This is a genomic window from Duganella sacchari, from assembly GCF_900143065.1.
Classification (GTDB): Bacteria; Pseudomonadota; Gammaproteobacteria; order Burkholderiales; family Burkholderiaceae_D; genus Rugamonas; species Rugamonas sacchari.
The window spans coordinates 1-115343 of sequence record NZ_FRCX01000003.1; the positions used below are offsets into that span (position 1 = coordinate 1).

Here is a 115343-nt window from a genome sequence, read left to right on the forward strand (position 1 = left end):
TAATGCCGTTCAGTTAAGGTCTCGTTTTAAGACTCGTACGGTGTAACGTTTAGGCAGCGCTTTAACGGCCCGATCGTAATGGCGATCGGGCCGTTCTTCATTTAGAAGATCGACGAGCCGTTTGCGTAGGCGCTGAAGTAAAGCCGGTAACTTGCCGTAGGAACGAACAACCGCAGCCCAATGCAGTTCATATTGAATAATGTGGAAGGCACGGATAAAGCTGATTTCGGTCGGATCGCATTTGACTGCGAGTGCCGCCTTGGCCATTTCAAGGCGGACCAAATTGTAAGCAGTCAGTGTCCCCCAGATTTCCTGATATACCCCATCGACTGTTTTGCTGCGCAAGGTTAATGCCTTACCCAGCATGCTTTGCTTCAGTTCCCGGTAACTCGTTTCGATTTGCCAGCGTCGCTTGTAGTAAGCCGCAATATCAGCGCTCGTATAACGCTTACGGTCCAGAAGCGACGTCAGCAAGACATGCTTGCGCGCTTGGCTATCGATCACCGTGATGGCTCGCGCCTGCCAGAACTCAGGCAGGTCAGGCCGTTTCTTCCGTACCTGCTGAGCCAGTCGCAGTTCGATCAGCACGTCATCGGATGGTGGTTCCAGTAATTGCCATTTGGTGTTGGCTTTGGCGGGAATGATGTAATGGCGGTTATTGCCATTGCCAGTCAGGCCGCAGAGGATTTCCGCTGCCATGAAGCCCTTATCGAAGGCTGTCAGTGAGTTATCGGGGATCGACGGCAGGAGCTCTTTTGCATACTGCATTTCATTGCTACCGTAGGGACCGAAGGCGGCGCAGCGAATCAGGTGGGTTGATACGTCCGTCAGCGTAACGGCGCGTACTTGCGGATAACTTGACACTACCTTGGCATAAGCTTGAGCACCGAAATGCTCCCGCTGTTCTGGTGTGTCGGCGGTCTTCAAGGTCGTACCATCGAGTGCGAATAAGCGCAGCCCTTTAAGTTGATACTGCTTCGCGTCTTGCTCACCCCACGCCTTGGCAGACAATTCAAATAGCATCTGCAGCGGCGCTGCCCCCACACGCTGGCGAGCCTGCGCAATGGCGCTCTTGCTCACATAAGGCACTTGCAAATCCGGTAGCGCAAGCTCCAGATCATCAAGCACCTCACTGATCGATTGATGGCGGTACAGTGCCAACGCCACGACCAACCAAACCACTTGCTCAGCAGGCAAACGACGTTGACGGATACTGGCTTTGCCTGTGTACTGGACGGCTTGCTCTATCCACTCAACAGGCAAGTGCTGGCCCAGACGCTCCCAGTTCGGGACATCTTGGGTTTCGGCTAAAAAATGGATCGCGTCATCAAGCATGAACCGAAGGTTAACAGGCCATTCTTACGTTTACAACTCTTCAAAATAAAAATGCCGTTCAGTCTTAACTGAACGGCATCAGGCTTTCAGGCCGGTTTTTTTATCAGCTGCACAAACCGAAGGCTTTACGGTCAGCGAAGTAGCGGTAGGTGAAGGTACGCATCGGATACTTGTGCAGCGCGATCTCGAACGCGGGCGGCGTCAGGTCGAAGCGTTGCGGCAATTTCTCGGTCACGCGCAGGCGCACGCGCCAGATGGTTTCCTCGCCGGTGGCGCCGGCGATCAGCATGTCCGGCACTTTGGGAATCGACTCGACGATTTCGGCCGGTGAATTGGTGGTCCGCTGATAGAAGGTGACCAGCTGCGCCTTGGCCACGACCGGGCCTTTCGGCTGCGTGACCGTATAGTCGCGGGTCTGGAACAGCGCGCGCTCGCCACGCGGCACCAGGTACACAAACGTGAACTCGGCGCCGCCATCCGGCAGCGTCACGGGCGGCGTGGTAGAAACGCTGATCCCGCGCGGCAGCTCGAAGCGCGAGCCTTCCTGCCAGTTGCTGCACTCCGGCGTCTTGGCCATGTACACATCAACCGGCGTGAAAGATTCGCCACAGGCACTCAACAGCAGCGGCAGGATAAGAGGAGCGGAGTAACGCAGGCGCATGAAATCAAACGTCTTGATCGGAAGCCGCTAGTGTAACACCGGGGTCAGTTCTTGCAATCCAACACGAGCTCTGCCGTAGCGGTCACTTACGGCAGAGCTCGTGTTGGATTGCAAGAACTGACCCCGGATTAAAAAAGGCCGCATCGCTGCGGCCTTGGCTTGCTTAGATCATTACCACATGATCACGCGGTCTTTTGGTGCCAGGTACATCTTGTCGCCTGGTTTCACGCCGAAGGCGTCGTAGAAGCCCGGCTGGTTGCGCATCGGGCCGTTGGCGCGGAACTGGCCTGGCGAGTGCGGGTCGGTCTTGATCTGGACGATCTGCTGCGCTTCACGCATTTTCAGACGCCATACCTGGGCGAAGCCCATGTAGAAACGCTGGTCGCCAGTCAGGCCGTCGATAACCGGGGCTTTCTTGCCTTTCAGCGACAGCTTGTAGGCTTTGTACGCAATCGCCACGCCGCTGTTGTCGGCGATGTTTTCGCCCAGGGTCAGTTCGCCGTTGACGTGGTAGCCAGGCAGCGGGCTGAACTGGTTGTACTGCTCGACCAGCATCTTGGTCTTGGCGCCAAACGCTTTGTGGTCGGCGGCGGTCCACCAGTCGCGCAAGTTGCCGTCGCCGTCGTACTGGGCGCCCTGGTCGTCGAAGCCGTGGCTGATTTCGTGGCCGATCACGCCGCCGATGGCGCCGTAGTTGACCGCGTCATCCGCGTCCGCATTGAAGAACGGCGCCTGCAGGATCGCTGCCGGGAACACGATTTCGTTCATTTCCGGGTTGTAGTAGGCGTTGACGGTCTGTGGCGTCATGCCCCATTCGTCGCGGTCAATCGGTTTGCCCAGCTTGTTCAGTTCCTTGTTGTAGTCGAACTGGTGCGAGCGGATCACGTTACCGACCAGGTCGTCCTTGCTGACCACCAGCGCCGAGTAGTCGCGCCATTTGTTCGGGTAGCCGATCTTGGTGGTGAACTTGGCCAGCTTGGCTTGCGCCTGTTTCTTGGTGGCCGGGGTCATCCAGTCCAGCTTGTCGATGCTAGTCTTGTAGGCGGCCAGCAGGTTTTTCACCAGTGCTTCCATGCGGGCTTTACGTTCGGCCGGGAAGTGCTCTTCCACGTACAGCTTGCCGACTACTTCACCCAGCGCGCCTTCGGTCACGCTGACGCCGCGTTTCCAGCGTGGACGCTGTTCGGTCACGCCGCTCAGCACGGTGCCGTAGAACGCGAAATTTTCATCCACGAAGGCTTTGCTCAGGTAAGGCGCATTGGCGCGTACCACTTGCCATTGGAAGTAGGCTTTCAGGGTCTCCAGCGGGGTCGCTTCCAGCAGCGCGGTCATGCCTTTGAGGTAGCTAGGCTGGCTGACGATCACGTAGGTGACTTTGCCGGCCACGCCAGCGTCGGTCAGATAGGCGTTCCAGTCGTAGCCTGGCGCCACCTCGCCCAGCTTGGCGATGTCGACCTTGTTGTAGGCCTTGATCGGGTCACGCAGCTCGACCTTGGTCCATTGCAGCTTGGCCAGTTCTTTTTCGAACTCGACTACCGCGTGGGCGGTGGCGGCGCCGTGGGCGTCACCTGCCAGCGTCAGCATTTTGCCGACGTGCAGTTCATACTTGGCCAGCGCGTCCGCCAGTTTGGCGTCGTCGGCTTTCAGGTAGTAGTCACGGTCCGGCAGGCCCAGGCCGTCCTGGTACAGGTCGGCCACGTATTTGGTCGAATCCTTGTTGTCCTGGTGGATGCCGTAGCCGTACGGTGCGCTCACGCCGATCTGGTTGAAGTGCGAGATCAGTGCCGGCAGCTGTTTCTTGTCGGTGATGGCGGCCACTTTGGCCAGTTCGCCGTTCAGCGGGGTGATGCCCAGCTGTTCCAGCTTGGCTTCGTCCATGAAGCTGTTGTAGAAGTCGCCGATGCGCTGGGCGTCCGGACCGCCGTTCTTGCTGGCGGCGGCGCCTTCGATAATCGCGCGCAGTTGCGGCTGGATGTCATCACGCAGCTTGGCGAAAGAGCCCCAGCTCGATTTGTCGGCCGGGATTTCGGTCGCGGCCAGCCATTTGCCGTTCATGTGGGTGAACAGGTCGTCCTGCACACGGACCGACGGGTCGATGTATTCCACGGCGATGCCGGAGGCTGGCTTGCTTGCTACTTTCGCGCTGGTAGGAGCGGCGCTTTTGGCGCTATCCGCTGCGCCTGCCAGGCCTGCGATCAGGCTCAGCATCAATGCACTTACGAGATGACGTTTCACGGGATTTTCCTTCTAAATTAAGTGAAGGCCCATTGCTCTGATGGGCCGTACGGCTTTATATCACAGCATTACCACATAATGACACGGTCTTTAGGCGGCAAATACAACTTATCTCCGGCTTTAACGCCGAAAGCCTCGTAAAAACCTGGCTGGTTACGCACCGTGCCATTGGCGCGGAACTGGTCCGGCGAATGCGGGTCGACTTTGAGATAAACGATTTGCTGCGCATCGCGGATCTTGCTGCGCCAGACCTGGCCAAAGCCCATGTAAAAACGCTGCTGGCCCGTCAAACCATCAATCACCGGCGCCGGTTGACCATTCAGCGACAGCAGGTAAGCCTTGTAGGCAATCGCCGCGCCGCTGTTGTCGGCGATGTTTTCGCCCAGGGTCAGCTCGCCGTTGACGTGGTAGCCCTTGACCGGGCTGTAGGCGTTGTACTGCTTGACCAGCATCTTGGTCTTGGCTGCAAAGTTCTTGTGGTCGGCCTTGGTCCACCAGTCGCGCAGGTTGCCGTCGCCGTCGTACTGCGCGCCCTGGTCGTCGAAGCCGTGGCTGATTTCGTGGCCGATCACCGCGCCGATGGCGCCATAGTTGACCGCATCATCGGCGTCGGCATTGAAGAACGGCGGCTGCAAGATCACTGCCGGGAACACGATCTCGTTCATCTCCGGGTTGTAATAGGCATTGACGGTCTGCGGCGTCATGCCCCATTCATCGCGGTCGATCGGCTTGCCCAGCTTGTTGACTTCCTTGGCGTACTCAAACGCGCGCGAACGCAGCCGGTTGCCCACCAGGTCGTCCTTGACCACCACCAGCGCCGAGTAATCACGCCACTTGTTCGGATAGCCGATCTTGGTGGTGAACTTGGCCAGCTTGGCTTGCGCCTGCTGCCTGGTTTCCGACCCCATCCAGTCCAGCGTGTCGATGCTTTGCCCAAACGCGGCCAGCAGATTCTTCACCAGCGCTTCCATGCGCGCCTTGCGCTCGGCCGGGAAGTATTGCTCAACGTAGAGCTTGCCCAACGCTTCGCCCAGCGCGCTGTCGGTGGAGTTGACGGCCCGCTTCCAGCGCGGCTCCTGCTCGTCCACACCGCTCAGCACCTTGCCGTAGAAGGCGAAATTCTCTTGCGCGAAATCCTTGGACAGATAAGCAGCGTTACCGTGCAATACCTGCCATTGGAAGTACACCTTCCAGGTCGCCAGCGGCACTTTGTTGAGCACCTGGTTGAAGCCGGTGATGTAGCTCGGCTGGCTGACAATCACGTAATCGACCTTGCCGCCGATGCCGGTCTCGTTGAGCCACGTGGTCCAGTCGTAACCGGGCGCCAGCCTGGACAGCTGGGCCAGCGGCACCTTGTTGTAAGCCTTGACCGGATCGCGTAACTGCACCTGCGTCCACTGCACCTTGGCCAGCTCGGTTTCCAGCGCAACGATGGCTTTGGCGTCCGCCGCCGGATTGGGGTTGCCGGCCATGCCCAGCATTTTGGCGACGTGCAGCTCGAACTTGGCCAGCGCATCGGCCAGCTTCTTGTCCGACTTCTTGAGGTAGTAATCACGGTCCGGCAGGCTCAGGCCTTCCTGCACGATGTCGGCCACGTACTTGGTCGAATCCTTGTTGTCCTGATGAATGGTAAAGGCGTACGGCGCGATGTAATAGCGGTTGAAGTGGGCAATCAGCGCCGGGATCTGCTGTTTGTCACTGAGCGCGGCGACGCGGTCGAAATCGGCCTTCAGCGGCGACAGGCGCAACTCCTCCAGCCTGGCTTCATCCATATAGCTGGCGAAGAAATCGCCGATGCGCTGGGCGTCCGTGCCGGGCTGCTTGTTGGGGTCGGCCGCGGCCGCTTCGATGATGGCGCGCAGCTGCGGCTTGGTGTCATCGTCGAGCTTTTCAAACGAGCCCCAGCTCGACTTGTCGGACGGGATGTCCGTGCGCGCCAGCCATTTGCCGTTGAGGTTTTTAAAGAAATCGTCCTGCGGGCGGACGCTCGTGTCGATGTTGGCCACATCCACGCCCGAGGTTTTAGGTGCTGCATGGACGCCAGCCGAGGCCAGCAGCGCCAGCATCAGGGCGCTGAGCAAATGTGCTTTCAAGACTATATCTCCGATATATGTATAGGCAAGTCTTGCAACCATAACAAAAAAGCCACGCCAGGTCACCCCGGGTGGCTTTTTTTACGCGGGAAAAACGCTTACCAGATAATCACACGCTGTTCGGGCGCAACATACAGCTTGTCGCCCTGCTTGACGCCAAACGCCTCATAGAAGCCCGGCTGGTTGACCACCGGACCGTTGGTGCGGAACTGGCCCGGCGAATGCGGATCGGTCTTGATCTGCAGGATCTGCTGGTTCTCGCGCATCTTCACGCGCCAGATCTGGCCAAAGCCCATGTAGAAGCGCTGCTCGCCCGTGAAGCCGTCGATCACCGGCGCCGGCTTGCCGCCCAGCGACAGCAGATAAGCCTTGTAAGCGATGGCCACGCCGCTGTTGTCGGCGATGTTTTCGCCCAGCGTCAGTTCGCCATTGACGTGGTAGCCAGGCAGCGGGCTAAAGCTGTTGTACTGCTGGACCAGCGCGTCGGCCTTGGTCTTGAAGTTGGCGCGGTCTTCCTTGCTCCACCAGTCGCGCAGGTTGCCGTCGCCATCGGACTGGCTGCCCTTGTCGTCGAAGCCATGGCTGATCTCGTGGCCGATCACGGCGCCAATTGCGCCATAGTTCACCGCATCGTCGGCGCGCGCGTCAAAGAACGGCGGCTGCAGGATCGCGGCCGGGAACACAATCTCGTTCATGGTCGAGTTGTAGTAGGCGTTGATGGTTTGCGGCGTCATGCCCCACTCTTCGCGGTCGACCGGCTTGCCCAGCTTGTTGATCATGCGCTGGTACTGGAAGTTGGACGAACGCAGCACGTTGCCCACCAGATCGTTCTTGATGATGGTCAGCGACGAATAATCGCGCCACTTGGCCGGATAGCCGATCTTCGGCGTGAACTTGGCCAGCTTGGCCTGCGCTTCGATCCTGGTGGCCGGGCTCATCCAGTCCAGGCTGTCGATGCTGGTCTTGTAGGCGGCCAGCAGGTTCTTCACCAGCGCATCCATGCGCGCCTTGCGCTCCGGCGGGAAGTGCTCGGCCACATACAGCTTGCCCAGCGCTTCGCCCAGGCTGCCTTCCACCAGCGACACCGCATCCTTCCAACGCGGACGCTTGACGGCCACACCGGTCAGCACCGTGCTGTAGAAATCAAAGTGCGCGTCGGCGAAATCGCTGGACAGGTAAGGCGAGGCTTCCTGCAGTAGCTGCCATTGGAAGTAAGCCTTCCAGGTCGGCAGGTCGGTCTTGTCCAGCACGGCATTGAAGCCGCTCAGGAACGACGGCTGGCGCACGATCACGTCGCTGATCTTGTTGCCCACGCCCGCTGCGGCCAGCGCATGGCCCCAGTCGTAGCCGGGCGCCAGTTCGGCCAGCTGCTTGACCGGCATCTTGTTGTAGGTCTTGACCGGATCGCGGTTCTCGACCTTGGTCCATTGCGCTTCCGCCAGGGCGGTTTCCAGCGCGACGATTTTTTTGGCGTTGGCAGCGGCTTCGTGGTCGCCGGCCAGGCCAAGGATCTTGGCAATGTGCAGCTCATACTTGGCCAGTGCACTGGCCATCTTCGGATCGTCTTTTTTCAGGTAGTAGTCACGGTCCGGCAAGCCCAGGCCGCTCTGGCCGATATACACCGCATACCTGGTCGACGCGCGCGCATCCTGGCGCACGCTGACGCTGTACGGCGTGGTAATGCCGATCTGGCCCAGATGGGCGATCAGCATGGGCAGGCCTTTCTTGTCCTTGAGCGCGCGGATGCGGTTCAGCTCGCCGGTGACGGGGCGGAAGCCCAGCTCGTCGAGCTTCTTCTCGTCCATGAAGCTGGCGTACAGGTCGGCGATTTTCTGCGGTTCGCTGCCGGCTTTCTTGCCCTTCTCCGCTTCCGCCTTTTCGATCAGCTCGCGCAGCTGCGGCAAGGTGTCGTCGCGCAGCTTGGCAAACGTGCCCCAGCTGGCTTTGTCCGATGGAATCTCGGTGGTCTTCAGCCAGCTGCCGTTCAGGTAGGTGAAGAAGTCATCTTGTGGACGCACGCTGGTGTCCATATTGGGAATTTCGATGCCGGAGATCGGTGCGGCAGGCTCCGCAGCGGTGGCAAAGGCAGTGACGAGGCTCAGGGTCAGTGCACTCAGCAGAAGTGGTTTCACAGCTTGTCCTTATGGTTAGAACTTCATTTCATATTTGACGCTCCAGACCGTGTAAGTCTGGTTGATCGTGTTGGCCAGTTGTGTCAGGCCATTGCCGGTCACCGTATTGGCGCCGACGGCGTCCTCTGCCGCCAGATTGTTGGCGGAAATGCGCAGCTGATTGCGGGCGTTGAACTTCCACAAGGCATAGGCATCCAGTGAACGCTTGCGGCTAGTGTAAACCAGCTGCGACAGACTGCTCTGGATCAGTGTCTCCGGCGTCCAGTTCAGGCTGCCGCCCAAGGTCAGCGGCACAGCCTTCATGCGGTAGTCCAGGCCGACGTTGGCGGTCTGTTTGGGCTGCGCATCCAGCCGGTTGTTGGGGCCGGGGATGTCGTCCACGCTGGACCAGAAATGGCTGTAGTTGGAGCGGAAATCAATCGCCGGCGCGTCCGCCACCAATTCCTGCAGCTGGAACTTGGCCTCCAGTTCGATGCCCTTGGTGCGCGCGTGACCGATATTGCGCGGCGTCGATACCCAGCGCGGTCCGATGCTGGTCTGCTGCTGCGAGATATCGCGCCGTATCAGGTCATCGATGTCGCGGATGAAGCCGCTCACGCTGACGATGCCCGCGCGGCCCAGGTAATGCTCGTAGGCGAGGTCCAGCCCGGTCGCCAGTTCCGGCTTCAGGTTGGGATTGCCGGTGCGGTCCGGACGTGACGGCGAGTTCAGCCGCGACAGCGACGGCAAGGCAATCAGGTCCTGGATATTGGCCGCCTTGTAGCTCTTGGTCAGGCTGGCGCGGACCTGGTCTTTCTGGCTGCCGGGAATGCGGTACACGGCATGCAGCAGAGGGCTCAGCACGCTGCTGGTATTGCTGATGTCGCCGGCCGCATTGCTGCTGGTGGTGCGGATGCCTTCCCAGCGCACACCGGCATAGCCCGACCATTGCGAGGAGATATCCCACTCATCCTGCACGAACGCCGCCAGGCGGCGCGTATTGGCAGTGAGGTTGTCGCCCGAGCCGTCAAACTGAGCCTTGCCGTCCTTGTCGAGCGAGGTCTTGGTTTCCTCGCGGTGACCCAGCTCGATGTCCCAGCCGGCCGCCAGCGCATGCTGCCGACCGATCGGCGTGCTGTACTTGCCGCCGCTGTTGGCGCTGCGGTCGCGCACGCTGGCGGTATCGACGTAGCGGTTGAGGAAAACGCCTGCCGCATCGTACTGGTAGCGCACCGAGTCGTTGTCGCTGTGGCCGGCGCCGAAGCCGAACTTGACGTCCAGCTTGGACGCGCCTTGCAGTTTGTGCACCCAGTTGCCGAAGCCGCGCAGGAAGGTGGATTCGGAATGCGTACTGGTCAGTGCCAGGTTGTATTCAGGCGGTTGCAGGCCGGCATTCTGCAGCAGGTCGCTGCGCGCGTTGCCGTCGCTGCGGTTGACCATCACAAAAGGCTGGAAGTTCAGCGTGTCGCCGCTGTCAAATTTATAGGACAGGCGCGGCGTCAGATGCAGGCCGCGCGTTTCGCGCGTGGTCTGGTCGTGGACGCTCTCGTCCTCCACCGTCACGCCATCGTCGCGCGTATCGAGGTTGTGCGTTTCGCTCTGGTCGTGCTGGTGGTTTTCAAACACCGAGCCGGTCAGCAGCCAGGTCAGGTTGCCGGTCTTGCCCGGCACTGTCAGCGAGAGATTCGGCGCATGGCGGCCCTGCTCGACCGTATCCGTGAGCTTGAGCTGGTTGTCGCGCTGCAGGTAGCCGTCACGCAGGATGATGTTGATGGTGCCGGCAATGGCGCGTGTGCTGTGTTCCGCCACCGGGCCGCGCATGATCTCGATGCGTTCCACCTGGTCCGGCGACAGCGACTCCATCGAGAAGCCGACCGGCGGACGTTCGCCGTTCAGCAGGATCTGTGTATAGCCACTGCCCATGCCGCGCATCCGCACGTCGCCGCCACGGCCGGGGCGTCCGCCGATGGTCACGCCCGGCAGGCGCTTGAGCACATCGCCCAGGTTGCTGTCGCCATTGCGATCGAGCTCCTCGCGGCCATAGACCTGCTTGCCCGCCACCGAGTTGCGGCGTTCGTCCATATCGCTGGCGCGCCCGCCGCTGATGGTGACTTGCTGGATCTGCTTGCCGTCCGCAGCGGCTTTGACCGCCGGCTGCGGCGCATCCGCCGCCGCGTTGGAAGTCTGCGCGCCAGCGTCAGCCGCGCCCAGCATGGCCAGCCAGGCGAGGGAGAATAATTTGCTCATGATCGTGTGGGTGGAATTCTTGCGGGAATTCTACCGTCAGCGCGGGCCGCAAATCCGCTTGCAGCCTGCTTTTTACTTTACGATACACAAGCCAGGGCTGCTGCTAGCTGCCACCGCCCGGCAGGCTGATATTGGCGCCGCCCGGTCCTTTCATGCTGGCGCCGCCGCGACGGCCACCGCTGCGATGCTCGCCGCCCTCTTCCTTGTGCTCTGGACGGGCGCCGCCGCCATTGTCCTGCGCGCGCTGCAATTGTTCGCTAATCAGCTGCACCACCATCTGGCGCTGGCTTTCCGTCAAGGCATCGTTGACAGTCAGCCACCATTCGCGCAGCTGCCTTTCCTCGCTGGCGCCGAGTGTGGTCTCTTCGTCTATCGCCTTGCTCAGATCGCGCAACTCGGCAGTAGCGCTTTGGGCGCCGGCCAAGGTGGCCTCCTGCAGGCGCTCGCGGCGCGCCTTACGTTCGCGCAGCAGGTTGCGGGTTTTAGTTTCTGTCTGCGACCACAGCGTTTGCTGGTTGGCGTTCAGGTTCAGCGACTTCTTCAGTTCGGCGGCCATCGGCAGATAGTCGTCCGCGCGCATGTCCATCACCGGTGTCGCCAAGGCGGACGACAACATTGCCGACAAGGCCAGCGTAGCACTCAGGCGGCACAGGGCCAGGGAGGAGGAACGTGACAACAATCGCATGCAAGACTCCGTAGATAAAAAAAAGCCTGCGCTTGGGGCGCAGGCGAAAACCACTTCAGGGTAGAGAGAAATACGAGCTCAGTGTAGGTCGCGGTTTTTGCTGTTACAGGGCTTCTTACAATTATTTACTGTCGTGAACGTTAGGGATACACAGCGTACAAAACAGCAAACTTGGTCTTTCGCCAAGCGGGCATTGGTGCGCTTTAAAAGTCAACGGAAAGCGTTGTAAATCCTCGTAAAGGTATAAATCATTTCGTGATGGCTACTACGTTTGCTCGAAATCAGGTTTATACTCATTTCATGCAGGCTGCAACTCCGCAGCGGCTAGCTTTGACAGGTGAAACATGGGCAAGAAATTAAAGAATTCCGGTCTGGTCGGACTGGGTGTGGTAGCTGGCGTGGCCATCTCCCTGCAATTCTCCGCAATGGCGCAAAAGCCCGCGGACCCGCCGTTGCCACTGGAAGAGTTGCGCCAGCTGGCCGACGTCTTCGGTCTCATCAAGTCCGATTACGTCGAGCCGGTCGAAGACAAAAAGCTGCTGACCGAGGCCATCTCGGGCATGGTGGCCTCGCTGGATCCGCACTCCGCCTACCTGGACAAGAAAGCCTACGCCGAACTGCGCGAAGGTTCGCAGGGCAAGTTCGTCGGCCTCGGCATCGAGATCGGCCAGAGCGAAGATGGCTACATCAAGATCGTGGCGCCAATTGAAGATTCGCCAGCCTGGCGTGCCGGCATCAAGCCGGGCGACCTGATCAGCCGCCTCGACAACACGCCCGTCAAAGGCCTGTCGCTGGACGACTCCATCAAGAAGATGCGCGGCGAGCCCAACAGCAGAGTCAGCCTGACCGTGCTGCGCAAGGGCGAAGCCGAGCCGCTGGTGTTCAACATCACGCGCGAAGAAATTCACCAGAAGAGCGTAAAAGGCAAGATGATCGAACCGGGCTACGCCTGGCTGCGCATTTCGCAATTCCAGGAGCCGACCGTCGATGACATGGCTGCCAAGATTGCTGAATTGTACAAACAGGACCCGAACATCAAGGGCCTGATACTGGACCTGCGCAATGATCCGGGCGGCGTGCTGCAGGGCGCGATTGGCGTCGCTGCCGCGTTCCTGCCAAAGGACTCGCCGATTGTGTCCACCAACGGCCAGTTGCCGGACCAGAAACAGATCTTCTACGGCCGTCCCGAATACTACGCCCTGCGCAACGAGACTGATGCACTGGCCAAGCTGCCAACCGCCCTCAAGCGCGTGCCGATGGTGGTGCTGGTCAACACCGGTTCCGCCTCGGCCTCCGAAATCGTCGCCGGCGCGCTGCAGGACTACAAGCGCGCCGACATCATCGGCACCCAGACCTTTGGCAAGGGTTCGGTACAAACCATCCGCCAGCTGACCGCCGACACCGCCGTCAAGCTGACCACCGCGCGCTACTACACGCCAAATGGCCGCTCGATCCAGGCCAAGGGCATCACGCCGGACGTGGCAGTGGATGAATACGCTGACGGCGATGGCCTGAACGCACTGCGCACGCGCGAAGCGGACCTGGACAAGCATCTGGTCAACGACCGCGAGGCGGAAGGCGAAAAAAGCAAACGCGATGAGCTGGAAGAACAGCTGCGCATCGTCGCGCTGGAGAAAAAGCGCAAGCCACTGGATTACGGCAGCGGCGAAGACTTCCAGCTGCAGCAGGCGATCAACCACCTGAAAGGCCTGCCGGTACAAACTGCCAAGCCTGCCACCACGGTGGTTTCGGCCGACGCCGGCCTGAAAAAAGACCTGGCTAAAAAATAAGCAGCTCGCCTCACACAACGGCGGCGCCTCAAGGGCGCCGCTTTTATTTTCGCGTATCGTGTAGGCATTGTGTAGAATTTGCCTCATTATTGGCGACTGCCATTGCTTAATTTGAAAGTTTAATCATGAAACAAGCCGTCATCAGCGGTACCGGCCTCTACACTCCAGCACAATCGATTACCAACGAAGAGCTGGTGACCTGCTTCAATGCCTACGTCGAACAGTTCAACGCGGACAACGCCGGCGCCATCGCCGAAGGCACGGTCACGGCGCTGGAACCATCGAGCGTGGCCTTCATCGAGAAAGCGTCCGGCATCAAGTCGCGCTACGTGATGGAGAAAGCCGGCATCCTGGATCCGAAGCGCATGGTGTCGCACATCCCGGAACGCGCCGACGACGAACTGTCGCTGCAGGCAGAGATCTGCGTGGCGGCCGCCCAGCAGGCCATGGACCGCGCCGGCAAAACCGCAGCCGATATCGACATGGTGCTGGTGGCGTGCTCCAACATGCAGCGCGGCTACCCGGCCATGGCCGTGGAAGTGCAGGAAGCGCTGGGCATCGTCGGCTACGGCTTCGACATGAACGTAGCCTGCTCGTCGGCCACCTTCGGCATCCAGCAAGCCGTGGCAGCGGTGCAAAGCGGCCAGGCGCGCGCGGTGCTGGTGCTGAATCCGGAAATCACCTCGGGCCACCTGAACTGGCGCGACCGCGACAGCCACTTCATCTTTGGCGATGCCTGCACCGCCATCATCGTGGAAGGGGCCGACACCGCCAAGGGCGCGCACCGCTGGGAAATCCTGGACACCAAACTGAAGACCAGCTTCTCCAACAACATCCGCAACAATTTCGGCTTCCTGAACCGCTTCGACGAAGCCGGCATCGGCCAGCCGGACAAGCTGTTCCGCCAGCAGGGCCGCAAGGTGTTCAAGGACGTGTGCCCGATGGCCGCGGAAATGATCAAGGACACCGTGACCAATGCCGGTCTGGAAGTGCCGCAGATCAGCCGCTTCTGGCTGCACCAGGCCAACCTGAACATGAACCTGCTGATCAGCCGCATGGTGCTGGGCCGCGACGCCGAACCGCAGGAAGCCCCGGTAATCCTGGACGAATACGCCAACACCTCGTCGGCCGGTTCCATCATCGCCTTCCACAAACATTCGGAAGACATGACCCCAGGCCAGCTGGGCGTGATCTGCTCCTTCGGCGCCGGCTACTCGATCGGCGCGGTGGTGGTGAAGCGCCTCTAAACGAAGCGCAGGTCTTTCAGGCCAATGGTCGGCAGGATGGCGCGCAGGTAGGGTTCGAGGAAATCAGGCTGGCGCGCACGCGCGCCGCCCATGCTGACGGCGATGTACACGGGACGGTCAGGCAGCGTGCCGACCTTGCCTTCCGACGTCGCGTTAAAGGTCACGCCGATCCGCACCACGTGGTCCAGCCACGCCTTCAGTGCGGACGGCACGGTGAAGTTGTGCATCGGCGTGGCGATCACCACGGCATCCGCCGCCTTCAATTCCTCGATCAGCAAGTCCGACCACGCCAGCGAAGAGCGGCCTTGCGCATGCGGCGCACCACCCGGCAGCCGCGCCAGCGTGTTGGAATACAGGCTGTCCACATGCGGCAGCGGCTCGGCGTGCAAATCGCGCAGCACCACGCGCGCATCGGGATAGCGCCCGCGCAGCTCGGCAATCGCCTGCTGCGACAGGCGGTAGCTGGACGACTCCTCACCACGCGCACTGGCGCAGATGTGCAAAATCTTCTTCATGCCAACACCTTCCCGAATCGCATCGAACCCGGCAGCAAGCCTTCGCGGAAGTAGAAGCGCTGCGCCTGCACATTGGTGAAGGCGGTATCGAGCACCAGCCGCGCGCAGCGGGCCTCCTGCGCGAACACCGTCAGCTTCCCGAGCAGCAGCGCGCCCCAGCGATGGCTGCGATGCTGCTCCGCCGTCACCAGATCATCCACATACAGGAAGCGGCCGTACACCGTGTTCTCCTGACAGCGGTAGCCTGCCAGCGCCACCACCGCGTCACCCTCCAACACCGCCAGGATACGGTAGTTCTGTTCATACTGGCGCAGCACCTGCGCCACAAACGCATCTTCCGATTGCAGGTGCGGGCGCAGCTCTTTCATCACCGGATAGCAGGCGCGCAGCTCCTGTTCGGTCTCGACGATCTTCATGGCATGTCCTTTCAAAACGCTATCGTAGGCTGCCAATGGCATAATCCATAGAGCCAAGAAATGACAAATGGAATAGACCATGGATTTCCTCCAGCTGGATACCAGCGCATCGGAACCACTGTACCGCCAGATTTATACCCGCTTCCGCAGCGCCATCGCCGAGGGCCTGCTGCAACCGGGTGACCGTATTCCCGCCGCGCGCGCACTGGCGCTGGAACTGGGCCTGGCGCGCGGCACCGTGGAATCCGCCTACGCGCTGCTGACGGCGGAAGGCTACGTCGAAGCGCGCGGCCAGGCCGGCACCGTCGTCACGCCCGCCCTGGCCCGCCACGCGCCGGTGGCGCCCACGCCGCGCCCGGCCGAAGTCCGCACGAATCTGGGTGATGCAGCGTCCACCACGCGGCCATTCCAGATGGGCATACCGGCGCTGGATGTTTTCCCGCGCAAGGTATGGGCACGCCTGGCCGCACGCGCCGTACGCGCCACCCAGCCGGAAGACATGATCTACCCGCCATGGGCCGGTCTGCCCGAACTGCGCACCGCCATCGCCACCTATCTGCAGCTGTCGCGCGGCATCGACTGCACGCCATCGCAGGTATTCATCACCAATGGCTACCGCAACTCCATGGAGCTGATCGCGCGCGCCTTGCTCAAGCCCGGCGATGCCGTGTGGGTGGAGGACCCCGGCTATCCGCCCACCAGCGCGCTGCTGACCGAAGCGGGCCTGTGCCCGGCCCCGGTATCGGTGGACGGCGAAGGCCTGATGGTGTCGCATGGCGTCGCCACCGCGCCCAATGCCAAAGCCGCCGTAGTCACGCCCGCGCATCAAAGCCCGCTGTGCGTCTCGCTGTCGCTGCCGCGCCGGCTGGCGTTGCTGGACTGGGCATCCCGGTCTGGCGCATGGATCGTGGAGGACGACTACGACGGCGAATACCGCTACGTCAGCCGTCCGCTGCCAGCGCTGCAAAGTCTGGACCGCGATGGCCGCGTGCTCTACTCCGGCACCTTCAGCAAGGTACTGTTCCCGGCGATACGGCTGGCCTATCTGGTGGTGCCGCCAGCGCAGGTGGAGCGCTTCGAGGAAATCACCCGCACCTTCGCGGCAGCCGGTCCGACGCTGATGCAGAAAATCGTCGCCGACTTTATGAACGAGGGCCATTTCGCCCGCCACATCCAGCGCATGCGGCGCCTGTATGCGGAGCGCCGCGAGCTGACTGCCGATGGCCTGTCGTCAGTACTGGGCAAGCATATGCAGGTTGATCCCCAGCCTGGCGGCATGCACCTGGTGTTGCGCATGAAGGGCTATCACACCGACCGTGCGCTGGCCGCGCGCATGCGCGAAGACGGCATGTCGGCACTGGCGCTGTCCGAACGCGGCGTGCTGCCGCACGGCGCATCGGCGCTGCTGCTCGCGTTTACCAACATTGACACAAAGGCACGGGCGCAGGCGCTGGGCAGGCGCATCCTCATGGCCTACTCCAAATGACTATTCATGGCTCTTCCTGGGTAGGCCATGCAGGCGCACAATGACTCCATCGTAATCAACCGAGGAAGTCATCATGAGCAAGCGTCTGGAAGTATTCAAATTTGCGCCACAAGCCTACAAAGGTTTCGGCATGGTCAAAGAGTATGTGTCGGCAGCCCTGCCGGCCGAGTTGCTGGAACTGGTCTATCTGCGCGTCTCGCAGATCAACGGCTGCGCCTATTGTATTGATATGCACACCCGCGACCTGCTGAAGCAAGGCGTCAGGATCGACAAGGTGGCGCTGGTGCCGGTGTGGGAAGAAGCGGAAGCCCTGTTCTCCGACAAGGAACGCGCCGCGCTGGCATGGGCGGAAGTCGTCACCCGTGTCGAGCAAAGCAAGGTACCGGACGCCGACTATCAAAAAGCCCTGTCGGTACTGAGCGAGCAGGAAATGGCCGATGTCACCGTGGCGGTGGCGCTCATGAACGCCTTCAACCGCTTCGGCGTCTCCATGCGTATGCAGCCGGCCGCGTTGTCGCTTTAAGCAAGTTTAAGGTAGTGGTGTGTTACGCTGAGGGTTTCCCGTAGATTTTTTGCCAAGGAGCCCCCCACGCATGCCCCACAACATCAGCCTGATTACCACTATCGCCGCCGCTCTGGGAGCTGGTCTCCTGTTCGGCTATCTTGCAACGCGCCTGCGATTACCGGCGCTGGTGGGCTATCTGGCTGCGGGCATTATTATTGGCCCGGCCACGCCGGGCTTCGTGGCAGATACCGCACTGGCCGGCCAGCTGGCCGAAATCGGCGTGATGCTGATGATGTTCGGCGTCGGCCTGCACTTCTCTCTCGATGACCTGTGGGACGTACGCAGGGTGGCCCTACCCGGCGCCGTGCTGCAGATTGCCGTCGCCACCGCGCTGGGCATGGGCCTGGCGCACTTCTGGGGCTGGAGCATTGGCGGTGGACTGGTGTTCGGCCTGGCGCTGTCGGTGGCCAGCACCGTGGTGCTGCTACGGGCGCTGGAAGAACGCGGCATCCTCGACACTTTCAATGGCCGCATCGCGGTCGGCTGGCTGGTGGTGGAAGACCTGGTTACCGTGCTGGTACTGGTGCTACTGCCTGCGCTGGCCGGTTCGCTCGGCGGCGAAGTCGATACCTCGCACGGCGGTGGTGGCGACCTGTGGACCACGCTGGCCATCACGCTGGGCCAGGTCACGGCCTTCATCGTACTGATGCTGGTGGTGGGCCGCAAACTGTTCCCGTGGATCTTGTGGCAGGTGGCGCGCACCGGTTCGCGCGAACTGTTCACGCTGTGCGTGATCGCCGCTGCAGTAGGTATCGCTTACGCTTCCACACATTACTTCGGCGTGTCGTTCGCGCTGGGCTCCTTCTTTGCCGGCATGGTGCTGCGCGAATCCGCGCTGGCGCACCGTGCGGCGGAAGAATCGCTGCCGCTGCGCGATGCGTTTGCGGTGCTGTTCTTCGTCTCGGTCGGCATGTTGTTCGAGCCATCCATCCTGATCGAACAGCCATTGAAACTGCTGGCCGTGGTGGCGATCATCGTGGTCGGCAAGTCGGTGGCGGCCTTCCTGCTGGTGCTGGTGCTGCGCTATCCGGCCAAGACCGCGCTGATGGTGTCTGCCAGCCTGGCGCAGATCGGCGAGTTCTCCTTCATCCTGGCCGCACTGGGCCTGTCGCTGAAACTGATGCCGGTGGAAGGCCAGAGCCTGATCCTGGCCGGCGCCATCATCTCCATCGCCTTGAATCCGGTGGTGTTCCACGTGACCAAACCGCTGGAACGCTGGCTGGGTAAAAACCAGGACCTGGCTGCAAAGTTCGACCGTCCGGCCGACCCGCTGGCCGAACTGCCAACCTCCGTGCCGCATGAGCATCTGCGCGGCCAGGTGGTGCTGGTCGGTTACGGCCGCGTGGGCCGCCGCATCGCCGCTGGACTCAAGGAGAAAGGCATTTCCTTCGTGGTCGCGGAACAGAACCGCGAGGTGGTGGACCAGCTGCGCAAGGAAGGTGTGCCCGCCGTGGCCGGCAATGCCGGCGAACCGGCAGTGCTGATCCAGGCCCACATCGCGCATGCGTCCATGCTGGTGATTGCCACGCCGGACACCTTCCACGTCCGCGCGATGATCGAAACCGCCCGCGCGCTCAACCCCAACATCAAGACCGTGGTCCGCACCCACAACGATGAAGAAGCGGACCTGCTGCGCAGCGAACGCGCTGGAGAAATCTTCATGGGCGAGCAGGAACTGGCAAAAGGCATGACGGCTTATGTGCTCGACAGCTTTGAGAAAAAACAGGATAAACATCATTGAAATACTGGTTGCCTTTGCTGACGCTCGCCACCGGCGCCGCGTCGGCACAAACCGTTACCGCGACGCTCAGCGTCATTGAACAGAACGCACTTGAGCTGCGCTACGATGTTCCGGCAGCGTGCCAGTCGCTGGAATTCATCAACGATGGCATACGCCCGCAGGATGCGGCCAGCATTCGCGCCGAATGGCAGCCTGCCGACGATTGCGCCACGGTGGACGGGCAGCACGTGCAGCGCAAGGCGCCCAGTTGCGGCAGCCTGCGTTTCCGCATCCCGGCCTCTACGCGCAATCTCGACCGCATCTATCCCTGGGCTTATCCGGTAGGTGAAGGCTTCTTCGCGCATACCAGCGTCTATGCGGTCGCACCGTCATGCGGGCCTGTGAACTGGAAGTTCAGCGCCCCGGGCACGGTTGTTCTCGATGGCGTAGTGGGCGGCACTCAGGCATCGGCGCCAGCGACGCAGGAAAGAGTGAATACCCTGGCGGTGGTGCTGCTGCTTAAACAGTCCAGTGCCACCACGCACATGGGGCCAGGCTTCACACAGGACGATGAGCGCTTTGTCACGGATACCCTGCGTGACACGACCGGCTACCTGCATCGCGCCTTGCCAGGGCTGACGATACCATCGCCCTACGTCGTCGCCTCCGTATCGCCAAACCCTTATAGCTGGCGCGGCGATGTTGCCAACCGTACGATGATACGTCTGACCTTCCCGGTTTCGCCCAGTCCCGAAATGCAGTCCAATGTGCGGACACTGATTGCGCACGAAGCCAGCCATCTCTCGCAGCCATATGAGTGGACCGATGCCTGGGGTGATGATGGCGCCATGTTCCATGAAGGCGGCGCGGAATTCCTGCGCTGGAGCGCAAGCGCGACCCTGGGCTGGCTGAGTAACGCAAAATTGAAGGATGAACTGGAGTCGGCATTCACCGACTGCCTGGTCACCAGCAATGGCAAGAGCTGGCGCCGGACCGTGAACCGCCAGTGGGGCCGCACGCCGTATGCCTGCGGCCTGGCCTTCCACGCCATCGGCCTTGAAGGCCGGGGCGATGGCCAGAAGGCAGCACTGGCGCTACGCGACTACTACCGCGATGCCGCAGACCAGCATGCCGCCAGCTTTGCACAGCTGGAGTGCCGCGCAGGCGAGCAATGCAGAAAGCGCTGGCTGGCAAGTCTGGGCAGCGATGAACCGGTCGCCGCCATCTTCGCAGACTACGCGAAAACGCCTGGCGCGTTGATACGTCCTGCAGCTGCCTGGAGTCCGTCCTTTAGCACATCCATCGCGAACCTGATGATGAATCAGTTCATGCGCGCCGATTGCAACGGCGGCGTAAGCTACTACAGCGAGCCTTCCGCTTTCCACATCGCCGCCGGTCCGGCCTGCAAGGCACTGCGCGTGGACATGATCGTCACAGGCGTGGAAGGCCAACCGTTCAATGCAGGCCGGCTGGCATCGCAAGCGGCAAAAAACGCGTGCGATGCGAGACATGAAGTCACGCTGAATCTGAAGAACGGCGACACCGTCAACGTCGCCTGCAATGGGTTCGATGTTCCTGCCGAACCTTACGACGTCGATATCGATGCCGCCCTGAAGCGGCTTACAGGCGCACGGCCAGTTCCGCGCCTTCCTTGATCGCGCGCTTGGCGTCCAGCTCGGCCGCCAGCGCAGCGCCGCCGATCTTGTGGAAGCGCGGCCAGTTCGTATTGGCTTTCGCTTCCTCTTCGCTCGGCATCAACTCCGCGAGGCTATCCTGGCCCGCGCAGATCACCACGTTATCGACCGACAGCAAACGCTGCTCACCACCCACGGTGATGTGCAGGCCCTGATCGTCGATTCGGTCATACTGCACGCCGGAGAGCATCACCACGCCATTCCGCGCCAGCACCGCGCGGTGCACCCAGCCCGACGTCTTGCCCAGGCCTGCGCCCGGACGGGAAGTCTTGCGCTGCAGCAGATACAGCTGGCGCACCGGCTCCGGCTGCGATGCCGGCACCAGGCCACCTGGCGTATCGCCCTTCATGCTGACGCCCCATTCCCTGGCCCAGACATCCAGCGCCAGCGGCAGCGGGTGGGCAGGATCGTGCAGCAGGAACTCGCCCATATCGAAGCCGATACCGCCGGCGCCGATGATCGCTACACGTTTGCCGACCGGCTTTTTGTCGCGCAGGACGTCCACGTACGACAGCACCTTCGGATGGTCGATACCGTCAATCGGCGGCTTGCGTACCTTGATGCCGGTGGCGACGATCACATCGTCATAGCCCTCGGCCAGCAGCTGCTCGCGCGTCACGCGCATGCCCAGTTTCAGCTTCACGCCGGTCAGTTCGATCTTGCGGCCGAAGTAGCGGATGGTTTCCGCGAATTCTTCCTTGCCCGGCACCTGCATGGCGATCTTGAACTGGCCGCCAATGCTGTCGGATCCATCAAACAGCGTCACATCGTGGCCGCATTCCGCCGCCACCGTGGATGCCGACAAGCCGGCTGGCCCCGCGCCCACGACCGCCACGCGGCGTTTCTTCACGGCCGGTGCATACACCAGTTCCGTCTCGTGGCAGGCACGCGGGTTCACCAGGCAGCTGGCGCGCTTGCGGGAGAAGGTGTGATCCAGGCAGGCCTGGTTGCAGCCGATGCAGGTGTTGATCTCGTCGCTGCGGCCCTCGGCCGCCTTGATGACGAAGTGCGAGTCGGCCAGGAAGGGACGCGCCATCGAAATCATGTCCGCCTCGCCGCGCTGCAGGATGCCTTCCGCTTCATTCGGCATGTTGATGCGGTTGGACGCCACCACCGGGATCGTCACCTCCAGGCGCAGACGGCCCGCCAGGCTGGCAAAGGCGCCGCGCGGCACCGAGGTGACGATGGTCGGCACACGCGCTTCGTGCCAGCCATAGCCGGTGTTCAGAATCGTGGCGCCGGCATGCTGCAAGGCCTTGGCAACAGTCACCACATCGTCCCAGGTATTGCCGCCTTCCACCAGGTCCAGCAGCGAGTGGCGGTACATGATGATGAAGTCATTGCCCACTTCCGCGCGGATGCGTTTCACAATTTCCACTGCCAGGCGCATGCGGTTCTCGATGCTGCCGCCCCAGCGGTCGGTACGCAGATTGGTGCGCGCACACAGGAACTGATTTAACAAATAGCCTTCGCTGCCCATCACTTCCACGCCGTCGTAGCCGGCCTCGCGCGCGAGCCTGGCGCAGCGGGCGTAATCACGGATGGTTTTCTCGATACCCGCCTCGTTCAGCGCGCGTGGCTTGAACGGCGAGATCGGCGATTTCTTGTCGGAGGCCGACACCACGAACGGCTGATAACCATAACGGCCAGAATGCAAAATTTGCATCAGGATCTTGCCGCCCTCTTCGTGCACCGCCTTGGTGACGCGCCGGTGGTTGACCACATCACCCTTGAAGTTGAGCGTACCTCCAAAGGGTAACAGCCAGCCGGACCTGTTAGGAGAGATGCCGCCGGTGACGATCAAACCCACGCCGCCACGCGCACGTTCGCGATAGAATGCGGCGAGTTTGCCGTAGTTGTAGAAGCGGTCTTCAAGGCCGGTGTGCATCGATCCCATCATGACGCGGTTGCGCAGCGTCGTGAATCCCAGGTCGAGTGGGGCCAGCAAGTGTGGGTATGGTGTAGTTTTCATAATGCCCGCATTAAATCCCAATTCTCTAGATCTGGGCTTCTAAAGTCCGCGCGTGCTGCTCTTGTATTCTGCCACCCTTTCCCGTACGCTGGTCAAATGATGCGATTCCTCTTGTTTTTGTTGTTAGGCGCCAGTTTGGCCACCGTGGCATCAGCGCAGGCGCCCAAGATTGAGCTGCCCAAGCTGGAGGTTTCCGTCAATCGCATCGACCAGGACGGGCAGCATATGTACGAAGTCGATTCCACGGGCACCGTGGCGGCGGCGTTGCCCAAGGTGTGGCGCATCCTCACCGGCTATGAACGCATGTCGGAGTTTGTGCCGGACATGGAGTCGTGCAAAGTCCTGTCCCGCAATGGCAATGAGATCATCATCGAACAATTCGGCGTGGCCCGCTTCCTGTTCATGTCCAAGACCATCCATCTGATTGTGCGCGCCGTGGAGCAGCCGATGTCCTCCATCGACATCTCGCTGATCTCGGGCGATATGAAGCACTATGAATCACGCTGGGAACTGGTGCCCGTGCCGGAAACGGGCGGCACCAAAATCATCTACCACGGCAAGCTGCAGCCGAACTTCTACGTGCCCGGCATCCTGGGTTCCAAGATGATACGTGGCGATATCGAGCGCATGATGAGCGCCGTGCTGGCACGCATCGACCGCCGCGATTCGCCGAAGGTCGAAGCGATTCCCCAGAAGGATTAAGCCAGGTAGGTGTCCTGCGAACGCAGTTCAGCGAAGTTTTCCAGGCTGCCGATCTTGATGAGCACCGGGTTCAGACTCAATTGCGCCTGCATGGCACGCCAGGCGAACTGCCATTCCTGCTCTTGCGCTTCGGCCGCAGTCTTGGTGAAGGCGGCGCCCAGTGCGGCACGCGTGCCATACTCGATGGCACCATCGATGCCCGCCCAGCTTGGGAGCGTGCGCTGCACGGCACGGTGAATGCGTTCACCGAATTCTTCGGTGTTATGGATAATCAGGCAGCTGTCCGACGAGAACAGCTCGAACAGTTTGCGGTCCCACACCTGGGAGAAGCTCAGCGTCAGGCAGCTGTTGGATGGACGCAGGATGAACTGGCCCTGGGTCAGCGCCAGTTCCAGGTCTTCGCGCACGCCGTAGCGATACAGGGTGGGCGGGCGTTGGTAGTCGTGCATGATGGTCTCACAAAAAAATTATCGCTCCCGCCGTTTATGGCGGTGCGACCGCATCGCCGCCGAGGCGATGAAAATTTCACGCAGCAGCGCGACGAAACTGCCCACCAGGCAGATCACCGCGACCACAAACATGCCGGCTATGTATTTATCGAGGCTGAAGTTGGTGATATCACCCAGGAACAGCATGGCGACAATCAGGCAGACAAACAGGCCGCAGGCCGTCGACAAAAAGATCGACATATTGATCAGATGCGAACGGCGGTACAGCACGTCCAGCTCATTCAGATACGGGTCGCTATAGGCGACATCCAGCCGGTCTTCCAGCACGCGCGAGCGGTCGATGATGCGCGCCAGCCGGTTGGTCAGCACAATCAGATTGGTGCAGACGCCCGATAGCAGGAACACCGGCGCAATCGCCAGCTGGATGATGTGACCGATATCGCCGGTCTGAATATTCATGATGGCCATGCGGTGTGGGTCTTATCGATTAGTCTCTAGTGTAACAGCCCGCGTCCCCCCGGGCCGTTTTTCAGGCAAAGGCGCGCTTGCGCTTGAACTGCTCGGTGGCCGCCACCAGCGCGCGCGAAATGCCTTTTTCCATGGCGCCGTGGCCCGCATCCGGGATCACGTTCAGCACCGAACCAGGCCAGGCCTGGTGCAAGCGCCACGCCGATACCGGCGGGCAGATCACGTCATAGCGGCCCTGCACGATCGTCACCGGCAGGTGGGCGATGCGGCTGACGTTGCGCAGCAGCTGGTCTTCGCTGAAGAAACCCAGGTTGGCCATGTAGTGCGACTCCAGCCGGCCCACGCCCAGGTCCAGCGCATCCGATGGCGGATCTTCCGCCTGCGGCAGCAGGAACACGCGGCGGCCTTCAAAGCGGCTCCACGCGCGCACGGCGGGCCAGTGCACGGCCGGGTCGTCGCTCATGATGCGCTTCACATACGCCTGCAGCAGGTTGCCGCGTTCCTCGACCGGAATTGGTGCAATAAATTCCGCGTGCACCTCGGGATGGAACCAGCGCGCACCATCGAGGAACCAGTCGATCTCCTCCTGCGTGCACAGGAACACGCCGCGCAGCACAAAGCCCAGGCAGCGCTCGGGATGCGCCTCGCCGTACGCCAGCGCCAGCGTCGAACCCCAGGAGCCGCCAAACACCAGCCATTGTTCGATGCCGCACATCTGGCGCAGGCGTTCGATGTCGTCGATCAGCAGCTGGGTGGTATTGTTGCGGCACTCGCCCAGCGGCGTCGATTTGCCGGCGCCGCGCTGGTCAAACAGGATCACACGGTACTGGTCGGGATCGAAGAAGCGGCGATGCTGCGGCGACAGGCCGGCGCCCGGGCCGCCATGCAGGAAGATGACCGGAATGCCGTCAGGATTGCCGACTTCCTCCCAGTAGATGGTATGCAGGTCGTCAACCGCCAGCATGCCGTGACGGCTGGGGGCGATGGGCGGGAACAGGGCGGAAGATGGGTCGAACATGGCTATCCTTTGAGCATCGATAGCAGATTGTACGAAAAAAAACCGGGATCGCGAACGATCCCGGCTTGTGCAGCGCAGCGTGATGCCGCGTCAGGACATATGCTGGCCGCCGTTGATGGCGATATTGGCGCCCGTCACGAAAGCCGCCTCATCCGACGCCAGGTAGGCCACCAGACCGGCTACTTCTTCCGGCTTGCCCAGGCGGGCCATCGGAATTTGCGGAATGATCTTGGTGTCCAGCACGTCTTGTGGAATCTCCATCACCATCTTGGTGCCGATATAGCCTGGCGAGATGGTATTGACGGTCACGCCCTTGCGCGCGACTTCCAGCGCCAGCGCCTTGGTGAAGCCGTGCATGCCGGCCTTGGCCGCCGAGTAGTTGGTCTGGCCGAACGCGCCCTTCTGGCCGTTGACTGACGAGATGTTGATGATGCGGCCCCAGCCACGCTCCACCATGCCATCGCACACCGGCTTGGTCATGTTGAACACGGAATCCAGATTGGTGGCCATGACGGCGTCCCAGTTCGGCTTATCCATTTTCTTGAAGGTCATGTCGCGCGTGATGCCCGCGTTATTGACCAGTACGTCTACCGGACCGATGTCTTTTTCGATCGCGGCGATGCAGGCCTGGGCCGAATCGTAGTCCGACACATCGCATGGATAGGCGCGGAAGTTATAGCCCTGGTCACGCGTGGTGGCCAGCCATTGTTCAACCTTGGGATTACCAGGGGAATACGTGGTGACAACGCAATAGCCCAAGGCTGACAGTTTGTAACTAATTGCCTCGCCCAGACCACCCATGCCACCGGTTACCAATGCTACTCTTGCCATTATCGTCCCCTCTTAATGAAGCACTCAAAATCGAAGATGGCCCGGCCCCTGGCCGGACCGCAAGTTGTTTTTATTCGCGCTCGATTGCCAGCGCTACGCCCATGCCGCCGCCGATGCACAGCGAGGCCAGGCCTTTCTTGGCATCGCGGCGGATCATTTCGTGGATCAGCGTCACCAGCACGCGGGCGCCAGACGCGCCGATGGGGTGGCCGATGGCGATTGCGCCGCCATTGACGTTGATCTTGCTGGTATCCCAGCCCATTTCCTTGTTGACGGCCACCGCCTGTGCAGCAAAGGCTTCGTTAATTTCCAGCAGGTCCAGATCATCCGGCGTCCAGCCGGCTTTTTTCAGGCACAGCTTGGTGGCCGACACTGGGCCCATGCCCATGTAGGCCGGGTCCAGGCCGGACGAAGCGTAGGCTTTGATCTTGGCCAGCACCGGCAGGCCCAGTTCACGCGCCTTGCTGGCGGTGGTCATCATCACGGCGGCGGCGCCATCGTTGAGGCCGGAGGCGTTACCGGCCGTCACGGTACCATCCTTGGCAAACGCTGGACGCAGGCCGGCCAGGGCTTCCAGGGTCGAGCCTGGTTTGACGTATTCGTCGGTGTCGAACACGATGCTGCCCTTCTTCTGGACAATTTCCAGTGGCAGGATCTCGTCCTTGAATTTGCCGGCTTTTTGCGCCGCTTCTGCTTTCAGTTGCGATTGCAGTGCGAATTCATCCTGTTCTGCGCGCGAAATCTCGTATTTCTTGGCGACGTTCTCGGCCGTCGTACCCATATGGTACTGGTTATAGACGTCCCACAGGCCATCCACGATCATGCTGTCCACGGCCTTGAAGTCGCCCATGCGGAAGCCGTCGCGCGAGCCATTGATCACGTGCGGCGAAGCGCTCATGTTTTCCTGGCCGCCGGCAATCACGATCTGTGCATCGCCTGCCTTCAGCGCTTGCGCCGCCAGGTGGGTTGCTTTCAGGCCGGAGCCGCAAACGTGGTTGATGGTAAAGCCGGGAATGGTGTTCGGCAGGCCGGACTTGATGACGGCCTGGCGGGCCGGATTCTGGCCCACGCCTGCGGTCAGCACCTGGCCCAGGATGGCTTCGCTGATCAGGTTAGGATCGATATTGGTCTTGGCCAGCAGGCCCTTGATGACATGTGCGCCCAGTTCCGACGCCGGAACCTTGGCCAGGCTGCCGCCGAATTTCCCCACACCAGTACGGCCAGCGGCCACGATAACTACATCATCCATTTGATTCTCCAATGCGCCGGCCGCAGCCAGCTAAGTTGAGCAACAACGCGAACTTTGATCATACGCCGTCCGCACGGAAGCCGTGGCAGGTTTCGATGGTGCGTCGCCGCGAGGATCGCCAGGATTATCTAGCAGCATCCGTGCCTGACGACAAACGGTCGGCACTCATCGTATGCGCTGGTTTCAGCACACACCTTGATGCGGATCAAACCCTTTCATAATATTTTGCAGAAAAAACAACAATTTGTCACGACAATAATTTGATACCATCCAGTGCGCCAGCGCACTGTTCGCGTATCACATTGACGAAGTCCAGCACATAGGCCTTGTGTTTCTGCGGCTCGGGCACGGAGACGAACAGGTCGCTCCACAGGCCGTGTTCGCCGACCGGACGGGCGATCACATAGTCGTAATCGACATAGTTCTTGATGGCCCAGTTGGGCAGCGCGGCAATGCCGCGGCGGCTGGCCACCAGCTGCAATACCGCCACCGTCAGCTCGGCGCTGCGGCGCTTGAAGTGGATGTGGGCCGGATTAAGTACTTCGCGGATCAGGTCGATCCGGTGTTCCGGCACCGGATAGGTAATCAGGGTTTCGCCTTCAAAATCAGCCGCTTGCAGGCGACGCCGCGCCGCCAAACGGTGCTTCTGCGCCATCACGATCAGGGTTTCGTAGCGGAACAGCGGGAAGGTGTTGAACTCCGGCCCATAAGAAGAACCAATCACCAGATCGGCTTCGCCATTGCGCAGCAGCTCGACCGGCTCGCTGTGAAAGCCCGACACCAGGTCGATTTCCACCTCCGGCCAGCGCTTGCGGAATTCATCCATGACCGGCATCAGCCAGTCAAAACAGGTATGACATTCCAGTACCACCCGCAACTGCCCGGTATCTCCCTGCATCAGGCGCGCAACTTCACGCTCCGCCGTCTCGATTTCCGGTAACAGCATATCCGCCAGCTTGAGCAGGCGGGAGCCCGTGGCAGTAAAGCCGATTGGCACCGATTTGCGCTCAAACAGCGGGCCGCCATAGCGATCTTCCAGCAATTTGATCTGGTGGGACAGGGCCGACTGCGTCAGGTTGAGCAGTTGGGCAGCACGCACCAGACTGCCGGCCGAGCGCAGTGCGCTCAGAGTGCGTAGATGGCGTATCTCTAGCATGGCCTATTAGCTATATTCATGTGTAAGCGAAAAATCTTTCATTTTAATGATAGACCGGTTGCCGCACACTTTAGCGCACCAATATGAAATGCAGATGACAAGCAAACAAGATCAAAGCCGCATATTTGCTGGCGCACACGCTAGACTGCCCTCCCCTTTCCTGATTTTCCACAGTAGAATGCTGGTGCCTGCGCATGCGCGCGAGGTTAACCCTGATACTGTCGCCCATGTCCAAGAGCCTGTTTCAAAAGCCCATAGAAATTAAGATTTCCACCGTTGTCGCCGTGTCCGCCATCCTGGCCACGGCCGACCGCATCGCTCTCGACGCCGCACTGGCTGAAATGACCGGTGGCACCGCCGACTTCTTTGAAGACGATTTGACCGTGATCGACGTTGCCGCAGTGCCGGCCGGCGGCGATCCGATCGACTGGGGCGGCCTGATCGCCCTGCTCAAAAAATACCGCCTGAACCCGGTCGCCGTGCGCAATGCGCCGCCAGAAATGGCTGCCGACATCGCCGCCCACGGCCTGAGCCTGGAAACCGCCAGCGCCAAGCCGCGTGAAGAGGAAGCAGCCCCGCAGCCTGCACCGACGCCGGTGGCGGTAGCCGCCGCCCAGGCTCAGCCGCCGGCGGCCGCCAGCAATGGCACCGACGTCATGATCATCGACACGCCAGTGCGCGCCGGCCAGCGCATTTACGCGCGCGGCTGCGACCTGGTGGTCACCGCCGTGGTCAACAACGGCGCCGAAATCATCGCTGACGGCAGCATTCACGTGTACAACACGCTCAATGGCCGCGCACTCGCCGGCGCCTCGGGCAATGCCCAGGCCCGGATATTTGCATTGAATATGTCGCCGGAACTGGTTTCCATCGCCGGCGTCTACAGTACGTTTGAAGACGGATTCCCTCAGGAATATGCACGTTCGCCCACGCAAATTCGCCTGGTCGGTGACAGAATCGATATATCATCTGTCAATACTGCAAACCGCGCTTAAGCACACCACTCTGAAAAGGATTATTCGTGGCAAGAATTATTGTTGTAACGTCCGGCAAGGGCGGTGTCGGTAAAACCACCTCCAGCGCCAGCTTCTCGACCGGCCTCGCCATGCGCGGCTACAAAACTGCGGTCATCGACTTTGACGTCGGCCTGCGTAACCTGGACCTCATCATGGGCTGCGAACGCCGCGTGGTCTACGATCTCATCAATGTGATCAACAAGGAAGCGACGCTGACCCAGGCGCTGATCAAGGACAAGCATTGCGACAACCTGTTCATCCTGCCGGCGTCCCAGACCCGCGACAAGGATGCGCTGTCCGAAGACGGCGTGGAAGTCGTGCTGCACGAGCTCATCAACATGGGCTTCGAGTTCATCATCTGCGATTCGCCGGCCGGTATCGAGCATGGCGCGCTGATGGCGCTGACCTTTGCCGACGAAGCCATCATCGTCACCAACCCGGAAGTATCGTCGGTACGTGACTCCGACCGCATCCTGGGCATCATCCAGGCCAAGTCGCGCCGCGCGCAGACGGGCGGCGAACCGGTCAAGGAGCACCTGCTGATCACCCGCTACTCGCCTAAACGCGTGGAAGCGGACGAAATGCTGTCGTACGAAGATGTGCAGGAAATCCTGCGCATTCCACTGGTGGGCATCATTCCGGAATCGGAACAGGTGCTGCATGCATCGAATCAGGGCAATCCGGCGATTCACTTCAAGGGCACCGATGTTGCGGAAGCCTACGAAGATGTGGTGTCGCGCTTCCTGGGCCAGGAGCTGCCGCTGCGCTTTACCACGTATGAAAAGCCAGGCCTGCTGCAGCGTATCTTCGGGAGCAAGTAATCATGGCACTGCTTTCTTTCCTGTTTCCGCCTAAACCAAAAACCGCGACCGCGGCCAAGGAGCGGCTGCAGATCATCATTGCGCGCGAGCGCAGCGGCCGCGCCGGTCCGGACTTCCTGCCGGCGCTGCACAAGGAACTGATCGAGGTGATCTCCAAGTACACCAAGGTCAACGCCGACGACATCAAGATTTCGCTGGACCGCCAGGGCAACCTGGAAGTCCTCGATGTCAACGTGGTGCTGCCGGACGCGTAACTACGCCGGCTGGTGCACGCCAGCCGACAGCAGTTCCTGCGCCACCTTGGCGCATGCCTCCACATGCTGGTAGCCGATCTGGCGGAAGGCGAAAAAGCCGATGCTGGCCGAGGCCAGCTGGCCTGCCAGCGGCACCAGCTTGCTGGCCTGGCGCGCCACCGTCTTGAAGCCGGTTTTGCGCAACAGCTGCATCACCACTTCCCGCGTCACCAGTTTCCCCACCAGCATGCCGCCGACGCCAATCGCCGCTTCATAGGCGATCAGGCGGAATTTCGGCTGCAGCCGCTCGATCTGCTGCTCGGACAAGCCGAACTCCTGATTGATGTCGTCAATCAGCAGCGCAAACAGGCGCAGGTCGGAAACAATATCCAGCCCCGGAATCGGCACCGCCGCCATGCCCGCCGACACCATCGCGCGCCGGCGCACCAGCTGGCGGCAGCGTTCCCGTACGTCGGCGATGTCACGTTGCGAAGCCGGCAACAGCGTCCAATTTGTGTCTTTTTTGCTGCTCATCCGCCCTCCAGTATGGCGCTGTTCATTCTTGCCATTTTTCAACTTCTGCATTGAATTCAGCGTTTTTCCAGTGTACCGTGTAATGAATATGCGGGTGCGTACTGTGAAAACAAGTATTGTCATAAAAACATATTTGATGTTTTTAGAAAAAATAATTGGCGTTTTTGCTAACTGATTTGTAAATCTCTGTTATATTCGGAGTGACTTCTCCTTAACAATTTTTCCAGCAGGCAGCAGTATGAGAATTGCCGTACTCGACAACGACCGTAGCCAGGCGGATTTGATTTGCCAGGTCCTGACCTCCGCCGGCCATATTTGCCACAGTTTTCAGACCGCCAAAGATGTTCTGGCGCAATTGCGCAAGGACAGCTATGACATGCTGATCCTCGACTGGCAGGTGGTGGACCTGAGCGGTGCTGAAGTCATGCGCCGCGCCAAGGAAAAACTGCCGGAGAACGCGCCCGTGCTGTTCCTGACCACCAGTTCCGGCGAAGACGACATCGTGGCCGGCCTGGCCGCCGGCGCCGACGACTACATGATCAAGCCGCTGCGCCGCAGTGAAATGGTGGCCCGCGTGCAAGCCCTGCTGCGCCGCGCCTATCCGGCCCAGAACGGCGCCGAGCAGCTGCAATTCGGTCAATACATCTTTGAAACCCGCCCGGGCCGCCTGCTCATGGACGGCATTGTGTTGGACGTGACCCACAAAGAGTTCTACCTGGCACTGTTATTTTTCCGCAACATCGGCCGCCCGCTGTCGCGCGCCTACATCCATGAAGCCGTGTGGATACGCGAAACCGCCGTACCGTCGCGCACCATGGACACCCACGTTTCCCGCGTCCGCAACAAGTTGCAATTAAAGCCAGAAAATGGTTTCCGCCTGGTGCCGGTCTACAGCTACGGTTACCGCCTGGAAAAGCTGGGAGCCTGAGCAAACTGCTCGGTCTTTAAGCAGTCCGCAGGGCAACACCCAGGCAGGCACGGTATAATGTCCGCATATTTATCGCCTGGACCCGAAATGCAGCTGCTTGCCGTCGGCCTCAATCACACCACCGCTCCGGTCTCGCTACGCGAGCAGCTGGCGTTCGCCCCGGATCAGCTGGGGCAGGCGGTGATGGCGGCGCGTTCCTGGTTTGAACGCATCGACCACCGTGGTTCCGACGAAGCGGCCATCCTGTCGACCTGCAACCGCACCGAGTTGTACGCCGCCAGCACCGTGCCCGATCCGCTCGACGCCGGCGCCCATTTCCTGGCCGATTTCCACAAGCTCAATTACGCCGAACTGCGCCCGCACCTGTACATGCTGCCGCAGCACGACGCCGTGCGTCACACCTTCCGCGTCGCCTCCGGGCTGGACTCGATGGTGCTGGGCGAAACCCAGATCCTCGGCCAGATCAAGGACGCCATCCGCACCGCCGACGAGGCGGGCGGCCTGGGCACCTATCTGCACCAGCTGTTCCAGCGCTCGTTCTCGGTCGCGAAAGAGGTCCGCAGCACCACCGAAATCGGCGCGCATAGCGTGTCGATGGCCGCTGCAGCGGTGCGCCTGTCGCAGCGCATCTTCGACAAGATCTCCGAGCAGAACGTGCTGTTCATCGGCGCCGGTGAAATGATCGAACTGTGCGCCACCCACTTCGCCGCGCAGAATCCGAAATCCATCACCATCGCCAACCGCACGCTGGAACGCGGCGAAGTGCTGGCCCACCGCTTCGGCGGCCGCGCCATCCGCCTGGCCGATTTGCAGGACAAGCTGCACCAGTACGACATCGTGATTTCCTGCACCGCCTCGTCGCTGCCGCTGATCGGCCTGGGCATGGTGGAACGCGCCATCAAGGCGCGCCGCCACAAGCCCATGTTCATGGTCGACCTGGCCGTGCCGCGCGATATCGAGCCGGAAGTGGCGCGCCTCAACGACGCCTTCCTGTACACCGTCGACGATCTGGGCAAGGTAGTCCAGACCGGCATTGAAAACCGCCAGGCTGCCGTCGCGCAGGCCGAAGCCATCATCGAAACCCGCGTGCAGTCCTTCATGCACTGGATCGACGACCGCGCCGTGGTGCCCGTGATCCAGCACCTGCAGGAAAACGGCGAAGCGCTGCGCCAGATGGAACTCGAACGCGCGCGCAAGATGCTGGCCAAGGGCGAAGACGTCGACGCCGTGCTGGAAGCCCTGTCCAAGGGCCTGACCGCAAAATTCATGCACGGCCCGCAGCAGGCGCTGCACCGTGCGCAGGGCGAAGAACGCGCCCAGCTGGCAGAACTGCTGCCACAGATGTTCCGCGGCCGCCGTTAGCTGCAGCCGCTTGCAGGACCACCTCCTGCGTTGTATCCCTTTCCGTCGCCACCTGCGCGGCACACGTCTCACTTTCCAAGAAATACGCTATGAAACCATCCATGCTGGCCAAGCTCGATCAACTGGCAAACCGTCTGGTCGAACTCGATGAATTGCTGATGTCCGAAGGCGCCACCGATAATATGGACAGCTACCGCAAGATGACCCGCGAGCACGCCGAAATCGGCCCGCTGGTCGCGGTCTACAAGTCCTACCAGGAAGCGCTGGGCGACATCGACGCCGCGCAGGAAATGCTGGCCGATCCGGACATGAAGGAATTCGCCCAGGAAGAAATCGAAGCCGCCAAAACCCGCACCGCCGAACTGGATCTGGAGCTGCAGAAAATGCTGCTGCCAAAAGACGCCAACGACGAGCGCAACATCTTCCTGGAAATCCGCGCCGGTACTGGCGGCGATGAATCGGCGCTGTTCGCGGGCGACCTGCTGCGCATGTACACGCGCTATGCCGAACGCAATCGCTGGCAGGTCGAAATGGTGTCGGAATCCGCGTCCGACCTGGGCGGCTACCGCGAAGTCATCGTGCGCCTGGTCGGCAACGGCGTGTACTCGAAACTGAAATTTGAATCCGGCGGCCACCGCGTGCAGCGCGTGCCGGCCACCGAGACGCAGGGCCGCATCCACACCTCCGCCTGCACCGTGGCGGTGATGCCGGAAGCGGACGAAGTGGAAGACGTCAACATCAATCCGTCCGAGCTGCGCATCGACACCTACCGCGCCTCGGGCGCCGGTGGTCAGCACATCAACAAGACCGACTCCGCGGTCCGCATCACCCACCTGCCGACCGGCATCGTGGTGGAGTGCCAGGATGACCGCTCGCAGCACAAGAACAAGGCGCAGGCCATGAAGGTGCTGGCCACCCGCATCAAGGACGTGCAGCTGCGCGAACAGCAGGCCAAGGAAGCGGCCACGCGTAAGAGCCTGATCGGTTCCGGCGACCGCAGTGAACGCATCCGCACCTACAACTACCCGCAAGGCCGCATGACCGACCACCGCATCAACCTGACCCTGTACAAGCTGGACTTCATCATGGACGGCGACCTGACCGAACTGACCAATGCCCTGACCACCGAACACCAGGCCGAACTGCTGGCAGCCCTGGGCGATTAAGGTCAGGTTTTAAGAGCCGCCTAAGACCTCCCTGACAACATTGTGCGAAAATTGCCGGCATTTACCCTACCGGATCACTTCATGATACATACCCGTTCCCTGCTGCTGTCCATCGCCATCGGCGCCTTTGGCCTGATCGGCGTCGCCCTGTATCTGCAGCACGGTCTGGACATGCTCCCATGCCCGCTGTGCGTGATCCAGCGCTACCTGTTCATCGCCATCGGCGTGTTCGCCCTGATCGGCGCCTACACCAGCAAGCCGAAAGCACTGGCCGGCGTCGGCCTGCTGGCGGCGCTGGGCGGCCTATTCACCGCCGGCAAGCATCTGTGGGTGCTGGCGCATCCTGGCCTGTCCTGCGGCATCGACCCGATGGAGACCTTCCTCAACAAGATCCCGACCGCGACCTACCTGCCATTCCTGTTCCAGGCCGATGGCCTGTGCGAAGATGCGCTGGCGCCATGGTTTGGCCTGTCGATTCCGCAGTGGTCCTTCCTGTGGTTTGGCCTGTTCACGCTGTCGCTGGGCTGGCTGCTGATCCGCCGCGTACGATGATCGACACTGTCCACGCCATCCAGGCCGGCGTCACCCTCGCCGCGCTGCAACGGCAGTCGCTGCTGGAGGCGCTGGATAACCGCGTGCTGCTGTGCCACGCGCTGGAGCTGAACCGCATCGCCCTCATCACGCAATCCGAGCGCGCGCTGAGCGCCGGCGAAGCGCAGCGTTTTGCCGCGCTGGTGCAGCGCCGCCTTGCCGGCGAACCGATTGCCTACATCGTCGGCCAGCGCGAGTTCTTTGGCCTGCCGTTTGAAGTCAGCAGCGCCGTGCTGATCCCCCGTCCCGATACCGAACTGCTGGTCGAACTGGCCATGGACCGCCTGCCCGCGCAAGGCCGCGTGCTGGACATGGGCACCGGCAGCGGCGCCATTGCCGTCTCGCTGGCCCACACGCGCAAGGATGCCGACGTCACCGCGCTCGATGTCAGCGCCGACGCCCTGGCCGTCGCCAGCCGCAACGCCAGCAACAACAACGCCCGCGTCACCTTCCTGCAGAGCGACTGGTACAGCGCGCTGCAAGGCGCCGCACCGTTTGACGTCATCGCCTCCAACCCGCCCTACATCGCCAGTGGCGACCGTCATCTGGCCGAAGGGGATCTGCGCTACGAACCGGTGGGTGCACTGACCGACCATGCAGACGGCCTGTCCGCGCTGCGCATCATTATCGCCGGCGCACCGCCGCATCTGAAGCCGCAAGGCTGGCTGCTGATGGAGCATGGCTACGAGCAGTCGGCGGCCGTGCGCGCACTGCTCAGCGACGCCGGCTACACGGAAGTGCAGAGCTGGTGCGACCTGGCCGGCATCGAACGCGTCACCGGCGGCCGCCTCACAGCCTGATCTCCAGCCGCCGGCGCAAGGCCGACAGCAGCATCGCGGCCGGCGCCGGCTTGTACATCACCTCGATAAAATCCGTCGGCCGCAGCGGCGGCAGCAGCGTATGCAGCAGCACCGGCGGCGCTTCCTCGCGCGGCCAGATGTCCCACACGCTTTCATCGGCGCACAGGATCAGCGACGGATCGCGGTCTCCGGGCTCATACTGCACATCGAATTCCGCGCTTTCCAGTATCTCGCTCAGATAGTCCTGCATCGGCTGGTGCGGTTCCAGCAGCAGGATGGCATGGCCGCTGCCGAACGGCTCGGGCCAGTCGAAATGCGGCGTCGGCGGCATCGCGTCCTGTTCCTCGGCCAGCGGCACGCGGATGGCAAACCGCAAGGCATCGCCGCTCTGTTGTAAAACGCCGCCCATGGCGCGCACCAGGTGCGCGGCCACCATTACCCCGGGCAGGATGCGATCGTCGCTCAGCGCGGCGGTAACGTCGCTCCACGGGCCATCGGCGACCCCGGCCTGGAAGGCCAGCGCCACATCGCCCGGAAAATTCAGCGCCCGCAGCGCCATCTGGCCACCGGCATGGTCGCGTAGCCGCGCCAGCACCTGCGCCAGGCGCCGCGCATCCAGCACCGCCAGCGCCGGCAGCTCGCTGTTGTCGTGGCTTACGTGCCGCATCAGCGCATGCAGATAGGCCGGCGCCGGCGCCAGTTCCGGCGCCTGCAATTCGAAACGCGCGCATTCCTGCAAGTCCGACAACCATTCAAGCTGGCGCCGCGCTTCATTCTCAAGCGTCAGCACATCCACCCAGCCGGTACTGGCGCTGGTGGCAATGCGCGCCAGCGGCGCGCGCAGGTCATGGTTCAGGGCCGCCAGCAAGCGCGCGCGGACGCGCACTGCGTCCAGGTCTTTGCGGCTCATGGCCGCACCGCCGGATGGCGCATCGCCTGGCGGTAGGCGGTGGGCGTGAACTCCACGCGCTCACGGAACGCGGTGGCGAAATTGGCGGCGCTGCTGAAACCGGTCTGCTCGGCGATCTGCTGTACGCTCATATCGGTATCGGCCAGCAGATGCCGGCCACGCCGTATCCGCGCTTCGCTCAGATAAGCGAACACCGTCATCCCCACGTAATGGCGGAACACATGCGACAGCCGCTTGTCGTAGGTCCCCAGCGCGCGGGCGATACCGGCCAGCGTCAGCGGCGCGGCCAGGTTGTCTTCGATCAGGCGCATCGCCGCAGTGGCCACCACCTCGTCCGGATCATGCAGCGCCGGCATCGCGGCCGGCGTCAGCGCGGTAGGCTGGGCGGCCCTGCGCAAACCGGACAGCTCCAAGTGAATCCGTACCCGCGCAAACACCTCGGCCGGGTGATAGGGCTTGGCGACAAAGTCCACGCCGCCCATCGCCAGGCCGGCGACGCGTTCGTCCGGCTCATCCAGCGCGCTGAGGAAAATTATCGGAATCGAATGGGTGACGGGATTGGCCTTGAGCAGGCGGCAGGCGGCAAAGCCATCCAGCCCCGGCATGCGGACATCCAGCAAAATCAGGTCGGGTGGCGAGGCCAGTGCAGCCTGGTAGCCAGCCATGCCATCGGAAGCGCTGCGTACGTGATACAGCTGGCGGCGCAGCAAATCGGTCAGGAAGCGCAGCTCCTCCCGTTCATCATCGACGATCAGGATGCCGGGCCTTGCTTGCTCGGTGGTAGTCAGGGCTAGGATGGCGTGCTCCCGTTCAAAAACTACGCGCCGATTATGCCTCCATTTTTTTCGCGTTGGTGCAGTTCCTCCTCCAGCAAAACAGTTTTCGCTTGCGCCAGAATGGCAATCTACAAGCTACCGATCAAACTCAAACCATTGGCGCCGAACTGGCTGCCGACCAGCGTGACGTCGTTGGCCAGCAAGGCCACCAGGTCGGCACGGCTATGGTTATCCAGGTAAGCGTCCCATTGCGCCAGCACGTTGGCGCCCGGAGCCTGGTGCACGGTGTTCTGGTACAGCAGTGTGATAAAGGCGTTGTCGTCCATCGCGCCGAAGCGCTGCACGAATTCCGGCGACTGTACAAAACCGTTGGCCAGCGCGCTGCCATGCAAACCGCCGGCGGCCCAGAACTGGAAGCCGACGAAGTCACCGGCACGGCCCAGGGTCAGGTGGTACAACATGCCGATTTCCTGCAGCGTGGCAGCGCCGATCTGGGTGAAGCCCAGGTCCAGCGTGGTGCCATTAAATTCGCCCCGTTCGATTTGCAGGATGGTGTCCTGCCCGCCATCCGGCTCGCCGATCGTCACCTCGCCGCCGCTGGTCAGCGACAGCGAGTAGTTGGCCGCCGCGCCGCTGTAGACCACCGTATCGATGCCGTCGCCGCCCACCAGCCGGTCGGAGCCGGCGCCGCCAGTCAGCCGGTCGTCGCCGGAATTGGCGATCCAGCCCTGCTCCTGCGTCAGCAACTGGCTGCCCAGCGCCATGCCGTCACTGCTGAGCCATGCGGCGCGGTGATCGCTGCTCAGGGCAATATCAGCCAGCACACTGGCACGCACGCTGGTATCGCCCGGCGCCGCGTCCAGGCGGGACAGCCAAGGCGCCAGCGCCGCTTCGGCCGGCTTGGCGCCCAGCGCGTTTTCCAGCAGGCGCGCCACGTAATCGTGGTTGTTCAGCGCATTCAGGTTTTGCTGCGCTTCGACCGGCATCAGGAAGCCTTCCGCCAGTTGCTGCGTGCTGAGTTCCGGATGGGTGAGCCAGAAGTTCAGGCCTACCAGGTCCGGTTCGCGATGGAAGGCCGCGTGATACAGCAGCGACAAGGTCTCCAGCCGCGCCGCATCGGCATTCGCGAAGTGCAGCAGCGCGACGCCGCCGTTCAGTTCCGCCGCAGTCACCGTCTCCATTTGCGTGGCGCCGGTTATCGCCATCTGATGCTGGCCTACCACCTTGCCATCCTTGAGGAAGAAGTGCCACTGGCCAGCATCGCTACGGCCGCCTTGCAGCACATCGTTGCCGGCGCCGCCCACCAGCGTATCGTTGCCCTTGCCGCCGGCAAGCACGTCATCGCCGTCGCCGCCATCGAGATAGTCGTTGCCGGCAGCGGTGGCCAGGATGTCATTGCCGCCGTTGCCATACAAGGTATCGTTGTCGGCGCCTGCCGACAGCACGATGCGCTGCGCCTCGCCATCGCCGATGAAAAAGTTCTTGCCGGCCCCGCCCTGGACATTGGCAGCGCCGATGATGGCGGCAAAGTCCACATCATCCAGCTGCAGGCCTATGCCCTGCGGCAGCGCGCGCGCATCGACCACCAGTGCAATCGCCGTGTTGTCTGCCGCCGCTGCGGCTGGCGTTGCGCTATGCAAGGCGTGGGCGCCGCCGCTGGTCACCGCGTCTCCGCCGGTAATCATCAGTACTGCGTCGGTGGCTGTCGCGTTGGCGCTCATGGTCAGCGTCGCATGCTGCAATTGCACGGCAGGATCCAGGCTATTGAGGAACTGCTGCGCCTGGGATTCCATGGCCGCGCGCGTCGCCTGGCCGGCAGCGGTGTGGTCATCGATACGGCCAATCAGGTCCGTCAGCGCCACGCCGCCGCTGAGCAGCACCGACGGACCTTGCGCTTCAAAGCCCACCCCGACCGGCACGCTGACCACCAGCTTGGTGCCGGGGTTCTGGCCATTTGGCGCCAGTCCGATCGGAATGTCGGCCAGATTGGCGTGGCTGGTGGTGGTGTCTTCGGAACGGCTGGACGTGATGATCGGCACCGTGACGGTGCGCGTCGGCAGGCCGCTGACTGGATCGGTGCCATCCAGCGTATGAATCACCACCCCATCCACGGTGGACGGTGTGCCGGGTATCGCCGGCGTGTTGGTATCCACCGGGACCAGCAGAAAGGTGAATGCGGAATTCACATTGCCGGCGGCGTCCGTGACGACACCCGTATTGACCGCCACCGTCAACGGCACCGTGCTGTTGGGCGGCGGCGTAATCACTACCTGGTAGCTGGTGCCGCTGCCGGTGAAGCTGGTCACCGTGCCGCCCACCACAATCAGATCCGCCAGCGTCAGTGCCGCCGGGTCGCTCAGCGTCAGCGTAATGGTTGCGCTCTGGCCTTGCGCCACTGTGGCGAGATTGCTGGCCAGCGTCACCGTCGGGTCCACCGTATCAACCGTGTAGGGCGCCGCATAGGCGGTGCTGAAATTGCCGGCGGCGTCGATCACGCGCACGATCAGCGTGCTGCTGCCGGACAGCGTCTGGTTGCTGGTCCAGCTGCTGGCCCCCACTGCGATGCTGAGATTCTGCCAGCTGACGCCATTGTCGAGCGAAATCTGCACCACATCGCCGGCGGCCAATGGTGCGCTCAAGTTACCGCTCAAGGTTTGCACCGGCTGGTTGGTAATCAGGTCGCCGCCGGTGCCGCTGTCGGCCGAGAACTGCACCCCACCGGCAGTGGCGGACGGCGCCAGCGTATCGATCTGCAGTGCGGGAATGGCGCCGGCCGCCCCCGCATTGCCGGCGGCATCCTGGTAGGCGCCACCGACCGAGATGGTGGCGTTGCCGGCCGCCACCCCGGAATTCGGCGTAAAGGTCGCCGTATACACCAGCGGATTGCTGGTGGCAGTCAGCGGACCAAGCGTACCGCCAGTGACACTGATGTCGCTGGCGCTGAAGCCCACCGGCGCTTCGGAGAAGGTGAAGGTGATCACGGCCGGCGTTACATTGTTGGCGGTGGCGACGTCGCTGCTGATCGTCACCGTAGGCACCGACTGGTCCAGCGCATAGGGCGTGATGGTTTCGGCGCTGTGGTTGCCGGCGGTATCCGCCACGCGCACGCGCATCACACCGCTGGCGGTCAGCATGTGCGCCAGGCTCCAGCTGGTGCCGGTCACGGTGGCGACATCCCAGGTGACGCCATTGTCAAACGACACCTGCACCATTTCGCCGGCCCCCAGCGCTGCCGACAGCACGCCGCTCACCACCTGCGAAGGATTCGAGGTCACCAGATCGGTACTGCTGCTGCCGGTATCGTTGGAGAACAGCGGCCGGCCGACGGAAGCGGAGAACGGCGCCAGCGTATCCATGCTGATGCCGGCCGACGCGCCACCCAGGCCAAGGTTGCCGGCGAGGTCGCTGTAGACGTTCGGCGCCACGCTGATGCTCGCCGTGCCAGCGTTGACACCCGGTGTCGGCGTGAACAGCGCGGTGTACACCAGCGGGTTGGCCGTCGCGCCAAAGCCGCTCAAGGTTCCGCCCACCGCCGTGATATCGCCGACGGCAAAGCCCTGCGGCGTTTCGCTGAAGGTGAACGTAATCAGCGCCGTCTCGCCCGCCTTTAGTGACGCTGCGCTGCTGCTGATGACGACCGAAGGCGGCTGCGCATCGACATTCGCCACCGTCACCACACCGCTGCCCGCACCGGGATTGCCGGCGGCATCGGTATAACTGGTGGCGCCGATCGCCACCGTGGCCGGGCCGTTGTAATTGGCCAGCGGCGTGAAGGAGGCCGTGTACACCAGCGGATTGGCAGTGGCGGCCAGGCCCGTCACACTGATGCCGGCGACGGTCAGGTCGCCCGCAGTAAAGCCTTGCGGCGCCTCGGTAAAGGTAATCGTGAGCGTGCCCGTATCGCCCGCCTTGACGTTGACAACGTTGGAAGAAATGCTGACGCCGGGCGGTGCCATATCCAGCACATAGGCCGACGAACTGGCCGGGCCATGGTTGCCCGCGCCGTCCGTCACGCGCACTTGCAGCACGTTGCTGGCCGTCAGAATCACCGGTGTCGGCAGCGCCCATGCCGTGCTGCCGATAGCAGAAGCCGCGGGCACCCAGGTAGCGCCATTGTCCAGCGAGACTTCGACGCTTTCGCCGGTCTGCAGGCTGGCGGTCAGCGTGCCGCTCACGGATTGCAGCGGATTGCTGGTAATCAGATCGGCGTTGCTGATGCCGTTATCGTTGGAGAAAATGACCGAAGCGCCCGTGGTGCCTGGCGCCATGGTGCTGTAATTGATGGTCGGCGTCGCCGCCACCACGCCGGCATTACCAGCGGCATCGAGGAAACTGCCCGCGCCGACCGACACCGTGCCGCTGCCGGAGGACACACCAGAGGTAGGGGTGAACAGGGCGGTGTACACCAGCGGATTGGCGGTCTGGCCAAAGCCGCTCAGCGTGCCGCCGCTGACGCTGATATCGCCCAGCGTGAAGCCGACCGGCAGCTCGTTGAAGGTGAAGGTGATAGTGGCCGATTCGCCTATCCGCAGATTGGCGCTGCTGCTGCTGATATTCAGCGATGGCGGACTGGTATCGACCGAGATCAACGGCGAAGCCGCCGCCCCGCCGTTGTTGCCGGCGGCATCCGAGTACATGCCTGGCGCCAGCGTCACGCCGGACGTACCGCCGGCCAGGCCGGCCGCCGGCGTCAGCACCACCGTGAACACCGACGCGCTCACTGTGGTAAAGCCGCTTAGCGTGCCGTTGAGCGGCACCAGGTCGCTCAAGGTAAAGCCGACCGGCGCCTCGCTGAACGTGAAGGTCAGCGTGGCGGAATCGCCCGCCTTGAGTGCCGTGGCGCTGCTGGTGACGGTCATGGTCGGCGCCACCAGGTCCAGCACGTAGGCGGCCGAGAACGCAGGTCCGGTATTGCCCGCATTATCGGCAACGCGCACCTGCAAGGTGCCACTGCCGGTCAGCGATTGCGGTGTCAACGCCCAGGCACTAGGCCCCGTGGCCAGGGCATTCAGCCAGGTGACGCCGTTATCCAGCGAGACCTGCACCTGCTCGCCCGCCACCAGCGGCGCACTGAGCGTGCCGCTGATGATCTGCGCTGCGGCATTGGTAATCAGATCGCTGTTACTGACACCGTTATCCGCCGAGAAGCTGACCGAGGCGCCGCTGGTGGTGGGCGCCAGCGTATCAATCGAGATCGGTGCACCGGCCACATTGGACCCGGCATTGCCGGCAGCATCCGTATAGACGCTGCCGGCCACGCTGATGACGCCATTGGCGGCGGCAACGCCCGCATTCGGCGTATAGGTGGCGGTGTACACCAGCGGATCGCTGGTGGCGGCGAGTCCGCTCAGCGTGCCATTGGTGGCGCTGATATTCCCCAGCGTGAAGCCGGCAGGCGCATCGCTGAAGGTGAAGGTAATAGTGGCGGTATCGCCGATCTTGAGCGCACTGGCGCTGCTGGTGATGGCTAGCGTGGGCGCCTGCGTATCAACGCTGATGGCAGGCGAGCTGCCGCCGCTGCCGTTATTGCCGGCGGCGTCGGTGTACAGATTGTTCCCCAGCGTGACGCTCGCATTGCCGGTCAGGCCAGCCGTCGGCGTCAGCACCACCGTGTACACCAGCGGGTTGGCAGTGGCGGTGAAGCCGCTCAGCGCGCCGCCAGTGGCGATCAGATCGCCCAGCGTAAAGCCGGCTGGCTGCTCGCTGAACGTGAAGGTAATGGTGGCGCTCTGGCCAATCTTGAGCGTGCTGGTGTCGCTGGTGATGTTGACGGTCGGCGGCGTGTTGTCCAGCAGGTAGTTGAAGGTACTGACCGTGCCGTGGTTGCCATTGCTGTCGCTGACGCGCACTTGCACCGTGCCGGTGCCGGTCAGCGTCTGTCCGGTCAGCGCCCAGGAGTTGCCGCCTGCCGTAGCATTGGCGGTGGTCCAGGTCGTGCCGTTGTTGAGCGAGACCTCGACGATATCGCCTGCACTCAGCACACCGCCGCCCAGCGTACCGGCGATGGTTTGCGCTGCCACGTTGGTAATCAGGTCGGTGCTGCTGCTGCCCGTATCCGATGAGAACAGCACGGTGCTGCCGACCAGTCCCGGCGCCAGGGTGTCGATGCTGATTGGCGGCGACGAACTGGAACTGCCCGCATTGCCGGCGATATCCGCATACGCGCCGTTGGCCACGCTGACCACTGCATTGGCGCTGGCCACATTGGCAGCCGGCGTGAAGACCGCCGTGTACACCAGCGGATTGGCCGTCTGCACCAGATTGCTGATCGTACCATTGGTGGCACTGATGTCACCCAGCGTGAACTGCGCCGGCGTCTCGCTAAAAGTAAAAGTGATGACCGCTGTGCCTGTGCTGTTCAGTGAAGCGGCGCTGCTGCTGATGTTCAAGGTCGGCGCCAGCGTATCGACACTGATGGCGCTCATCACACCGCCCACGCCGAGATTGCCCAGGTTATCGCTAAAGGTGCCGCTGGCAATGCTGATATTGCCGGTGCCGTTGGCGACACCCGCATTGGCCGTGAACACCGCCGTGTACACCAGCGGATCGGCAGTGGCGGTAAAGCCGCTCAGCGTGCCGCCGTTGACGCTCACATCGCCCAGCACGAAACCGACCGGCGCGGTACTGAATTTGAAACTGATGTTGGCGGTATCCCCGGCCTTGAGGGCCGTGACATCGCTGAGGATGGCCACCCCCGGCGCCACCGTGGCGTAGCTGATGGTTGGTACGGCCGCAGCCTGGCCATTATTCCCGGCCAGGTCAGTATAGGCACCTGAAGCCACCGAAATCGCACCGACACCCGAGGCCTGGCCTGCAGTCGGCGTGAAGACGGCGGTGTACACCAGCGGATTGGCGGTGGCCGTAAAGCCGCTCAGCGTCCCGCCGCTGACCGTGATGCTGCCGGCGCCAAAGCCCACGGGCGCTTCGCTGAAGGTGAACGTGATCAGCGGCGTATCGGCGCTGTTGAGTACCAGCTTGCTGGAGCTGATGGACAGCGTCGGCGGCGTCTGGTCCAGCGTGTAGGCGGCCGTATAGGCCGTACCGTGATTGCCGGCGGCGTCGCTGACGCGCACCTGCACGTTGTGGCCCGCGCCGGTGGTGATGGTCTGTCCCGCCAGCGACCAGGCATTGCTGCCGGTGTTGCTGGTGGCGGTCACCCAGGTGCTGCCATTGTTGAGCGAGATCTCCACCACCTCGCCGCCTTGCAGATTCGCGCTCAGCGTGCCACTGAGGTTTTGTGCGGCGACATTGGTGACCAGATCGCCAGCCGCGCCGCTATCGCTGGAGAACACGACGCTGGCTCCGGTCGTGGTCGGCGCCACCGTGTCTACCGCAATCGCCGGCGAGGCCGCGCCGATACCGGCATTGCCGGCTTTGTCGGTATAGCTGCCGGCCGTGACCGCGACGCTGTCATTGGCGCCATTGACGCCGGCATTCGGTGTGTAGACCGCCGTGTAAACCAGCGGATTGGAGGTCTGCACCAGGTTGCTGAGCACCCCGCTGCCGGCCGTAATGTCGCTCAGGCTGAAGCCATCGACCGCCTCGCTGAAGGTAAAGGTGATGGTGGCCGTCTCACCGGCCTTGACCGCACTGGCGCTGCTGCTGATGCTGACCGTGGGCGGCGTGGTGTCCAGCACATAGTTGACCGAGTACGAGGTGCCATGATTGCCTGCGGCGTCGCTGACACGCACTTTCAGCGTATCGCTGGCTGTCAGCGTCTGGCCGGTGAGGTTCCACGCGCTGCCGGCGCCCGTCGCCGTGGTCCACGTGGCGCCATTGTCCAGCGAGACTTCCACGTACTCGCCCGCGCCCAGCGGCGCCGCCAGCGTGCCGCTGATGGTCTGGCCGCTGGCATTGGTAATCAGGTCAGTCGCGCTGCTGCCATTGTCGGCCGAGAACACCACCGTGTTGGCGACTGCGGCCGGTGGCAGGGTATCGATGCTGATGGGCGGCGTCAGCGCTGCGCTGGCCGCATTGCCCGCCGTGTCGGTAAACGCGCCGCTGGCGATGGTGATGCTGGCCGAGGTGCCCTGGATGCCCGCGGTCGGCGTGAACACCGCCGTATACACCAGCGGGTTGGCCGTCACCGTCAATCCGCTCAGCGTGCCGCCCGTGGTAACGACGTCGCCGGCGGTAAAGTCCACCGGCAGTTCGCTGAAGGTGAAGGTCACGGTCGCCGTTTCCCCTGCCTTCACCGCAGCGACATTGCTGGTGATGGCAACGGTGGGCGCCAGCGTATCGATGTTGATGACCGGCCCGTTGGCGCCACCGCCGCTATTGCCGAAGGCATCGGTGTAAGTCCCCGCACCCACGCTGATGTTGGCCACGCCGGCGCCCAGGTTGGCATTCGGCGTGAATACCGCCGTGTAGACCAGCGGGTTCGCGGTAGCCGCAAAGCCGCTCAGCGTGCCGTTGCTGTAGCTGATGTCCGCCGCCGTGAAGCCGGTCGGCGGGGTGCTGAAGGTGAAGGTCAGCGTCGCTGCCTCTCCCGACTTGAGCGCCACATCGTTGCTGGTGATGAGCAAGGACGGCAGCGTGGTGTTGATGGTGATTGGCACCGTCGCACTGGCCTGGCCATTGTTACCTGCGGTATCCGTGTAACCGTTGGCGATAACCTGCGCGGTGGCGGTCACGCCGGACTGCCCAGCGCTGGGTGTGAAGACTGCCGTGTACACCAGCGGATTGGCGGTCGCCGTGATGCTGCCCAAGGTGCCGCCACTGACCGCCACCGACGATGCGCTGAAATTGCTGGGCGCCTCGGTGAAGGTGAAGGTCAGCGTCGCCGTCTGGCCGGCGCGCAGCACCGCCAGGTCGCTGGTCACCGCCACCGATGGCGGCGTGGTGTCCAGCACATAGGCCGCGCTGTAGGCGGCGCCATGATTGCCGGCAGCGTCATTGACACGCACCTGCAAGGTGTCGCTGCCGGTCAGTGTGCGGCCACTCAGCGACCAGTTGCTGGAGCCCGCGCTGGCGGTGGCATTGGTCCAGGTAGCGCCATTGTCCAGCGATACCTGCACCACTTCGCCCGAGACCAGTGCAGCGCTCAGCGTACCGCTGATATTCTGCGCAGCGGTTTTGGTAATCAGGTCGGTGCTGCTGCTACCCGTATCGGCAGAGAACACCACGCTGGCGCCGGTGGTGGTCGGCGCCAGCGTATCGATGCTGACCGATGGCGAGGTGCCGGCCGTGCCGCTGTTGCCGATCAGGTCGGTGTAGGAACCGCTGGCCACGGTGACGCTGGCGGCGCCGCTGGCCACATTGGCATCCGGCGTGAACACCGCCGTGTACACCAGCGGATTGGCGGTGACCGTAAAGCCGCTCAGGGTGCCGCCGCTGACCGCGACATCGCCGGCCGTGAAGCCCAGCGGCGTCTCGCTGAAGGTAAAGGTGATGGTGGCCGTATCGCCGATGTGGACCGCCGACAGGTTGCTGGTGATGGCCAGCGTTGGCGCGCGGGTATCGACCAGCACCACCGGCGTGGCGCCGCCGCCGCCCTGGTTGCCGAAGCTGTCGGTGTAGCTGCCGCCCGTGACGGTAATCGAGGCGTTGGCGCTGACGTTGGCGCCCGGCGTGAACACTGCCGTGTACACGCCGCCGCCCACATTGGTCAGGCTACCCAGCGTGCCGCCGCTGACCACGATATCATCCGAGGCAAAGCCGGTCGGCGGACTGCTGAAGGTAAAGGTGATGGTGGCGGTCTGGCCGGTTTTCAGCGTAGCCGCATCGCTGGTAATCACCACGCCCGGTCCCAGCGTGTTGATGGAAATGGCGGCCGACGACGCACCAGCGCCATTATTGCCGGCCAGGTCGATATAGCTGTTGGCCGCCAGCGACACGCTGCCCAGCAAACCGCTCAAGCCGCTGTTCGGCGTGAACTCCACCGTGTAGACATTGGGATTGGCCGTGGCCACCAGGTTGGCCAGCGTGCCGCCAACGGCGCTCAGGCTGGCCAGGCTCAAGCCGCTGGGCGTTTCGCTGAAGGTCAGCGTAATCAGCGCACTCTCGCCGCTCTTCAGCACACTGACATTGGAACTCAGCGAGGCGGTTGGCCCGGTGGTGTCCAGCACATATGCCGAGCTGCTGGCGGCGCCGAGGTTGCCCGCCGCATCCACCACGCGCACCTGCAACGTATTGCTGCTACTGAGCGTCTGGCCCGCCAGCGTCCAGGCCGTGCTGCCAGTGCTGCTGCTGGCCGTGACCCAGGTACTGCCGTTGTTGAGCGAGACTTCCACATGTTCGCCCGATGCCAGTCCGCTGCTCAGGATGCCGCTGATGGTCTGGGCTGCTGTTTTGGTAATCAGGTCGGTGGAGCTGGCGCCGGTATCGGCGGAGAACGAGACCGACGCCGAGGTGTTGGTTGGCGCGGTGGTATCCAGCACATAGCTTGCGCTCAATGGCGTGCTGCTGCCGCCGGGATTGGTCACACGCACCTGCAAGGTGCCGGAGCCGGTCAGCGTCTGGCCGGCGAGCTGCCAGGTGGTGCTGCCCGTACTGGCCGTGGCGGTGGTCCAGGTGGCGCCGTTGTCCAGCGATACCTGCACCGACTCGGTACTGCCCAATCCTGCGCTCAGGGTGCCGCTGATGGTCTGCGCCGCTGTCTTGGTAATCAGATCGGTGTTGCTGATGCCGGTGTCGGCCGAGAAGGCGACCGACAGCGCCGTGGTACTGCTCGGCGTCGCCGAGACCACCGTGGTGGCATTGTTGCTGACAATGACGCTGCCGTCGTTGATAGCCACCGTAAACGTCGTGGTGGCGTTCATGCCGGTGGTGCTCTTGAACACCAGCGCCTGCAACGCGGCCTGCGCGGCGCTGGGGGCCACCGAGGACAGCGTGTACGTCACGCCGCCGTCCGTGGTCACGAAACCGGAAGCACTCAGCGAGCTTGCCGTGAATGCGCCCTTGGCGGCGCTATCCGGCGTGATGGTGACGATGACCTGCGCCCCCACATCCGGGTCGGTCAGCGTAACGCTGGAGAACGGATGCAGCGTGCCGCCCGCCGTCACCGCCTGCGATGCGGCCGTGCCGCCCAGCGTCGGTGCATCATTGACCGACGTCGCCGTGACCACCGTGGAGGTATTGGCCGCACTGGCCGCGCCACTGCTGTCGGTAGCGGTGATGGTAAAGGTGGTAGAGATGCCCACGCCAACCGCCGCCTGATTGGCGGTCGGCGTAAACACCAGCGCCTTCAGCTGCGCGGTCAGCGCAGCGGGCGTGTTGGCGCTCAGCGTGTAACTGCCATTGCTGCCGCTCAGTCCCGCACCGCTCAGGGTGCCGTTGGCGCCATTGAAGCTGATGGTCATGCTGACGTTATCGCCATTGACATCGGCCACCGTCACATTGCTGAACGGGCTGAGGGTGGCATTGTCGTTGACCGCGCCTGCCACGGCGCCAGTGATGGTGGGCGGACTGTTGCTGGTGTTGGTGACCGCGATGCCGACGCCGGTAACCGCCGTGTTGGCATTGCCGATCACGCTGTTCCAGTCATCGCCGGCCGACAGCACATACGTCGTGCCGCCTGCCGAGGCAGTACCGTTCTTGTTGAGCAGCGCCTCCACCGCGGCGATATCGGCGCCGGACAGCGTGACCGCGAACGAGGTCGCGCTGGTCACATCCACATTGCCGGTGGTGCTCAGCGTGCGCGTGACGCCGCCCTCGCCCTTGAACGTTAGCTTGGCCACAGTGACGTCGTTGGCCGCGCCAGTGATGCCGACCAGGTTGTTGCCCGTGACCGTCAGCACATGGGTGGCGGCGTTGTAGCTGGCCGAGGTAATCGTCGGCAGCTGCACGTTGCTGACCGTGATGGCGTTGCCGGTCATGTCGATGCCGTTACTGAGATTGCTGTCCCAGTTGGCGGCCGCCGCAATGTTGAAACTGGTGCCATCCACACTGGCGGTGCCGTTGTTATTCAGCAGACCGTTAATCGCCAGCTTGTCGGCCGCATTCAGCGTAATCGATGCGGCGGTGGTGCTGGAGGCGCTCACCACGGGCGAGGTCAGCGTGTAGGTCTGGCCATTGGCGCCAGTGATGGTCAGCTTGCCCGGGTCGATGGCGTCGCCGGCGCGGATGCCCACCGCCGCCAGCGTCAGCACGCCCGTATCGGCGCTGTAGGAAGCGGAGCTGATGCTGTTGGCGACGCGTGCATTGGCGATGGCGATATCGTCAATATCCACCTCGAAGCCCAGCGGGTTCACGATGCGGATGCCGTAGATGCCCTTGAAATTCGCCATCGAGGCAAAGTTCAGCAGGCCGTATTCGTTGACAAGCAAACTGGTCAGCGAAACGCCGACACCGGTCGGCTGGTAATTGGCATCCAGCGCGTACACGGTAAAGATCACGGTGCCGAGCAGGTTGCCCACCAGGCTGCCGCTGCCCAGATTGATGCTGAGGATATCGAACACGCCGCTGTTGGCGCGCAGGTCCACGTAGCTCACGGGCGACAGCAGCGAACCGTTGACCACCAGACGGTCATCGCTGAGCGGTATGCCGATCAGGTTGCTGCCATTGACGTTGACCACCGAGACGCCGCCGCCATTGGTGCTTTGCGTGTACAGGTCCAGCCCGAGGCCGAGGATGTTATCGCTATGTACCACCGCGCCCGCCGCCAGGCCGGTGGTGTTGAGCAGCGTGACATTGGCGTTGGTGCTGAACGTGATGGTGCCGTTGCTGCCGCCATTCACCAGGCCCAGCGTGTGGGCATAGTCGAGCTCCGCCTGCGGGTTCAATGCGCTGGCCGTCTCGATGCTGCCGGTGCTGCGCTCGAGCGTCCAGTTGGCGCCCAGCAGGCTGCTGCCGGTGACGTCGGTGGAAGCGGCCACGTCGGCGCTGGTGGCCTGTGCCAGGCCGTCGATAAACGCCAGCCCGCTGTCGCCTGCGGCAACGTCGCAGCCATACAGCAGCAGATCGCCGCCCGTGCGCAGCGCGCCGCCCCATTCCAGCAGGGCGTCGTGATACGCCTCCAAATGTGCGCTATCCAGTACGGATTTCCCCAGTTGCAGCTGACCGGCAGCGCCATGGGAAACAATCTGGATGCTATCGAGGCCTGAGTACTGGCGCAACACGGTGGCGATCTGCTCCACGCCATCGCGCCATGAAACCAGTTTAACCACAAGTACATCATCGGCCACACCGGCAGCCAATGCGGCCGCGTCAGCGACGCCCGCATCGATGAATAATACTGAGTGGTATGTACGGTTCTGGTCCCTCATCTTGCTTCTCCGCATCATTCAGGCCGATGACTGATTATGAGTAGCTTCAAAGCGAACACAAAATTTTCCCGTTTGCCAAACGTTCTGTCCGTGATGGCAAAAGTACGGGACGCTGACTAACCAAGAGTTATCGCGGCTTTTGTTAAAATGCTCTTTTTGCCGCCTGCCGGCGAGTTCGGCCAATTTCGGTTACTCTCAGCACCAATAATTTATTTGCTGCACCAGAAAGGATTTCAAATTGCCAACTCTTTTGACACGTCGCCTGGCCTTGTTGGCCGATGAAAAACACCGCGCCGTGCTGGCTGGCGGCCTGCGCGGCATCGAACGGGAGACTTTGCGCGTGGACCGCGCGGGTCATCTGGCGCGCACGCGGCATCCGGTGGCCATGGGGGCGGCACTGACGCATCCGCAGATCACCACGGACTACGCTGAAACCCTGCTGGAATTCATTACCCCGGCCGAAAAAGACATTGCCGACACCATCGCCAAACTGGATGGCATCCACCGCTACGCCTACAGTAAACTTGGCGACGAGCTGCTGTGGAGCCAGTCCATGCCATGCCAGCTGCCGCCGGAAGAAGAGATTGAAATTGCCTGGTACGGCAGCTCCAACCTGGGCACGCTCAAGCATGTGTACCGCCGCGGCCTGGCGCTACGCTACGGCAAGGCCATGCAATGCATCGCCGGCATCCACTACAACTACTCGCTCGACGAACGCCTGTGGCGCGTGCTGGCCGAGCATGAAGAAACCGCCGGCAAGCCGCTGACGCCGCGCTCCTTCCAGTCGGAAGCCTATCTGGCCGCCATTCGTAACTTCCGCCGCTACAGCTGGCTGCTGATGTACCTGTTCGGCGCCTCGCCGGTGCTGTCGGCCGGCTTCCTGCGCGGCCGTCCGCACAAGCTGGAAGCGCTGTCCGCCGATACGCTGTATCTGCCATACGCCACCAGCCTGCGCATGAGCGACCTCGGTTATCAGAACGATGCGCAGTCGGGCCTGAGCCCGCACGAGAACTGCCTGGACAGCTACGTGGCGGCGATGACCAAGGCCGTCAACCAGCCGTACGAGCCGTACGCCAAACTCGGCACCAAACGCGATGGCGAATGGATACAGCTGAACACCAACGTGCTGCAGATCGAGAATGAGTACTACTCGACCATCCGTCCCAAGCGCGTGATCCAGACCGGCGAGCGTCCGATCCAGGCGCTGTGTGCGCGCGGCGTGCAGTACATCGAAGTGCGCTGCATGGACGTCGATCCGTTCGAGCCGGTCGGCATCAACGTCGCCACTGGCCGCTTCCTCGACGCCTTCCTGCTGTTCTGCGCGCTGGAGGAAAGCCCGACCACCACGCCGGAGCAGAGCGCGCGCTACACCGAGAATTTCGCGCGTACCGTGAAGGAAGGCCGTCGTCCGGGCCTGACGTTGCACAACGGCGTCGAAGAAGTACCACTGCCGGTATGGGGCGCGGAGCTGCTGGAGCGTATCCGCCCGGTGGCCGCCCTGCTCGACACGCTGCGCGGCGACAGCGTCCATGGCGACACGCTGGAGGCGCAGGCAGCCAAGCTGCAAGATCCGGAACTGACGCCATCGGCCAAGGTGCTGGCCGCACTGCGCGCCAACGGCAAATCGTTCAGCGCCTTCGCGCTGGCGCAAAGCGAAAAGCATGCGGCTTACTTCCGCAGCCATCCGCCCAGCGCCGAGGAAGCGTCCTACTTCGACAACCTGGCCGCCATCTCGCTGGCCGAACAGGCCGAGATGGAAGCTGCACCGCAAACCGACTTTGACGATTACGTCGCCGCCTACCGCGCCAGCAACCTGTGCCAGTCGCGCCTGGACTGTGATTAATGCTCACTTTCTACAACGAACAGCATGCGCAGCACCGTGGCCGCTACGAGATTTTTCGTGGCGAGATGGTGCCGTGTTTTGAAAAGCCGGAACGCGCGGATGCCGTGCTGGCGGAGCTGGGTCGTCGCGGCCTGGGCCGCATCGTTACACCGCATGGCGTGCCCTTGATGTCGCTGGAGCGCATCCACACGCCGCGCTACCTGCACTTCCTGCGCAACGCCTGGAGCGAATGGGTGGCGCTGGCCCCGGCCAATGCCGGCAAGGACGCCTTCCCCGCCGTGTGGCCGGTCCGCACGCTGCGCGACGATATCGAGCCGGACAACTTCTGCGCCAAAATGGGCCTGTATTCAATCGACAGCGGCACACCGCTGACCGCCGGCACCTGGACCGCCGCCAAGACCGGCGCCGATTGCGCGGTCAACGCGGCGCATGCGCTGCGTCTCGGCGAACGTGCCGCGTTTGTGCTGAGCCGTCCGCCGGGCCACCATGCGGGCGCCGATTTCTTCGGCGGTTACTGCTTCCTGAACAATGCCGCGCTGGCGGCGCAGCACATGCTGGACGACGGCGCGCGCAAGGTCGCCATCATCGATATCGACTACCACCACGGCAATGGCACGCAGAGCATCTTCTACAACCGCGATGACGTGCTGTTCATTTCCCTGCATGCCGATCCGCGCAACGAGTACCCGTTCTATCTCGGCCACGCCGACGAGCGTGGCGAAGGTGCTGGCCTTGGCTACAACCTGAACATCCCGCTACCGGCAGGCACCAGCGCCAAGGCGTGGCTGGCGGCGCTGGAAACCGCCTGCATCCGCATCGGCAGCTTTGCACCGGATGCGCTGGTGGTGTCGCTGGGCGTGGACACGTTCGCGGGCGATCCCCTGTCGCGCTTCACGCTGCAGAGTGCCGACTATCTCAAAATCGGCGAACGCCTGGCGTGGCTCAACCTGCCGACCGCCTTCATCTTCGAAGGCGGCTATGCCGTCAAAGAACTGGGCGTCAACGTGGTCAACGTGCTGGAAGGCTACGAGACCGCGCTGTAATTAGTCAGACCGGATCAATAGACATCGCGGCGGTAGCGTCCCTGCTCCGCCAGTTGCGCAAGTTGTTCGCGGCCGATGATGGCGGCCAGTGCTTCATCCACACCGCCAGCCATACCTTGCAGGCTGCCGCAGACAAAAATCACGGCACCGTCGTTGAGCCAGGCATGCACGGCATCGGCGCGCTCACGCAGGCGGTTCTGCACATAGCCGCCGCCCTCTGCGTCGCGCGAATACACCAGGTCCAGCTCCGGCAGGAAACCGCTGCTGCGCCAGCCGTGGATTTCTTCCGCGCAGATGGCATCGTGTTCGCGCTGACGTTCGCCGAAGATCAGCCAGTTGCGCGTTGCGCCTTCCAGCACACGGGCGCGCAGATGCGAACGCAGGCCGGCAATGCCGGAGCCATTGCCGATGTAGATGGCCGGCGCCGTTTGCGCAGCCGCGTCAAAAGAAGGATTGGCGATCAGGCGGACACGGACCGCGTCACCGGTCGCCGCTTGCGCGGTCAGCCAGCCGGAAGCCAGGCCAACCTGGCGCACCACCAGCTGCATGCTGCCATCCTGCGGAATGGACGCCAGCGAGTAGCGGCGCGGCGTAGCGTCCTTGCCGTAATGGCCCGGCCAGATATCGACCAGCGCACCGGGACGCCAGCCAGCGCCGACATCGCCGGTCAGCGTAATTTCGTACAGCGGGAAGCCGACGCTGCCGGGATTGAGCAGCTTGTGGCCGGCCAGATGCCAGGTGGCGTAATCACTGTCGTCGGCAGCGGCCGACAATGTGACATCAGCGGTGCCGCCCATCATCTCGCGCAGCGCGCTGCCCCAGCGCGCCAGTGCCCCTGCATCGCCGTTATCGACTTCGATCATCGGATGCAGCGGCTGCGCGCCAAGCAAGGCCAGACGCTGGTCGAGCGTACGGCCAAAGCCGCAGAACTCCGCGTAGTTGCGGTCACCCAGCGCCAGCACGGCGTACTGCATATGCTTCAATTCTTCCTTTGCGCCTTGCAGCAGACGGCTGAAGCGGCGCGCGCTGTCCGGCGGTTCACCCTCGCCAAAGCTGCTGGCGACAAACAGCGCACGGCGGTATTGGCCCAGCTGCGGCGGCGTCAGTTGTTCCAGCGATTGCACATGCACCGCCACCCCGGCCTTTTGCAGCGCGGCGGCGCTTTGCAGCGCCAGACGTTCGGCCTGGCCGGTCTGGCTGGCATAGGCCATCAGTATCGGGGCATCCTGTGTCGCGGCCGATGCGGAGGCGGCAAACTGCGCGCGCTCGGCGCGGGCAATACGCTTCTGCTTGCGCCGGTTCAGATACAGCATCCAGCCGGTGATGCCAAAGCCCGGCAGCGCCAGCGCCGCAATGAACACAATGATCTGCCCCGAGATCCCAAAATAGGTACCGAGGTGCAGCGGATAAATCACCGACTGGAAGCGCGCGCCGGCCGGCTTGTCAGCATACAGCTCGCTCTTCAGCAGCGCGCCGGTCTGCAGATTGATCGACATGCTGCTGCGCGCACGCACATGGGGCGCATCCTTGGCGACCCACAGAATCTGCATCGGCTGGCTGGCGCGCTCCGGCGGCCGCAGGAAAGCCATATGCCAGTTGGGCGCGTTCTTCTGGAACGTTTCCCAGCTCGGGTTCAGATCGGCCGCTTCGGCTTTCGGCGGCTGGGGCGCCTTGGGCTTGGCCGCAGCCGCCTCACGCGGCGGACGCAATGTGCCCATCCAGCCATCCGCCATGTCGCGGATAGGATCGAAAGCCCAGTACACGCCAGAAGCGGTGAAGACCAGGAACACCACCATCACCCAGGTGCCTGCCACCGAATGCAGCCCCCACAGGAAAGAGCGTCCCTTCATGCGGACATCAAACGTCAGCCAGGTGCGCCAGTCCCACACACGGCGCGGCCAGCGCAGATACAGGCCGCTCAGCGCAAGGCCCATCAGGCAAAACGCCAGCGTGCCACTGACGACCTTGCCCGGATCACGCGGCAGCAGCAGGAAGCGGTGCAGCTGCTCCACCCATTCAAAGAAATCTTCACCCGCCAGTTCCGGCAGCAGGGCAGCGTTGTAGGGATTGAGGTAAATCGTTTCGCCCTTGCGCACACCCGGCGCTGGCGCAAGACCGATGCGCGCACTGGAACCCGGCGTGTCGTACAGGATGATGCTGGTCACGCGCTCGTGCGGCTTCAGGGCGCGGGCGGCAGTCATGAATTCCTGCGGTGTCAGCACCGGCGTGTTCTGCACCGCGACATTGCGCACACCGGGATTCAGCGCGTCGAGGATCTGTTCACGAAAAGCGAGGACGGCGCCGCTCAGGCCTATCACCATCAATACCGTGCCGGCCGTTATGCCGACAAACCAATGCAGCTGAAACCAGAGCTTTTTCACAGGTCGACCTTCACACTGAGTTTAATCAGGCGCGGTGCGCCGGAAGCCAGCCGCGTGCCCGCGCCAGCCCAATACTGCTTGTCGGCCGCGTTATCGACGTTGGCCTGCAACACGGTGTGCTTGCCCATGATGGCGGTGGCGTAACGCACGCCTGCGCTGAACAGGGTCACGCCGCCCAGGAAGGCCTGGTTCAAATCGTTGACCGGACGGCGGCCGGTGTAATACGCGCCGCCGTTGAAGGACAAACCAGGCAGCGACGCCAGTTCATACGACAGGAAAGCGCTGCCGGTTTGCTTCGATGCGTTTTCCGGCAGCTTGCCGTTGTAGTCTGCATTGATATGGCGGAATTCAGGATCGATCCACTGCGCCGACGTCTGCCACGACAGCTGGCGTGTCAGTCTGCCCTGCGCCGACAGTTCAAGGCCGCGATATCGCTGTTCGCCATCCGCCGTGAACACATTGGCGGTGTTGGTGTAGTAGCCCGGACGGCTGATATCAAACACCGCCGCCTGCACCAGCGTGCCGCCCGGCACGCGCCAGCGCGCGCCCAGTTCCTTCTGGCGGCTGACACCTGGCGCCATGCGCTCGCCGACATTGTTGCTGCCGGTCGGCGCCGTCTCGCCCTCTTCCAGACCTTGCGACGACGACAGGTAGAACGACAGGTCGCGATTCAACTTGTAGATCAGCGCCGCCATCGGCGTGGTCTTACTGACGTCATAGTGATTCGCGCCCTGGTCGCTGCGGTACTGCACATTGCGCAGGCCCGCCACCGCCTGCCAGTCCGGCGAGAACGTCAGGCGGTCGATCGCGTACACGCCCTCGTCGCGCGAGTCCAGCGCCGCCGTGGTAGGCGCCGTCGGATAGGGGCTGATGGTGTAGCTGGTAATCGGCACCGGCTGGTACAGGTTCTGCGCGGCGATGCTGTAATTGGCCTGATAGATCGGGTCCTGGCCCTTGTCGGTGCGGGTGGCGCCAACCGTTACATCATGCTGCACCGCGCCAGTCATGACCGTCCCTGCCACTTCGGCGCGAAGCATGTCGGAATCGACCACGCTGTGCTGCAGATTGCCGGTGATGCGGCCAGCACCAGTCACCAGCGCGGCGGCATTGGTCAGTCGGAAGATGGCCAGGCCGCGGTCACGCGCGGTTTCGGAATGGCCGGCTTCCAACGTCAGCGCCCAGTTGTCGTTCAAGGCATAGTCGGCGCGCAGCAGCAGGTTCTTGGTCTCGGCTTCAAATGTGGCCCAGTCCGGACCGATCAGGCGTTTGGGATCGACCGCCGGCGGCAGCGCAATCACGCCGGCCACCGCCGCAGGCAGGGCAATGCCGGCCTGCTCGGTGACACGGCGCTTGTCGTATTCCAGGTCCGCTTTCAGCAGCAGGCGCGCGTTCACGCGCCAGTCCAGCGCCGCCGAGGCGAACTTGCGGTTACCGTTGCCGACGTTGTCCAGGTAGGAACCCAGCGTGCCGCCGGCGGCGTTGATGCGTACGCCGACCTGCTGCGCTTCGCCAAAGCGGCGCGCCACATCGGCGGTCGCGACGGCGCTGCCGTTCTGGTCCACCATCATCCCGACCGTGCTCACCGGCGTGGCGCCCGCGCGTTTGGTGACGAAGTTGACCACGCCGGCCGGCGAGGTAAAGCCGTAGTACAGCGCGGTGGCGCCTTTCAGCACTTCCACGCGCTCCTTGTCCTCCATCGGCACCTGCGAGAAGTTCATGATCGGCAGCGTGCCGTTCAGGCGGTAGTTGGTGCGGTTTTCCACCGCGATGCCGCGGATGACCAACTGATCCCACGTGTCGCCGCCGTTCTGCTGGCGGCTGACCCCAGCGGTATTGCGCAAGGCGTCGTACAAGCCGCCAGCGGCCTGCAATTCCAGCACCTCGCGCGTGACCACGTTGACGGTCGACGGCACATCCATGATGTCCGCGCCCCGGAAGCTGCCTGCCTCCACGGTTTTGGCCGCAAAACCATCGGCGCGCGCGGCCGTGACTTTGACCGCATGCAGCACCTGCTCATCCGCCTCCTGGGCAAATGCGGGGAATACGGCGGACACGGCGAGGTACAGGGGCAGCAGACGCATGGGAAGGCGGGGAAGTAGGGAAATGAAGCTGCACATTCTATAAGTAATACGAATGATTATCAATTACGTTGTCATACGACTTTGTAAAACTATGCAAAATCCATATAAGCAAACAGAAAATGATTCGTTCCAGATAGAAAGATGCACCGGTATAGTGCATATACCCCTCTACCTGTCTATACAACTTACTTAATTCATGAAATATCGTACCTCTCCCCTGCTCTTTGCGCTGGCCGCCGCCTTCCCCGGCTACGCCAGTGCCGAAGACGCCGCCGCCCCTGAGCTGGAGCGCGTCGTCATTACCGGTTCCAACATCCGCGTCACCCAGAAAGAAGGCCCGAGCGCGGTCCAGGTGATTACCGCCAAGGATCTCGAAGGCACCGGCAAGACCTCGGTCGCCGACGTGCTGCGCGCGATCTCGGCCAACAGCGGCAACAGCTACAACGAACAATATACGGGCAGCTTCTCGGCTGGTACCGCCGGCCTGTCGCTGCGCGGCCTGGGCCAGCAGAACACGCTGATCCTGGTGAACGGCAAGCGCGTGTCCAGCTTCGCCACCGCGCAAGACCTGCAACAGACCTTTGTCGACCTGAATAGCCTGCCGATGGAAGCGGTGCAGCGCATCGAGGTATTGAAGGATGGCGCATCGTCCGTGTACGGCTCGGACGCGGTGGCTGGCGTGGTCAACATCATCCTGTATCAGCAATTCACCGGCACCGAAATCAAGGCACAGGTGGGCAGCTCCACCGAAGGCACCGGCCAGACCGAAAAGAACGTGGCGCTGAAAACCGGCTTTGGCGACCTGGCCACCGATGGCTACAGCGTGGTGTTCTCGGCCGACGCCATGGAGCGCGACAAGCTGCAGCAAAGCGATGTGGCCTGGCTCGCTGGCAACGACTTCCGTGGCTACAAAAACGGCTCGCTGTCGTGGACCCCGACCAACTACTACGGCACCGATCCCACCAAGCTGCTGGGCGGCGTGCAAGGTCCGCTGCAGCTGGTGCCATACGGCGACATCACCCCGGGCAAGACCGGCAATGTGCTGGCCTACAATCCGGCGCCGTACAAAACCCTGATCCCGGGCGTGAAGCGCGTGCACACTTCGCTGATGGGCACCCTGCGCCTCAATGAGGACACCGATCTCTACGCCGACCTGATGTACGGCTACTCGAGCGCGGAACAGACCTTTGGTCCGCCGCTGTCAGTTGGCACCGGCCTGCGCGCGTGGAATAACGCCACCCAGTCGCTGGACAACATCGCTGTCACGCTGCCGGTAGGCCACCCGAACAATCCAGGCAGCACCCCTGTCGGCATCAACGCCACGCTGTTCGATCTCGGCCCGCGCCTGAAGGTGGGCCGCGTAGATTTCTACCGCGCACTGACCGGCATTAAAGGCACGGCGGCCGGCTGGACCTACGACGCATCGATCGGCCGCTCCGGCAGCAAGCTCAAGGAAACGGTCGATAACTTCGTCAACCGCTACGTGTTCCAGGATGTGCTGGCCAAAGGCACGTATAACTTCGCCGACCAGTCGAAGAACAGCGACGCCTTGCGCCAGAGCCTGCGCCTGGCGACCTTGCGCCCAGCCGAATCAACGCTGACCACGCTGGACTTCTCGGCCTCGAAAGATCTGTTCGCGCTGCCGGCCGGCGATGTCGGCTTCGCGTTTGGCGGCCAGTGGCGCCGTGAGGAGATGGACTCCAACACCTCGACCGCCGTGTTGAGCGGCACCGAACTGCGCCCGGCCATCAACATCATCAAGGGCAAGCGCGATGTCTCGGCAGCCTTCGCGGAATTCAACGTCCCGGTGCGCAAGGACCTGAGTCTGAACGTGGCCGGCCGCGCCGACCACTACGACGACTTCGGCAGCGCCTTCTCGCCCAAGGCCAGCCTGCGCTACGAGCCTTACCAGTGGCTGCTGCTGCGTGGTACCGCCTCGCGCGGCTTCCGCGCCCCATCGCTGCCGGAGATTACCAACAGTACCGCCGTCAGCTACGGCAGCGTGCTCGATCCGCGCGATCCGGTCTCGCCGACCCAGGCGCGCGGCATCACCAACATCACGCGCGCCAATCCGGAACTGAAGCCAGAGCGCTCCAACAACCTGAACCTGGGGCTGGTGGTTGCACCGACCAAGGACACCAGCGTCGGCCTGGACTACTACCGCATCCGCCAGCAGGGCGTGATCGGCACCGAAAGCGCCGACACCATCATCGCCAACGAAGCAAGCGCACCGCAGAACATCGTGCGCGGCGCCGACGGCCGCATCCTGACGCTGTACCGCCAGTACGCCAACCAGGGCGAGCGCCGCGTGTCCGGTGTCGACCTCGATCTGCGCCACCGCATCGTCGGCCAGCAATGGGGTAATGTGACGCTGAACGGCCAGCTGAGCCGCGTGCTCACGTTTGAAGCGCCGCTGTCCACCGGCGAGCCGCTGACCAATGGCGCCGGCACCAACTACTTCGGCTCGATTCCGAAATGGCGCGGCGTGACCTCTGCCACCTGGGACTTGGGCAAGTGGTCCAACACGCTGACCTGGACCTATGTGGACGGTTACGAGCAAACCACGCGCAAGGGCGACACCGTGGCGCCGTTTGCCACGCTGGACCTGAACCTGGCGTATCAGGTGACCAAACAGACTGCGGTTGGCCTGACGGTACTCAACCTCGGCAACAAGCGCCCATCGTGGGATTCGTCGACCGCCTTCTTCGACTTTACCCAGGCTGATCCGCGCGGACGCTTTGCCTCGCTCAAGTTGACGCACAAGTTCTAAGCTGTCTCTGCTTGTCTCTTCTTTAGGCCCGCCTCTGTGCGGGCCTTTTTTTACGCGCGCCGACATACCGGGATAACGCTGTCGATCTGGTGTGAGCAGAGGCGGCTTATCCAAGGATCGCATAGGCGATCAGCAGCAACAGCCCCCAGACGCCATTGCTCAGCACTTCCCGCACGGACGTCACCATTTGCGCGGCGGGAAGATGGCGCCGCGCCAGGTTGAGGCGATGGGCCGAGTCGCACGCGCCTGCGACGGCAATCGCTGTCAGTATGCCCAGCGTCGGATTGGCGATACCCAGCCACAGCGGTGTGGGCATGCCCAGTAACAGCGCCGGGATCAACGCCGCCCGGCGCTTGGCGGTGCTGATCGTGGCGGGCGCCAGCGGCGACGATGACAGCAAGTCCCACGCCGCTTCGCCCGCTTCAATCAGGCGCGTCAGAATGCCGGCCAATCCCGCAGTGACATAGACGGCGATGGCCGCAATCACCAGCGGTCGCAAGCTGTCGGTGCCGGCAGCGGCAAAGGCCACCACCAGCCAGACGAACCTGGCAGCGATCTGGCCCAGGAACATGGGCTGACGCACAAGCAGCAGCCATTCCTTGTAGATCAGCAGCCACCGCAGGTCGTGACCGAAATGTAAGCGCATCCCCAACGCGAGACGCGCTATGCCGCGCGGCGAATTGCGCCCCTGCTGCAACAGGCGCAGGAAGCTGTGCTGCAGCAGCACAGCGGCCAGTTGTGCAGAGCCCAACGCCGCCAGACAAAACAGCAGCAGCGGAAGCGGACTGCCCTGCAGCGCCTGCACCGGCAGCCAGAGCGGGCTGGCCGGTCCCAGCACGGCGCCATCGTCCAGCAGGTGGGACAAGCTAGTCTTGATGGCAACCGGGATGGCTTGCTGTACCTGCGGCATATAGCACAGCCACACGATGACAACGGTCCCTAGCACTTGCGCAAACAGCGAGGTATAGCGTGGCCCGATCAGCCGCGCGAGCTGGATCACGGACATCATCCCCAGGCTTGCAGCAATCATGGCCATGGCCACCAGCCCGGGATACAACGCCAATAACCGTGGCCGGTCAGTGAGTATGCCTACATGGACGACAGGGGTGACCAGGAACAGCGCCAACAGCAACGTTCCCAGCACCACACCGCCCAGGCGCGCGCGCAGGATGGTACTGCCCGGCACGGGAGAACACAGCAGCAGATCGAGGTCGCTGCGGCTGTACATCACATGGACGCAGCGTATCATCGCGGCCGACAGCATCAGGATGAACAGCACGGCAACGACTGTGCCGTCGAGATGGCGTTGGCTGATACTTTCCGTTGGCCGCCAGAAGGGCAAGGTGGGCAGGACGTTCCACGCGGCCAGGTGCAGCACCGCATAGACCGTGACCATCCACCCCAGTACCGTCACAGGCATGGCGCGCTGGTTTCCTCTTGTAGGCACATGTACTTCAATGCCTTTAAACGATCACACCATGACCTTAACCGTCGCTGCTCCGGTTGCTCAGCAACTCTTTTTGCTGACATCTTTTTTCGACTATTTTTCCTCATTTTCGACTATTTTTCCTTTTTTTCGACTTTATTTGTACGAAACAATCAAGGGTCGAGCGCCCAGCCACATCAAAATTACATAAAAAATAGCTTGCTATTAGATCGCTCGCTATGTATAGTGGGTACATGGGCGCTGCGAACAGCGTCAGTTGTAGTAGATTAGCAAGCTGTTATACCCGAAGGTAGATAGCAAGCGATTAAATTGGCAACTAACTTAATGCGTTTCACTCACTGAAAGGAACTACCATGTCGATCGAAAAAGTACTGTACACCGCACACGCTAAAACCACCGGCGGCCGCGAAGGCCAATCCGCTTCGACGGACGGCAAACTGAGCGTCAAGCTGAGCACTCCGAAAGAACTGGGCGGCGCTGGCGGCGATGGCACCAATCCAGAACAGCTGTTTGCCTCGGGCTACGCAGCCTGCTTCATCGGCGCCATGAAATTCGTTGGCGGCCGCGACAAGATCGCCGTACCAGCGGACCTGTCGGTGGAAACCTCGGTCGGCATCGGCCCTATCCCGACCGGCTTCGGCATCCAGGTTGAGCACAAAATCTCGCTGCCAGGCCTGGACCGCGAAACCGCACAAAAACTGGTCGACGCAGCGCACATCGTCTGCCCATACTCGAACGCCACCCGTGGCAACATCGACGTTACCCTGACCATCGTCTAAGCAGGTACCCGAGTCAGCCTTCTCACATACAATCATTGCTTTGATCCCTGACGAGAGAAGCAATGATTGAGTGGCATTGGCTGGCTTTTGACGATATCCCCCGCAGCGACTGGTACGAAGTGCTGTACCAGCGCCAGCAAGTTTTCATCCTCGAACAAACCTGTCTGTATCCCGACATCGACGGCGTTGATCCGCTCTGCCATCACCTGATGGGCTGGCGCGAGATCGACGGCAAGCGCACGCTGCTGGCTTACCTGCGCTGCGTGCCCCCTGGCGTGAAGTACACCGAGATGTCGCTGGGCCGCGTGCTGACCACGCAGGCCGGCCGTGGCACCGGTGTCGGCCGCGAGCTGCTGGCGAAGGCCATCCCGCTGGCTGAGAAACTGCATCCGGGCCATGCCTTCCGCATCGGCGCGCAAGCGCATCTGGAAAAATTCTACGGTAGCTATGGCTTCAAGACCGTGACGGCGCCGTATGACGAAGACGGCATCATGCACGTTGATATGGTGCGTTAAAAAGTCAGGATGAAACGCGCACCGGCGCCGACCGGGCGCGCATAACGCACGGTGCCGCCGTTGCCGTGCACCAGATGGCGTACCATCGCCAGGCCGATGCCCCTGCCCTGTTTCTTCGTCGAGAAGAATGGGGTGAAGATGTGCGCCGCCAGCGCTTCCGGCACGCCCGGACCATTGTCGGCCACTTCGATGCGCAGCCTTCCACCACGACTCAAACGGGCGCTGACCTGGGCCTGTGCATTCACGCCCGCTGCTTCCGCGGCATTCTTGAGCAGATTAATCAGGGCCTGTTCCAGCTGGCCAGGATCTATCATCACCTCCAGCGACGCCGGCTCCACCGAGAAAGCCAGCCTGCCGCCCTGCGCCTGCCATTGCGGCTGCAGCAGCGCTTCCAGACGTTCAAACAGCGCCCGCAGCGGAATACGTTGTGGCTGCGCCTGCGGCACCGTGGACAGGCTGCGGTAACTGCCAACGAAATCCACCAGGCTGGCAGCACGCCGCGCGATGGCGTCCAGCGCGGTGTCCAGATCGGCATGGATGTCAGCGGCGAGGCTGTCCCGCACTTCATCGAGCAGGCCGCAGGCGGTGCGCGACAGCGACGCCACCGGCGTCAGCGAATTCATGATTTCATGCGTCAGCACCTGCACCAGTTCGCGCCAGGCGTTCAGGGCTTCGGCTTCCAGCTGGCTTTCCACCGGCATCAAGGCAGCGAGGCGATGGGCGCCGCCCTGCAAGGTCAGCGCGGCGACGGCGACCAGTGCGCGTTCGGCGCCACGTTCGGTGTCGAAGCTGACCAGCTGGCGATGGCCCGCCGGCTGCGCCGCCAGTAGCTGCTGCAGCGCTTGCGGCGTGCTCGCGCGGCCGGGCGCCAGCACGCGGCGCGCGCTGGCGTTGAGCGGCGCGACCGCACCAGCGCCGCTGGCGTTCTCAATCCGGAATAAGGCGATGGGCGCGTGTTCCAGCCGCGCTTCCAGTGTCAGGACGGTGTCGGCCAGCCCGCGCGGTGTTTCAACCACGGCTGCGGCGTCGTTTTCCATGCGCGGCATGCGTGGCGCAAGGCGGCGCAGGCATTGCCATACCAGGCTGGCGGGAACGATGGCCAGCAGGCCACACAGCACGATGCGGCGCGGTTCCAGCGCGGCGGACAGCAGGTCCGCCGTGGCAGTCAACGCCATCAAGCCAGCCACACCGGCCGCCACGCCCCACTTGAGCGCCGCTTCAGATGCCATGCTTGCCCAGCTTGCGGTACAGGGCTGCACGGCTGATCCCCAGCGTCTTGGCCGCGTGGCTGATGTTGCCGTTGAACTGGGCCAGCGTAGCAGCAATCGCCGTCCGCTCGATGGCGTCCAGCGTCATGTCGCCGCCTGCCGTGGCAGCCGTGGCCACCACCACTGGCTCCGCAGCGGACGCAGACACCGGCACGGCGGCGGCGAGACCAAAATCCGCCATGCTGTATTCGCCGTGCTGCCCCAGGATCACGGCGCGTTCGCAGGCGTGCCGTAAGGCCCGCACATTGCCCGGCCAATCGTGCCGCACCAGCATATCCATCGCTGCTGCGGAGATGTTGCGCGCCGGCCGGTCATACTGCTGCTGGTACAAGGTCAGATAGTGCCGCAACAGCAGCGGCACGTCCTCACGCCGCTCGCGCAACGGTGGCACGCGCAGCACAATCGTATTCAGGCGGAACAGCAAGTCCGCGCGGAATACCGATGGATCAAACAGGCGCGCCTCGTCCAGATTGGTGGCGCTGATGATGCGCACATCGACGGCCTCCGGCTTGTCGGCGCCAATCGGCGTCACCTCACGCCGCTCCAGCGCCGTCAGCAGCTTGGCCTGCGCCGCCAATGGCATATTGCCTATCTCGTCCAGGAACAGCGATCCGCCACGCGCCGCCTGAAAGCGCCCCGCCCTGTCGGCCTTCGCATCCGTGAACGATCCTTTGCGATGGCCGAACAGCTCACTTTCAAAGGTGGACTCGGGCAGCGCCCCCATATCCACCGCCAGCAGCGTGCCGACGGCGCGACGCGATGCGGCATGAATCGCGCGCGCCACCAGTTCCTTGCCGACGCCATTCTCACCCAGCACCATCACATTGGCTTCGGTTGGCGCCACGCTGGCAATCAAGGCCTTCAACTCGCGCATGGCGCGCGACTCGCCCATGAGCTCCGGTGCTCCGACCGCACCGCCACGCACGGCATCGCGGCGGGCCAGCGCCTGGTCCACGGCCGCGATCAGGCGGGTGTTATCCCAGGGCTTGGTGATGAAATCGCCAGCGCCACGCTTGAGCGCTTCCACCGCCAGCGGCACATCGGCATACGCGGTCATGGCAATCACCGCAGGCGGGCGGACCTGGGAGCGCAACAGGTCCAGCAAGGCCAGGCCTTCCGCACCGTTGATGCGGCCCGGCGTGAAGTTCAGATCCAGCAGCACCACATCCGGCACGCCGCGTGCCAGCAGCGCAGGCACGCCAGCCGGATCGCACAGCGTCGCTACCTGCGTGTAGCGGCGCCGCAGCAGCAATTGCGCGGCAGTCGCCACATCGGCATCATCATCAAGGATCAGGACATAAGAGGACATGCGGCCATTCTAGCAGCCGTGAGAACGCTGTAAACCGCCCTTTTGGACGTCTGTTCACTTGCGAACAGCACGCACTGTCCGGAAATGAACACCTGCTAGCCAACGTGGCCATAAACCCGCGTTTTCCGGGGTGGCACGGCGTTTGCAGTAAGCCCTGCATGCACATCAAAAAAAATTTCATCGACTTGCCGCCGCACAGTGGTTCGACCATGGATACCGTGGTGCCACGCCGTCGCGGCAGGCGTGCCGCCATCGTGGCTGCGGTGATCGCGGCACTACTGTGCGCAGCTGCCGCACTGTGGTACTGGACGCCGCACGGTCTGCAAATCGACGGCGCCGATCTGCGCATCGGCCAGGCCGCGCGTGGTGTGTTCCTCGATGAAGTGATCGTGCGCGCCAATGCCGAACCACTCAACTCGGTGATATTGGACGCGGTGGAATCCGGCCGCGTGGAAGAGGTCCTGGCCACCGATGGCGCGCTGGTGAAACAAGGCCAGCTGCTGTTCCGCATCTCCAACCCCCAGCGCAACCTGGAACTGCTGGCGCGCCAGTCGGAGCATGCGGTCAGCATTTTCAACCTGTCCAACCTGCGCGTATCGCAGCAGGCCAGCGCCAGCGATCACCAGCGGCGCCTGGACGACCTGCAGTTTGCGCTCGACCAGGCCAGCAAGCAGCATGCGCGCAATGCGCGGCTGGCGGTGCAGGGTTTTATCTCCAGTGTGGCGCTGGAGGAGTCGGCAGACCGTCTCGCGCAGCAGCAGCGCGCGCTCCGCCAGGAGCAGCAATCGTCTGCTGCCGAATCCAGCGTACGCGACGCCGCCGAACAACAACTGGAAAGCGCCATACAGGGCCTGAGCTCCGGCCTCAAACTGGTTTCCGCCACCGTCGATGCACTGGCGGTGCGCGCGCCGGTGGCGGGTCGCCTGACCAATTTCCGGCTGCAGGTGGGCGAGTCCATCGCCACCGGCAAAAACATCGGCCGTATCGACGATCCCGAACGCTTCAAGCTGTCCGCCAATGTGGACGAGTATTACCTGAACCGCATGGCCGTCGGCCGCCACGCCAGCGTGCAGCAGGATGGCCGCAGTTACGCCGCCGATATCCGCACCATCTACCCGCAGATCAAGGACGGCCGCTTCACCGTTGAACTGGTGTTCACGCGCGGCCAGCCGCCCGTACTCAATCCCGGCCAGAGCCTGGATGCGCGCATCACGCTGGGCGAACCTGCGCCGGCGCTGCTGCTGCCGAATGGGGCTTTCATCAGCGACAGCGGCGGCGCCTGGGTGTATGTGCTGGATGCAGCGGGCCGTCACGCCGAACGCCGCGCCATTCGCGCCGGCCGCCGCAATAACCGCCATGTCGAAATACTGGCGGGCCTGAACGCTGGCGACAAGGTCATCCTGTCCAGCTATGCGGCCTACGGAAATTCACCACGGTTGCACATTACGCAGTAACCTCTCACTACATCACCATAGGGCACATGCACATGCTTAAACTCGTCGGCGTCAGCAAAATCCATCAAGCGGGAGAAATCCAGACCACAGCGCTGGACCGTGTCGATCTGGAGATCGAGGCCGGCGAATATGTCGCCATCACCGGTCCTTCCGGCTGCGGCAAATCGACCATGCTGGGCATCCTCGGTTTGCTGGACGTTCCGACGCACGGCGAGTACTGGTTCGAAGGCCAGAACGTGGCGGGATGGAGCGAGGCGCAACTCAACAAGCTGCGGCGCGGCCGCATCGGCTTCATCTTCCAGAGCTTTAACCTGATCGAAGAACTGACCGTTTTTGAAAACGTCGAACTGGCACTGGAGTACAATGGTACGCCTGCGCGTGAACGCCGCGAGCGCGTGACGGCCATGCTGAACAAGCTGGGCGTGGGCCATCGCGCCGGCCACCGGCCGTCGCAACTGTCCGGCGGCCAGCAGCAGCGCGTGGCGATCGCACGCGCACTGGTGTCGGGTCCCGCCGTGCTGCTGGCCGACGAACCTACCGGTAACCTGGACAGCGCCCATGGCGATGAAGTCATGCGTCTGCTGCGCGACATCAACGGCGAGGGTACGACTGTCGTCATGGTCACCCACTCCCCCGACCATGCAGCACAGGCATCGCGCACCCTGAACCTGCTGGACGGCCGCGTGATGGTCGATGCGCTGCAAGCAGCATGATGCTGCGCGACTTCCGCCTCAGCTGGCGCCTGCTGCTGCGTTATCCTGTCAATACTGCGGTGGAGTTGCTGGGGCTCGCCGCAGGGTTTGCCGTGTGCTTTGTGCTGCTGGCCTTTGTGCACTATTCCTTCAGCTACGACAGCGACATTCCACAGCGTGACCAGGTCTTCCTCATCAAGCACCGCTTGAACTTCATCCCGCTGCCGCAATGGATGGAGTACACCCCGTTTGCCATACGCGAGGTCGCGCAGCAAAGCGGGCTGCCGCTGCAAGTGAGCGCGTGGTGGCCGCGCAAGGCCGTGCTGGAGCAGAACGGCAGTCCGCGTGAGATCGAGGTCACCGCCGTCGATCCGGCTTTCGAAAACATCATCGGATTGCGCACACTCGAAGGCAACCTGCAACAGGCCTTGACGCAGCCGGACGGCATGGCGTTGACACAGCAGGCGGCATGGCAGCTGTTCGGCAGCACGCAGGTGCTGGGCCGCACTGTCATCCTCAATCGCCAGCCACTGCAAGTGCGCGCGATACTGCCAGACCGTCCAGGCAACAGTACCATCCAGTTCGGTGTGCTGGTCGGCGTCAACAGCGCGCTATGGCCGGAGCGGGAACGCCAGCAGGCTTTATCCAACTGGATGGGCATTTCCGGCCGGGTCTACGTCAAGACCAGCGCCAATCCTCAGGCGCTGCAGACCGTGCTGCAAAACACGTTGGACAAGGCGCCATGGGCCAGCCTGGCCACCGCGGAAATGAAAGCCGCGCTGGGTGGACGCAAGATGGTCGATGTGGCGCTTGGCCCGCTGTCGGAGGCCTACTTCGACCGCAGCGTCGCCAATACCATGGGCACCGGTCCGCGCGGCGACATGCGCGTGGTGCTGGCGCTCGGTGCGGCGGGGCTGCTGATACTGCTGCTGGCCGTGGTCAACTACGTCAACCTGGCAACCGTACGCACCTTGCGCCGCCAGCGTGAAATCGCCGTGCGCCGGACCATGGGCGCCTCGACGTATCAACTGCTGGTGCAGTTCATGTCGGAAGCGATGTTCCTGGCAGTGAGCGCTGCGGCACTCGGCGTTCTGCTGGCGTGGCTGCTGCTGCCGCTGGCGTCCGCTCTGCTCCAGCGGCAGCTGGAGAGTGTCTGCACACCGTTATCGGTCGCTGCCTGTCTGGGTTTCGGTGCACTGGTGGGTGCGGCGGCGGGGCTGTATCCCGGCTGGCTGGCGCGTGGCATGGACATGCGCGCCACGCTGGCCCAGCGCAGTGGCGAGACAACTGGCGGTGCGTGGTTGAGGCGCGTACTGAGTGCGGTGCAGTTCAGCGCCGCGATGGGCATGGGCAGCCTGGCGCTGGCGATGCTGTGGCAAACGCAGTTTGCGACCGCCGTCCCGCCCGGCTTCGACCCGGCGCCGTTGCTGGTGGCGGAGCTGCCGCAAGATGCGCAAGAGGCTTCGATGCGCGCGTTCCAGGACGCCTTGAAGCAGTTGCATGGCATCGCCGCCATCGCCAACAGCAATGCCATTCCCGGACGCGACGACCATACCGGCACGCGTGGCAGCACCACGCTGCAGCGGGCCGACGGCAGCAGCGTTTTCATGCCGGTGCAGTTTATAGGCGCCGATTTTTTCAAGGCCTACAACCTGCAAGCGCTGGCCGGACGCTTATTCGACGGGCGCATCGACCATGCCAAGGCCGATGGCGAACACCATGTCGTCATCAACCAGGCGGCGGCACGCGCACTGGGCTGGCTGTCGGCCTCGGACGCCGTCGGCCAATATATACACGGCAGCCAGGCGCGCATCATCGGCGTCGCACCGGACCTGCGCTGGTACACGCTGCGTGAGCCCATCGGGCCGATGATGTATGAGCTGGTCGATACCAGTCCCCTGCTGACACTGCGCCTGAACGGTACGCACGACGCTGTCGCCAGCGCGGTTGCCGCCGTATGGCAGCGCTACTTCCCCGCGCATCCGCTGGCGCTGCACCCTGCCGCCAGCTACTACGCGCAAGCCTATGCGGACGATGTGCGCCTGGCGCAGCTGCTGGCCTGCGCCACTGCGGTGATACTGGTGCTGGCGGCCTGCGGTATCTACGTGCTGGCCGCGCACAGCGTACAACGGCGTGCGCGCGAAATCGTACTGCGCAAGTTGCACGGCGCCGGCCGTGCGGCGATTGCGGCGCTGGTAGGCCGCGAATTTGCCACGCTGACGGCCGTCGCCGCGCTGATCGCGTTGCCGCTGGCATGGCTGGCGATCGCGCGCTATCTGGCGCCGTTCGCGGAGCGCTCGCCGCTGGTCGGCTGGGCGCCGGTGGCGGCACTGGGCTTGGCGTTGCTGATCGTGACAGCGGCCACGGCACGCCATACGCTCAGTGCCATGCGCATGGCGCCTGTGGCGGCGCTACGCGATTAAATCAATTGGGAGATGGTGTGGGGTTGCTGGTGAACTCGGCATATTTTTTATCGCCACTGGCCATGGCAGCCTCCAGCTCCCGTTCAGTCAGGCGCGCACGCAATTGGGCGACCAGTTCCGGTGCGCCTTGCAGTTGCAGTTTCTCGGCGAAGGTGGCCCATGCATAGGATTCCACCGGATCGCTTGCCGAGAGCTTGCTGGCCAAGGTTAATGCCGGTTGTGTGGCGCCGCTCATCACGGCCTGGGTGAAATAGGCTTCTGCCTGGCGCGCCGCCGGCACGCCGTTGTCCAGCCCATGCTGGCTGGCGATGGTGTCGGGTTCGTCCCAGTACTGCTGGCCCAGTTGCAGCAGCGCGTAAATATCGCCGCGCGCGCCCATTTCCCGCAGCTTGGCCAGCGGCAGGTAAAAATATTCCTGCGGCGTGCCGTAGCCGCCTTGCGCCATGCGCTGCTCACGTAACTCGATGCGTTGCTGCGCGGCGCTGTGCACCGCGTCTGTGGTGCCGGTGAATGGCAGCGCGCGCGGGCTGCCATCGGCCACGGCACCTGCCGTGCCGGCGCCAGGAACGGGCTGCGTTGCGGTAGGCGGCGATGGCGTCAGCCACCACCAGCCTGCCGCAAACAGCGCGCTCGCCAGCGCAATGGCACGGTAGGTAAAGCGCATTGCTTAGAACGTGCAGGCGCCGAAACGCCAGCCGTTGCGGCTGGCGATGGTGGCTGCTTCGCTCTGCGAGCAGGCGGTCACGGTACCGCTCATGCCACGACCGACACCGGTCGGAATGCAAACAGGGTAAGGCAGGTAAGGACGGCCGTTGCATGGGCCAGGCGGTTGAGGCGGCTTCGGATCAGGATTGGCGGTGTCCACGCCAACAATCAGCGTGCTCCAGGTGACCGCCAGCGGTGGGAAAGCGCCGATTTCCAGCGTGCCGGTGTCGCACATGCGGATCGAATAGTTAGGCGAGCTTTCATGGCCGCCCGTGTTCGATGCCCACACCGGCTGGTTGGCGGCGTTATATTGCACGAAGTTGCCATCGGTCTGAATCGCGGTGTACTGGCCGTTTTTGTAGGTGGCCCAGCGTGGGGTCGAACCATCGCGGTACAGCACCAGATTGCCGTCATGCTGCTGGACCAATGTGTATTTACCATTTGGCGACGAGAAACTGTCGCCATGCTGCATGAGGCTCACGCCCCTGCTTTGGCACGCGGCGGATGCCGACGCGCTCATTACCACCGGCAGCAGGAAGGCCATCGCCTTCAAAAGCTTTTTCATAATGCACCTTTAAAAGTTAGTACAATCCTCATTTTATATAAAATACATTATTTAATAATCACTAATTCTAACCGTGCGCGAATAAAAAAAGGCAGCCCGAAGGCTGCCTTTGTTCTGGAAACAATGCGCTTAGTTGGTGATGCTGATGAGCGTGACGTCGAATACCAGGGTGGAGTTGGCAGGAATGCCGACCCCATACTTGCCAGCCGCCTGGGCAGCTGCGCCATAGCCCTGGCCAGGCGGAATAATCAGCGTCCGCGTGCCACCTGGCTTCATACCGATAATGCCCATGTTAAAGCCGGTGATGGTGCCCGTGCCGCCCACATTGACCGGCAATGGCTGATCGGTCGTGGCCTGGTTGTCGTCGAAGCGCATGCCCTTGAAGTTGGCGCGCGTGCCGTCATACAGCCAGCCCGTGTAGCGTACCGTCACGGTATTGCCCTTGACGACCGCCGTGCCGGTGCCCGGCACGATGTCGTTCACGGTCAGGTCCGGTGGCGGCGCCTGGTTAGGAATGGTCACGGCCTTGCTGACGTAGGACAGCTGAATGTCGTACACCATCGGTGCATTGACCGGGATGGCCGGGAAAGTCAGGCCGTTCACTTTCAGTTCGTCGCGGGCATTGCCGCCATAGGGGGTCATATTGGCCGGCATCACGACGGTACGCTTGCCGCCCGTCTGCATGCCCAGCACGGTCTGGTCCCAGCCCGTGGCCATGGCGCCCACGCCCACCGCGCCAGTGTAGCTGGTGTTGACGTCCACCGAGCTATCCACCTTGGTGCCGCGCGGATCGCTCTTGGTCGAGTCATACAGATAGCCGACGTAGGTAAACGTGACCAGGTCGCCCGTGGCGGCCGTGGTGCCCGTACCTGGGGTGTCGGTGATGATTTTGTACGCTGGTTGCGGCGTGACGACGGCAGTCGGGGCTTTAGCGCCGCCGCCGCAGGCGGTCAAAGCCACTGCGCAGCTGGCAACGGCGATAAATTGCAACATCGATTTCATAATTACCTTTGATAAGTATTCGTATTCGGTAGTCCCGGCGCAGAAGTGTAGCAGACCACGCCCCTTCCGCTCCCGGCACTACATTCAGTTACATCTTTTTGTGCTCAAATTTCCACCTGGGTGCCGAGTTCAATCACGCGGTTGGGTGGAATCTGGTAGTAGTCGGCGGCGCCGCGCGCATTGCGTGACATGGCCACAAACAGGTGCTCGCGCCAGGTCGCCATGCCCGAGCCCGGGGTGGAAATCACGGTCTGGCGGGCGATGAAGAAGGAGGTCTCCATCATCTCGAACGGCAGGCCCAGGCATTCGCACAGGTGTAGCACGCGCGGAATATCCGGTTCATCCTTGAAGCCGTAGTAGATGTTGAGCTGGTAGCACTGGTGTCCCAGGTCGGTGACCTTGACCTGCTCCGCCTCGGTCACATACGGCTCCTCGATGATGTGCACGGTCAGGAACACCACACGCTCGTGCAGCACCTTGTTGTGCGACAGATTGTGCAGCAGCGCGTGCGGCACGCCGTCGCTCTCGCCGCGCATGAAGATGGCGGTACCGTAGACGCGCGTTGGCGGCGCCACAAACAGCGAGGACAGGAATTCTTCGAGGGGAATCGCGTGCTTCTGCAGGTTTTCAAACACCAGCTCGCGGCCGCGTTTCCAGGTCAGCATCACCGTGAACAGCACGGTGCCCAGCAGCAGCGGGAACCAGCCGCCATGGAACAGCTTCAGGGTGCTGGCCGAGAACAGCGAAATGTCAATGATGATGAAGAAACCGGTGGCGCCAAAGCACAGCGCCAGCGGCAGGTGCCAGCGGTAGCGGATCACGAAGAAGGTCAGGAAGGTGGTGGCCAGCATGGTGGCCGTGACCGCAATGCCGTAGGCGCCGGCCAGCTTGTCGGACGAGCCGAAGCCGATCACGGCCAGCAGCACCACGATCATCTGCAGCCAGTTCACGGCCGGGATGTAGATCTGGCCGATCTCGCTGACCGAGGTGTGCAGGATACGCATGCGCGGCAGCAGGCCCAGCGCAATCGCCTGCTTGGTCATCGAGAAGGTGCCGGAAATGGTGGCCTGCGAGGCGATCACCGCCGCCAGCGTCGACAGCACCACCAGCGGGTACACGCTCCACGCGCCCAGCTGCTGGAAGAAGGGGTTGGAAATCGCGTCGGGACGCTGCAGCAGCAGCGCGCCCTGGCCCAGGTAATTGAGCGCCAGCGCCGGGAACACGATCAGGAACCACGCCGCGCGGATCGGTTTCTTGCCGAAGTGGCCCATGTCCGCGTAGAGCGCCTCGGCGCCCGTCAGTGCCAGCACCACCGCGCCCAAGGCGACAAACGCGATCTTCTGGTTTTCGTACATGAAGCGCAGTGCGTGGTAAGGGTTCAGCGCCGCCAGCACGCGCGGCGCTTCGACGATATTCACCACGCCCATCGCCGCCAGCGCGATAAACCATACCACCATCACCGGTCCGAAGAACTTGCCGATGCCGGCCGTGCCATGGCGCTGCAAGGCATACAGCGAGATCAGCACGATGATGGTCAGCGGTACGATGTATTGCTCCAGCCCGGGCGCGGCCACTTCCAGGCCTTCGATCGCGCCCAGCACCGAGATGGCCGGCGTAATCACGCTGTCGCCATAGAACATGGTGGCGCCGAACACGCCCAGCAGCATCAGCGGGTAATGCCATTTCGGCGCGGCCTTGGTGACCGAATTCAGCGCCAGCGCCATGAGCGCCATGATGCCGCCTTCGCCGCGGTTATCGGCGCGCAGCACCAGGCTCACGTATTTGAGGGAAACGATCAGTGTCAGTCCCCAGAAAATCAGGGAGATGATGCCCAGCAGATTGCCCTCGCTCAGGGCCAGGCCATGCTCGGGATCGAAGACAGTTTTGAGGGTGTAGAGAGGGCTGGTACCGATGTCGCCATAGACGATGCCGACAGCCGCCAGCGTAAGTGCCGCGAGACTGCTTTTCTTGTGTTGCTCGGTCAAGATTGCACCTGTTGTTGTTTTGGTGCATTGCACAATAGGCCAACTATATGCAAAAGGCAAGGAGATTTTGGCATACGCAGACGTTCCAAATGATCAATAACGAGAGTGTACGCCGCCGCCGCCCAGAGCGCGAGAGGCAGGCCTGCGTAGCGGGCACAGATGAGCGATAATGGCAGACCTACTCGCTTATTCCGTTCCCGCCCCATGAACACAGGTATCTTGTACGCCACGCTGGCGTTCCTTTGCTGGGGTCTGTTCCCGCTGTACTTTCACGCCATCGGTGAAGTACCGCCCATGGAAATCCTCGCGCACCGCATGCTGTGGTCGCTGTTGTTTCTGGTGCTGGTCCTGAGCGCGCGCCAGCAATGGAAATGGTTCCCCAAAGTGCTGCAGCAGCCCAAGGTACTGCTGAGCTTTGTGGCCAGCTCGCTGCTGCTATCGGCCAACTGGGGCGTCTACATCTGGTCGGTCAACAATGGCCACGTCATTGATGCCAGCCTGGGCTACTTCATCAATCCGCTGGTCAACGTGCTGCTGGGGCAGCTGGTGCTCAAGGAATACCTGCGCCGCGGCCAGTGGATGGCGATTGCGGTGGCGGCCGGCGGCGTCGCCTGGCTGACCTGGCAATCGGGCCAGCTGCCGTGGATTGCCTTAATTTTGGGCATCACCTTCGGCGCTTACGGCCTGCTGCGCAAAACCGCCGCGCTGGCCGCACTGGAGGGCCTGTCGCTGGAAACCATGATGCTGTTCCCGCTGGCGCTGATCTATGTGCTGTGGCTCAGCTATCATGGCGACAATGCCTTCATCAACACGCCGCACGACAGCACACGCTGGCTGCTAGTGGCCGCCGGACCGATTACCGCGATTCCGCTGCTGCTGTTTGCGGCCGGCGCGCGCCGGATTCCGATGGCCGTACTGGGATTGCTGCAATACATGTCGCCCACCATGCAGGCGCTGCTGGGCGTGTGGGTGTTCCATGAAGCGTTCACGGCAGACCGGCTGATCGGCTTCCTGATTATCTGGGCAGCGCTGGCGCTGTATGTGGCCGAAGGGCTGTGGACCGGCAGGCGCGCCAAATAGTGGGAAGATGACGGGATTTAGCGTATCCTGTCGTCCTTCCCTGCATTTCTACCAACATACATCGAGACCTCTCAATGGCATTTATGGGGAGGAAAAAACGTAAACAGCCTTGACCGTGAATAAGGACACGCCTCTTCGCAACGGAGGCATAAAAAATGTAAACAAATATGCGACCGTACACTGCTGTTTACACTTTCTAAATTTTTGCGGAAGATGGTTCTAGGGAGCCGCTGACTAATTCACGACTTCCGGTTCAGCATCGCTTTTCAGAGGAAAAATTCCACACCACCCGAAACGCGTGGCGCAAAGTAACGCCGATCCATGCAGATCGGCGTTTTTATTTCCTTAACGATAAGCCCGTGTGTCCGGTCCATTTCCGGGAGTCCCCCTCTCGGTCAACAATACTCTCGCCCCACTCCGGAATGATACAAGAACGATCGAGGGTGTAGACTCGTTCGGCCAAGCTCTCGGATTAGCGATTACCTGGCTCGGAAGATATCCACTTTGGTTTCCAGGCATTTGCGTAAGCTAAGGTCATTCGTCCCCACCTCAAACCAGCCCCCCCCGGTTTTTGCTAGAAATCCTGGCCTCGCCCGATTTTGATAACCCAACCATTGTCCAAACGGATTTCCCGATCATGCATGTTCGGGTTGGCGATCTCCACAGCGCGCCAGCCCTGCCACAGTACGCCGGCCAGCAGCAGGAGGTGGACCACCAGCACGCAGTAGAACAGCGGCCGGTTCGCCGGGCCATATCATAATTTACCGCTGTCCATCGGCCTCTCCTTCTGTATCTGATCGTGTCAGAACCTGAACACTACCGCAAAATTAACCCAAACGGATTAACGGCGATATCCTGCGCGAAACGACTAAAGCTGGCCACCGACACCTTTAAACTTTTCCACAAACGATGCAATTTTTTGGAACACGCTCTGCTTTTTGATGAGATATTGCGGATTGAGGGGGCTCATCTTAGGAAGAACGGCATTGAGCTCCGTACCATTATCACTGGCAAATTCTCGTTTAAGCGAAGTAGTAATATAGCGCCTTGCAGCCCCTTCGTTTAGGTTTTCATCGTTAATCAATTCAGCAGCCTCACGATTCTGCTCAGATTGAGCAAAGGTGAAGAAAGCGTCGATCACGCCGGCTTTGTCACCAATCTTATCCAGATCCGTTTGATTGATGAAGTCCACCAGCAAACTCTCCTTGGCGCGATTTCCCAAGCTTGTGCGAATCACGCGGCGAGCTTCATCCACAAGTTCCGACTTGCTCTTGATCTTCTTGTTGTGCTCGAAGATCAGCTCCAGGATGTAGTCCAAGTTGATTTCCTGCGACTTCAGCAGGTCCACCTCAAACACGACGTCATCCCAGTCGATGGTGGACTTTTCCGTCTCAGCTCCAGCTTTCTCACGCCGTAGCCAGTCACGAACATCATTGTATGTTGATCGGTAATCTTGAATTTTCCGCTCAGCAGGGACTGTAATGGCTTGCAGTGAGGCCAGATCGTCATCGCCCAGATAGTGTTTGGCCTTAAATGCCTCCACCGCTGCCGGGTCGCTCAAATCGACGCTTTGTAATTCCTTCAGGCTAGCAAACTCATCATAGTTTTGCAGCACGTTTTCCACGCGCAAATACTCGCCAAACAGCTTGGCGAACGCCTTCTTGTCGGCTTCCTTTTCAATGGCTGCGGGGTCCGGAAAACGTGTTTCCAGCTCTTTCACCACATCTATAAAACCACGCCGCGCCTCACCGGTGGCCGTATCGGTAAAGCCTTCCATGTATTCCTTGTAGCTTTTCTCCAGCACTACGTTCTTAGTATTCTTGTCGCCGAACAAAGTGATGGCGTCGATGGTCGCCTGTTCGAGGTCGCGGAAGGTGACGATATTACCGAAGGTTTTGGTGGCGTCAAAGATGCGGTTCGTGCGCGAATAAGCCTGCATCAGTCCGTGGTAACGCAGGTTCTTGTCCACAAACAGGGTGTTCAACGTGGGCGCATCAAAGCCCGTCAGGAACATGCCTACCACGATTAGCAGGTCGATTTCCTTGGCTTTGACCTGCTTGGCCAGATCGCGGTAGTAGTTTTGAAAACCATTGCTGTCTACACTGAAGTTGGTTTTGAACAGCGCGTTGTAGTCAGCAATGGCCGCGCTCAAAAACTCTTTGGCACTGCTGTTCATGGCTGCTACATCAAAACTTTCGTCCTGAATATCGCCAATCGCATCCTGTTCTTCATTGGCCGCGAACGAGAAGATAGTGGCGACCCGCAAACGCTTGTCGCTGTCCTTCTGTAATTCCTTGAATGACTCGTAGTAAAGCTTGGCCGCGTCCACGCTGCTGACCGCAAACATGGCATTGAACCCTTTGTTGCCCACTTGCAAGCGGTGCGTCTTCTGCCGGAAATTATTCAAGATGTAATGAGTGATCTCACGGATGCGGTCGGAGTGCAGCAAGGCCTGCTTGTTTTCCGCCGCACTCAGCTTTTTCTCGTCCTTCTCAGTTTCGACGGCCTTGAATTGCGGGCGGACATCGTTGTAATCCACCTTGAATTTCAGAACCTTTTCGTCACGAATAGCATCGGTGATTACATATGAATGAAGTTCGCGCCCAAACACACTGGTCGTGGTTTCAGCGCCCAGCGCATTATCTAAGAAGATCGGTGTGCCGGTAAAACCAAACTGGTAGAACTTCTTGAACTTCTTCTTTAGGTTCTTCTGCGCCTCGCCAAACTGGCTGCGGTGGCATTCATCAAAAATGAATACCACCTGCTTGTCATAGATGGGAAGGTCGACTTCGCTCTTCATCAGGTTGTTGAGCTTCTGGATAGTGGTGACGACGATCTTATTGTCGTCCTTCTCAAGATTGCGCTTTAGGCCCGCTGTGCTATCTGATCCATTAACACTATCCGGTGAAAAGCGCTGGTATTCCTTCATGGTTTGGTAATCAAGATCCTTGCGGTCCACAACAAAAAACACTTTGTCGATGAACTCCAGTTCCGTAGCAAGACGCGCCGCCTTGAAACTGGTCAGGGTCTTGCCGGAGCCGGTCGTATGCCAGATAAAGCCACCGCTTTCCGTATTGCTCCAGTTTTTTGCCTGATATGTGCTGTTGATCTTCCACAAAATGCGTTCTGTGGCGGCAATCTGGTAAGGGCGCATCACTAGCAACGTATTGCTAGTATCAAAGACTGAGTAATGCAGTAGTACATTGAGCAGAGTGTGTTTCTGGAAGAAGGTGGCTGTGAAGTCCTTCAAGTCTTTGATGAGGCTGTTGTCAGCCTTAGCCCAGTTCATGGTGAAGTCGAAACTGTTCTTATTACGATGCGTGGTGTTTGCAAAGTAACGGCTGTCGGTGCCATTGGAAATCACGAATAGCTGCAAATACTTGAATAAGGAATACTCGCTGTTGAAGCTCTCTTTGCTGTATCGATGCACCTGATTAAAAGCTTCGCGAATTGCCACGCCTCGTTTTTTAAGCTCTACCTGAACCAGCGGCAAGCCATTGACCAGAATCGTCACGTCATAGCGATTAGCATGCGTGCCGGTCTGCTCAAACTGCTTGATGACTTGAATTTTATTACGGGAGATGTTCTTCTTTTCCAGCAAATATATATTCTGAATATGCCCATCGTCAAAGACAAAGTCGTGAATGTAATCGTCGGTAATCTTGCGGGTTTTCTCGACAATGCCATCGCTGGGTTTGTCCAGCCATGTCTCAACAAAGCGTAGCCACTCACAGTCGGCGAACTGCGTGTTATTGAGTGCTTGTAGTTGTACACGCAAGTTAGCTAGCAATGCTTGGGGCGTATTCACGCCAGGCAGGTATTCATAACCTTGATTTTGTAGATCTTGAATGAATTCACGCTCCAGATCTCCTTCACTCTGGTAGCTTTCTGGGACTTTCCACTCTTGGGAATATTTATCCAGAATAATGAAATTTTTCGATTCTGCAATGGGGTTGTATTCGATCATGTGCTTTTTTCCTGCCAAAATTGATGACGATCGACAATGTGCTTGACCAATTTCTCCAGAATCTTCTTTTCTTCTGGCTTTAGGGGCGGAACTTCTTCGGCGGCGTGCTTCGAATGACTCGAAAAATTTACAATCCGTTTTGCGTAGGGGTTAGGCAATCCATCGTCTGTTTCGGGTAAGAGATACTCCCACCTTTTGTACCCAAGGAATATTGCCGTTTTCTCTAGTACATTTCTTAGCAAATTAAAGTGATATTTTTCAATCTGCCCACTTTTTATGGCTTCTTCAAGCTGTGATATCAGATGCAGGTGATATGAGAAAGGAGAATCGTTTGGCTGTTCGATTAGGTGAACACTGCCGTCTTCATTTTTTTCAAGTCGCGATTTACTAAACCACTTTGACTTCCAGCTGTAGCGTTCCGTTTTTTCGTCGCTACCAAACTCGTTGCAAAGCACATTAAAAAAAAGCGGATTATGCGTCGTGATAATGAATTTAACATTGGATGCGTTTAACTTAACCAACTGCGCAAGATCAACGGCCAACTGAATCAAATGGTTATCGTCCAGAGAACTGACCGGGTCATCAACAAAAATATATTCTAGCTGGTCAAATTGATCAGTTTCGCGCTCGTCAGGCTCAACAATATTAAGAACGCTAATTACTTGTTCAATCAGTGTGTAAAAAACACTCCAAATAAAATTGCTTTCTTCGCCTTTGGATATTTTCATAATCCCAGAATGCTCATCATCGCCACCCTCAAGCGAGAAGGTCACTTCCGAAAACGCTGGGATCGTGATCTCTTTGTTGTCTTTATCTTTAAATTTATATTCTACGTTGAAACGTGGCGTAAGCTTGTTATTGGTATAGCGCTGAAAATTTGTGATGATGTTCAGGTCTTGGCCTTGGTCTCTTAGTACCCAATCCGTAAATGAATTTGTCTGAATTTTCAGCTTTGATTTGCCATGGCCATCCAAATCATTGTCCCAATAGAACAAATCTTCAGTAAAAGAGTTGTAATAAAGTATTTTGTTACGCGACAGTTCAGGTTGATCGATTTCGTCATCGCCATCTAGTTTAGATGCAATTATCCTTTTAAATTCCCGTGACAATTGTGTTTTACCAGTGCCATTAAAGGCATAGATGAGTTGAACCTTTGGAACAGGTTTTATCTCTTCTACTACCTTTGTTGTCTCGGCTACAGTTTTCTGGACCTTCTTAGACGTGCTTAGCTGTCGGGCGATTTCATTTAGAGTTTTTCCCATTTTACATCTCCACTACTGCCCGCTTCGGGAACACCAACAGTAAATCGCGATAATACTCGTATTGCTTTTGGCGCAATTCGATTTCGCGTGGCAAACCTTCTCTGGTGGAATTTGCCAGTGCATCGAATTTATCGAGGATGGCGACGATGCGAGCCTGTTCGGCTAGCGATTTCTCCGGATCGTCGGCATATGGAATGGGAAGATTAAAGTTCTTTATGATGCTTGAGTTAAGGTCACCTCTAGGGCCTTGCCCAAGCGACTTAATGGTTTCATAGTTAAAACTTACCCAATGAAAAATATAGCGATATAATGCCTTAGTACTGTCAATTTCCAAACAACCGCAGTGTTGATTTGTTGTTAAAGGAATTTTATTGATCGCGGACCTGCCTGCTGTGGCCCCCGATATTGCTATAATTACGCAGTTTGCGGGAATCCACTTTGCCGACGAAGCTTTCACTGCGGCCTGAGTTATTTTTACGTCTGTAATCTCAATATCGGAAAATTTCACTTCTTGGGTTCTTAGCCAAGGAATATCCCCATCATCGTAATATTCTGGTTCGCCAGCTGTTGGTGTTCCACCTGAGTACCATTTCTTAGTTACGTCTCCCAACGTCTTCCACTCCACTTCTCCTTCTTCAAAACTCAACAACTGCTCGCGATAGTAATTGTATTGTTTTTTTCGGGCTTTCAGCTCCGCTTCCAACTCCGCTTCCAGTTTGGAAAAAGTGTCAAGTACATTCACAATTTCTCGCTGAACTTCAAGCGGCGGGACGGGGATTTGCAACTCGTTCAAGACGGATTGAGTTTGGCTGGGCACGCCTCCCGCTTGGTTCATGTCGCCAAGACCTACCGTTGTCAAGAAGTAGTAAAGGAATTTCGGGCGAATCTGTGCTTCATCAATTTCCGTATAGAAGATAGTGTCAACATTCCAGAACGGAACATCGACGAAGAATAGATTACCCAGCGAACCTTTCCTCGGAATTAACACGGAAGGCTTGTTGTAAGCGTAGGTGTTGGCATACCGCATGATTCCACCGGAGCCGAAAACTGGAAATTCACCATCAGCAAGCTGCTTATGATCCTTACCGTTCTTAATGCGGACAATGTCGCCAAGACGCTTGAATTCCACACCCTCCGGGCAATGTTCGGCAATGAGGTCATCAATACGATTCACGCTTCAGTCTCCCCACCATCAATTTCGGCCACGATGGCATCAATCTCCGCACGTAGTTTGTCTATTTTATTTACGGTGATTTTCAGCTCTGCATTGAGTTGGGCAATTTCCACAATCTCGCGGTTGTCCTTGGCCTCAACGTAGCTGCTGACTGAGAGGTTATAGTCGTTAGCGGCCACATTCTCAATCGGTATGGACTGAGCAAAGTGATCCACATTCGCCTTGCTATCAAACACCGCCATAATCTGTTTAATGTGCGTGTCCAGCAGCACGTTGTTATTGGCTTCTTTCTTGAACAGGCCGCTAGCGTCTATAAACTGAGTGGCAGTGTCGGTTTTGTGTTTGGACAACACTAGAATGTTCACGCCGATTGTAGTGCCGTAGAACAGGTTAGGTGCCAGCGAAATCACGCTCTCAATGTAGTTGTTGTCTACTAAGTATTTGCGGATCTTCTGCTCGGCGCCACCTCGGTAAAAGATGCCAGGGAAGCAGACAATGGCAGCTCGGCCTTTGGCAGAGAGATAGCTGAGCGAGTGTAAAACAAATGCAAAGTCGGCCTTGGATTTGGGAGCCAGCACGCCAGCTGGGGCAAAGCGTTCATCGTTGATCAGAGTGGGGTCGTCGCTACCGATCCACTTTACCGAGTACGGTGGATTTGAAACGATGGCATCAAAAGGTCGGTCGTCAGCGAAGTGAGGTTCTTCTAGTGTGTTGCCCAGCCGGATGTTGAATTTGTCATAGTTGATGTTATGCAAAAACATGTTCATCCGCGCCAGGTTGTATGTGGTGTGGTTGATTTCTTGCCCAAAGAAGCCCTCTTCAATGATGTGCGCGTCGAAGTGCTTTTTGGCTTGCAGCAGCAGCGAGCCCGAGCCGCAGGCAGGGTCGTAGATTTTGTTGACACTCGTTTGCTTGTGCATAGCAAGCTGTGCGATTAGCTTAGACACATGCTGGGGGGTGAAAAACTCGCCCCCTGATTTTCCGGCGTTGGCAGCGTAGTTGGAAATCAAGAACTCGTAAGCATCGCCAAACAAGTCAATGTGGCTCTCGTCGAATACGCCTAAATCTAGTTCGGCCACACCCTTGAGCACGGCAGCGAGGCGTGCGTTCTTGTTTTTAACGGTATTGCCTAGACGGTTGCTAGTGGTGTCAAAGTCAGCAAACAGACCCTTAATGTCCTGTTCGGATGGGTAACCGTTAGCAGACGCTTCAACAGATGCAAAAATGGTAGTTAGGTCAGTATTCAAACTTTCGTTAGAGTTGGCATTTGCTACCACTGTGACAAAAAGCTGGCTTGGGTAGATGAAATAGCCTTTAGTCTTAATAGCATCGTCTTTGATTTCAGGCGTGATAACGCCATCGTCAAGTTGTGCATATTTGATGCTGGAATCACCACCCTCAATGTAGTTGGCGAAGTTTTCGCTGATAAAACGATAAAACAGCGTGCCAAGTACATACTGCTTGAAATCCCATCCGTCCACTGCGCCTCGTACAACATTGGCAATTTGCCAAATTTGACGTTGTAGAGCGGCGCGTTGCTGAATACTTACCATTTTATCAATCCATTTTCAATATATTACGAGTGGGGCAACTTTATACATTTCAGGTACTCTTGACCAGTCAAAGAGAGAGATTACTGATGTGACGAGCCGTTCATGATATGAAAAAAGCAAAAACCAGCATCAGCGGCCCCCTTATGGCGAAAATTGGTCAAACAGGGTGTACCCAAATTGGCCATGTCGCCACTAGGTGGCCAAAATAGGTTAGACCAAGTCTATTTGTCCACCTAGTTTTTGGCCACTCCATTTGGCCTTCTTCGGCCCCTCCGAGCGGGCGCCGGGCGCCGGCGGCTCCGATTTGGCCGTCAGGCTGTTGATCAGCTCCTGTTGCGTCGTGACTTGGGGGCGTAGAGCCTATCACGATGCCCGATGAAGTCGGCCATGTCGTTTTGTCCGTCATCCTTTTTCATGAACTCCACGGTGCCGAGTTTTGAATTGTATCCACTTAAGGTTAGGTTACCAAGTTGGTGGGCACAGCGCTGGCATATAACGGGGAAAGCTTTGACGTCCTGGATCGTCGTAGATCGCGTCTTCGACGCCTTCGTCCGACAGACCGAAGCACTGCTGGGCAATGTACATGCGCAGAATGCGCTCCAGACCAATCGCGGGCGACCACGGCCATAGCCCTTCGGGTAATACGGCAAGATCGCCGCCACCAGCGCCGGCCAAGGCGTAGCGGCTTCGATCTCGGCCAGGAAGCGGTCGCGCCGCGTCAGCTTCTTTTTGCTGGCGTACTCAGCATCGGAAAAGCTCGACTGCATGCTCAGATCTCGCTGTTACGAAACAGATATTGTGGCACCTTGCTGCCGAGCTGAGGGCATTGGCCAGCGATTAAACCAGCACTTCCCTAGACTGTTCTATGCCAGAGGTATTGAGTACTATTGGGGCAACTACATAAGGAAAGCGATCCCGTTTTCGTTACTCGTCCAACTCCATGAGAAATCCATCCCTAAGTACGCGTCAGTTAGCCGATCAATTGCTGTTTCCTGGGCCGTTCGATGGGGGACTGAATTCCGGTGTGTTTGTTCAAGTGTCTTCCAACGAAGAGTCCATTAAATTTTTTGGTGATTTGGCTCCGATGCTAGAAGCCGGCGGGATGCTTGTGGTCGTGATCGATGCGCCGAATCTCATGTTCGAAGACGGGCTACGGCGACTCGCTCAACTGCTTCGCACAAGATGTGAGATCAAATGTGCCCCTGTAAGTGGGACAGACGAATTAACGCTGGCGGATGCCCTAGCAAACATCATGCAAATTCAGTCATGTACAGTGGTTTTGCTCCTTGGCAGCGCACAACGACTACCAGCCGAACCGGGAGAGCGAGTTATGAAAGCCATAAAGGCGGCTAGAGATTGTGTAAATCTCGAGCCAAATTCCACGGGAAGATTGTTGCTTGTGGCAACCTGGATTCTTCCTGCAAATCCAAGCCAATACGTTGAGAATCCCCACAGCGCCTTCTATGGCGCAACTGCCGTAAATTTGGAGAACATCAAATAAACAGTTGGAAGCCTAAAGGAACAGCTATCGCAAGGCTTTTGAAGGATTGAGCAAGGCAGTGCGAAAAATTGAGGTAATTTGGACAGTGGCTACGACGTCCCGCTCATAGCAGATATTCAGGAGTTGAAGGTGCAATCAAAACGCTAAGTCGCTGCGGGACACCATTGATGGACCTCAGGCATATTCGATTGTCCCCCGCCCATATCGCTAAGCCGTCGGGCTGTATGCACATGCACAAAATCACGATCGCTTCGATGACAAAATCCACCTCGTCCATCACAGGACTGGCAACTCCGAAGGCCTGACTGTATATAGCTCGTCGTAAATGGTACCGGTGATAACCACGTGGGGGCCGCTCGTACACGCGGAGGTGAGATGCGTCTATTTTCACACTATTTGAGGCACCCGGGTGCAGCCCAAAAAATTAATTCGGAATTAGCAACTTATAGGTCTCCACCTTGAACGCAATAGCGATCTTCTCAACGTTATCGATTGAAATATTTCGAGCCTGCCGCTCGACGTGGGCTATGAACGTGCGGTGTAGCCCTGCTTCGAACGCCAGCATTTCCTGAGACCAGCCCCGCTGTTCACGAAATTTAACAATATTTCTCGCCATCACAGCACGAGCGGTGAAAGTATTAAGTGGACTGTTCGGCGAGGTAGGAGACATTTGTGCTCAGTGTCACAAAATGTCGCTTTTAAGTCAGCCGCGTTTACGTCACAATTGCGATTTGCGCGCTTCTTGACCCCTAAACTTAACAGGGCGAGCGTCGCTCAGGGAGACCTTGCGCCCCCTATTCGTAGCCTCTGGCGACGCCAACTTGGCGAGCCAAGTGAAGTCTTTCAACGCACATTAATCGGAAATTGAATGCTGAAACATTACTTAGTTGCATCGACTGATGACTCCATAATACATTGGGAACCAAAACTCGTAGCGGCAGAATCATCTGAAGATGCACTACAAAAATATCTTCGCGTAATCTATTCTAAAGACGAGGTGTTTAGGGAGTCTGTTTTGGACCTTACAATAAATTTCGGTTTTGTGAGTCGATTTATTTTAGAAACTCCAGAGGAGCATCGTCACTACAATAAGAAAGGATCGGTTATAACTAAAATGTCAACCGTCCACCAGCGGGTTAGAAAGTTCTTCGCAACCGAATATTCTTTCGCGGAAAGATTTCTACAATACATGAAGACGCAAAACCCTACTCTGATCGATAATGATATGTATGCGTATATCGCTGCTACGGAACCTGAAGGTTTGATAGCAGTAGATTTAGAATCAATCGAACGCATTTGATACGATCTGCTGGCATAGTTCAATCATTCGACATAGCATAAATAGCTGGCGCTCTGGGTAGCAGCGCCTATCAACGGTACTGTGCATATGGCAGTATCTTATATAAACCGACGATACAATAAAATATTCTGGATAGATTGGTAGGAGACATTTACATTGTAAATACAATTATCCACAATAACAGTGACAGCAATTCTATTATTTCTCTGCATATCGTAAAATTTAACTAGAAAAATTCTTTATATTCAAGTCAAATCATTCTTTATTTTTTGCAGAATTCTTTGCTGAACGATCTCGGCGCACCTCAGGCAATGGCTGATTCATGAAATCACGCATGCGTACATCCATTTGCTTTAGGTAACCGTTATAGACCCAGAGATTAAATTGCTCTAGCAAATTATTGTTTTCCCGTTTGAGCCGTTCGTTTTCAGCCTCGAGATGAACAATGCGCTGAAGTTCTGGGGTAGTTGGGTTGATTTCCTTGAGAGTTCGTCCAGCTAAGTCTCGCTTACGTGCCGCAAATGCATCCTTGATCCGCATGTGATTGTGCAAAGCTTGACGAGTGTACTCTGCACGCAAACGCAGTGTGATCTGTTTTATCAATAACTCCCAGGTAAGCTTGGGAGATGACCATGCATCGAGTATCGCTACAATCTGCATAATGGTATTGTCATCGAGATTTCTTGCACGATTATATCGTTGCGAATGCATTAGCGGACTACCTTACCTTGTTGGCCCATATTCGCTAGATGTGCATGTACATCTTCGAGCGAGGTTATTGCCAGATTGGTTGATGTGCTTAGCCACCGACGCTCTTCTTCAGCCAAAGCCAAGCGAGATGATGGGCTTACGCCGCTCAACTGGATCACTGAGCCGACCGGCACGTTCGGATCATCGAGTATGGCGACTAGTTCATTCAGTCGATTCAGGGTCTTTGTCTGATACTGGAACCATTCCGCTGCACCCAGCACTTCCTCAGAAAATGCCTTTCTTGCATTTTCTTGCAAAAGCGCTGTTTCGACTTGGGCACTACGAAGATTTGCCTCAGCCCTTAGATCCCCCTTCACACAAACCTCCTCGTTGCAGTTTATGCAGTCCTGATGCACCGGACATGGTGTTTGTGCATAATCGTGAACACAATATCCGAACTCGGTTGTATGAGCAGTGATAATTTTAATACTGGCATATTCCTCCCTTCTAATAAATATGCGATTATCGATGTTTGAAAATGGCCCAACCGATAGCGTGGGATCGCCAACTGCATTACGCAACTTTGCAATTACATCACGATCAGACTGGTGATTGTAAATAGAGTTTTGCCGCACATTCTCACGCCCCGACCACGTGGCAATTTCCTGTTCGCTCAGCGTTCCAGATTGGCGTGCAAGTGTGTTAAGGTAGTGACGAAGCATATGTGTGGATAGGCTTAGGAAATCGCCATTCGTTTCTCTGTAGCCTCGCTTCTCGAAAATAGACTTCGAGCATGTTACGGTTTTCAAGGATCGTCGAAGGATTTTGTAATTAATACGATCGAAGCAGCAATTCGATGGAACTGTAGTGGAATCAAACTCCGATACTCGCGCAAGGCAAAGAGCCTCGCTATAACGCATTTCCCTCTCGGCGTCCATAAATGGAAAACCGTCTGGTAATTCCTTCAGCACTGCCTGCTCTAAGTCCGCAAACGCTACAGTGGTTCCTTTCCCACGTATAGAAATACGATTTACTTGATGAGCGTCCAGCCATTTAAGTATTCGACCGCTTTGCACGCGCGAAATTATATTCAATTTTCCACTAAATAAGATTGCGAAAATCTCATGCTGATCGATTCGATCACGACTGCGAAGTGACTTTAACTCCGGTGAAAGATATATCTTATCCGGATTTTCTTCGTACCATAAAGCAAGTATCCGGGCCGGTGCGCTTAACTTGCGTAGATTCGCAACCGCACGCACCGCTATTTCGCGCATCGATGGGATCACAGTCTTCACCATTGGTTTCGCCCCCTTAGCGGGGAACCATCTTAGTCCTGTCCCTACCTCGCCACTATCAGGGTCTGTCCAATCGGGCGTCACAATGTCTAGTGGAGCGTACAGCATCTCAACTGCGCGATCCGGTGAGCACAACATCAATGCGCATATAGATGAAGCGAAAATCGCATTTGGATCATCAGTGCTGGAATTAAAAATTTCTGCCAGCGCTTGAAGTGCTAAAGGCGACGGCATTTTTTTCTGTCTGTCAAAGTCGAATTGTTCACCTACTCGATTACGTATTTGCCGAGGAGAGTGAATGGGTGGCGTCCATAAACTAGGTGCGGCCAACAACCCGAGTTCGACCGAAGCTCGGTAAATTAGGTTCAGATTCCAAGCTATTTGGCACGCCGTATTATGAGAAAGATCTTTGATAGAAAGAGCCATCGCTCGATTCATCACCTCTGGCGAAATAACCGTAGGACAGCTGCATTCATTTACCTCATACAAGGCTGCTTCGACGTAACGAAATGCATCGAGCCGATAAGGAAGAGCTGCGGGTTTTTCCCAGCGGTGCAAGTGAATAAGCAACGCTTTAGCGTAGGATCGGAAAGGTTCTCGCATCAGAAGTGCATCCGGAACATCTGAAGGCTTTCCCTTGCCCTTGCGGTGTCCTCTGGCATCGAACCCTAATTGAGCGAAATAAACAAATTTTCTATCCCCGCCTTTAACGTCTAGGCCGGCTATGCTCCATGCCTCATGCTCAAAACGATTGTCATTGACTCCTAAAGGATTTCCAGATACACGCATCAGGTGAATGAAGTCATTTAGATTTGCCTCGGCATCCAAAGTAGAGCGGGGAACGAATCGAACTATATTATTCATTCTCCAGCCCCATCCATGATTTGACGGCAGCGAAGGATGACTTGCGCACACCCAAGGATGGCCCGATCGTTGATCGCCGCAATTCTCGGGTCAGCGGTAGCCATTAAATGCTCACGTCTTGCTAGCATATATTGCAACGCAACTTCGTGAGGACCATTCAGCCATGGTTCGAAATCGTGACAGCCCCCATAACAAGCAATGGGGCGCGCAAACCCGCAGTGAGCGTGGCTTCCGCAACTACCCATGCTCTGGCCGCTTTGATCGACGCGCAGGTCAATGATGCGACTTGCTGGTCCTGGACGTGTAGCACCATTTTCCCCATCAATAATCTTTCCACCGAATGCCATGGCTAACGGGGCCATGTCCATAGCGATCTTACGGCTGAACGCAGCACGTATTCGTGTGGTCAAACCGACGTATACCTTCACGTGCCGTGTATCCGAATGGTCCATCAATTCGGCAAGCACCAGAATTGGCCATCCCTCTTCTGCAGCTCGCGTCGCAAATGTACGCCGAAAACGTAGAGGACTTACTGTCATGGGCTTGCCGTCCAACCGCTCTGACGGAACCCGCAGTGAATTAATAACTGTCATGACTCGCTGGGATAGAACAGATGATGTTTGATGAAATTCCAGTCCTTCGCAGTTCGCACTTTCCAAATGCTTCCACTGTGGAAACAGCGGTGCTTGAGCTGGATCAGCTAATAGGCCAACAAACTTAATTCGAATAGTGTCCACGTACGCCGCCAGTGGCTTACCAAGCTGAACAACAAGTTTTCGTTCTTTGAATTCGCCTCTGTATAGATGCCCCGACTGCTTAGCACGCGGAACACGCAAAATATAATCACCGTCCGCAGTCAATGGTAAAATCAGATCGCAACATTTTAGTGATGCGAGCTGAGTCGGACGGACTCCGAGTGACATCAACAGATAACATAATAGTATTTTTTCGGTGCTTATTTTATTGCGTGCATAAGCGGCGTTAAGTGCAGACTGAATCGCCTCAAATTCAAGATCGGTTAATGGACCATTATTGGGATCGAGTGTCGCCACAGCTACACCAACAGGACTTTGTTTAAGTGTTAAACCCGTTAAATAGCTTTCGATCTCTTTATCAAGGCCTGGCGCACCTAACTTGCACCATCTCTTAAGGAAACCGCGGTTAACTGATAGAAGATACGCGGCTTTGTCCGATGACATTTTGAAGTCCGAGATGTCGTCCCGCATAACGCATCGAATAGGAGGCGGGCGATTCGCCGTTAAAAAACGAGTGATCGCTAAAAATCCTTCAAAGTGCCTTATTGCGGTCTCTGCTGCTCTATTTTCGAAATACCAGATCAGAGTCTTTTTCAGCCCAATCAGCACCGTTAAAGCCACATCAGGTAGTAGCTGAAAATTTACGGAAATATTTGAACTGCCATCGCGAAAAGCCCATAACGAAGTATTCGGATCGAACTCGATGCCACTGCGCGTCTTTGCGATCTTGGGCAATGACTGAGTTGCTCGATCAAAGATAAATTGATCTACAGCATTTTCTTTGGATTCCACTATGAGATGTCCGGGATGTTGAGTTTTTCTTGCAGCGCCAATGCGGCTTCGGCGGCTCTTTCTTGCGAGAATCGTTTGGTATAGCGACGAGGAGAGTCTGAAGTCTCACTCCAGCCACCAAGCTGCGTCAAAATATTGTTAATTTCCACATCGCTCTTATTCGCCCTACTGAGGTCTTCCGCTAGATTGTCAAAAAATGTGTGTCGCAAGACATGTGGTGAGATTTTTTCAGAAAAATACTCATTCAGCGTACTAAAAATTCTATTTAATTCTGATTTACTCATAGGCGCGCCACTATTCGTCACTATCAGAAAATCATGTTTTCCACGAACTAATTCATGGCGCACCATTAAATATGCTTTCAACAGTACATGCAAGGGATAGGATACGGGTAAAACCCGGTCGCGCGTTTTTGTGTTCGGCTCATTTAATCTCGGATCGTCCTCATCGTCTGGTCTACGCAAGATCAACACTTCTCTTGTCTGAGAATTAAAATCCCCAACGCGAAGTCCCAGAAGTTCGCCACGCCGCACTCCAAGGGCCAAAATTGCAAAAACAATGAACTGATTTCTCAAACGGATACCTTTCCCCGTCCAAGGATTTTGTAGATCCGTCGGCGCGATGATGCGCAAGAGCCGTTCTTGCGTTTGGCGCCCGAGCCCCATTCGTCTTCCTTCATTTGCACGTTCGGTCACTGCGGGAGTTTTGTTCTGCAGTTCATCGTCGATAAGGTTGCGCAACGCTAATAAATTCGCCTTTTTTTCGTTTTCAGCACGCGCAATGACGTTGTTGACGCGCCATTTCAAGTACTCACGAATATAGCCCAACCTGATGGCTGTGGTGCCCGCGCTGACACTTCCGCCTCGGGGACGCTTCGCCCGTGCCATACGAAATTTCTCAAGCGAACTGACTTTGTTCACTTTCTGATCGTTTAAATCAACGTCGTCCTCAAGATATTTCACGCTAGCTGCCACAGTCTGCCTACACATTTTTGAGATAGCTTCTACCTCAGCTAGGGAGAGAATATTTCCTGTACGAAGGCGCTCACTAAGGTTAACCTTGCGAAATTGGAGGGCGAGATATAAGACGGCCACACTTCGTAGGGCTTGGGCAATGGTTTCACTCGCAAGATTTTTGTTCCGCAGAGAACTAACCACCCACAAAGTCGCATCAAAGTCAGGGAGTCCAGTGGCCCGGACAACCAAGACAGGAAGACGTTCCCCATCCGCCATGCGAACTAGCTTCACCAAAAAAGGAGCGGCTTGTTGACTCATTTGTGAGGTACCTAATAATGAAATTATTGCAACTTCAAAAAATTTCGACCCAAAAATAGAATTCCTTTAAAATCAGTAGATTACGCCTTTTTTATTTACGTTTCCAGAAAGATCAACTTAATGGCAAATTACGTCTATACCATGAACCGCGTGGGCAAAATCGTCCCACCGAAGCGCCAGATCCTGAAAGATATTTCGCTGTCCTTCTTCCCGGGCGCAAAGATCGGCGTGCTGGGCCTGAACGGCTCCGGTAAGTCGACCTTGCTGAAAATCATGGCAGGCATCGATACCGACATCCAGGGCGAAGCACGCCCGATGCCAGGCCTGAACATCGGTTACCTGCCGCAGGAACCGCAGCTGGACCCGGAAAAAACCGTGCGCCAGGAAGTGGAATCGGGCTTGGGCGAAGCATTTGAAGCGCAAGCCAAACTGGACGCGGTGTACGCCGCCTATGCCGAAGAAGATGCCGACTTCGATGCGCTGGCCGCCGAACAGGCGCGCCTGGAAGCGATCATCTCGTCGTCGGATGGCGGCAACCTGAACCTGCAGCTGGAAATGGCCGCCGATGCGCTGCGCCTGCCACCATGGGACGCCAAGATCGGCGTGCTGTCCGGCGGTGAAAAACGCCGCGTGGCACTGTGCAAGCTGCTGCTGTCCAAGCCGGACATGCTGCTGCTGGACGAACCAACCAATCACCTGGATGCCGAGTCGGTCGAATGGCTGGAGCAATTCCTGCTGCGCTTCCCGGGTACCGTGGTCGGCATCACCCACGATCGCTACTTCCTGGACAACGCCGCCGAGTGGATTCTGGAACTGGACCGTGGCCATGGCATTCCATGGAAGGGCAACTACTCGTCGTGGCTGGACCAGAAGCAGGACCGCCTGAAGCAGGAAGAGGCCACCGAGTCGGCCCGCCAGCGCGCACTGCAAAAAGAACTGGAATGGTCGCGTCAGAATCCGAAAGCGCGCCAGGCCAAATCCAAAGCCCGTCTGGCCCGCTTCAATGAACTGAGCGAATACGAATACCAGAAACGTAACGAAACCCAGGAGATCTTCATTCCTGTGGCCGAGCGTCTGGGTAACGAAGTTATCGAATTCAAGAACGTGTCGAAAGGCTTTGGCGACCGCCTGCTGCTGGACAATGTGTCCTTCACGATTCCGCCGGGCGCCATCGTCGGCATCATCGGCCCGAACGGCGCCGGTAAATCGACGCTGTTCAAGATGATTGCCGGCATCGACCAGCCGGACAGCGGCGAAGTGGTGATCGGCAAGACCGCGAAAATTTCGCTGGTGGACCAGAGCCGCGACAAGCTGTCCGATGCCAAGACCGTGTTTGAAGACGTATCGGGCGGCGCCGACGTACTGAGCGTGGGCCGCTTTGAAATGCCATCGCGCGCCTACCTGGGCCGCTTCAACTTCAAAGGCGGCGACCAGCAGAAGATCGTTGGCAACCTGTCCGGTGGTGAGCGCGGCCGCCTGCACCTGGCCAAGACCCTGCTCAAGGGCGGCAACGTGCTGCTGCTCGATGAACCGTCAAACGATCTGGACGTGGAAACCCTGCGCGCGCTTGAAGATGCGCTGCTGGAGTTTGCCGGTTCGGTCATGGTGATCTCCCACGATCGCTGGTTCCTGGACCGTATCGCTACCCACATCCTGGCCTTCGAAGGCAACTCGCAAGTCACCTTCTTCGACGGTAACTACCAGGAATATGAAGCCGACAAGAAGAAACGTCTGGGTGAAGAAGGCGCCAAGCCGAAGCGTATCCGCTACAAGCCACTGACCAACTAAGTCACTTAGACGCTCACACACAAACCCGAAAGCTGGCAACGGCTTTCGGGTTTTTATTTCATCATTTCCGGAAGGGAACCAAAATTGTAAAAAATCATGATAATCTTACGTACGTAAGATTATCATGATCAATAAAACTGAAATTTCGCAACTCTATTAAATAAAAATTATGAAGTTAGAAAAACTACGCTTAGTTCGCGAAGAGTTACAAGACGAATTTTATCAAGAAGACATCACCTCTTCAATTTTTTATTATTTTAATAAAAGATGGATAGAACTCGATAAAACTTCTACTTTATCAAAAACTGTTCATAATAATCTGGAGCTAAGCAAATTAGAACCGGTTGCGCTGCGTCGAAAAGGAAGTAAAAATATCTGGGTTTCTTGCTCAGAAATTGAATGTTGCATTGCTTTGTATTTTTCAAATAGTGCTCCAAAAGTACTAGAAGTATATAGACGCAGGATTAACAATGTAGTAAAAAGAGCATCAAATGCTTATAAAGTTTCTCACAATCAATTAACCCAACTTCTTGCAAGGGACTCCTTTCGAGAGAAACTTCATAAGGCACTTACGTCAATTTCTCATGCTGACCTTACTAGTGAAGAAGAGCAAGAAGGTAATCTGAATAAAATTCTTGCTGTGTTTGCATTAGATATAGATCATTTTAAGCAAATAAATGATACTTATGGTCACCTTTATGGTGATCAAGTACTTAAAACATTTGCTATTAGACTTGAAAGAGCTGCTGACAATATAGCACTCGAGCTATCCGATAATATTGAAATATCGATTGGCCATCCTTCAGGCGAAGAATTTTTGATCTTGGTACAAGGTTATATATCTAAAGATACTATTATTAAAATAGCAAATCAATTTCGATTGGAAATATCGGACTCGCCCTTGCCTTCTGATAAAGAATGGGAAGATTTAAGTAAGCGAGAAAATTTATCGCCAATTATTCTTCCACAATTACATGAAAGAAATGTCACTACCAGTGTAGGCTTAGCTTTTTATGCTTTATCGCAAGAGGGAGAGATTACTCAAGATGAAATTACCTCTATTTTAGACCGCGCTGATACAGCACTATATAGAGCAAAATCAGGTGGGCGAAATCAAGTTATTTCATTTGATGATATTCTTAGCAACTGTGGTCGAGTATTAGAACATGATATAGCCGCTCGTGTAATTGCTATTGATATTGGAAAAAATGTAGGTGTTTCAATCGGACAGGAATTCAAAGTATTCTCCACAAGTTATAGTGGAAAAAAAGGATTCATGATAAATGACGGCCGCACGTCTAGGACAATTGGAAATTATCCTCGAATTGAAATAACAACTATAACCGTATTTAATGTACAACCAGAGGTTTCATTTGCCTATATTTCTGATATAAAAGAAAAAGAATCATCTGTAACAATAGAAAAGGGGGCTTTATTAGAGCTAATCCCTACAGGAAGTATTGCTCACCTACTAACTGGTAGATCAAAATATTTTCCTGATGCAATGGAGCATATCAAAGTAGGTGATTTATCGGCTCTGCAAAATTTTATTGATAAATATGCAACAAGTAAAAATAGTACTTTTTCTATTGTTTTTAGATTTTCAGCTGAACAAGAATATTTTAAGCGATATGGAAGTGCAGCGTTGAATTCAGCTCTTGCTAGACTGTATCGAGAAGTTCAAGCGATCTTTCCAGTTGAGTCTATAGTTAGAATTTTGGATACCAGTTCAATTTGCGTAGTTGGATTTGAAAATAATTATAAAGAAAATAGCGTAGCCGATCTTATTAAAGAATTGGATACTCAGCTACCCGAATTACGTCTAGTAGCTGGAATATTTGGGCAAACCGATGTGAAGCGAGAAGAAAAATCGAACTACGGTAAGCTAGACATAATGCATTCAATCGATTTTGCACGCTATGCCGCGTCCGATTATGTAAAAAGAGAAAACTCCAAACTGATTCGTTTTGGACATATAGTTGCACAGAATATTCTTAGAGCACTTTTCGATTTAAAGTCTACAACTCAAGGCATCGCTGACTTTGAGAAATTGAGCTCGCTTGGAGTGAGTAGTGCCGAATTTATAAATCTTGGTGGACTACTGTATAGAGCAAAAAATAACTCAAAACATGCGGCAGATCTTTATGAGATTGCGGTAAAAAAGAACCCAGCGGCCATCACTTATAAAACCAACTTTGGCTTAGCAACTTACTTTTCATCGCAGACTGACCGTGGTTTAACTCTATTGGCATCTCTCACTAATGAGGAACTACAAGTTGCGTTAGAAAAATATCCATATGGATTCCTCGGTTACACAGCGCTTCTCGCTAAAGCAAAAATTTCCGAGTCAACGTTATTTGATGCCGAGCGATTTTCCTGGATGGCAGTCGCGGCGATAAAGTTGGAGAAATATAACAGACACGGAATGATTCAAATCATTCAGTCTGCATTAGCTATGCAATGAAGTAGAACTATAGTTAAGTTTGCCACATAAACACAAAGCAAAAAGGCCAGACTCTGCATCAAGCAGAGTCCGGCCTTCAAGACTAAGCAGAACTTAGAAGTTGTAGCGCAGGCCAGCAGTGATGGCGCCGGCTTTACGGCCAACATCGGTACCGCTCTTGCCGTAGTTTTCATACTCCAGCGAGACCTTGACGTTTTTGTTGATGGCGTACTCGCCACCCACCGATGCGTACAACTTGGTTTTGTTCTCGTCGCCGAGACCATTGGCAGCGGCGATGCCGGTCTGCGTCACTTCATTGTGGTTACGCGCCACACCCAGTTTGCCGAACACGGAGAAGTCCTGCGCCACTGGCCAGGTGCCTTTACCGGCCAGGTAGTACGAGTGTGCATCAGTGCTCACGCCGCCAGGCAGGCCGCCTGCGGTGTAGTTGTAGCTGCGCTTGCCGAAGTCGGTGTAGCCAGCTTCCACTGCCCAGGTGCTGTCGATGTTGTAGCCACCGTAGATTTTGCCAGCGGCCTTGGTGCCGGTACGGCTGTCGCTGCTGACGGAACCGCCAGCGCCCATGTCGTAACGGCTGCCCACGACACCCACACCAACGTAACCGGTGCCGGCTGCATCCTGGGTGTTGCTTTGTGCGAAGGCGGAAGTACCACTCAGAGCGGCGGCGGAAGCGACTAATGCAAACAGAATTTTTTTCATGATGTTGATCTTTCAGCAAAAAGTTGTTCAGGACTTGCTTGGGATCGCAGTTGCTTTGAATTGCGATGTGTCCAAGATAGCACTCCAACCAACATCTGTGGCCACCGAATTAGTAATAAGTGTGACGAGATGTAAGCCAAACGATCATTGGCAAATTTCAAGATGCGCCAAACTTAAAGTAAGCTTAAAAGAACAACTGTTCCGTTAACGGTTTGCCAATCCTGCGCTATAAAATCAGGCGGAAGGTCAGGTTGATGCGCGGCCCGCGTGGCGTGCGCTCCTTGTTAATCCCGTGCAGCCAGTGCTTTTGTAACGCGCCAGCCATCAGCAACAGGCAGCCATCGCCAAGCGCCAGCTGCACTTTCTTCGGCAAGTGACGGTGTTTGAGGATGAAGGTCCGCGGTGCGCCAAAGCTGACCGACGCAATCGCCGGTTCGGGCCCCAGTTCGCGCTCGTCGTCGGCGTGGAAGCCCATGCTGTCGCGCTCATCGCGGTAGTAATTGAGCAGCACGCTGTTAAAGCGCCGGCCCGTGACACGTTCAACGGTCTGTTTGATATGCAATTGCAGCGCCGTGAATGGCTGCGGGTGAAAGGTTTTGCCCGAGTAGCGGTAACTGGCCTCGCCATGCCAGGCCGACAGGCGCGGCTGCTTGTGCAGCTTGCCCCAGACCTGGATTTCCTCCTCGCGCCAGCCGGTTTCGGCCAGCAGGCGACGCATTACCTCGTCCGGCGCCAGGTCTAGCGGCAGGCGCTGCTGGAACCACAGTTCGCCATCGTCAATCGGCATGGGCGTGAGGCGGGTGTCGTCGGCAAATAAGTCCATGCGCGGTATGATAACGGCACTACGATTTCAGGAGTACTTCGCATGAAAAAACGCCAGTTCCTGGGTACGGCTGCACTGGCCGGCCTGTCCGCAGCAGCCTTGCCGTCGCGTGCAGCAGCCACCGCCGCCGGTCCGGCCCTGCTGACCATCACTGGCGCCATCAGCAAACCCAATCGCGGCAAGCTCGATCCGGCGCGCGACGTGATGATGGCCAAGCAGAAGATCAGCTTCGACAAGGCACATGCGTTCGACTATGCCGCGCTGGCGGCCCTGCCGGCCATCAGCATCAAGCCGACGCTGGAATACGACGCCAAACCGCATACGCTGCATGGTCCCTTGTTGCTGGACGTGGTGCAGGCAGCCGGCGCCCAGCTCAAGGACGACAGCAAGCTGATTTTACGTGCGGTGGATGGGTATGCGGCAGCCGTGACGGTAGCGCAAGCACGCACGCAACGCTGGATCGTCGCCACCCAGATGGATGGCGCACCAATGGCGCTGGGTGGACTCGGCCCGTTATGGGCGCTGTGCGACGCGGATAAAGTACCCGAGCTGGCCGCTATCCCGCTGGCGGGACGTTTCGGCGGCGCACCCTGGGCGCTCTATCACATTGAAGTGCAGGCTTAAGCGTAGGCTTCGGCCAGACTCATGACACGTGGAGTGATGGTGATGCCGATGCCGCCGAACAGGGCAGTCAGCGCAGCCATATTGGCTTCCATCTCTTCGGTTTTCCAGCCTTCGAACAGGTCGGTGCCAGCTTTCTGGAAGTGCAGGTCCAGCACTTTGCCGCGGTCCTTGTGGGTATAAGGGCCGCTATAAGTTTGCTTGAAGCCCAGCGCGGTCAGTTGCGCCAGCACTTCATTCGGTGGATTGTCCGGATCGGTTGCCATAAACACGCCGAAGGTTTTACCTGGCGGTTTGGCGGCGACGTCGACGTCGTAAATTCCAGGCGCTTTGGTGACGGTTGTACTTTTCAGAAATAACATGTTCTTACCCCTACTATTCAGTTGCGCCGGTTTAAGCTTGCAGCTTGATTCTTGTAGAAAACATTCTAAGAATCAAGCTTATTGCTAATTCGGAGGTTTGTCGACTGATCCCGGTACTTATTTGTGAATTCGTACCAATAAAACTGCAACCAGCTTACTCCGCACAAAGGCTACACCTACTTAAAATATAGTTGTTAAGTAGTAATTTGCAAGGAGTTACGCACAGAAGCGCTTATTTCTGCTGCTTACGGTGCGCCAGCGCTTGTGTCGGCGGCACGAGAGCAGCATACAACGCTCCCGTGGCCGCATCCCACGCGGACACCGCCTGCTGCTGGCGCGCCACAGTGGCAAGATCGCCACGCGCAATCGGACCGCTCAGCGCTGGCGCTGCGCCCAGCCGGAATACGTTGGCCATCGACTCGGTTGCCAGTGGTTGCGCCAGCTGGCGCGCGACCGGCTCCGGAATCCCCGCCGCCTGGTAAGCGCGCAAGGCGGCGTCCAGCACGGTGACCAGGTAATTACTCGCAAATACCGCCGCCGCGTGATACACCGTCTTGGCCTCGGCGTTGATCGGCACCACTTGCGCGCCAATCGCTCGCAGCGCAGGCGTGAGTACGGCCAGCGCACCATCATCGCCCTCCACGCCGCAGAACGTGCCTGAAAATTGTGCAGCAACCGCCGCTGGATCGGCAAAGCTGCGGATCGGATGCACGCTGGCGACCAGCGCGCCGGCCTCGCGCGCGTGCTGCAAACGGTCCGAGGCCAGCGCGCCGCTGCAATGAAAAACGATGCTGCCGTCGAGCGCTACGGCCTGCGCCAGCGCTGCGCATGCGGGGACGATCTGGTCATCGCCGACCGCCAGCACATGCACGCCAGCAGGCCGCAGCTGGGCATAATCCGTCGCCACGCTACCGGCGCCGATGAAGTCCACTGCCAGCTGCGCCGATGCCGCCGAACGCGTCAGCACTTGCTGGATCTGATATCCACGCGCAGCCAGCAACCGCCCCAGCACGCGGCCGACATGGCCGGCGCCGATCAGATTGAACGTAACAGGCATCAGAATCCCGATCCCGGCTGCTTGAGGAATGCCACTTCTTCGGGTGTCGATTCGCGGCCCAGTATGTCATTGCGATGCGGGAAGCGGCCGAAGCGCCGTATCACTTCGCGGTGGCGCTGGGCGTAATCCAGCATGCCGGCAATGCCCTGGCTGGTGGCGGCGGAAGCCGTGTTGCGCTCCGCATCCGCCATCCGCATGAACAAGGCCACCGACTGCTCCTGCATCGCCATGTTTTCCGCATGTTCCAGCGGCAGATAGACAAAGGCCCGCTGCAAAGGCGGCAGCGCCTTGTCCTCACCGGCATCGATCATGTCCAGCGCGGCCTGCAAGGCCTGATGGTCGCCAGCAAAGGACAGCGGCGTGCCGCGGTACACATTGCGGCAGAACTGGTCCAGCACCAGGATGCGCGCGAGCGCCGCTTGCGGGCCTTCCGCATCCCATTGATGCAGGCCGCCTTCCAGCGCCTGCTCTATCTGCGCGCCGAAACGCTGGGCGATCTCGCGGTCAAACGCGTCATCCTTCTGAAACCATTCGCGGCGTGGCGCGTCAGCGGCCTGTCCTTGGGCCGGCTGAAACCAGAAATCAAATACTGCCTGGGCTTGTGCATTCATATAGGTATCGGTCAGTTGCGGGCGTGCGTAATCTGGAAGCTATGGATGCCTTCGAAGTCGACCAGTTCCGCCGACAGCACCGACATCGGCGAACCACTGCGCTTGCTGAGTGCAATCGCCACAAAGCGCCATTCCTGCATTCCGTTTTCGCTGCCTATCATCATAGACCCACCGGCGATTTCATAGCCGCGCTGTAGGGCCATCGCGCGCAATGCCGGCTCCTGCGGCTTGTAGCCAGTCTTGAAACGCATGGTGATCGCAATGGCGTGGCGCGACGGCAGCCAGGCTTCCACCCGGGTCAGGAAAATCATCGAGCCGGCGCACAGTATCGCCAGGCCGATGGCGCCCATATAAAAGCCCACGCCCACCATCACGCCGATCACCGACGAGGCCCAGATCGACGCAGCAGTGGTCAAACCGCTGATGTTAAAGCCTTCGCGCATGATGACGCCGGCGCCAAGGAAGCCGATGCCGGTCACGATGCCTTGCACGATACGGGTCGGATCGGAGTTCACCAGATAGGTCGACACATGGCCGCCAAACCAGTGCCCCGGATAGCCGCCGATCACCGTCAGCGCGGCGGAGGCCATGCACACCAGGCCATAGGTCCGCATGCCTGCCGCCCGGCCGTGATACGAGCGCTCGTAGCCCACCAGCAGGCCAAGCAGCAGCGCGCCCAGCAAATTCAACAAAATCACCGCATTGGTGGCCAGTTCGGATTGCGACCAATAGGCCTGCAGGAATTCGATGGCGGGCATGGTAAGCCTCTACTTTCTTATTTTTTGACGAGCTGCTTTTCGAAGGCGACATCCAGTTTGCTGAGGCGCTTGGGCGCAGCCGGCGCGATGCTGTTGACGAAGGCGACAAAATCATCGAGCTCCATGGGCGCACACAGCGGCGGATTGCCGGCGCCATCGGACAGGAAGAAGTGGCCGCTGCCGGTGACCGACATCGAGTATTTATCATTGCCGCTACGGCGTTTCAGGCGGTCTACCGCCGATGTAGCTCTGGTTGCGCGTCCGCTCATAAGGTCTCCGTTCGGGTTGTCAGCCACGCCAGCGCATCGCCGGACAGCAGCGGTGACAGGCGCTTGCGCACCGTGGCGTGGTAATCGTTGAGCCACTGGCGCTCATCGTCGCGCAGCAGCGCGGGAAGGATACAACGGGTGTCGATCGGGCACAGTGTCAATGTTTCAAAGTTGAGGAATTCGCCAAACTCGGTCTGGCCCGCCGCGCGGTTCAGCACCAGGTTTTCGATGCGGATGCCCCAGCGGCCCGGCCGGTAGAGGCCAGGTTCAATTGAGGTAATCATACCCGGCTCCATCGCAGTCTGCGGTTCCGGCATGGCTGATGGCGAAATCGATTGCGGGCCTTCGTGCACATTCAGGAAGTAGCCGACGCCGTGACCGGTGCCATGGCCAAAGTCCATGCCTTCGGCCCACAGCGGCGCGCGGGCGATGGCATCCAGCATCGGCGACTTGGCGCCGCGCGGGAAGCGGGTGGCGGACAAGGCGATCATCCCCTTCAGCACCAGCGTGAAATCACGGCGGTGTTCATCGGTGATGCTGCCGACGGCCACCACGCGCGTGATGTCGGTGGTGCCGCCCAGGTACTGGCCGCCGGAGTCGATGAGCAGCAGGCCATCGCCTTCGATGACGGCGTGGCGCGCCTCGGTGGCGCGGTAGTGCATGATCGCGCCGTTCGGGCCGAAACCGGCGATGGTCGCAAAACTCGGGCTGATGAAGCCAGGACGGCGCGCCCGCGCGGCCGTGATCTGTTTGTCGATTTCCACCTCGGTCAGCGGCGCGCGGGCGGTGTTGGCCAGGGTCTGTTCCAGCCAGGCGAAGAATTCGCACAGGGCGGCGCCATCCTGCTCCATGGTGGCGCGCACGTGGATGGCGTCCTGGTCGCTCTTGCGGGACTTGGCCAGGGTGGTCGGGTTGATCGCCTCCAGCACTTTGACCTTGGCCGGTATCCACTGGCGGGTGCCGTAGGTGATGCGGCGCGGGTCGACCAGTAGCGTGGTATCGGCAGGTAATCCGGCCAGGGCCGCAGCAGCCGACGCGTACGGCGCGACATCGACACCCTCGTCCGCCAGCGCAGTGCGCAGTTCCGGCGCAATCTTGCCGTCGGCGACATAGATCGTCGCGCGGCTGGGCGTAATCAGCGCGTGCGCCAGGAAAATCGGGTTGAAATTGACATCGGCGCCGCGCAAGTTGAACAAATAGGCAATATCGTCCAGCGTCGAGATCAGATGACGATTGGCGCTGGCGCCTTGCATCGCGCTGCGCAAATCGGCCAGTTTACCGCTGCGGCTTTTTGACGCATAAGGCGGCAGATGTTCATAAACCGGCGCGTCCGGCAGCGCTGGACGGTCGGCCCAGACCTGGTCCAGCAAGTCCAGATCGGTGCGCAGTTTGACGTCTTTGGCGTCCAGCGCGGTCTGCAGCAGGCGGGCGATGGCCAGGCCAAGTACGGCGCCATCCACCGCCAGCGTCTGGCCGGATTTCAGATTCGCTGCCAGCCAATCAATATATTGCACGCTGGCGCCCGAGGTCAGTTTCATGAGCTGGATACCGGTGCCGTTTAATTGCTGTTCAGCCTGGGTCCAGTAACGGGCATCGGTCCAGACGCCCGCAGATTCCGGCGTAATGATTAAGGTGCCGACCGAGCCGGTAAAACCAGAAGCCCATTCTCGGCCTTGCCAGCGTTCGGGCAAATATTCAGACAAATGGGGATCGGCGGATGGAATCATCAGCGCATCGATTTGATGCTGACGCATTGCCGCCCGCAACTGTGCGATGCGCTCAACGACTTGGGAGGGATCTGGAGTATGCATATAAGAAACTCAAAATAGCTTGTCACTATAATACTCCGATTGTGTGATCTTCCGCTAAATGTCTGTGTCTACAGAATGTCGAAGTGGCCTGGTTTGTTGTGTTAATGATGCCAGCTATATTTTAATTTCTTGAAACCGCCAGCATGGTCTGAATAAACATCGCTCAACAATATATGTCAGCGTCTGCTAATCCAGGTTTATGGCTGCGGTCAGCCACGCCGCGCAGTGGCAGCTCATGCCGAAAATTAGCGAGTTCATGCTAATAATTAGCACGTTCTGGGCGCAAAAAAAAGGCGCTAAGCCTCATAACGCCGTAAGCCCTCCAGATCCAGGATGCGGATACCGCCATAATCCAGACTCAGCAGTCCTTCCTTTTCCAACAGCTGCAACGCCTGATTCGCACGCTGGCGGGACGAGCCGGATAATAGTCCCAATTCCTCCTGCGATATTTGTACGATTTTCTCCAGCCCCGGATATAAATGCGAATGAAACATCGATGCCAGGCAACGCGCCACGCGCGTATCCGGATTTAATAAACGGTCATTCTCAACCGTGCCAATAAACTGACCGAGACGCTCATTCAATTGCATCAATAAGAAACGCGTAAATGGCAGGCTATTATCCAGCAACCACATGAAGGTCGCAGCTGGCATGCGGGCGATTCGGCTATCGCGTAATGCAATAGCGTCATATTTGAGTTTTTCATTTTTTAAAACCGTTCCTTCACCAAACCAGCCGCCTTGTGGCACGCCGGTAAAGGCCACGCTTTTCCCGCTGGCAGAAAAATTCGTCATTTTAATCATGCCGTCGATAATCCCCAGCCAGTGTTCCACCATATCGCCTTTACGGCAAACATAACCACCCTTGGGAACAAAAGTTTCAACCGTATCCGCCTCCACCCGCGCCATTTGTTCAGGCGTTAACCCTTTGGCCCAGATCGCGGCACGCAACGCTTCCTTCAAAGTAATTTGGTCTCGATCAGACATTTTTGCAATGCACCATAGAAAAGTCGGTCAATTGTCGTCGAAAAGACAACTCGCCTTCTCGCGGCACGTTAATATCATCACACAAAAATAAGCAGCAACAGGAGACAAACTGGTGCAAACAGAATACGAGACATTTCCTCGCCGCATGCTCGCGCACGGCCAGGTCAGGCCGGGGAAACCCGCATTTCGCGAAAAGCATCTAGGCATCTGGCAAAGCTGGAGCTGGGCTCAGGTCAACGACGAAGTACGCGCCCTCGCCTGTGGTTTAGCCGCCCTTGGTTTCGGCCGCGGCATGAATCTGGCCATCATCGGCGACAACCGTCCGCGCCTGTACTGGGCGATGCTGGCCGCACAATGCCTGGGCGGCGTGCCCGTGCCCTTGTACCAGGATGCTCCCGCAGCCGACATGGCTTATGTACTGGAAAACGCTGAAATCCACTACGCCATTGTCGAAGACCAGGAGCAAGTCGATAAGTTGCTGGAATTGCAATCGCTGTATCCCCACATCCGCCATATCGCCTACGACGACGAACGCGGCATGCGCCATTACAAGCAGCAAGGTTTGCTGTCCTTTGCCAAGCTGCAAGAGCTGGGCCGCTCCTGGGACCAGTCCCATCCCGGATTCTTCGACGCGGCAGTTGCCGCAGGCCAAGGCAGCGACAACGCCATCATCCTGTACACCTCCGGCACCACCGGCAAGCCCAAAGGTGTATGCCAGACCCACGCCGCACTGACGGCGGCCGGTACCGGCGGCGTCGGCTTCGAAAAACTCACCGATGCAGAAGACATCCTGTCCTACCTGCCGATGGCATGGGTAGGCGACTGCCTGTTTTCCTTCGCCCAGGCGATGACGGCCGGTTTTACCGTCAACTGCCCGGAATCCGGTGAAACCGTCATGACCGACATGCGCGAAATCGGCCCAACCTATTACTTCGCACCGCCCCGCGTGTTCGAAAACATGCTGACCACGGTAATGATACGCATGGAAGACGCAGGCGCGATCAAACGCGGCATGTTCCATTACTTTATGGCTGTCGCGCGCCGCTGTGGTGCTCAAATTTTAGACAAGCAATCGGTGCCATTGGGCGACCGCCTGCGCTACGCCGTCGGTAAAATGCTGGTCTACGGCCCGCTGAAAAACGTGCTGGGCATGTCACGCATCCGCGTCGCTTACACGGCCGGTGCAGCGATCGGGCCCGATCTGTTCCGCTTCTATCGCTCAATTGGCGTCAATTTGAAGCAATTCTACGGATCGACCGAAACCTGCGCCTACATCTGCCTGCAGCCGGACGGCCAGATCAAATTCGATAGCGTCGGCTTGCCGGCCCCTGGCGTCGAGGTCAAACTGGCCGAAAACGGCGAAGTTCTCGTCAAATCGCCGACGTTGATGGACTGTTACTACAAGCGCCCGGACGCCACCAGCGAAGCCATCGACGCCCAGGGCTATTTCCACACTGGCGATGCCGGCCTGTTTGATGGTGACGGCCATCTGAAGATCATCGACCGCGCCGCCGACGTCGGCCGCATGACCGGTGGCGCCATCTTCGCGCCCAATTACATCGAGAACAAGCTCAAATTCTTCCCCTTCATCAAGGAAGCCGTGGTGTTTGGCCACCAGCGCGATGCGGTATGCGCTTTCATCAATATTGACATGGAAGCTGTGGGCAACTGGGCCGAGCGCCGCAGCATCGCCTACGCCGGCTACACCGACCTGGCTGCCCATCCCGCCGTGTACGGCCTGGTGCGGGACTGCATCGAACAAGTGAATGCTGACCTGGCCGCAGAAACCGCAATGGGCGACACGCAGATCCACCGCTACCTGGTACTGCACAAGGAACTGGACCCCGACGACGACGAACTGACACGCACCCGCAAAGTGCGCCGCAAGTTCATCGCCGAGAAATATGCGGTACTGATCGACGCGCTGTACAGCGGCAAGACCTCGCAATACATCGAGACGCAGGTCAAATTTGAAGATGGCCGCACCGGCGTCGTCAAGGCGGATCTGAAGATAGAACCTTGCAAGACCTACCCTGCCATGCAGGCAGCCGCATGACGGAGGAAGCGCACATGCAGATGAATGAACCAGAAGTCCACTTCGGCGCCGACGCCAGCGCCGCCCGCCGCGCGACCGGGCCGGTGATACTCGACCTGAAAAACATCTCGCTGTCCTTTGGCGGTGTGAAGGCGCTGACCGACATCTCCTTCGACGTACGCCAGCACGAAATCCGCGCCATCATTGGTCCGAACGGTGCGGGCAAAAGCTCCATGCTTAACGTCATCAACGGCGTGTACCGCCCGCAGCAGGGTCAGATCGTCTATCGCGGCGAAATACGCAAGAATATGGACTGCTACGCCGCCGCCAAATCCGGCATCGCGCGCACCTTCCAGAACATCGCGCTGTTCAAGGGCATGACGGTCCTCGACAACATCATGACCGGCCGTAACCTCAAGATGAAATCCAATTTCCTGATGCAGGCCTTGTACTGGGGACCGGCGCGGCGCGAAGAAATCGCCCACCGCATCAAGGCCGAGGAAATCATCGACTTCCTGGAGATACAGGCGATCCGTAAAACCCCGGTGGGCCGCCTGCCCTATGGCCTGCAAAAGCGCGTGGAGCTGGGCCGCGCACTGGCCGCCGAACCGGAGATCCTGCTGCTGGACGAACCCATGGCCGGCATGAACGTGGAAGAGAAACAGGATATGTGCCGCTTCATCCTCGACGTCAACGACCAATTCGGCACCACCATCGTGCTGATCGAGCATGACATGGGCGTGGTCATGGATATCTCCGACCGCGTGGTGGTACTCGACTACGGAAAAAAAATCGGCGACGGCACGCCGGACGAGGTACGCAGCAACCAGGATGTGATTAACGCTTATCTCGGCGTGGGGTGCTAATGAACATCAACTTCTTCTTTGAAGTGCTGATCGGCGGCCTGCTGTCCGGCGTGATGTACGCCCTGGTGGCCATCGGCTTTGTGCTGATCTACAAAGCCTCCGGCGTATTCAATTTTGCACAGGGTGCGATGGTGTATTTCGCCGCGCTCACCTGCGTCGGCGTGGTGGACAAATTTGGCGTCTCGCTGTGGGTCGCCGTACCGGTAACGATGGTCGTGATGATACTGCTCGGCCTTGCCGTCGAGCGCGTGGTGCTGCGGCCACTCGTCAACCAGCCGGAGATCGCGCTCTTCATGGCCACCATCGGCATGGCCTTCTTCATTGAAGGCCTGGCGCAGCTGATGTGGGGCGCGCAGGTGCGCAAGCTGGAACTGCCGATAGAAGATGTGCCATCGCAGTACCTCATGGACAACTACAACATCCTCGTCTCGCAGTTCGACATCATGGCGGCGGCAGTGTGCGGCATGCTGGTCATCGCGCTGGCCCTGCTGTTCTCGAAAACCAAGGTAGGCCGTGCGTTGCGCGCGGTCGCGGACGATCACCAGGCCGCACTGGCCGTGGGTATTCCGCTGAAACGCATCTGGGCCGTGCTGTGGGCAGTGGCGGGTCTGGTCGCGCTGGTGGCAGGCATGCTGTGGGGTGCGCGCAATGGCGTGCAGTTCGCGCTGACCTTTGTGGCGTTGAAGGCCTTGCCGGTGCTGATCCTCGGCGGCTTCACCTCCATGCCGGGCGCCATCGTCGGCGGACTGATTATCGGTGCGTCTGAAAAAATGGCCGAAGTGTTTATCGGCCCGCTGGTCGGCGGCGGCATCGAGGGCTGGTTCCCTTATGTGCTGGCCTTGTTGTTCCTGCTGGTGCGGCCGGAGGGCCTGTTCGGCGAAAAAATCATCCGCAGAATTTAAGAGAGGCCGCCGATGCTCTACCGCGAAGCAGGACAATTCAAAACCAGCTATCAGGCCGATGGCCAGATTTTTCCGATTCTGCAGGACCGCATCGCACTGCTTGCGCTGCTGGTCTTCGCCATTGTGGCGGTGCCGCTGGCCGCATCGCCCTATGCGCTTTCCGCCATCCTGATACCGTTCCTGATTTTTTCACTGGCGGCCATCGGCCTGAATATCCTGACCGGCTATGCGGGCCAGCTATCGCTCGGCACCGCCGCCTTCATGGCGGTTGGCGCTTTCGCCTCGTATAACTTCATCCTGCGGATTCCAGGCCTGCCGGTGCTGCTGGGCTTTGTGCTGGGTGGCTTGAGCGCCGCCTTGGTCGGCATCGCGTTTGGCCTGCCATCGCTGCGCATCCGTGGTTTTTATCTGGCCGCCGCGACGCTGGCCACGCAGTTCTTCGTGGTCTGGTGTCTGACCAAGATCCCTTACCTGACCAACTACAGCAGCTCCGGTGTGATTACCGCCCAGCCTATCGTCATCCTCGGCTACGCTTTTGATACGCCAGGCCGCAAATACCTGCTGGTGCTGGGCGTGGTTGCTGTCATGGCGCTGCTGGCCAAGAACATGATCCGCTCCAACGTCGGCCGCTCATGGATGGCGGTGCGCGACATGGACGTCGCTGCGGAAGTCATCGGTTTTCGCCTGATGCGTACCAAGCTGCTGGCGTTTGCCGTCAGCTCATTCTACTGCGGTGTGGCTGGCGCGCTGTACGCCTATGCCTATCTGGGAACGGTGGAGCCGGAAGCGTATAACCTTGACCTGTCATTCCGCATCCTGTTCATGATTATCATTGGCGGCGTGGGCTCCGTGCTTGGTTCCTTCCTGGGTGCGGCCTTCATCGTGCTGCTGCCGGTGCTGCTGAACGTGGTCGCACACAGCCTGTCGCTGCCAACCAGCGTCGCCTCCAATCTGGAACTCATGGTATTCGGCGCGCTGATTATATTTTTCCTCATCGTCGAGCCGCATGGCTTGGCGCGCTTGTGGCAAATCGGTAAAGAGAAGTTACGTTTGTGGCCTTTCCCTCACTAATATAAAACCAGAGGAGACAACAAGATGAAACGCTTTGCATCCATCGTAGCCGGACTCACACTCATCGCCAGCGGCGCAGCGATCGCGCAGCCTGCGGAACAATATGTCGCCCTGCCCTCGTACCGGGTAGGCCCTTATGCGGCAGGCGGTTCCGGCTTTTACGGCGGCATCATCGACTACTTCAACCTGGTGAACCTGTCGGGCGGCGTGAATGGCGTAAAGATCTCGTGGGAAGAGTGCGAAACCGAATACAACCCGTCACGCGGCGTGGAATGTTACGAACGCCTCAAGACCAAAAACGGCGGCGCCACCCTCGTTGAACCGTTGTCCACGGGCGTGGCCTACGGCGTTCTGGACCGCCTGGCCATCGATAAAATCCCGATGACGATGATAGGCTACGGCCGCTCCGACGCCGCCAACGGCAAGGTCTTCCCGTATGTCTTCCCGCTGATTACCAGCTACTGGAACCAGGCTGCCGCCATGATCAAGTACATCGGCGACAAGGAAGGCGGCATGAACAAGCTCAAAGGCAAGAAGATCGTCCACCTGTACCACGACTCGGCTTTTGGCAAAGAACCCTTGCCAGTGCTGGAAGCCTTGTCGAAGCAATACGGGTTTGAACTCATCAAGATTCCCGTCACGCCGCCAGGCAGCGAACAACAGTCGCAGTGGCTGCAAATCCGCCAGGCCCGGCCTGACCATGTGATCCTGTGGGGCTGGGGTTCGATGAATGCGGTGGCCATCAAGACCGCACAGCGCAACGGCTTCCCACGCGAGAAAATCCTCGGCGTGTGGTGGGCCGGTTCGGAAGAAGATACCGTACCTACGGGCGATGCGGCCAAAGGCTACAGCGCCATGACCTTCAACACGCCAGGTAACTATCCTGTGCTGGACGAGATCCGCAAAAAACTCTACGACGCCGGCAAAGGCAATCTGGCCGATCCTGCCCGCATCGGCAGCGTGTACCACATGCGTGGCGTCAGCGCCGCCATACTGTGGGTGGAAGCGATGCGTACCGCACAGGAAAAATTCGGCAAGGGCAAACGCGTGACGGGCGAACAGCTGCGCTGGGGCCTGGAGAATCTTAATGTGGATGAAGCACGCCAGAAAGCCATCGGCGCCTACGGCATGCTGCCCGTCGTGAAGACCAGCTGCGATGACCACGAAGGTTCCGGCGCCGTCAAGGTGCAGCAGTGGGATGGCAAGAAGTGGAACGCCGTCACGCCAAACTGGATCGTCGGCGACAAGGCGCTGACACGCAAGCTGCTGGAAGAAAGCTCCGCTGCATACGCGGCAGAGAAGAAAATTACGCCAGCGTGCCTCAAATGATGACGGCACCTGCCAGCACCGCAGCCACGCCAGCGGCTGCGCCGTATCTGTCTGTGAATAACGTCGAAGTTATCTACGACCACGTTATCCTGGTACTGAAAGGCGTTTCGCTGCAAGTCCCGCAGGGCAAAATCGTCGCCCTGCTGGGCGCGAATGGCGCAGGCAAATCCACCACGCTGAAAACCATTTCCACGCTGCTGCGCGGTGAACGGGGCGACGTCACCAAAGGCGAAGTCCAGTTCAAGGGAGAACGTATCGACCAGCTCACGCCCAATGAACTGGTCAAGCGCGGCCTGTCGCAGGTGATGGAAGGCCGCCACTGCTTCGGCCACCTGACCATCGAAGAAAACCTGCTCACTGGCGCCTACACGCTCAATGACTCGCGTGCAGAGCTCAAGGAGTCACTGGAAAAAGTGTATCGCTACTTCCCGCGCCTGAAGGAACGCCGCAACAGCCAGGCCGGCTACACCTCGGGCGGCGAACAGCAGATGTGCGCCATAGGCCGTGCCCTGATGGCCAGGCCTTCCATGATTTTGCTCGATGAACCGTCGATGGGCATTGCGCCGCAAATCGTGGAAGAGATCTTTGGCATCGTCAAAGACCTCAACACCAAGGAAAACGTCTCCTTCCTGCTGGCCGAGCAAAACACCAGCATCGCGCTGCGCTATGCGGACTTCGGCTACATCCTGGAGAACGGCCGCGTGGTGATGGAAGGCGCGGCCGAGGAACTGGCCTGCAATGAAGACGTGAAGGAGTTCTACCTCGGCGTTTCCGGCGCTGGACGCAAGAGCTTCCGCGACATGAAATTTTACCGGCGCCGCAAGCGCTGGCTGGCATAAGGAACAGAATGAATCTCAACAAGGCCAAGACGTATTGCCGCAAGCTTCCCGGCGCAACGGAAGACATCAAATGGGAGAGCAACCTGGTGTTCTGCGTCGGCGAAAAAATGTTTGCCCTGATGGGCGCGGAAGGCAGTGATCGCGGCATCAGCTTCAAAGTCGATGGCGACCGCTTCCTGGAACTCACCGACCGTCCCGGCATCATTCCCGCCCCGTACCTGGCGCGCGCCAAATGGGTCTACATCGAAGACAAGAAAGCCGTCAGCGACGCCGAAATGGCCGAGCTGCTGCAACGCTCCTACGAACTGGTGTTCGCCAAACTGACTAAAAAGCTGCAACGCGAAATACAAGGATCATGAACATGGCCGACACTCTGGACAGCCTGGAAACCCGACCGCCCGAACAACGTGAACGCGAACTGATGGCCCGCCTGCCGCAGCTGATCGCGCGCGCCAAAGCCGCAGCAGGATGGTCGCGCATTCTCAAGGACGTCAACGCCGGCGACATCAACAGCCGCGCGGCACTGGCCACGCTGCCCGTCACGCGCAAGTCCGACCTGCATGCACTGCAATCGCAGCAAACGCCGTTTGGCGACTTGAACACCACCCCGGTAGGCCAGCTGGCGCGCGTCTATATGTCGCCAGGGCCGATCTTCGATCCCGAAGGCCGCAGCGGCGACTGGTGGCGTTTCGCGCGGCCCTTGTACGCGGCGGGTGTACGTGCGGGAGGCTTGCTGCAAAACTGCTTTTCCTATCACTTCACACCTGCCGCTTTCATGGTCGAAGGCGGCGCCGCGCGGCTGGGCTGCGCCCTGATCCCGGCCGGCAGCGGCCAGACGGCGATGCAGGTGCAAGCCATCAGCACACTGCGGCCCGACACCTACGTCGGCACGCCGTCTTTTTTAAAAATCATTATCGAAAAAGCGCAGGAGATGGACGCGGATGTCAGCAGCATCAAGCGCGCCCTGGTCAGTGCGGAAGCGCTGCCGGAATCGCTGCGCGCGTGGTTTGCCGACCACGGTGTGCCATGCGTGCTGCAAGCATATGCCTCCGCCGATATCGGCAGCATTGCGTATGAAACCCGCACCGGCGATGTGCGCGATCCCGGCATGGTGCTGGACGAGGAAGTGATCCTGGAAATCGTCCGCCCCGGCAGCGGCGAGCCCGTACCTGCAGGCGAAGTGGGGGAAGTGGTGCTCACCGTGTTCAATCCCGACTATCCGCTGATCCGTTTTGCCACGGGCGATCTGTCAGCAATATTGACGGATACACCATCTTCACCGGGCGGCCGCACCAACACGCGCATCAAAGGCTGGCTGGGGCGCGCCGACCAGACCACCAAAGTGCGCGGCATGTTCGTCCATCCGTCGCAAGTACACGACATCGCCCGCCGCCATCCGGAGATTCTTAAAGCGCGCCTTGTGGTATCAGGCCAGGTTGCACAAGAGGCAATGACGCTGCATTGCGAGGTCGCCGATCCTGCCAGCGCCAGTAACGACGCCATCATCGAATCCATCCGCAAGCTGACCAAGTTGCGCGGTGAGGTGGAGTTTGTCCCGGTAGGCAGCCTGCCCAACGACGGCAAGGTGATTGCGGACGTGCGCGACTACCGGTAATTGAGGGATAATAGCGGTCTTCACGTTAGTTTTTAACAAAAATATCATGCAAGACTTCCACCACAACCGCGCCCGCTCCCTGATGAAGAGCGCCGAAGAACTCTACACCAAGCAGGACGTCGACAACGCCGTCACCGCGATGGCCGACACGCTGAACACCCGCTTCAATCATCCGGACAGCGAAGAGTTCCCGCTGGTGCTGGGCGTGATGGGTGGCGCCGTGGTCTTCACCGGCAACCTGCTGCCGCAGCTGACCTTCCCGCTCGAATTCGACTACATCCACGTCAGCCGCTACGGCGACGAGGACAAAGGTGGCGAAGTCGTGTGGAAGGTCGTGCCGCGCTCGAACGTCAGCGGCCGCACCGTCATCGTGCTGGACGATATCCTGGACGAAGGTGAAACGCTGGCCCACGTCAAACAACGCCTGCTGGACATGGGCGCCAAGGAAGTCATCCTGGCCGTGTTTGCGGACAAAGCCATCGGCAAGACCAAGCCCGTGAAAGCGGACATCGTCGGCATCACGATTCCCAACCGCTTCGTCGTCGGTTTCGGCATGGATGCTTACGGCTACTGGCGCAACCTGCCAGGCCTGTGGGCCATCAATACCGAAGGCTGAGCACCACCTTGCCATAAGGGCTGGACGCAAGACGGTCCAGCCCCGCATCCACATCGTCGTACACCGCATCGATGTGCGGATGCAGATTGTGCTGCGCCATGAAGCGGTTCATGCGTTCGAACATGGCGCGGGAACCGGTTTCCACACCGCGCACATTGAGGTTCTTGTTCATCACCGTGTAGATGTCGAGCGGGTTGGTCTGCTCCTGCACCACGCCGATGATGGCAACCGTCCCTTCATACGCCGCCGCGCGCGCGGAACGGCGCAGCGAATCGTTCAGCCCCATATCCAGCACCAGCCGCGCACCTTCGCCCTTGGTGAGCGCCAGCACTTGCTGGTCCCATTCGGGATAGACCTCGGTATTGATGGTGGCCCAGGCGCCGCTGCGGCGCAGCTTTTCTTCCGAGCGTGAGACAGCAATCACGCGCGCGCCCATCGCAGCGGCAAACTGCATCGCAAATACGGCGACGCCGCCGGTGGTTTGCACCACCACCGTATCGCCCTCGGCCAGCACGCGCAGCTCGGCGACGGCATGCCATGCCGTCAGTGCGGCGACAGGCAGCGTGGCAGCTTCTTCATCGCTCAGATGCGGCGGCGCGGCCACCAGATCGTTTTCTCCCGCATCGAAGTATTCGGCCAGCACGGCGGTGGAGCGCGCCATGCCGTGTGCGCTCAGCGGACCGTCTATCCAGTTCGGCAGCACTGTCGAGCAAACGCGGTCGCCTACTCTGAAGCGCGTGACCGCGCTGCCCACTGCCGCCACCACGCCGGCGGCGTCGGTCATGGGGATGGCGTCTTTCAGCGGTGCGCGATAACGGTTACCGCGGATCACGTAGCTGTCGCGGAAATTCAGCCCGACAGCGCGCACGGCGACACGCACGCCATCGGACGGCAACGGTGCGGCGCTGACCTGTTCACGGCGCAAGCCACCCTGGCCATCGGTACGAAAAACGGTGTACTCCATAAGTCCTCCTGAAAATCCCAGTATCGATCTGCGCTAAAAAATCCACAATCCGCTTAAAATGCAAAGGCTTGTTAACCTGGGCGCAACGAAGGAGATGG

General features: G+C 59.4%; 88 protein-coding genes and 1 pseudogene (1 of these 89 running past the window's edge). 39 read left to right on the plus strand and 50 right to left on the minus strand.

Annotated elements, in window-relative coordinates:
* Window positions 1-9: 9 nt before the first annotated feature.
* From BUA36_RS06510 to BUA36_RS06540, 7 genes are all read right to left on the minus strand, one after another.
* Window positions 10-1335 carry an IS4 family transposase gene (locus tag BUA36_RS06510; protein ID WP_072782653.1) on the minus strand — a complete coding sequence of 442 codons (1326 nt, stop codon included), beginning with the start codon at window positions 1333-1335 and terminating at the stop codon, window positions 10-12.
* 103 nt (window positions 1336-1438) lie between these two features.
* The gene (locus tag BUA36_RS06515) at window positions 1439-1996 is read right to left on the minus strand and encodes a hypothetical protein (RefSeq protein ID WP_072782654.1); all 558 of its coding nucleotides are present in this window, start codon (window positions 1994-1996) and stop codon (window positions 1439-1441) included.
* 171 nt (window positions 1997-2167) lie between these two features.
* Entirely contained in the window at window positions 2168-4204 is a 2037-nt protein-coding gene (locus tag BUA36_RS06520) for a M13 family metallopeptidase (protein WP_208861868.1), read from the minus strand.
* Between the two features lie 95 nt (window positions 4205-4299).
* Complete coding sequence (locus BUA36_RS06525) at window positions 4300-6297, minus strand: M13 family metallopeptidase (protein WP_208861869.1); 1998 nt, start codon at window positions 6295-6297, stop codon at window positions 4300-4302.
* A 125-nt stretch (window positions 6298-6422) separates the two neighbouring features.
* The gene (locus BUA36_RS06530) at window positions 6423-8456 is read right to left on the minus strand and encodes a M13 family metallopeptidase (protein WP_072782657.1); all 2034 of its coding nucleotides are present in this window, start codon (window positions 8454-8456) and stop codon (window positions 6423-6425) included.
* A gap of 15 nt (window positions 8457-8471) precedes the next feature.
* Window positions 8472-10682 carry a TonB-dependent receptor plug domain-containing protein gene (locus BUA36_RS06535; protein WP_072782660.1) on the minus strand — a complete coding sequence of 737 codons (2211 nt, stop codon included), beginning with the start codon at window positions 10680-10682 and terminating at the stop codon, window positions 8472-8474.
* A 103-nt stretch (window positions 10683-10785) separates the two neighbouring features.
* Window positions 10786-11367, minus strand: coding sequence for a hypothetical protein (locus BUA36_RS06540; RefSeq protein WP_072782663.1), 582 nt, complete (start codon window positions 11365-11367; stop codon window positions 10786-10788).
* Between the two features lie 344 nt (window positions 11368-11711).
* Here BUA36_RS06540 and BUA36_RS06545 point away from each other — a divergent pair, with 344 nt between their 5' ends.
* Complete coding sequence (locus tag BUA36_RS06545) at window positions 11712-13157, plus strand: S41 family peptidase (RefSeq protein WP_072782666.1); 1446 nt, start codon at window positions 11712-11714, stop codon at window positions 13155-13157.
* A gap of 125 nt (window positions 13158-13282) precedes the next feature.
* Window positions 13283-14404, plus strand: a complete 1122-nt coding sequence (locus tag BUA36_RS06550) for a beta-ketoacyl-ACP synthase III (RefSeq protein ID WP_072782669.1) — start codon at window positions 13283-13285, stop codon at window positions 14402-14404.
* Here the strand turns inward: BUA36_RS06550 and BUA36_RS06555 are convergent.
* Both BUA36_RS06555 and BUA36_RS06560 read right to left on the minus strand, forming a co-directional pair.
* A complete protein-coding gene (locus BUA36_RS06555; RefSeq protein WP_072782672.1) occupies window positions 14401-14919 on the minus strand; it encodes an FMN-dependent NADH-azoreductase in 519 nt (172 codons plus the stop codon). The genes BUA36_RS06550 and BUA36_RS06555 overlap by 4 nt on opposite strands.
* Entirely contained in the window at window positions 14916-15335 is a 420-nt protein-coding gene (locus BUA36_RS06560) for a GNAT family N-acetyltransferase (protein WP_229255629.1), read from the minus strand. Before BUA36_RS06560 ends, BUA36_RS06555 begins: the two co-directional genes overlap by 4 nt.
* Before the next feature lie 79 nt (window positions 15336-15414).
* Here BUA36_RS06560 and pdxR point away from each other — a divergent pair, with 79 nt between their 5' ends.
* The 4 genes from pdxR to BUA36_RS06580 all read left to right on the plus strand — a co-directional run bounded on the left by pdxR (window position 15415) and on the right by BUA36_RS06580 (window position 20761).
* Window positions 15415-16821 (plus strand): MocR-like pyridoxine biosynthesis transcription factor PdxR, encoded by a 1407-nt coding sequence (gene pdxR, locus BUA36_RS06565; protein WP_072782678.1) that lies wholly within the window; start codon window positions 15415-15417, stop codon window positions 16819-16821.
* Between the two features lie 73 nt (window positions 16822-16894).
* The gene (locus BUA36_RS06570) at window positions 16895-17344 is read left to right on the plus strand and encodes a carboxymuconolactone decarboxylase family protein (RefSeq protein ID WP_072782682.1); all 450 of its coding nucleotides are present in this window, start codon (window positions 16895-16897) and stop codon (window positions 17342-17344) included.
* A 70-nt stretch (window positions 17345-17414) separates the two neighbouring features.
* Complete coding sequence (locus BUA36_RS06575) at window positions 17415-19127, plus strand: cation:proton antiporter domain-containing protein (RefSeq protein WP_072782684.1); 1713 nt, start codon at window positions 17415-17417, stop codon at window positions 19125-19127.
* Window positions 19124-20761 (plus strand): hypothetical protein, encoded by a 1638-nt coding sequence (locus BUA36_RS06580; protein WP_139260392.1) that lies wholly within the window; start codon window positions 19124-19126, stop codon window positions 20759-20761. Before BUA36_RS06575 ends, BUA36_RS06580 begins: the two co-directional genes overlap by 4 nt.
* Here BUA36_RS06580 and BUA36_RS06585 read toward each other — a convergent pair.
* The gene (locus BUA36_RS06585; RefSeq protein WP_072782689.1) at window positions 20727-22772 is read right to left on the minus strand and encodes an NADPH-dependent 2,4-dienoyl-CoA reductase; all 2046 of its coding nucleotides are present in this window, start codon (window positions 22770-22772) and stop codon (window positions 20727-20729) included. The two genes, BUA36_RS06580 and BUA36_RS06585, sit on opposite strands and share 35 nt — an antisense overlap.
* Window positions 22773-22883: 111 nt before the next feature.
* Between BUA36_RS06585 and BUA36_RS06590 the strand changes: the two genes are divergently transcribed.
* Window positions 22884-23474: an SRPBCC family protein gene (locus BUA36_RS06590; RefSeq protein WP_307188227.1), complete on the plus strand. Its 591-nt coding sequence runs from the start codon at window positions 22884-22886 to the stop codon at window positions 23472-23474.
* On the opposite strand, the gene BUA36_RS06595 is transcribed toward BUA36_RS06590, so the two are convergent.
* The 6 genes from BUA36_RS06595 to BUA36_RS06620 all read right to left on the minus strand — a co-directional run bounded on the left by BUA36_RS06595 (window position 23471) and on the right by BUA36_RS06620 (window position 28645).
* The gene (locus tag BUA36_RS06595; RefSeq protein WP_072782693.1) at window positions 23471-23923 is read right to left on the minus strand and encodes a hypothetical protein; all 453 of its coding nucleotides are present in this window, start codon (window positions 23921-23923) and stop codon (window positions 23471-23473) included. The genes BUA36_RS06590 and BUA36_RS06595 overlap by 4 nt on opposite strands.
* Window positions 23924-23941: 18 nt before the next feature.
* A complete protein-coding gene (locus tag BUA36_RS06600; RefSeq protein ID WP_072783626.1) occupies window positions 23942-24382 on the minus strand; it encodes a DUF2721 domain-containing protein in 441 nt (146 codons plus the stop codon).
* A gap of 70 nt (window positions 24383-24452) precedes the next feature.
* A complete protein-coding gene (gene pip / locus BUA36_RS06605) occupies window positions 24453-25409 on the minus strand; it encodes a prolyl aminopeptidase (RefSeq protein ID WP_072782695.1) in 957 nt (318 codons plus the stop codon).
* A 90-nt stretch (window positions 25410-25499) separates the two neighbouring features.
* Window positions 25500-26240 carry an acetoacetyl-CoA reductase gene (gene phbB / locus BUA36_RS06610; RefSeq protein ID WP_072782696.1) on the minus strand — a complete coding sequence of 247 codons (741 nt, stop codon included), beginning with the start codon at window positions 26238-26240 and terminating at the stop codon, window positions 25500-25502.
* Window positions 26241-26310: 70 nt separating this feature from the next.
* Window positions 26311-27489 (minus strand): acetyl-CoA C-acetyltransferase, encoded by a 1179-nt coding sequence (locus tag BUA36_RS06615; protein ID WP_072782697.1) that lies wholly within the window; start codon window positions 27487-27489, stop codon window positions 26311-26313.
* A gap of 247 nt (window positions 27490-27736) precedes the next feature.
* Window positions 27737-28645 (minus strand): LysR family transcriptional regulator, encoded by a 909-nt coding sequence (locus tag BUA36_RS06620; protein ID WP_072782700.1) that lies wholly within the window; start codon window positions 28643-28645, stop codon window positions 27737-27739.
* Between the two features lie 227 nt (window positions 28646-28872).
* Between BUA36_RS06620 and minC the strand changes: the two genes are divergently transcribed.
* The 3 genes from minC to minE are packed head-to-tail and all read left to right on the plus strand — an operon-like array spanning window position 28873 to window position 30736.
* Window positions 28873-29640, plus strand: coding sequence for a septum site-determining protein MinC (minC, locus tag BUA36_RS06625; protein WP_072782702.1), 768 nt, complete (start codon window positions 28873-28875; stop codon window positions 29638-29640).
* Between the two features lie 26 nt (window positions 29641-29666).
* Window positions 29667-30482 carry a septum site-determining protein MinD gene (gene minD, locus BUA36_RS06630; protein WP_072782705.1) on the plus strand — a complete coding sequence of 272 codons (816 nt, stop codon included), beginning with the start codon at window positions 29667-29669 and terminating at the stop codon, window positions 30480-30482.
* Window positions 30483-30484: 2 nt separating this feature from the next.
* Window positions 30485-30736, plus strand: a complete 252-nt coding sequence (gene minE / locus BUA36_RS06635; protein ID WP_072782712.1) for a cell division topological specificity factor MinE — start codon at window positions 30485-30487, stop codon at window positions 30734-30736.
* On the opposite strand, the gene BUA36_RS06640 is transcribed toward minE, so the two are convergent.
* Window positions 30737-31249 carry a hypothetical protein gene (locus BUA36_RS06640; RefSeq protein ID WP_072782715.1) on the minus strand — a complete coding sequence of 171 codons (513 nt, stop codon included), beginning with the start codon at window positions 31247-31249 and terminating at the stop codon, window positions 30737-30739. It lies immediately after the preceding gene.
* A 238-nt stretch (window positions 31250-31487) separates the two neighbouring features.
* Here BUA36_RS06640 and BUA36_RS06645 point away from each other — a divergent pair, with 238 nt between their 5' ends.
* From BUA36_RS06645 to prmC, 5 genes are all read left to right on the plus strand, one after another.
* Window positions 31488-32177, plus strand: coding sequence for a response regulator transcription factor (locus BUA36_RS06645; protein ID WP_072782718.1), 690 nt, complete (start codon window positions 31488-31490; stop codon window positions 32175-32177).
* A gap of 87 nt (window positions 32178-32264) precedes the next feature.
* Complete coding sequence (gene hemA / locus BUA36_RS06650; RefSeq protein WP_072782721.1) at window positions 32265-33539, plus strand: glutamyl-tRNA reductase; 1275 nt, start codon at window positions 32265-32267, stop codon at window positions 33537-33539.
* Window positions 33540-33628: 89 nt separating this feature from the next.
* A complete protein-coding gene (gene prfA / locus BUA36_RS06655; protein ID WP_072782724.1) occupies window positions 33629-34705 on the plus strand; it encodes a peptide chain release factor 1 in 1077 nt (358 codons plus the stop codon).
* A gap of 81 nt (window positions 34706-34786) precedes the next feature.
* A complete protein-coding gene (locus BUA36_RS06660; RefSeq protein WP_072782727.1) occupies window positions 34787-35257 on the plus strand; it encodes a disulfide bond formation protein B in 471 nt (156 codons plus the stop codon).
* Window positions 35254-36096 (plus strand): peptide chain release factor N(5)-glutamine methyltransferase, encoded by an 843-nt coding sequence (prmC, locus tag BUA36_RS06665; protein ID WP_072782730.1) that lies wholly within the window; start codon window positions 35254-35256, stop codon window positions 36094-36096. Before BUA36_RS06660 ends, prmC begins: the two co-directional genes overlap by 4 nt.
* On the opposite strand, the gene BUA36_RS06670 is transcribed toward prmC, so the two are convergent.
* The 3 genes from BUA36_RS06670 to BUA36_RS06680 all read right to left on the minus strand — a co-directional run bounded on the left by BUA36_RS06670 (window position 36086) and on the right by BUA36_RS06680 (window position 50987).
* On the minus strand, window positions 36086-37006 hold the full coding sequence (locus tag BUA36_RS06670; RefSeq protein WP_072782732.1) for a histidine kinase: 921 nt from the start codon (window positions 37004-37006) through the stop codon (window positions 36086-36088). The two genes, prmC and BUA36_RS06670, sit on opposite strands and share 11 nt — an antisense overlap.
* Complete coding sequence (locus BUA36_RS06675; protein WP_072782734.1) at window positions 37003-37803, minus strand: response regulator transcription factor; 801 nt, start codon at window positions 37801-37803, stop codon at window positions 37003-37005. The genes BUA36_RS06670 and BUA36_RS06675 overlap by 4 nt, the downstream gene beginning before the upstream one ends.
* Window positions 37804-37910: 107 nt before the next feature.
* Window positions 37911-50987: an Ig-like domain-containing protein gene (locus BUA36_RS06680; protein ID WP_072782736.1), complete on the minus strand. Its 13077-nt coding sequence runs from the start codon at window positions 50985-50987 to the stop codon at window positions 37911-37913.
* Between the two features lie 238 nt (window positions 50988-51225).
* On the opposite strand from BUA36_RS06680, the gene gshA reads away from it, so the two are divergent.
* Entirely contained in the window at window positions 51226-52830 is a 1605-nt protein-coding gene (gene gshA, locus BUA36_RS06685; RefSeq protein WP_072782739.1) for a glutamate--cysteine ligase, read from the plus strand.
* Window positions 52830-53873: a histone deacetylase family protein gene (locus BUA36_RS06690; RefSeq protein ID WP_072782742.1), complete on the plus strand. Its 1044-nt coding sequence runs from the start codon at window positions 52830-52832 to the stop codon at window positions 53871-53873. Before gshA ends, BUA36_RS06690 begins: the two co-directional genes overlap by 1 nt.
* Window positions 53874-53887: 14 nt before the next feature.
* Here the strand turns inward: BUA36_RS06690 and BUA36_RS06695 are convergent, their stop codons facing one another.
* Window positions 53888-56254, minus strand: a complete 2367-nt coding sequence (locus BUA36_RS06695; RefSeq protein WP_072782745.1) for a PepSY domain-containing protein — start codon at window positions 56252-56254, stop codon at window positions 53888-53890.
* Window positions 56251-58335: a TonB-dependent siderophore receptor gene (locus tag BUA36_RS06700; RefSeq protein ID WP_072782748.1), complete on the minus strand. Its 2085-nt coding sequence runs from the start codon at window positions 58333-58335 to the stop codon at window positions 56251-56253. The genes BUA36_RS06695 and BUA36_RS06700 overlap by 4 nt, the downstream gene beginning before the upstream one ends.
* A 196-nt stretch (window positions 58336-58531) precedes the next feature.
* Here BUA36_RS06700 and BUA36_RS06705 point away from each other — a divergent pair, with 196 nt between their 5' ends.
* Window positions 58532-61105: a TonB-dependent receptor gene (locus BUA36_RS06705; RefSeq protein ID WP_072782752.1), complete on the plus strand. Its 2574-nt coding sequence runs from the start codon at window positions 58532-58534 to the stop codon at window positions 61103-61105.
* A gap of 106 nt (window positions 61106-61211) precedes the next feature.
* Here BUA36_RS06705 and BUA36_RS06710 read toward each other — a convergent pair whose 3' ends face one another.
* Entirely contained in the window at window positions 61212-62525 is a 1314-nt protein-coding gene (locus BUA36_RS06710; RefSeq protein WP_072782755.1) for a hypothetical protein, read from the minus strand.
* Window positions 62526-62905: 380 nt separating this feature from the next.
* On the opposite strand from BUA36_RS06710, the gene BUA36_RS06715 reads away from it, so the two are divergent.
* Complete coding sequence (locus BUA36_RS06715) at window positions 62906-63331, plus strand: organic hydroperoxide resistance protein (RefSeq protein WP_072782760.1); 426 nt, start codon at window positions 62906-62908, stop codon at window positions 63329-63331.
* A 62-nt stretch (window positions 63332-63393) separates the two neighbouring features.
* Entirely contained in the window at window positions 63394-63846 is a 453-nt protein-coding gene (locus BUA36_RS06720; RefSeq protein WP_072782763.1) for a GNAT family N-acetyltransferase, read from the plus strand.
* Here BUA36_RS06720 and BUA36_RS06725 read toward each other — a convergent pair.
* Window positions 63843-65075, minus strand: coding sequence for a sensor histidine kinase (locus BUA36_RS06725; RefSeq protein WP_072782766.1), 1233 nt, complete (start codon window positions 65073-65075; stop codon window positions 63843-63845). The genes BUA36_RS06720 and BUA36_RS06725 overlap by 4 nt on opposite strands.
* A complete protein-coding gene (locus BUA36_RS06730) occupies window positions 65065-66423 on the minus strand; it encodes a sigma-54-dependent transcriptional regulator (RefSeq protein WP_072782769.1) in 1359 nt (452 codons plus the stop codon). Before BUA36_RS06730 ends, BUA36_RS06725 begins: the two co-directional genes overlap by 11 nt.
* A gap of 158 nt (window positions 66424-66581) precedes the next feature.
* On the opposite strand from BUA36_RS06730, the gene BUA36_RS06735 reads away from it, so the two are divergent.
* The 3 genes from BUA36_RS06735 to BUA36_RS06745 are packed head-to-tail and all read left to right on the plus strand — an operon-like array spanning window position 66582 to window position 70992.
* On the plus strand, window positions 66582-67877 hold the full coding sequence (locus BUA36_RS06735; protein WP_229255630.1) for an efflux RND transporter periplasmic adaptor subunit: 1296 nt from the start codon (window positions 66582-66584) through the stop codon (window positions 67875-67877).
* A 32-nt stretch (window positions 67878-67909) separates the two neighbouring features.
* On the plus strand, window positions 67910-68590 hold the full coding sequence (locus BUA36_RS06740) for an ABC transporter ATP-binding protein (RefSeq protein WP_072782772.1): 681 nt from the start codon (window positions 67910-67912) through the stop codon (window positions 68588-68590).
* Window positions 68587-70992 carry an ABC transporter permease gene (locus BUA36_RS06745; RefSeq protein WP_072782774.1) on the plus strand — a complete coding sequence of 802 codons (2406 nt, stop codon included), beginning with the start codon at window positions 68587-68589 and terminating at the stop codon, window positions 70990-70992. The genes BUA36_RS06740 and BUA36_RS06745 overlap by 4 nt, the downstream gene beginning before the upstream one ends.
* Window position 70993: 1 nt before the next feature.
* Here BUA36_RS06745 and BUA36_RS06750 read toward each other — a convergent pair whose 3' ends face one another.
* The 4 genes from BUA36_RS06750 to BUA36_RS06765 form a co-directional block, all read right to left on the minus strand.
* On the minus strand, window positions 70994-71656 hold the full coding sequence (locus BUA36_RS06750; protein ID WP_072782777.1) for a hypothetical protein: 663 nt from the start codon (window positions 71654-71656) through the stop codon (window positions 70994-70996).
* 3 nt (window positions 71657-71659) lie between these two features.
* The gene (locus BUA36_RS06755) at window positions 71660-72262 is read right to left on the minus strand and encodes a hypothetical protein (protein WP_072782780.1); all 603 of its coding nucleotides are present in this window, start codon (window positions 72260-72262) and stop codon (window positions 71660-71662) included.
* Between the two features lie 129 nt (window positions 72263-72391).
* Window positions 72392-73255 (minus strand): FKBP-type peptidyl-prolyl cis-trans isomerase, encoded by an 864-nt coding sequence (locus tag BUA36_RS06760; RefSeq protein ID WP_229255631.1) that lies wholly within the window; start codon window positions 73253-73255, stop codon window positions 72392-72394.
* A gap of 113 nt (window positions 73256-73368) precedes the next feature.
* Entirely contained in the window at window positions 73369-75249 is a 1881-nt protein-coding gene (locus BUA36_RS06765) for a potassium transporter Kup (RefSeq protein ID WP_072782784.1), read from the minus strand.
* Window positions 75250-75453: 204 nt separating this feature from the next.
* Between BUA36_RS06765 and rarD the strand changes: the two genes are divergently transcribed.
* A complete protein-coding gene (gene rarD / locus BUA36_RS06770) occupies window positions 75454-76329 on the plus strand; it encodes an EamA family transporter RarD (protein WP_072782786.1) in 876 nt (291 codons plus the stop codon).
* Window positions 76330-76903: 574 nt separating this feature from the next.
* On the opposite strand, the gene BUA36_RS31600 is transcribed toward rarD, so the two are convergent.
* From BUA36_RS31600 to BUA36_RS06805, 6 genes and pseudogenes are all read right to left on the minus strand, one after another.
* Window positions 76904-76972, minus strand: coding sequence for an MIT C-terminal domain-containing protein (locus tag BUA36_RS31600; RefSeq protein ID WP_371851428.1), 69 nt, complete (start codon window positions 76970-76972; stop codon window positions 76904-76906).
* Window positions 76973-77197: 225 nt separating this feature from the next.
* Entirely contained in the window at window positions 77198-80296 is a 3099-nt protein-coding gene (locus BUA36_RS06780; protein WP_072782788.1) for an HsdR family type I site-specific deoxyribonuclease, read from the minus strand.
* Window positions 80293-81558 (minus strand): AAA family ATPase, encoded by a 1266-nt coding sequence (locus tag BUA36_RS06785; RefSeq protein ID WP_072782791.1) that lies wholly within the window; start codon window positions 81556-81558, stop codon window positions 80293-80295. Before BUA36_RS06785 ends, BUA36_RS06780 begins: the two co-directional genes overlap by 4 nt.
* 1 nt (window position 81559) lies before the next feature.
* Window positions 81560-82732 (minus strand): restriction endonuclease subunit S, encoded by a 1173-nt coding sequence (locus BUA36_RS06790; protein ID WP_072782795.1) that lies wholly within the window; start codon window positions 82730-82732, stop codon window positions 81560-81562.
* Complete coding sequence (locus BUA36_RS06795; RefSeq protein WP_072782798.1) at window positions 82729-84285, minus strand: type I restriction-modification system subunit M; 1557 nt, start codon at window positions 84283-84285, stop codon at window positions 82729-82731. The genes BUA36_RS06790 and BUA36_RS06795 overlap by 4 nt, the downstream gene beginning before the upstream one ends.
* Before the next feature lie 498 nt (window positions 84286-84783).
* Window positions 84784-85052 (minus strand): annotated as a pseudogene (locus BUA36_RS06805) (transposase); the annotation flags it as partial.
* A gap of 173 nt (window positions 85053-85225) precedes the next feature.
* On the opposite strand from BUA36_RS06805, the gene BUA36_RS06810 reads away from it, so the two are divergent.
* Window positions 85226-85786: a hypothetical protein gene (locus BUA36_RS06810; protein WP_072782802.1), complete on the plus strand. Its 561-nt coding sequence runs from the start codon at window positions 85226-85228 to the stop codon at window positions 85784-85786.
* A 424-nt stretch (window positions 85787-86210) separates the two neighbouring features.
* On the opposite strand, the gene BUA36_RS06815 is transcribed toward BUA36_RS06810, so the two are convergent.
* The gene (locus BUA36_RS06815) at window positions 86211-86456 is read right to left on the minus strand and encodes a helix-turn-helix domain-containing protein (protein ID WP_072782804.1); all 246 of its coding nucleotides are present in this window, start codon (window positions 86454-86456) and stop codon (window positions 86211-86213) included.
* A 198-nt stretch (window positions 86457-86654) separates the two neighbouring features.
* Between BUA36_RS06815 and BUA36_RS30195 the strand changes: the two genes are divergently transcribed.
* Window positions 86655-87086 carry a hypothetical protein gene (locus BUA36_RS30195; RefSeq protein ID WP_139260394.1) on the plus strand — a complete coding sequence of 144 codons (432 nt, stop codon included), beginning with the start codon at window positions 86655-86657 and terminating at the stop codon, window positions 87084-87086.
* 255 nt (window positions 87087-87341) lie between these two features.
* Here BUA36_RS30195 and BUA36_RS06820 read toward each other — a convergent pair whose 3' ends face one another.
* Genes BUA36_RS06820 through BUA36_RS06830 form a run of 4 tightly spaced genes read right to left on the minus strand, consistent with a single transcriptional unit; the run spans window position 87342 to window position 92759 of the window.
* The gene (locus tag BUA36_RS06820) at window positions 87342-87797 is read right to left on the minus strand and encodes a hypothetical protein (protein WP_072782806.1); all 456 of its coding nucleotides are present in this window, start codon (window positions 87795-87797) and stop codon (window positions 87342-87344) included.
* The gene (locus BUA36_RS30200) at window positions 87797-89938 is read right to left on the minus strand and encodes a hypothetical protein (protein WP_139260396.1); all 2142 of its coding nucleotides are present in this window, start codon (window positions 89936-89938) and stop codon (window positions 87797-87799) included. Before BUA36_RS30200 ends, BUA36_RS06820 begins: the two co-directional genes overlap by 1 nt.
* A complete protein-coding gene (locus BUA36_RS06825) occupies window positions 89935-91485 on the minus strand; it encodes a site-specific integrase (protein WP_139260398.1) in 1551 nt (516 codons plus the stop codon). The genes BUA36_RS30200 and BUA36_RS06825 overlap by 4 nt, the downstream gene beginning before the upstream one ends.
* On the minus strand, window positions 91485-92759 hold the full coding sequence (locus BUA36_RS06830) for a site-specific integrase (protein ID WP_072782808.1): 1275 nt from the start codon (window positions 92757-92759) through the stop codon (window positions 91485-91487). The genes BUA36_RS06825 and BUA36_RS06830 overlap by 1 nt, the downstream gene beginning before the upstream one ends.
* Window positions 92760-92879: 120 nt before the next feature.
* Here BUA36_RS06830 and ettA point away from each other — a divergent pair, with 120 nt between their 5' ends.
* Window positions 92880-94547, plus strand: a complete 1668-nt coding sequence (gene ettA, locus BUA36_RS06835) for an energy-dependent translational throttle protein EttA (protein ID WP_072782810.1) — start codon at window positions 92880-92882, stop codon at window positions 94545-94547.
* A 169-nt stretch (window positions 94548-94716) separates the two neighbouring features.
* Entirely contained in the window at window positions 94717-97011 is a 2295-nt protein-coding gene (locus tag BUA36_RS06840) for a GGDEF domain-containing protein (protein WP_084560040.1), read from the plus strand.
* A gap of 93 nt (window positions 97012-97104) precedes the next feature.
* Here BUA36_RS06840 and BUA36_RS06845 read toward each other — a convergent pair whose 3' ends face one another.
* Window positions 97105-97710, minus strand: coding sequence for an outer membrane beta-barrel protein (locus BUA36_RS06845; RefSeq protein WP_072782814.1), 606 nt, complete (start codon window positions 97708-97710; stop codon window positions 97105-97107).
* 226 nt (window positions 97711-97936) lie between these two features.
* Window positions 97937-98533: an alpha-ketoglutarate-dependent dioxygenase AlkB family protein gene (locus BUA36_RS06850; protein ID WP_072782816.1), complete on the minus strand. Its 597-nt coding sequence runs from the start codon at window positions 98531-98533 to the stop codon at window positions 97937-97939.
* A gap of 42 nt (window positions 98534-98575) precedes the next feature.
* On the opposite strand from BUA36_RS06850, the gene BUA36_RS06855 reads away from it, so the two are divergent.
* Window positions 98576-99157, plus strand: a complete 582-nt coding sequence (locus BUA36_RS06855) for a putative pterin-binding protein (protein WP_072782818.1) — start codon at window positions 98576-98578, stop codon at window positions 99155-99157.
* On the opposite strand, the gene BUA36_RS06860 is transcribed toward BUA36_RS06855, so the two are convergent.
* The 7 genes from BUA36_RS06860 to BUA36_RS06890 form a co-directional block, all read right to left on the minus strand.
* Entirely contained in the window at window positions 99154-99516 is a 363-nt protein-coding gene (locus BUA36_RS06860) for a hypothetical protein (protein WP_072782820.1), read from the minus strand. The genes BUA36_RS06855 and BUA36_RS06860 overlap by 4 nt on opposite strands.
* A 232-nt stretch (window positions 99517-99748) precedes the next feature.
* On the minus strand, window positions 99749-100573 hold the full coding sequence (locus tag BUA36_RS06865; RefSeq protein WP_072782823.1) for a Rossmann-like and DUF2520 domain-containing protein: 825 nt from the start codon (window positions 100571-100573) through the stop codon (window positions 99749-99751).
* Window positions 100573-101184: a DUF924 family protein gene (locus tag BUA36_RS06870; protein WP_072782827.1), complete on the minus strand. Its 612-nt coding sequence runs from the start codon at window positions 101182-101184 to the stop codon at window positions 100573-100575. The genes BUA36_RS06865 and BUA36_RS06870 overlap by 1 nt, the downstream gene beginning before the upstream one ends.
* Window positions 101185-101195: 11 nt before the next feature.
* Window positions 101196-101942, minus strand: coding sequence for an MgtC/SapB family protein (locus BUA36_RS06875; RefSeq protein ID WP_072782830.1), 747 nt, complete (start codon window positions 101940-101942; stop codon window positions 101196-101198).
* A gap of 17 nt (window positions 101943-101959) precedes the next feature.
* The gene (locus BUA36_RS06880; protein ID WP_072782833.1) at window positions 101960-102211 is read right to left on the minus strand and encodes a hypothetical protein; all 252 of its coding nucleotides are present in this window, start codon (window positions 102209-102211) and stop codon (window positions 101960-101962) included.
* On the minus strand, window positions 102208-104022 hold the full coding sequence (locus BUA36_RS06885) for an aminopeptidase P family protein (protein ID WP_072782836.1): 1815 nt from the start codon (window positions 104020-104022) through the stop codon (window positions 102208-102210). Before BUA36_RS06885 ends, BUA36_RS06880 begins: the two co-directional genes overlap by 4 nt.
* A 296-nt stretch (window positions 104023-104318) precedes the next feature.
* Entirely contained in the window at window positions 104319-105008 is a 690-nt protein-coding gene (locus BUA36_RS06890) for a Crp/Fnr family transcriptional regulator (RefSeq protein WP_072782839.1), read from the minus strand.
* Window positions 105009-105153: 145 nt separating this feature from the next.
* Here BUA36_RS06890 and BUA36_RS06895 point away from each other — a divergent pair, with 145 nt between their 5' ends.
* From BUA36_RS06895 to BUA36_RS06935, 9 genes are read left to right on the plus strand one after another with little or no spacing between them, the layout of a single operon-like run.
* Window positions 105154-107064 carry an AMP-binding protein gene (locus BUA36_RS06895; RefSeq protein ID WP_208861871.1) on the plus strand — a complete coding sequence of 637 codons (1911 nt, stop codon included), beginning with the start codon at window positions 105154-105156 and terminating at the stop codon, window positions 107062-107064.
* A 14-nt stretch (window positions 107065-107078) separates the two neighbouring features.
* A complete protein-coding gene (locus BUA36_RS06900; protein ID WP_072783633.1) occupies window positions 107079-107909 on the plus strand; it encodes an ABC transporter ATP-binding protein in 831 nt (276 codons plus the stop codon).
* A 5-nt stretch (window positions 107910-107914) separates the two neighbouring features.
* Window positions 107915-108811: a branched-chain amino acid ABC transporter permease gene (locus BUA36_RS06905; protein ID WP_208861872.1), complete on the plus strand. Its 897-nt coding sequence runs from the start codon at window positions 107915-107917 to the stop codon at window positions 108809-108811.
* Between the two features lie 12 nt (window positions 108812-108823).
* Window positions 108824-109882, plus strand: coding sequence for a branched-chain amino acid ABC transporter permease (locus tag BUA36_RS06910; RefSeq protein WP_072782848.1), 1059 nt, complete (start codon window positions 108824-108826; stop codon window positions 109880-109882).
* Window positions 109883-109906: 24 nt separating this feature from the next.
* Window positions 109907-111211, plus strand: coding sequence for an ABC transporter substrate-binding protein (locus BUA36_RS06915; RefSeq protein ID WP_072782851.1), 1305 nt, complete (start codon window positions 109907-109909; stop codon window positions 111209-111211).
* A complete protein-coding gene (locus BUA36_RS06920; RefSeq protein ID WP_072782854.1) occupies window positions 111211-112050 on the plus strand; it encodes an ABC transporter ATP-binding protein in 840 nt (279 codons plus the stop codon). The genes BUA36_RS06915 and BUA36_RS06920 overlap by 1 nt, the downstream gene beginning before the upstream one ends.
* Before the next feature lie 8 nt (window positions 112051-112058).
* The gene (locus BUA36_RS06925; protein ID WP_072782857.1) at window positions 112059-112409 is read left to right on the plus strand and encodes an MmcQ/YjbR family DNA-binding protein; all 351 of its coding nucleotides are present in this window, start codon (window positions 112059-112061) and stop codon (window positions 112407-112409) included.
* 2 nt (window positions 112410-112411) lie between these two features.
* Window positions 112412-113665, plus strand: coding sequence for a phenylacetate--CoA ligase family protein (locus BUA36_RS06930; protein ID WP_072782859.1), 1254 nt, complete (start codon window positions 112412-112414; stop codon window positions 113663-113665).
* Window positions 113666-113711: 46 nt separating this feature from the next.
* Window positions 113712-114281: a hypoxanthine-guanine phosphoribosyltransferase gene (locus tag BUA36_RS06935; RefSeq protein WP_072782863.1), complete on the plus strand. Its 570-nt coding sequence runs from the start codon at window positions 113712-113714 to the stop codon at window positions 114279-114281.
* On the opposite strand, the gene BUA36_RS06940 is transcribed toward BUA36_RS06935, so the two are convergent.
* Window positions 114265-115245, minus strand: coding sequence for a zinc-dependent alcohol dehydrogenase family protein (locus BUA36_RS06940; protein ID WP_072782866.1), 981 nt, complete (start codon window positions 115243-115245; stop codon window positions 114265-114267). The genes BUA36_RS06935 and BUA36_RS06940 overlap by 17 nt on opposite strands.
* A gap of 94 nt (window positions 115246-115339) precedes the next feature.
* Here BUA36_RS06940 and BUA36_RS06945 point away from each other — a divergent pair, with 94 nt between their 5' ends.
* Window positions 115340-115343, plus strand: the beginning of a protein-coding gene (locus BUA36_RS06945; RefSeq protein WP_072782869.1) for a LysR family transcriptional regulator. 905 nt of this gene lie beyond the right edge of the window; the window shows 4 of its 909 coding nt (coding positions 1-4); the start codon lies at window positions 115340-115342; its stop codon lies off the right edge, out of view.

Excerpts from the sequence above, each read along its gene's own strand:
- BUA36_RS06510 (WP_072782653.1), bottom strand. The coding sequence starts at position 1,335 with ATGCTTGATGACGCGATCCATTTTTTAGCCGAAACCCAAGATGTCCCG.
- BUA36_RS06515 (WP_072782654.1), bottom strand. The coding sequence starts at position 1,996 with ATGCGCCTGCGTTACTCCGCTCCTCTTATCCTGCCGCTGCTGTTGAGT.
- BUA36_RS06520 (WP_208861868.1), bottom strand. The coding sequence starts at position 4,204 with ATGCTGAGCCTGATCGCAGGCCTGGCAGGCGCAGCGGATAGCGCCAAA.
- BUA36_RS06525 (WP_208861869.1), bottom strand. The coding sequence starts at position 6,297 with ATGCTGGCGCTGCTGGCCTCGGCTGGCGTCCATGCAGCACCTAAAACC.
- BUA36_RS06535 (WP_072782660.1), bottom strand. The coding sequence starts at position 10,682 with ATGAGCAAATTATTCTCCCTCGCCTGGCTGGCCATGCTGGGCGCGGCT.
- BUA36_RS06540 (WP_072782663.1), bottom strand. The coding sequence starts at position 11,367 with ATGCGATTGTTGTCACGTTCCTCCTCCCTGGCCCTGTGCCGCCTGAGT.
- BUA36_RS06545 (WP_072782666.1), top strand. The coding sequence starts at position 11,712 with ATGGGCAAGAAATTAAAGAATTCCGGTCTGGTCGGACTGGGTGTGGTA.
- BUA36_RS06550 (WP_072782669.1), top strand. The coding sequence starts at position 13,283 with ATGAAACAAGCCGTCATCAGCGGTACCGGCCTCTACACTCCAGCACAA.
- BUA36_RS06555 (WP_072782672.1), bottom strand. The coding sequence starts at position 14,919 with ATGAAGAAGATTTTGCACATCTGCGCCAGTGCGCGTGGTGAGGAGTCG.
- BUA36_RS06560 (WP_229255629.1), bottom strand. The coding sequence starts at position 15,335 with ATGAAGATCGTCGAGACCGAACAGGAGCTGCGCGCCTGCTATCCGGTG.
- pdxR (WP_072782678.1), top strand. The coding sequence starts at position 15,415 with ATGGATTTCCTCCAGCTGGATACCAGCGCATCGGAACCACTGTACCGC.
- BUA36_RS06570 (WP_072782682.1), top strand. The coding sequence starts at position 16,895 with ATGAGCAAGCGTCTGGAAGTATTCAAATTTGCGCCACAAGCCTACAAA.
- BUA36_RS06575 (WP_072782684.1), top strand. The coding sequence starts at position 17,415 with ATGCCCCACAACATCAGCCTGATTACCACTATCGCCGCCGCTCTGGGA.
- BUA36_RS06585 (WP_072782689.1), bottom strand. The coding sequence starts at position 22,772 with ATGAAAACTACACCATACCCACACTTGCTGGCCCCACTCGACCTGGGA.
- BUA36_RS06595 (WP_072782693.1), bottom strand. The coding sequence starts at position 23,923 with ATGCACGACTACCAACGCCCGCCCACCCTGTATCGCTACGGCGTGCGC.
- BUA36_RS06600 (WP_072783626.1), bottom strand. The coding sequence starts at position 24,382 with ATGAATATTCAGACCGGCGATATCGGTCACATCATCCAGCTGGCGATT.
- pip (WP_072782695.1), bottom strand. The coding sequence starts at position 25,409 with ATGTTCGACCCATCTTCCGCCCTGTTCCCGCCCATCGCCCCCAGCCGT.
- phbB (WP_072782696.1), bottom strand. The coding sequence starts at position 26,240 with ATGGCAAGAGTAGCATTGGTAACCGGTGGCATGGGTGGTCTGGGCGAG.
- BUA36_RS06615 (WP_072782697.1), bottom strand. The coding sequence starts at position 27,489 with ATGGATGATGTAGTTATCGTGGCCGCTGGCCGTACTGGTGTGGGGAAA.
- BUA36_RS06620 (WP_072782700.1), bottom strand. The coding sequence starts at position 28,645 with ATGCTAGAGATACGCCATCTACGCACTCTGAGCGCACTGCGCTCGGCC.
- minC (WP_072782702.1), top strand. The coding sequence starts at position 28,873 with ATGTCCAAGAGCCTGTTTCAAAAGCCCATAGAAATTAAGATTTCCACC.
- minE (WP_072782712.1), top strand. The coding sequence starts at position 30,485 with ATGGCACTGCTTTCTTTCCTGTTTCCGCCTAAACCAAAAACCGCGACC.
- BUA36_RS06640 (WP_072782715.1), bottom strand. The coding sequence starts at position 31,249 with ATGAGCAGCAAAAAAGACACAAATTGGACGCTGTTGCCGGCTTCGCAA.
- BUA36_RS06645 (WP_072782718.1), top strand. The coding sequence starts at position 31,488 with ATGAGAATTGCCGTACTCGACAACGACCGTAGCCAGGCGGATTTGATT.
- hemA (WP_072782721.1), top strand. The coding sequence starts at position 32,265 with ATGCAGCTGCTTGCCGTCGGCCTCAATCACACCACCGCTCCGGTCTCG.
- prfA (WP_072782724.1), top strand. The coding sequence starts at position 33,629 with ATGAAACCATCCATGCTGGCCAAGCTCGATCAACTGGCAAACCGTCTG.
- BUA36_RS06660 (WP_072782727.1), top strand. The coding sequence starts at position 34,787 with ATGATACATACCCGTTCCCTGCTGCTGTCCATCGCCATCGGCGCCTTT.
- prmC (WP_072782730.1), top strand. The coding sequence starts at position 35,254 with ATGATCGACACTGTCCACGCCATCCAGGCCGGCGTCACCCTCGCCGCG.
- BUA36_RS06670 (WP_072782732.1), bottom strand. The coding sequence starts at position 37,006 with ATGAGCCGCAAAGACCTGGACGCAGTGCGCGTCCGCGCGCGCTTGCTG.
- BUA36_RS06680 (WP_072782736.1), bottom strand. The coding sequence starts at position 50,987 with ATGAGGGACCAGAACCGTACATACCACTCAGTATTATTCATCGATGCG.
- BUA36_RS06690 (WP_072782742.1), top strand. The coding sequence starts at position 52,830 with ATGCTCACTTTCTACAACGAACAGCATGCGCAGCACCGTGGCCGCTAC.
- BUA36_RS06700 (WP_072782748.1), bottom strand. The coding sequence starts at position 58,335 with ATGCGTCTGCTGCCCCTGTACCTCGCCGTGTCCGCCGTATTCCCCGCA.
- BUA36_RS06705 (WP_072782752.1), top strand. The coding sequence starts at position 58,532 with ATGAAATATCGTACCTCTCCCCTGCTCTTTGCGCTGGCCGCCGCCTTC.
- BUA36_RS06710 (WP_072782755.1), bottom strand. The coding sequence starts at position 62,525 with ATGCCTGTGACGGTACTGGGGTGGATGGTCACGGTCTATGCGGTGCTG.
- BUA36_RS06715 (WP_072782760.1), top strand. The coding sequence starts at position 62,906 with ATGTCGATCGAAAAAGTACTGTACACCGCACACGCTAAAACCACCGGC.
- BUA36_RS06720 (WP_072782763.1), top strand. The coding sequence starts at position 63,394 with ATGATTGAGTGGCATTGGCTGGCTTTTGACGATATCCCCCGCAGCGAC.
- BUA36_RS06725 (WP_072782766.1), bottom strand. The coding sequence starts at position 65,075 with ATGGCATCTGAAGCGGCGCTCAAGTGGGGCGTGGCGGCCGGTGTGGCT.
- BUA36_RS06730 (WP_072782769.1), bottom strand. The coding sequence starts at position 66,423 with ATGTCCTCTTATGTCCTGATCCTTGATGATGATGCCGATGTGGCGACT.
- BUA36_RS06735 (WP_229255630.1), top strand. The coding sequence starts at position 66,582 with ATGCACATCAAAAAAAATTTCATCGACTTGCCGCCGCACAGTGGTTCG.
- BUA36_RS06740 (WP_072782772.1), top strand. The coding sequence starts at position 67,910 with ATGCTTAAACTCGTCGGCGTCAGCAAAATCCATCAAGCGGGAGAAATC.
- BUA36_RS06745 (WP_072782774.1), top strand. The coding sequence starts at position 68,587 with ATGATGCTGCGCGACTTCCGCCTCAGCTGGCGCCTGCTGCTGCGTTAT.
- BUA36_RS06750 (WP_072782777.1), bottom strand. The coding sequence starts at position 71,656 with ATGCGCTTTACCTACCGTGCCATTGCGCTGGCGAGCGCGCTGTTTGCG.
- BUA36_RS06755 (WP_072782780.1), bottom strand. The coding sequence starts at position 72,262 with ATGAAAAAGCTTTTGAAGGCGATGGCCTTCCTGCTGCCGGTGGTAATG.
- BUA36_RS06760 (WP_229255631.1), bottom strand. The coding sequence starts at position 73,255 with ATGTTGCAATTTATCGCCGTTGCCAGCTGCGCAGTGGCTTTGACCGCC.
- rarD (WP_072782786.1), top strand. The coding sequence starts at position 75,454 with ATGAACACAGGTATCTTGTACGCCACGCTGGCGTTCCTTTGCTGGGGT.
- BUA36_RS06780 (WP_072782788.1), bottom strand. The coding sequence starts at position 80,296 with ATGATCGAATACAACCCCATTGCAGAATCGAAAAATTTCATTATTCTG.
- BUA36_RS06785 (WP_072782791.1), bottom strand. The coding sequence starts at position 81,558 with ATGGGAAAAACTCTAAATGAAATCGCCCGACAGCTAAGCACGTCTAAG.
- BUA36_RS06795 (WP_072782798.1), bottom strand. The coding sequence starts at position 84,285 with ATGGTAAGTATTCAGCAACGCGCCGCTCTACAACGTCAAATTTGGCAA.
- BUA36_RS06810 (WP_072782802.1), top strand. The coding sequence starts at position 85,226 with ATGAGAAATCCATCCCTAAGTACGCGTCAGTTAGCCGATCAATTGCTG.
- BUA36_RS06815 (WP_072782804.1), bottom strand. The coding sequence starts at position 86,456 with ATGTCTCCTACCTCGCCGAACAGTCCACTTAATACTTTCACCGCTCGT.
- BUA36_RS30195 (WP_139260394.1), top strand. The coding sequence starts at position 86,655 with ATGCTGAAACATTACTTAGTTGCATCGACTGATGACTCCATAATACAT.
- BUA36_RS06820 (WP_072782806.1), bottom strand. The coding sequence starts at position 87,797 with ATGCATTCGCAACGATATAATCGTGCAAGAAATCTCGATGACAATACC.
- BUA36_RS30200 (WP_139260396.1), bottom strand. The coding sequence starts at position 89,938 with ATGAATAATATAGTTCGATTCGTTCCCCGCTCTACTTTGGATGCCGAG.
- BUA36_RS06830 (WP_072782808.1), bottom strand. The coding sequence starts at position 92,759 with ATGAGTCAACAAGCCGCTCCTTTTTTGGTGAAGCTAGTTCGCATGGCG.
- ettA (WP_072782810.1), top strand. The coding sequence starts at position 92,880 with ATGGCAAATTACGTCTATACCATGAACCGCGTGGGCAAAATCGTCCCA.
- BUA36_RS06840 (WP_084560040.1), top strand. The coding sequence starts at position 94,717 with ATGAAGTTAGAAAAACTACGCTTAGTTCGCGAAGAGTTACAAGACGAA.
- BUA36_RS06845 (WP_072782814.1), bottom strand. The coding sequence starts at position 97,710 with ATGAAAAAAATTCTGTTTGCATTAGTCGCTTCCGCCGCCGCTCTGAGT.
- BUA36_RS06850 (WP_072782816.1), bottom strand. The coding sequence starts at position 98,533 with ATGGACTTATTTGCCGACGACACCCGCCTCACGCCCATGCCGATTGAC.
- BUA36_RS06855 (WP_072782818.1), top strand. The coding sequence starts at position 98,576 with ATGAAAAAACGCCAGTTCCTGGGTACGGCTGCACTGGCCGGCCTGTCC.
- BUA36_RS06860 (WP_072782820.1), bottom strand. The coding sequence starts at position 99,516 with ATGTTATTTCTGAAAAGTACAACCGTCACCAAAGCGCCTGGAATTTAC.
- BUA36_RS06865 (WP_072782823.1), bottom strand. The coding sequence starts at position 100,573 with ATGCCTGTTACGTTCAATCTGATCGGCGCCGGCCATGTCGGCCGCGTG.
- BUA36_RS06870 (WP_072782827.1), bottom strand. The coding sequence starts at position 101,184 with ATGAATGCACAAGCCCAGGCAGTATTTGATTTCTGGTTTCAGCCGGCC.
- BUA36_RS06875 (WP_072782830.1), bottom strand. The coding sequence starts at position 101,942 with ATGCCCGCCATCGAATTCCTGCAGGCCTATTGGTCGCAATCCGAACTG.
- BUA36_RS06880 (WP_072782833.1), bottom strand. The coding sequence starts at position 102,211 with ATGAGCGGACGCGCAACCAGAGCTACATCGGCGGTAGACCGCCTGAAA.
- BUA36_RS06885 (WP_072782836.1), bottom strand. The coding sequence starts at position 104,022 with ATGCATACTCCAGATCCCTCCCAAGTCGTTGAGCGCATCGCACAGTTG.
- BUA36_RS06890 (WP_072782839.1), bottom strand. The coding sequence starts at position 105,008 with ATGTCTGATCGAGACCAAATTACTTTGAAGGAAGCGTTGCGTGCCGCG.
- BUA36_RS06895 (WP_208861871.1), top strand. The coding sequence starts at position 105,154 with ATGCTCGCGCACGGCCAGGTCAGGCCGGGGAAACCCGCATTTCGCGAA.
- BUA36_RS06900 (WP_072783633.1), top strand. The coding sequence starts at position 107,079 with ATGCAGATGAATGAACCAGAAGTCCACTTCGGCGCCGACGCCAGCGCC.
- BUA36_RS06910 (WP_072782848.1), top strand. The coding sequence starts at position 108,824 with ATGCTCTACCGCGAAGCAGGACAATTCAAAACCAGCTATCAGGCCGAT.
- BUA36_RS06915 (WP_072782851.1), top strand. The coding sequence starts at position 109,907 with ATGAAACGCTTTGCATCCATCGTAGCCGGACTCACACTCATCGCCAGC.
- BUA36_RS06920 (WP_072782854.1), top strand. The coding sequence starts at position 111,211 with ATGACGGCACCTGCCAGCACCGCAGCCACGCCAGCGGCTGCGCCGTAT.
- BUA36_RS06925 (WP_072782857.1), top strand. The coding sequence starts at position 112,059 with ATGAATCTCAACAAGGCCAAGACGTATTGCCGCAAGCTTCCCGGCGCA.
- BUA36_RS06930 (WP_072782859.1), top strand. The coding sequence starts at position 112,412 with ATGGCCGACACTCTGGACAGCCTGGAAACCCGACCGCCCGAACAACGT.
- BUA36_RS06935 (WP_072782863.1), top strand. The coding sequence starts at position 113,712 with ATGCAAGACTTCCACCACAACCGCGCCCGCTCCCTGATGAAGAGCGCC.
- BUA36_RS06940 (WP_072782866.1), bottom strand. The coding sequence starts at position 115,245 with ATGGAGTACACCGTTTTTCGTACCGATGGCCAGGGTGGCTTGCGCCGT.